104 protein-coding genes, 2 tRNA genes and 1 other RNA gene (2 of these 107 cut by a window edge) are annotated in these 113,339 nt (G+C 65.9%); 64 read left to right on the top strand and 43 right to left on the bottom strand.

The annotated features are described in order from the left end of the window. The 3 genes from lpxC to recN all read left to right on the top strand — a co-directional run. Window positions 1-738 carry the 3' portion of a UDP-3-O-acyl-N-acetylglucosamine deacetylase gene (lpxC, locus tag M9H71_RS01095; RefSeq protein ID WP_455403280.1) on the top strand. The gene continues 225 nt to the left of window position 1, outside the view, so only the last 738 of its 963 coding nucleotides appear in the window; its start codon lies beyond the left edge, outside the window; it ends in the stop codon at window positions 736-738. Window positions 739-967: 229 nt separating this feature from the next. Next, complete coding sequence (locus tag M9H71_RS01090; protein ID WP_455403279.1) at window positions 968-1,876, top strand: outer membrane protein assembly factor BamD; 909 nt, start codon at window positions 968-970, stop codon at window positions 1,874-1,876. A 12-nt stretch (window positions 1,877-1,888) separates the two neighbouring features. Further along, window positions 1,889-3,574 carry a DNA repair protein RecN gene (gene recN, locus M9H71_RS01085; RefSeq protein WP_455403278.1) on the top strand — a complete coding sequence of 562 codons (1,686 nt, stop codon included), beginning with the start codon at window positions 1,889-1,891 and terminating at the stop codon, window positions 3,572-3,574. Window positions 3,575-3,700: 126 nt separating this feature from the next. Here the strand turns inward: recN and M9H71_RS01080 are convergent, their stop codons facing one another. Continuing rightward, complete coding sequence (locus tag M9H71_RS01080; protein ID WP_455403277.1) at window positions 3,701-3,988, bottom strand: GIY-YIG nuclease family protein; 288 nt, start codon at window positions 3,986-3,988, stop codon at window positions 3,701-3,703. Between the two features lie 146 nt (window positions 3,989-4,134). On the opposite strand from M9H71_RS01080, the gene ligA reads away from it, so the two are divergent. Continuing rightward, window positions 4,135-6,282, top strand: coding sequence for an NAD-dependent DNA ligase LigA (gene ligA / locus M9H71_RS01075; protein ID WP_455403276.1), 2,148 nt, complete (start codon window positions 4,135-4,137; stop codon window positions 6,280-6,282). Window positions 6,283-6,474: 192 nt separating this feature from the next. Here the strand turns inward: ligA and M9H71_RS01070 are convergent, their stop codons facing one another. Both M9H71_RS01070 and M9H71_RS01065 read right to left on the bottom strand, forming a co-directional pair. After that, the gene (locus M9H71_RS01070; RefSeq protein WP_455403275.1) at window positions 6,475-7,761 is read right to left on the bottom strand and encodes a multidrug effflux MFS transporter; all 1,287 of its coding nucleotides are present in this window, start codon (window positions 7,759-7,761) and stop codon (window positions 6,475-6,477) included. A gap of 405 nt (window positions 7,762-8,166) precedes the next feature. After that, the gene (locus M9H71_RS01065; RefSeq protein ID WP_455403274.1) at window positions 8,167-9,996 is read right to left on the bottom strand and encodes an aminopeptidase P family protein; all 1,830 of its coding nucleotides are present in this window, start codon (window positions 9,994-9,996) and stop codon (window positions 8,167-8,169) included. Between the two features lie 191 nt (window positions 9,997-10,187). Here M9H71_RS01065 and M9H71_RS01060 point away from each other — a divergent pair, with 191 nt between their 5' ends. After that, window positions 10,188-10,382: a hypothetical protein gene (locus tag M9H71_RS01060; protein ID WP_455403273.1), complete on the top strand. Its 195-nt coding sequence runs from the start codon at window positions 10,188-10,190 to the stop codon at window positions 10,380-10,382. A gap of 36 nt (window positions 10,383-10,418) precedes the next feature. Here the strand turns inward: M9H71_RS01060 and M9H71_RS01055 are convergent, their stop codons facing one another. Then, the gene (locus tag M9H71_RS01055; RefSeq protein ID WP_455403272.1) at window positions 10,419-11,309 is read right to left on the bottom strand and encodes a 50S ribosomal protein L11 methyltransferase; all 891 of its coding nucleotides are present in this window, start codon (window positions 11,307-11,309) and stop codon (window positions 10,419-10,421) included. Between the two features lie 451 nt (window positions 11,310-11,760). Between M9H71_RS01055 and M9H71_RS01050 the strand changes: the two genes are divergently transcribed. Continuing rightward, a complete protein-coding gene (locus tag M9H71_RS01050) occupies window positions 11,761-12,063 on the top strand; it encodes a hypothetical protein (RefSeq protein WP_455403271.1) in 303 nt (100 codons plus the stop codon). Window positions 12,064-12,131: 68 nt separating this feature from the next. On the opposite strand, the gene M9H71_RS01045 is transcribed toward M9H71_RS01050, so the two are convergent. After that, window positions 12,132-13,742, bottom strand: a complete 1,611-nt coding sequence (locus M9H71_RS01045; RefSeq protein WP_455403270.1) for a phytoene desaturase family protein — start codon at window positions 13,740-13,742, stop codon at window positions 12,132-12,134. Window positions 13,743-13,902: 160 nt separating this feature from the next. On the opposite strand from M9H71_RS01045, the gene M9H71_RS01040 reads away from it, so the two are divergent. Continuing rightward, entirely contained in the window at window positions 13,903-16,185 is a 2,283-nt protein-coding gene (locus M9H71_RS01040) for a spermidine synthase (protein WP_455403269.1), read from the top strand. Between the two features lie 61 nt (window positions 16,186-16,246). Here M9H71_RS01040 and M9H71_RS01035 read toward each other — a convergent pair whose 3' ends face one another. Continuing rightward, window positions 16,247-17,020, bottom strand: a complete 774-nt coding sequence (locus M9H71_RS01035; RefSeq protein WP_455403268.1) for a L,D-transpeptidase — start codon at window positions 17,018-17,020, stop codon at window positions 16,247-16,249. Window positions 17,021-17,286: 266 nt separating this feature from the next. Between M9H71_RS01035 and M9H71_RS01030 the strand changes: the two genes are divergently transcribed. Further along, complete coding sequence (locus tag M9H71_RS01030) at window positions 17,287-17,637, top strand: hypothetical protein (RefSeq protein ID WP_455403267.1); 351 nt, start codon at window positions 17,287-17,289, stop codon at window positions 17,635-17,637. An 86-nt stretch (window positions 17,638-17,723) separates the two neighbouring features. Here M9H71_RS01030 and M9H71_RS01025 read toward each other — a convergent pair whose 3' ends face one another. From M9H71_RS01025 to M9H71_RS01000, 6 genes are all read right to left on the bottom strand, one after another. Beyond that, window positions 17,724-18,485, bottom strand: a complete 762-nt coding sequence (locus M9H71_RS01025) for an ABC transporter permease (protein ID WP_455403266.1) — start codon at window positions 18,483-18,485, stop codon at window positions 17,724-17,726. 2 nt (window positions 18,486-18,487) lie between these two features. After that, the gene (locus M9H71_RS01020; protein ID WP_455403265.1) at window positions 18,488-19,408 is read right to left on the bottom strand and encodes an ABC transporter ATP-binding protein; all 921 of its coding nucleotides are present in this window, start codon (window positions 19,406-19,408) and stop codon (window positions 18,488-18,490) included. 333 nt (window positions 19,409-19,741) lie between these two features. After that, on the bottom strand, window positions 19,742-20,032 hold the full coding sequence (locus tag M9H71_RS01015; RefSeq protein ID WP_415216996.1) for a type II toxin-antitoxin system HicB family antitoxin: 291 nt from the start codon (window positions 20,030-20,032) through the stop codon (window positions 19,742-19,744). A gap of 8 nt (window positions 20,033-20,040) precedes the next feature. Continuing rightward, window positions 20,041-20,235: a type II toxin-antitoxin system HicA family toxin gene (locus tag M9H71_RS01010; protein ID WP_455403264.1), complete on the bottom strand. Its 195-nt coding sequence runs from the start codon at window positions 20,233-20,235 to the stop codon at window positions 20,041-20,043. Window positions 20,236-20,349: 114 nt separating this feature from the next. Continuing rightward, window positions 20,350-20,634, bottom strand: coding sequence for a type II toxin-antitoxin system HicB family antitoxin (locus tag M9H71_RS01005; RefSeq protein ID WP_455403263.1), 285 nt, complete (start codon window positions 20,632-20,634; stop codon window positions 20,350-20,352). Further along, window positions 20,634-23,213, bottom strand: coding sequence for an ATP-dependent helicase (locus M9H71_RS01000; RefSeq protein ID WP_455403262.1), 2,580 nt, complete (start codon window positions 23,211-23,213; stop codon window positions 20,634-20,636). Before M9H71_RS01000 ends, M9H71_RS01005 begins: the two co-directional genes overlap by 1 nt. A gap of 314 nt (window positions 23,214-23,527) precedes the next feature. Here M9H71_RS01000 and M9H71_RS00995 point away from each other — a divergent pair, with 314 nt between their 5' ends. Continuing rightward, entirely contained in the window at window positions 23,528-23,701 is a 174-nt protein-coding gene (locus M9H71_RS00995; protein ID WP_455403261.1) for a DUF1328 domain-containing protein, read from the top strand. Here the strand turns inward: M9H71_RS00995 and M9H71_RS00990 are convergent. Next, entirely contained in the window at window positions 23,698-24,225 is a 528-nt protein-coding gene (locus tag M9H71_RS00990) for a thioesterase family protein (RefSeq protein WP_455403260.1), read from the bottom strand. The genes M9H71_RS00995 and M9H71_RS00990 overlap by 4 nt on opposite strands. Before the next feature lie 67 nt (window positions 24,226-24,292). Here M9H71_RS00990 and M9H71_RS00985 point away from each other — a divergent pair, with 67 nt between their 5' ends. After that, window positions 24,293-25,720, top strand: coding sequence for an FAD-binding oxidoreductase (locus M9H71_RS00985; RefSeq protein WP_455403259.1), 1,428 nt, complete (start codon window positions 24,293-24,295; stop codon window positions 25,718-25,720). Window positions 25,721-25,855: 135 nt separating this feature from the next. Next, on the top strand, window positions 25,856-29,680 hold the full coding sequence (locus tag M9H71_RS00980) for an AsmA family protein (RefSeq protein ID WP_455403258.1): 3,825 nt from the start codon (window positions 25,856-25,858) through the stop codon (window positions 29,678-29,680). A 20-nt stretch (window positions 29,681-29,700) separates the two neighbouring features. On the opposite strand, the gene M9H71_RS00975 is transcribed toward M9H71_RS00980, so the two are convergent. The 5 genes from M9H71_RS00975 to ssrA all read right to left on the bottom strand — a co-directional run bounded on the left by M9H71_RS00975 (window position 29,701) and on the right by ssrA (window position 33,098). Continuing rightward, on the bottom strand, window positions 29,701-29,979 hold the full coding sequence (locus M9H71_RS00975) for a ribbon-helix-helix domain-containing protein (protein WP_164605134.1): 279 nt from the start codon (window positions 29,977-29,979) through the stop codon (window positions 29,701-29,703). Then, a complete protein-coding gene (locus M9H71_RS00970) occupies window positions 29,976-30,164 on the bottom strand; it encodes a DUF4169 family protein (protein WP_455403257.1) in 189 nt (62 codons plus the stop codon). Before M9H71_RS00970 ends, M9H71_RS00975 begins: the two co-directional genes overlap by 4 nt. Before the next feature lie 265 nt (window positions 30,165-30,429). Further along, on the bottom strand, window positions 30,430-31,857 hold the full coding sequence (fumC, locus tag M9H71_RS00965) for a class II fumarate hydratase (protein ID WP_455403256.1): 1,428 nt from the start codon (window positions 31,855-31,857) through the stop codon (window positions 30,430-30,432). Between the two features lie 111 nt (window positions 31,858-31,968). After that, window positions 31,969-32,499, bottom strand: a complete 531-nt coding sequence (locus tag M9H71_RS00960; protein WP_455403255.1) for an SspB family protein — start codon at window positions 32,497-32,499, stop codon at window positions 31,969-31,971. Between the two features lie 231 nt (window positions 32,500-32,730). Further along, window positions 32,731-33,098: a transfer-messenger RNA gene (gene ssrA / locus M9H71_RS00955) on the bottom strand. Between the two features lie 140 nt (window positions 33,099-33,238). Between ssrA and M9H71_RS00950 the strand changes: the two genes are divergently transcribed. The 19 genes from M9H71_RS00950 to M9H71_RS00860 all read left to right on the top strand — a co-directional run bounded on the left by M9H71_RS00950 (window position 33,239) and on the right by M9H71_RS00860 (window position 51,144). After that, entirely contained in the window at window positions 33,239-33,835 is a 597-nt protein-coding gene (locus M9H71_RS00950) for a chromate transporter (RefSeq protein WP_455403254.1), read from the top strand. Continuing rightward, window positions 33,832-34,362 (top strand): chromate transporter, encoded by a 531-nt coding sequence (locus M9H71_RS00945; RefSeq protein ID WP_455403253.1) that lies wholly within the window; start codon window positions 33,832-33,834, stop codon window positions 34,360-34,362. Before M9H71_RS00950 ends, M9H71_RS00945 begins: the two co-directional genes overlap by 4 nt. Window positions 34,363-34,435: 73 nt before the next feature. Further along, complete coding sequence (locus M9H71_RS00940) at window positions 34,436-34,936, top strand: tripartite tricarboxylate transporter TctB family protein (protein ID WP_455403252.1); 501 nt, start codon at window positions 34,436-34,438, stop codon at window positions 34,934-34,936. 7 nt (window positions 34,937-34,943) lie between these two features. Next, window positions 34,944-36,461 (top strand): tripartite tricarboxylate transporter permease, encoded by a 1,518-nt coding sequence (locus tag M9H71_RS00935; protein WP_455403251.1) that lies wholly within the window; start codon window positions 34,944-34,946, stop codon window positions 36,459-36,461. Window positions 36,462-36,565: 104 nt separating this feature from the next. Then, window positions 36,566-37,573, top strand: coding sequence for a tripartite tricarboxylate transporter substrate-binding protein (locus M9H71_RS00930; protein ID WP_455403250.1), 1,008 nt, complete (start codon window positions 36,566-36,568; stop codon window positions 37,571-37,573). Between the two features lie 173 nt (window positions 37,574-37,746). Further along, window positions 37,747-38,541 (top strand): thymidylate synthase, encoded by a 795-nt coding sequence (locus M9H71_RS00925; RefSeq protein WP_455403249.1) that lies wholly within the window; start codon window positions 37,747-37,749, stop codon window positions 38,539-38,541. A 3-nt stretch (window positions 38,542-38,544) separates the two neighbouring features. Then, window positions 38,545-38,961 (top strand): hypothetical protein, encoded by a 417-nt coding sequence (locus M9H71_RS00920; RefSeq protein WP_455403248.1) that lies wholly within the window; start codon window positions 38,545-38,547, stop codon window positions 38,959-38,961. An 8-nt stretch (window positions 38,962-38,969) separates the two neighbouring features. Continuing rightward, window positions 38,970-39,347, top strand: coding sequence for a hypothetical protein (locus tag M9H71_RS00915; protein WP_455403247.1), 378 nt, complete (start codon window positions 38,970-38,972; stop codon window positions 39,345-39,347). Window positions 39,348-39,358: 11 nt separating this feature from the next. Further along, window positions 39,359-39,898 (top strand): dihydrofolate reductase, encoded by a 540-nt coding sequence (locus M9H71_RS00910; RefSeq protein ID WP_455403445.1) that lies wholly within the window; start codon window positions 39,359-39,361, stop codon window positions 39,896-39,898. 116 nt (window positions 39,899-40,014) lie between these two features. Next, window positions 40,015-41,172, top strand: coding sequence for an FtsH protease activity modulator HflK (hflK, locus tag M9H71_RS00905; RefSeq protein ID WP_455403246.1), 1,158 nt, complete (start codon window positions 40,015-40,017; stop codon window positions 41,170-41,172). Beyond that, window positions 41,169-42,116: a protease modulator HflC gene (hflC, locus tag M9H71_RS00900; RefSeq protein WP_455403245.1), complete on the top strand. Its 948-nt coding sequence runs from the start codon at window positions 41,169-41,171 to the stop codon at window positions 42,114-42,116. The genes hflK and hflC overlap by 4 nt, the downstream gene beginning before the upstream one ends. Window positions 42,117-42,343: 227 nt before the next feature. Then, complete coding sequence (locus M9H71_RS00895) at window positions 42,344-42,544, top strand: DUF2065 domain-containing protein (protein WP_455403244.1); 201 nt, start codon at window positions 42,344-42,346, stop codon at window positions 42,542-42,544. Window positions 42,545-42,758: 214 nt separating this feature from the next. After that, entirely contained in the window at window positions 42,759-44,261 is a 1,503-nt protein-coding gene (locus tag M9H71_RS00890) for a Do family serine endopeptidase (protein WP_455403243.1), read from the top strand. Window positions 44,262-44,266: 5 nt separating this feature from the next. Further along, window positions 44,267-44,902: a class I SAM-dependent methyltransferase gene (locus tag M9H71_RS00885; protein WP_455403242.1), complete on the top strand. Its 636-nt coding sequence runs from the start codon at window positions 44,267-44,269 to the stop codon at window positions 44,900-44,902. Window positions 44,903-45,251: 349 nt separating this feature from the next. Further along, a complete protein-coding gene (dctP, locus tag M9H71_RS00880; RefSeq protein WP_455403241.1) occupies window positions 45,252-46,292 on the top strand; it encodes a TRAP transporter substrate-binding protein DctP in 1,041 nt (346 codons plus the stop codon). A 113-nt stretch (window positions 46,293-46,405) separates the two neighbouring features. Then, window positions 46,406-46,948: a TRAP transporter small permease subunit gene (locus M9H71_RS00875; RefSeq protein WP_455403240.1), complete on the top strand. Its 543-nt coding sequence runs from the start codon at window positions 46,406-46,408 to the stop codon at window positions 46,946-46,948. Between the two features lie 14 nt (window positions 46,949-46,962). Then, window positions 46,963-48,285, top strand: a complete 1,323-nt coding sequence (locus tag M9H71_RS00870; protein ID WP_455403239.1) for a TRAP transporter large permease — start codon at window positions 46,963-46,965, stop codon at window positions 48,283-48,285. Window positions 48,286-48,633: 348 nt separating this feature from the next. Next, window positions 48,634-49,845 carry an ABC transporter substrate-binding protein gene (locus M9H71_RS00865; RefSeq protein WP_455403238.1) on the top strand — a complete coding sequence of 404 codons (1,212 nt, stop codon included), beginning with the start codon at window positions 48,634-48,636 and terminating at the stop codon, window positions 49,843-49,845. 105 nt (window positions 49,846-49,950) lie between these two features. After that, window positions 49,951-51,144: a CaiB/BaiF CoA transferase family protein gene (locus tag M9H71_RS00860; protein ID WP_455403237.1), complete on the top strand. Its 1,194-nt coding sequence runs from the start codon at window positions 49,951-49,953 to the stop codon at window positions 51,142-51,144. A gap of 10 nt (window positions 51,145-51,154) precedes the next feature. On the opposite strand, the gene M9H71_RS00855 is transcribed toward M9H71_RS00860, so the two are convergent. The 3 genes from M9H71_RS00855 to M9H71_RS00845 all read right to left on the bottom strand — a co-directional run bounded on the left by M9H71_RS00855 (window position 51,155) and on the right by M9H71_RS00845 (window position 52,071). Beyond that, the gene (locus M9H71_RS00855; RefSeq protein WP_455403236.1) at window positions 51,155-51,487 is read right to left on the bottom strand and encodes a nucleotidyltransferase family protein; all 333 of its coding nucleotides are present in this window, start codon (window positions 51,485-51,487) and stop codon (window positions 51,155-51,157) included. Further along, on the bottom strand, window positions 51,484-51,897 hold the full coding sequence (locus M9H71_RS00850) for a nucleotidyltransferase substrate binding protein (protein WP_455403235.1): 414 nt from the start codon (window positions 51,895-51,897) through the stop codon (window positions 51,484-51,486). Before M9H71_RS00850 ends, M9H71_RS00855 begins: the two co-directional genes overlap by 4 nt. Window positions 51,898-51,997: 100 nt before the next feature. After that, window positions 51,998-52,071: transfer RNA gene (locus M9H71_RS00845), tRNA-Gln, on the bottom strand. A 280-nt stretch (window positions 52,072-52,351) separates the two neighbouring features. Between M9H71_RS00845 and M9H71_RS00840 the strand changes: the two genes are divergently transcribed. Further along, the gene (locus tag M9H71_RS00840; protein ID WP_455403234.1) at window positions 52,352-52,582 is read left to right on the top strand and encodes an AbrB/MazE/SpoVT family DNA-binding domain-containing protein; all 231 of its coding nucleotides are present in this window, start codon (window positions 52,352-52,354) and stop codon (window positions 52,580-52,582) included. Beyond that, on the top strand, window positions 52,579-52,983 hold the full coding sequence (locus M9H71_RS00835; protein WP_455403233.1) for a PIN domain-containing protein: 405 nt from the start codon (window positions 52,579-52,581) through the stop codon (window positions 52,981-52,983). Before M9H71_RS00840 ends, M9H71_RS00835 begins: the two co-directional genes overlap by 4 nt. 45 nt (window positions 52,984-53,028) lie before the next feature. Here the strand turns inward: M9H71_RS00835 and M9H71_RS00830 are convergent, their stop codons facing one another. Both M9H71_RS00830 and M9H71_RS00825 read right to left on the bottom strand, forming a co-directional pair. Further along, entirely contained in the window at window positions 53,029-56,166 is a 3,138-nt protein-coding gene (locus tag M9H71_RS00830) for a multidrug efflux RND transporter permease subunit (protein WP_455403232.1), read from the bottom strand. 2 nt (window positions 56,167-56,168) lie between these two features. Beyond that, window positions 56,169-57,401 carry an efflux RND transporter periplasmic adaptor subunit gene (locus M9H71_RS00825; protein WP_455403231.1) on the bottom strand — a complete coding sequence of 411 codons (1,233 nt, stop codon included), beginning with the start codon at window positions 57,399-57,401 and terminating at the stop codon, window positions 56,169-56,171. Between the two features lie 330 nt (window positions 57,402-57,731). Here M9H71_RS00825 and M9H71_RS00820 point away from each other — a divergent pair, with 330 nt between their 5' ends. The 6 genes from M9H71_RS00820 (at window position 57,732) to M9H71_RS00795 (ending at window position 63,706) form a co-directional block, all read left to right on the top strand. Beyond that, window positions 57,732-57,977, top strand: a complete 246-nt coding sequence (locus M9H71_RS00820) for a hypothetical protein (RefSeq protein ID WP_455403230.1) — start codon at window positions 57,732-57,734, stop codon at window positions 57,975-57,977. Between the two features lie 268 nt (window positions 57,978-58,245). Next, window positions 58,246-60,630: a TonB-dependent receptor gene (locus M9H71_RS00815; protein WP_455403229.1), complete on the top strand. Its 2,385-nt coding sequence runs from the start codon at window positions 58,246-58,248 to the stop codon at window positions 60,628-60,630. 25 nt (window positions 60,631-60,655) lie between these two features. After that, a complete protein-coding gene (locus M9H71_RS00810) occupies window positions 60,656-61,345 on the top strand; it encodes a Fe2+-dependent dioxygenase (RefSeq protein ID WP_455403228.1) in 690 nt (229 codons plus the stop codon). Beyond that, window positions 61,342-62,328, top strand: a complete 987-nt coding sequence (gene exbB, locus M9H71_RS00805) for a tonB-system energizer ExbB (RefSeq protein ID WP_455403227.1) — start codon at window positions 61,342-61,344, stop codon at window positions 62,326-62,328. Before M9H71_RS00810 ends, exbB begins: the two co-directional genes overlap by 4 nt. Before the next feature lie 3 nt (window positions 62,329-62,331). After that, window positions 62,332-62,781 carry a TonB system transport protein ExbD gene (gene exbD, locus M9H71_RS00800; protein WP_011159017.1) on the top strand — a complete coding sequence of 150 codons (450 nt, stop codon included), beginning with the start codon at window positions 62,332-62,334 and terminating at the stop codon, window positions 62,779-62,781. Between the two features lie 130 nt (window positions 62,782-62,911). Further along, window positions 62,912-63,706: an energy transducer TonB gene (locus tag M9H71_RS00795; protein ID WP_455403226.1), complete on the top strand. Its 795-nt coding sequence runs from the start codon at window positions 62,912-62,914 to the stop codon at window positions 63,704-63,706. 315 nt (window positions 63,707-64,021) lie between these two features. Here M9H71_RS00795 and M9H71_RS00790 read toward each other — a convergent pair whose 3' ends face one another. The 3 genes from M9H71_RS00790 to M9H71_RS00780 all read right to left on the bottom strand — a co-directional run bounded on the left by M9H71_RS00790 (window position 64,022) and on the right by M9H71_RS00780 (window position 67,622). Continuing rightward, complete coding sequence (locus M9H71_RS00790) at window positions 64,022-64,771, bottom strand: SDR family NAD(P)-dependent oxidoreductase (protein ID WP_455403225.1); 750 nt, start codon at window positions 64,769-64,771, stop codon at window positions 64,022-64,024. Window positions 64,772-64,910: 139 nt separating this feature from the next. After that, window positions 64,911-65,645, bottom strand: coding sequence for an SDR family oxidoreductase (locus M9H71_RS00785; protein ID WP_455403224.1), 735 nt, complete (start codon window positions 65,643-65,645; stop codon window positions 64,911-64,913). A gap of 168 nt (window positions 65,646-65,813) precedes the next feature. Then, window positions 65,814-67,622, bottom strand: a complete 1,809-nt coding sequence (locus M9H71_RS00780) for an IlvD/Edd family dehydratase (RefSeq protein WP_455403223.1) — start codon at window positions 67,620-67,622, stop codon at window positions 65,814-65,816. Window positions 67,623-67,857: 235 nt separating this feature from the next. Between M9H71_RS00780 and M9H71_RS00775 the strand changes: the two genes are divergently transcribed. The 7 genes from M9H71_RS00775 to M9H71_RS00745 all read left to right on the top strand — a co-directional run bounded on the left by M9H71_RS00775 (window position 67,858) and on the right by M9H71_RS00745 (window position 76,560). Continuing rightward, window positions 67,858-68,922 (top strand): ABC transporter ATP-binding protein, encoded by a 1,065-nt coding sequence (locus M9H71_RS00775; protein ID WP_455403222.1) that lies wholly within the window; start codon window positions 67,858-67,860, stop codon window positions 68,920-68,922. A gap of 76 nt (window positions 68,923-68,998) precedes the next feature. Continuing rightward, window positions 68,999-70,324: an ABC transporter substrate-binding protein gene (locus tag M9H71_RS00770; protein ID WP_455403221.1), complete on the top strand. Its 1,326-nt coding sequence runs from the start codon at window positions 68,999-69,001 to the stop codon at window positions 70,322-70,324. 230 nt (window positions 70,325-70,554) lie between these two features. Further along, window positions 70,555-71,502 (top strand): carbohydrate ABC transporter permease, encoded by a 948-nt coding sequence (locus M9H71_RS00765; protein WP_455403220.1) that lies wholly within the window; start codon window positions 70,555-70,557, stop codon window positions 71,500-71,502. Then, window positions 71,495-72,421, top strand: coding sequence for a carbohydrate ABC transporter permease (locus M9H71_RS00760; RefSeq protein ID WP_455403219.1), 927 nt, complete (start codon window positions 71,495-71,497; stop codon window positions 72,419-72,421). The genes M9H71_RS00765 and M9H71_RS00760 overlap by 8 nt, the downstream gene beginning before the upstream one ends. A gap of 176 nt (window positions 72,422-72,597) precedes the next feature. Further along, the gene (gene denD / locus M9H71_RS00755; RefSeq protein ID WP_455403218.1) at window positions 72,598-73,584 is read left to right on the top strand and encodes a D-erythronate dehydrogenase; all 987 of its coding nucleotides are present in this window, start codon (window positions 72,598-72,600) and stop codon (window positions 73,582-73,584) included. A 258-nt stretch (window positions 73,585-73,842) separates the two neighbouring features. Then, window positions 73,843-75,012 (top strand): acetyl-CoA acetyltransferase, encoded by a 1,170-nt coding sequence (locus M9H71_RS00750; protein ID WP_455403217.1) that lies wholly within the window; start codon window positions 73,843-73,845, stop codon window positions 75,010-75,012. Between the two features lie 21 nt (window positions 75,013-75,033). Then, window positions 75,034-76,560, top strand: a complete 1,527-nt coding sequence (locus tag M9H71_RS00745) for an AMP-binding protein (RefSeq protein WP_455403216.1) — start codon at window positions 75,034-75,036, stop codon at window positions 76,558-76,560. A gap of 285 nt (window positions 76,561-76,845) precedes the next feature. On the opposite strand, the gene M9H71_RS00740 is transcribed toward M9H71_RS00745, so the two are convergent. Continuing rightward, window positions 76,846-77,730 carry an acyl dehydratase gene (locus M9H71_RS00740; RefSeq protein ID WP_455403215.1) on the bottom strand — a complete coding sequence of 295 codons (885 nt, stop codon included), beginning with the start codon at window positions 77,728-77,730 and terminating at the stop codon, window positions 76,846-76,848. Window positions 77,731-77,934: 204 nt separating this feature from the next. Between M9H71_RS00740 and M9H71_RS00735 the strand changes: the two genes are divergently transcribed. From M9H71_RS00735 to M9H71_RS00725, 3 genes are all read left to right on the top strand, one after another. Continuing rightward, window positions 77,935-79,137, top strand: a complete 1,203-nt coding sequence (locus tag M9H71_RS00735; RefSeq protein WP_455403214.1) for a CaiB/BaiF CoA transferase family protein — start codon at window positions 77,935-77,937, stop codon at window positions 79,135-79,137. Between the two features lie 363 nt (window positions 79,138-79,500). Further along, on the top strand, window positions 79,501-80,637 hold the full coding sequence (locus tag M9H71_RS00730; protein ID WP_455403213.1) for a thiolase family protein: 1,137 nt from the start codon (window positions 79,501-79,503) through the stop codon (window positions 80,635-80,637). Beyond that, window positions 80,634-80,999 carry a Zn-ribbon domain-containing OB-fold protein gene (locus tag M9H71_RS00725; RefSeq protein WP_455403212.1) on the top strand — a complete coding sequence of 122 codons (366 nt, stop codon included), beginning with the start codon at window positions 80,634-80,636 and terminating at the stop codon, window positions 80,997-80,999. The genes M9H71_RS00730 and M9H71_RS00725 overlap by 4 nt, the downstream gene beginning before the upstream one ends. A 61-nt stretch (window positions 81,000-81,060) precedes the next feature. Here M9H71_RS00725 and M9H71_RS00720 read toward each other — a convergent pair whose 3' ends face one another. From M9H71_RS00720 to M9H71_RS00705, 4 genes are all read right to left on the bottom strand, one after another. After that, window positions 81,061-81,615 (bottom strand): hypothetical protein, encoded by a 555-nt coding sequence (locus tag M9H71_RS00720; protein ID WP_455403211.1) that lies wholly within the window; start codon window positions 81,613-81,615, stop codon window positions 81,061-81,063. Window positions 81,616-81,733: 118 nt separating this feature from the next. Continuing rightward, complete coding sequence (locus M9H71_RS00715) at window positions 81,734-83,800, bottom strand: TRAP transporter permease (RefSeq protein ID WP_455403210.1); 2,067 nt, start codon at window positions 83,798-83,800, stop codon at window positions 81,734-81,736. Between the two features lie 26 nt (window positions 83,801-83,826). Beyond that, on the bottom strand, window positions 83,827-84,987 hold the full coding sequence (locus M9H71_RS00710; protein WP_455403209.1) for a TAXI family TRAP transporter solute-binding subunit: 1,161 nt from the start codon (window positions 84,985-84,987) through the stop codon (window positions 83,827-83,829). Window positions 84,988-85,174: 187 nt separating this feature from the next. Further along, window positions 85,175-85,396, bottom strand: a complete 222-nt coding sequence (locus M9H71_RS00705; protein ID WP_455403208.1) for an acetyl-CoA carboxylase biotin carboxyl carrier protein subunit — start codon at window positions 85,394-85,396, stop codon at window positions 85,175-85,177. Window positions 85,397-85,662: 266 nt separating this feature from the next. Between M9H71_RS00705 and M9H71_RS00700 the strand changes: the two genes are divergently transcribed. Continuing rightward, entirely contained in the window at window positions 85,663-86,628 is a 966-nt protein-coding gene (locus M9H71_RS00700; protein ID WP_455403207.1) for an IclR family transcriptional regulator, read from the top strand. Beyond that, window positions 86,537-88,096 (top strand): acyl-CoA carboxylase subunit beta, encoded by a 1,560-nt coding sequence (locus M9H71_RS00695; protein WP_455403206.1) that lies wholly within the window; start codon window positions 86,537-86,539, stop codon window positions 88,094-88,096. Before M9H71_RS00700 ends, M9H71_RS00695 begins: the two co-directional genes overlap by 92 nt. Before the next feature lie 53 nt (window positions 88,097-88,149). Here the strand turns inward: M9H71_RS00695 and M9H71_RS00690 are convergent, their stop codons facing one another. Beyond that, a complete protein-coding gene (locus M9H71_RS00690) occupies window positions 88,150-89,436 on the bottom strand; it encodes an MFS transporter (protein ID WP_455403205.1) in 1,287 nt (428 codons plus the stop codon). Window positions 89,437-89,561: 125 nt separating this feature from the next. Continuing rightward, window positions 89,562-90,332 (bottom strand): enoyl-CoA hydratase, encoded by a 771-nt coding sequence (locus tag M9H71_RS00685; RefSeq protein WP_455403204.1) that lies wholly within the window; start codon window positions 90,330-90,332, stop codon window positions 89,562-89,564. A gap of 146 nt (window positions 90,333-90,478) precedes the next feature. Here M9H71_RS00685 and M9H71_RS00680 point away from each other — a divergent pair, with 146 nt between their 5' ends. The 7 genes from M9H71_RS00680 to M9H71_RS00650 all read left to right on the top strand — a co-directional run bounded on the left by M9H71_RS00680 (window position 90,479) and on the right by M9H71_RS00650 (window position 98,483). Further along, entirely contained in the window at window positions 90,479-91,054 is a 576-nt protein-coding gene (locus tag M9H71_RS00680; RefSeq protein ID WP_455403203.1) for a PaaI family thioesterase, read from the top strand. A gap of 73 nt (window positions 91,055-91,127) precedes the next feature. Next, window positions 91,128-91,796, top strand: a complete 669-nt coding sequence (locus tag M9H71_RS00675; protein WP_455403202.1) for a TetR/AcrR family transcriptional regulator — start codon at window positions 91,128-91,130, stop codon at window positions 91,794-91,796. Between the two features lie 159 nt (window positions 91,797-91,955). Beyond that, window positions 91,956-93,452: a CoA-acylating methylmalonate-semialdehyde dehydrogenase gene (locus M9H71_RS00670; RefSeq protein ID WP_455403201.1), complete on the top strand. Its 1,497-nt coding sequence runs from the start codon at window positions 91,956-91,958 to the stop codon at window positions 93,450-93,452. A 12-nt stretch (window positions 93,453-93,464) separates the two neighbouring features. Next, window positions 93,465-94,610, top strand: coding sequence for an isobutyryl-CoA dehydrogenase (locus M9H71_RS00665; RefSeq protein ID WP_455403200.1), 1,146 nt, complete (start codon window positions 93,465-93,467; stop codon window positions 94,608-94,610). Beyond that, window positions 94,607-95,680 carry an enoyl-CoA hydratase/isomerase family protein gene (locus M9H71_RS00660; RefSeq protein ID WP_455403199.1) on the top strand — a complete coding sequence of 358 codons (1,074 nt, stop codon included), beginning with the start codon at window positions 94,607-94,609 and terminating at the stop codon, window positions 95,678-95,680. The genes M9H71_RS00665 and M9H71_RS00660 overlap by 4 nt, the downstream gene beginning before the upstream one ends. A 33-nt stretch (window positions 95,681-95,713) precedes the next feature. Next, window positions 95,714-96,601 (top strand): 3-hydroxyisobutyrate dehydrogenase, encoded by an 888-nt coding sequence (gene mmsB / locus M9H71_RS00655; protein WP_455403198.1) that lies wholly within the window; start codon window positions 95,714-95,716, stop codon window positions 96,599-96,601. Between the two features lie 160 nt (window positions 96,602-96,761). Further along, on the top strand, window positions 96,762-98,483 hold the full coding sequence (locus tag M9H71_RS00650) for an AMP-binding protein (RefSeq protein WP_455403197.1): 1,722 nt from the start codon (window positions 96,762-96,764) through the stop codon (window positions 98,481-98,483). 396 nt (window positions 98,484-98,879) lie between these two features. On the opposite strand, the gene M9H71_RS00645 is transcribed toward M9H71_RS00650, so the two are convergent. From M9H71_RS00645 to M9H71_RS00635, 3 genes are all read right to left on the bottom strand, one after another. Continuing rightward, window positions 98,880-99,770: a crotonase/enoyl-CoA hydratase family protein gene (locus M9H71_RS00645; protein WP_455403196.1), complete on the bottom strand. Its 891-nt coding sequence runs from the start codon at window positions 99,768-99,770 to the stop codon at window positions 98,880-98,882. A gap of 202 nt (window positions 99,771-99,972) precedes the next feature. Next, complete coding sequence (locus M9H71_RS00640; protein WP_455403195.1) at window positions 99,973-101,388, bottom strand: amidase; 1,416 nt, start codon at window positions 101,386-101,388, stop codon at window positions 99,973-99,975. Further along, window positions 101,381-102,565: a M20 aminoacylase family protein gene (locus M9H71_RS00635; protein ID WP_455403194.1), complete on the bottom strand. Its 1,185-nt coding sequence runs from the start codon at window positions 102,563-102,565 to the stop codon at window positions 101,381-101,383. The genes M9H71_RS00640 and M9H71_RS00635 overlap by 8 nt, the downstream gene beginning before the upstream one ends. A 354-nt stretch (window positions 102,566-102,919) precedes the next feature. On the opposite strand from M9H71_RS00635, the gene M9H71_RS00630 reads away from it, so the two are divergent. Further along, window positions 102,920-103,008 (top strand) — tRNA-Leu (locus M9H71_RS00630). Window positions 103,009-103,417: 409 nt separating this feature from the next. On the opposite strand, the gene M9H71_RS00625 is transcribed toward M9H71_RS00630, so the two are convergent. From M9H71_RS00625 to M9H71_RS00610, 4 genes are all read right to left on the bottom strand, one after another. Next, the gene (locus M9H71_RS00625; RefSeq protein WP_455403193.1) at window positions 103,418-104,161 is read right to left on the bottom strand and encodes a GNAT family N-acetyltransferase; all 744 of its coding nucleotides are present in this window, start codon (window positions 104,159-104,161) and stop codon (window positions 103,418-103,420) included. A gap of 25 nt (window positions 104,162-104,186) precedes the next feature. Then, entirely contained in the window at window positions 104,187-105,005 is an 819-nt protein-coding gene (locus tag M9H71_RS00620; RefSeq protein ID WP_455403192.1) for an RMD1 family protein, read from the bottom strand. A gap of 95 nt (window positions 105,006-105,100) precedes the next feature. Beyond that, window positions 105,101-105,940, bottom strand: coding sequence for a glycosyltransferase family 92 protein (locus M9H71_RS00615; RefSeq protein ID WP_455403191.1), 840 nt, complete (start codon window positions 105,938-105,940; stop codon window positions 105,101-105,103). A 112-nt stretch (window positions 105,941-106,052) separates the two neighbouring features. Further along, entirely contained in the window at window positions 106,053-106,481 is a 429-nt protein-coding gene (locus tag M9H71_RS00610) for a universal stress protein (protein WP_455403190.1), read from the bottom strand. Between the two features lie 99 nt (window positions 106,482-106,580). Between M9H71_RS00610 and M9H71_RS00605 the strand changes: the two genes are divergently transcribed. Then, window positions 106,581-106,994: a twin-arginine translocation pathway signal gene (locus M9H71_RS00605; protein WP_455403189.1), complete on the top strand. Its 414-nt coding sequence runs from the start codon at window positions 106,581-106,583 to the stop codon at window positions 106,992-106,994. Between the two features lie 41 nt (window positions 106,995-107,035). On the opposite strand, the gene M9H71_RS00600 is transcribed toward M9H71_RS00605, so the two are convergent. Together M9H71_RS00600 and M9H71_RS00595 are read right to left on the bottom strand one after the other, a co-directional pair. Then, complete coding sequence (locus M9H71_RS00600; protein WP_455403188.1) at window positions 107,036-108,226, bottom strand: FAD-dependent monooxygenase; 1,191 nt, start codon at window positions 108,224-108,226, stop codon at window positions 107,036-107,038. A gap of 18 nt (window positions 108,227-108,244) precedes the next feature. Further along, the gene (locus M9H71_RS00595; RefSeq protein WP_455403187.1) at window positions 108,245-108,490 is read right to left on the bottom strand and encodes a zinc-finger domain-containing protein; all 246 of its coding nucleotides are present in this window, start codon (window positions 108,488-108,490) and stop codon (window positions 108,245-108,247) included. A gap of 208 nt (window positions 108,491-108,698) precedes the next feature. Between M9H71_RS00595 and M9H71_RS00590 the strand changes: the two genes are divergently transcribed. The 4 genes from M9H71_RS00590 to M9H71_RS00575 all read left to right on the top strand — a co-directional run bounded on the left by M9H71_RS00590 (window position 108,699) and on the right by M9H71_RS00575 (window position 112,236). Next, entirely contained in the window at window positions 108,699-109,853 is a 1,155-nt protein-coding gene (locus M9H71_RS00590) for a hypothetical protein (protein WP_455403186.1), read from the top strand. Window positions 109,854-110,064: 211 nt separating this feature from the next. Further along, window positions 110,065-110,820, top strand: coding sequence for an alpha/beta fold hydrolase (locus tag M9H71_RS00585; RefSeq protein WP_455403185.1), 756 nt, complete (start codon window positions 110,065-110,067; stop codon window positions 110,818-110,820). A 200-nt stretch (window positions 110,821-111,020) separates the two neighbouring features. Continuing rightward, window positions 111,021-111,848: a serine O-acetyltransferase gene (gene cysE / locus M9H71_RS00580; protein ID WP_455403184.1), complete on the top strand. Its 828-nt coding sequence runs from the start codon at window positions 111,021-111,023 to the stop codon at window positions 111,846-111,848. Between the two features lie 169 nt (window positions 111,849-112,017). Next, entirely contained in the window at window positions 112,018-112,236 is a 219-nt protein-coding gene (locus M9H71_RS00575) for a DUF3126 family protein (RefSeq protein ID WP_455403183.1), read from the top strand. A 15-nt stretch (window positions 112,237-112,251) separates the two neighbouring features. Here the strand turns inward: M9H71_RS00575 and M9H71_RS00570 are convergent, their stop codons facing one another. Continuing rightward, window positions 112,252-112,959, bottom strand: a complete 708-nt coding sequence (locus tag M9H71_RS00570) for a hypothetical protein (protein ID WP_455403182.1) — start codon at window positions 112,957-112,959, stop codon at window positions 112,252-112,254. A 190-nt stretch (window positions 112,960-113,149) separates the two neighbouring features. Between M9H71_RS00570 and M9H71_RS00565 the strand changes: the two genes are divergently transcribed. Continuing rightward, on the top strand, window positions 113,150-113,339 hold the 5' portion of the coding sequence (locus M9H71_RS00565; RefSeq protein ID WP_455403181.1) for a DUF6949 family protein. Its footprint extends 143 nt past the window's final position; only the first 190 of its 333 coding nucleotides appear in the window; it begins with the start codon at window positions 113,150-113,152; its stop codon lies beyond the right edge, outside the window.

Raw genomic sequence — 113,339 nt, 5'->3', positions numbered from 1 at the left:
CTGGTTTCCACCGCCGAACATGTTCTCTCCGCGCTGCGCGGCATGGGCGTCGACAACGCCACGATCGAAGTCGACGGCCCCGAAGTTCCGATTATGGACGGCAGCGCCGCTCCGTTCGTCGCCGCCATCGATCAGGCCGGTCTCCGCGAACAGACCGCCCCCCGCCGTTACCTTCAAGTTCTCAAGCCGGTGTCTGCCGCGATCGGCGAATCGCTCGGCGAGTTTCGCCCCTATGCCGCCGGCTTCCGCGTCGAGGTCGAAATCGACTTCACTAACCCGCAGATCGGCAAGCAGAAATATGCGCTGGCCGTCGAGCCGGAAATGTTCCGCCGCGAGGTGTCGCGGGCCCGCACTTTCGGCCGGATGAGCGACGTCGCCCGGCTGTGGAAGATGGGCTACGCGCTCGGTGCCTCGTTCGAGAACTCGGTGGTGTTCGACGACGACCGGCTGCTGAACCCGGAAGGCCTGCGCTATTCCGACGAATGCGCCCGCCACAAGGCGCTGGATGCGATCGGCGACCTCGCGCTCGCCGGCCTGCCGATCCTCGGCGCCTATCGCTCGGTGCGCGGCGGCCACAAGCTCAACCACACCGCTCTGACCACTCTGCTGGCCGATCGCAGTGCCTGGCGGGTGATCGAAGCCGAGCCGGTGCGCCGCGCGGTGCGCGGTCACGCCGAAGCCGTCACCGGTCTAGTCGGCGGCATGGTCGCCCCGGCCTACGGCCCGGACGTGTCCTGAGCGCAACAGGCGCCAGCAGCTTTTCCACATCGTTGCCGCCGGTTAACCGATTGGGCCGGCCGCCTTATTCCGGGCGAATTGGCTGCTTACCCGGTTGGTGAAGTCGCCTTTTTCGGCTAAACAGCCGGCGGTTGTCTCGACGCTTCCGGCTCAGGTCGATGGCTGCGGGCCATCGCCGCCTCAACTGAAAGCCGGGGCACACCGTTCTCCATTGGTCGGGTTGGAATTGATGTCGGTACAGCGGATCGCGCTCGGACTGCGGAACGGGGAAACTTCGCGCAGGCTCGATCGCCTGCGGCGCGGCCTTCCGATGATCTTCAGCCTGATGGCGTTGTCGCTGCCGCTCGGTGGTTGCGGCACCGGCGCGATTTGGGACAAGTTCCTGGCCAAAGACGACAAGATGGTCGATGAGCCGGCGGACAAGCTCTACAACGAGGGCTTGTACCTGATGAACAAGGACAAGGACACCAAGGGCGCCGCCAAGAAGTTCGAGGAAGTCGATCGCCAGCACCCGTATTCGGATTGGGCGCGCAAGTCGCTGTTGATGTCCGCCTACGCTTATTATCAGGCCGGCGACTACGATAGCTGCATCGGCGCCGCCACCCGCTACGTCACGCTGCATCCCGGCAGCCCGGACGCTGCCTATGCGCAGTATCTGATCGCGGCGTCGAATTACGACCAGATCCCGGACATCTCGCGCGACCAGGGCCGCACCGAAAAGGCGATCGCGGCGCTCGAAGAGGTGATCCGCAAATATCCGACCTCCGAATACGCCACCAGCGCCAAGCAGAAGCTGGAAGGCGCCCGCGACCAGCTCGCCGGCAAGGAGATGGATATCGGCCGCTATTACATGAGCAAGCGCGACTACGCCGCCGCGATCAACCGCTTCAAGACCGTGGTGACGCGCTATCAGACCACCCGCCATGTCGAAGAAGCGCTGGCGCGGCTGACCGAGGCCTATATGGCGATCGGCATCGTCGGCGAGGCGCAGACCGCCGCCGCCGTACTTGGCCACAATTTTCCTGACAGCAAATGGTACAAAGACGCCTACACTCTTGTAAAGTCGGGCGGACTCGAACCGACCGAGAACAAGGGCTCCTGGATCTCTAGGTCGTTCAAGAAACTCGGCCTCGGATAGGACCTGTCTGCCATGCTGGCGCGCCTTTCGATCCGCGATATCGTGTTGATCGAGCGGCTCGATATCGAATTCTCCCGTGGGCTTGCGGTGCTGACCGGCGAAACCGGCGCCGGGAAATCGATTCTGCTTGATGCCTTCGCCCTGGCGCTGGGCGGTCGGGGCGATGCGGCGTTGGTCCGGCACGGCGCCGAACATGGCCAGGTTACCGCCAGTTTCGATGTCGCCAGGACCCATCCGGCGTTCGCGATCCTGAAAGCCAACGGCCTCGACGACCGTGAGGTCGACGAATCCGGCGAGCTGATCCTGCGCCGCGTCCAGCTCGCCGACGGCCGTACCCGCGCCTTCATCAACGACCAGTCGGTCAGCGTGCAGACCCTGAAAGCGGTCGGCGCGACGCTGGTCGAGATCCACGGCCAGCACGACGAGCGGGCGCTGGTCGATGCGGCGACGCATCGCCGGCTGCTCGATGCCTTCGCCGGCCTCGACAAGGACGTTGGCGCGCTCGAGACGCTGTGGGACGGCCGCCGCACCGCGCGTGCCGCGCTCGATGCCCACCGCGCCGGGATGGAGCGCGCCGCGCGCGAGGCCGACTATCTGCGCCACGCCGCCGATGAGTTGAAACAGCTCGCGCCGCAGGACGGCGAGGAGACCTCGCTGGCCGAGCGCCGCGCCACCATGATGCAGGGCGAGAAGATCGCTGCGGATCTGCGTGAGGCGCAGGAGGCGGTCGGCGGGCATCATTCGCCGGTGGCTTCGCTCGCCGCGGCGGTGCGCCGGCTGGAGCGCCGCGCCGGCTCCGCACCGCAATTGGTCGAGCCGGCGGTGAAGGCGATCGACGCCGCCATCAATGCGCTGGAAGAGGCCGACCAGCTTCTCAATGCGGCGCTGGCGGCGGCGGATTTCGATCCCTTGGAGCTGGAGCGGATCGAGGAGCGGCTGTTCGCGCTGCGCGCCGCCGCCCGCAAGTATTCGACGCCGGTGGATTCGCTCGCCGCGCTGGCGGCGCAATACGTCGCCGACGTCGCGCTGATCGATGCCGGCGCCGATCAGCTCGTGGTGCTGGAGAAGGCGGCGGCCGAGGCCGACGCCCGCTACGATGCGGCGGCGGCGAAGCTGTCGGCGGCGCGCGCCAAGGCTGCCGACAAGCTCAACAAGGCGGTCGGTGCCGAGCTGGCGCCGCTCAAGCTCGAACGCGCCAAGTTCATGACCCAGGTCGAGGCCGATGCCGCAGCTCCAGGGCCGCAGGGCATCGACCGGGTCGAGTTCTGGGTGCAGACCAATCCGGGTACGCGGCCGGGGCCGTTGATGAAGGTCGCCTCCGGCGGCGAGCTGTCGCGCTTCCTGCTGGCGCTGAAGGTGGTGCTGTCCGACAAGGGCTCGGCACCGACCTTGGTGTTCGACGAGATCGACACCGGCGTCGGCGGCGCGGTCGCGGATGCGATCGGCGCCCGGCTGGCGCGGCTGGCATCGAAGGTCCAGGTGATGGCCGTGACCCACGCTCCCCAGGTCGCGGCCCGCGCCGACCAGCATCTGCTGATCTCGAAAGCCGCTCTCGACAAGGGCAAACGCGTGGCCACCCGCGTCGCCGCGCTGGAACAAGACCACCGCCGCGAAGAAATCGCCCGCATGCTGGCCGGCGCCGAGATCACCGCCGAGGCGAGGGCCGCGGCCGACCGGCTGATCAAGGCTGCGGGGTAGGGCGCACGGCGTTCGTCGCTGCGGCCGAGATTCCGGGGAGAGGTCAGCCGCCCCACAACGTCATTCCGGGGCGCTCGCGCAGCGAGCGAACCCGGAATCCCGAGGCTCAGGGCACCCTGTCTCAGCCTACCGCGCGATCGTCTCGAATAGATCGTCCCACCCGGGATTGTCCCGCTCGATCAACGCCACTTTCCAGGCCCGCCGCCACTTCTTGATCTCCTTTTCCCGGGTGATGGCGGCAATCGGGTCGTCGTGGATTTCGAACCACACCAGTCTGACGATGTTGTATTTCGACGTGAAACCCGGCACGGCTTTGGTGCGATGCTCATAAGCCCGGCGGACGAGATCGTTGGTGACGCCGACATACAGCGCACCGTCTTTCCGGCTGGCGAGCAGGTAGACATAATAGGCCACCGGCGCCTCGCGCGCGGCGAGATTCCGGGTTCGCTTGCGTGCCGCAAGCGCCCCGGAATGACTCGCGGTGAACTCAGTAAGTTAGCCCCAAGGTCATTCCGGGGCGCGAGCGTGAGCTCGCGAACCCGGAATCTCAAGTGCAAAAAATGACTGTGAAGAAAAATCTCGCCCCCGACGTCGCCACCCTCACCAAAGCGAAAGCCAAGGTGGAGCTGATGCGGCTTCGCCTCGTGATCGAGGGCCACGACAAGGCGTACTATCAGGACGACGCGCCCAAGATTTCGGACGCCGACTACGACGCGTTGCGGCGGCGGTTGGAGGCGATCGAGCAGAAGTTTCCCGAACTGGTGAGCGCGTCGTCGCCGACCCAGACGGTTGGCGCCGCGCCGGCGCGCGGCTTCGCCAAGGTTCAGCACGCGGTGCCGATGCTGTCGCTCGGCAACGCGTTTGCCGACGACGAGGTGACCGAATTCGCCCTGCGCGTGCAGCGCTTTCTCAAGCTCGACGCCGTGCCGGCGATCGTTGCAGAGCCGAAGATCGACGGCCTGTCGCTGTCGCTGCGCTATGAGCATGGCGAGCTGGTGCGCGCGGCGACGCGCGGTGACGGATTCACCGGCGAGGACGTCACCGCCAATGTCCGCACCATCGCCGACGTGCCGAATACGCTGAAGGGCAAGCACATCCCCGCCGCCTGCGAGCTGCGCGGCGAGGTCTACATGCTGAAGCAGGACTTCCTCGCGCTCAACAAGCGCCAGGAGGAGGCCGGCGAGACCGTATTCGCCAATCCGCGCAACTCCGCCGCGGGCTCGCTGCGGCAGAAGGACGTGGAGGTCACCCGGTCGCGGCCGCTGAAGTTCTTCGCTTACGCGTGGGGCGAGATGAGCGACTATCCGATGGAGGAGCCGACCCAGCACAAGATGCTGCAATGGCTCGCTCACGCCGGCTTCGTGGTTAATCCCGAGATCACGCTCTGCCACAGCGTCGAGGATGCGCTCGCGTTCTATCGCCGGATCGGCGAGAAGCGGGCGTCGCTGCCTTATGACATCGACGGCGTTGTCTATAAGGTCGACCGCCTTGACTATCAGGAGCGGCTCGGCTTCGTGTCGCGCTCGCCGCGCTGGGCGATCGCGCATAAATTCGCCGCCGAGCAGGCGACGACCGTGCTGGAGAAGATCGACATTCAGGTCGGCCGGACCGGCGCGCTCACTCCGGTGGCACGGCTGCAGCCGGTGACGGTCGGCGGCGTGGTGGTGCAGAACGCGACGCTGCACAATGAGGACTACATCAAGGGCATCGGCAATGATGGCGAGCCGATCCGCGACGGCGTCGACATCCGCGAAGGCGACACCGTGGTGGTGCAGCGCGCTGGCGACGTGATCCCGCAGATCGTCAGCGTGGTGATGGAGAAGCGGCCCGCTGTTGCCGAGCCCTATCACTTCCCGCACAAGTGCCCGGTGTGCGGCAGCCACGCGGTGCGCGAAGAGGGCGAGGCGGTGTGGCGCTGTACCGGCGCGCTGATCTGCCCGGCGCAGGCGGTGGAAAGGCTGAAGCACTTCGTGTCGCGGTTGGCCTTCGATATCGACGGGCTCGGCGAAAAACAGATCGAGCTGTTCCACGAGCGCGGCTGGGTGCAGGAGCCCGCCGATATCTTCACGCTGAAGGCGCGCAATGCCGAACTGAAGCTCGAACAGCTCGAAGGCTACGGCGAGACCTCGGTGCGCAACCTGTTCGCGGCGATCGACGCGCGGCGCACGATCGAGCTGCACCGGCTGATCTTCGCGCTCGGCATCCGCCATGTCGGCGAGGGCAACGCCAAGCTGCTGGCGCGGCACTACGGCACGCTCGATGCGTTCCTGACCGCGATGCGCGCCGCCGCCGACGCGCAGACCGAGGAAGGCAACACGTCGGAAGCCTATCAGGATCTCGACAACATCGCCGGCATCGGCGACGTGGTGGCTGAAGCGGTGGTCGAGTTCTTCGCCGAGGAGCGCAACGTCAAGGCGCTCGATGCGCTGCTCGCCGAACTCACCGAGGTGCTGCCGGCCGAGCAGGCGCGGCGCGACACCGCGGTCGCCGGCAAGACCGTGGTGTTCACCGGCTCGCTCTCGAAATTCACCCGCGACGAAGCCAAGGCCGCGGCGGAGCGGTTGGGCGCCAAGGTCGCCGGCTCGGTGTCGAAGAAGACCGACTACGTCGTCGCCGGCGAAGACGCCGGCTCGAAACTGACGAAGGCGAAAGACCTCGGCGTCACCGTGCTGACTGAAGACGAGTGGCTGGCGCTGATCGGGGGCTGACCCCGTCATTCCGGGACGCGCGGAACGCGCGAACCCGGAATCCGGAGGTGTTCTGTCGATCGAGATTCCGGGTTCGCTCACTTCGTGAGCGCCCCGGAATGACTCGTTGGGACGCTTTGATTTGACCGCGTGAGTCTCTTGAAGACTGGGCCCTCCGCCTGCGCGCGGAAGACAACGTCGGAAGACGATCGCCTACACCAGCGTCTCTTCTTCCGCCTTCTCGATCAGTTCCTCGGTTGCGATCAGGTTGCGGCGCGGCACCAGGAAGATCATCGCCGAGGCGCAGGCGAGTGCCGTTCCGAAGATCGCGATGTTGAGCGGCAACGGCGTCGCGAAATGGCCGCCGAGCCAGGCGCCGAACTGTGAACACAGCGAACCGAACCCGAATTGGGTGAAGCCCATCAGACCGGATGCGGTGCCGGCGGCCTGCGGGCGGATGCTGATCGCGCCCGCGGCGGCGTTGGCCATCACCGCGGCGTTGCCGAACATGATGATCATGTGGGTGCCGAACAGCCAGCTCGGCACCTGATTCCAGCCGAGCACGCCCCAGGCCAGATTCAGCAGCGCGCCGGCGATCTGCAGGCCGAGGCCGAACCAGATCAGCCGGTCGAGCGAGTGCCGCGGCGAGAATTTCACGCAGAACACGTTGCCCATCAGATAGGCGAAGCCGGAGCTGGCGAACCATGCACCGTACTCGGCGCTGCTGCGGCCCATCTGCGTCACCACGACGTAGGGGCCGCCGCCGGCGAAGATGAAGATGATCGCCGACGCCAGCACCTGGCACAGCACGTAGCCGATGAAGGCGCGGCTGCCGAACAGGCTGCGGAGGTCGCTGCGGAAGCCGCCGCGCTGCGCGGCGGGCGCGCTGCGGCGGCTCGTCTCCGGCAGCGCCAGCGTGATCGCGGCGGCGACGACGATCGCCCCGGCAGTGACGGCGTAGAAGATCGCGCGCCATCCGAACGCGGTTTCGATGACGCCGCCGGCAAGCGGGCTCAGCATCTGCGCGATCATCATCACGGCGATCACGAGGCTGAGCATGCCGCCGACGCGGTCGCGGCTGTAGAGGTCGCGGATGATGGCGCGGCTGATCACCATGCCCGAGGCGCCGCCGAGCGCCTGCAGGAAGCGCAAAGCGATCAGTTGCGGCAGCGTCTGTGCGAAGATGCAGCCAATGCTGGCCGCGACCATCATCGCCAGCCCGCCGAGCAGCACCGGGCGGCGGCCGAACCGGTCGGACAACGGCCCCATGATCAACTGCGAGCAGGCCAGCCCGACCATGTAGAGCGACACCGTCATCTGCGCGACCGAGATGTCGCTGGAAAAATCGCTCGCCAGCACCGGCAGTGCCGGCACGAAGATGTACAGCGCGATCGGCGCCGCACCATTCATCAGCACCAGCAGCAGGAGCAGCAGCTTCGACGGCGGCAGGTCGCGCCGGCTGGCGTCGATCGTTGCGTATCTGCCGACGATTCCGTGCATGCGAGATCTGTTCCCGACGGGCCTGCCGTGGCGAAGGATGTGCGCTGGTGGTTCGACTGTAGCCTGCCCGGGCAATGCCAACAGGCGGTTTTTCGGCATAAGGCTATGCGGAGGGCGGGCGAGGGTGGGTCGGCCATGGGGCCGCACAGGCCTCGGACCGGTGATATAGGCGCGCAGACTCTCAACCTGTCATTCCGGGGCGCGCGCAGAGACTCTCGTTTGTCATTCCGGGGCGCCGCGAAGCGGCGAGCCCGGAATCTATATCCCCTGGCGTCTATGATGGAGGAGGGCAGTGCAGCCGCTGTGCTTTATCGCGAGTCCAGGGGCTATGGATTCCGGGCTCACGCGCTATGCGCGTGCCCCGGAATGACTCGGGGAAAGGTCGGTGCTCACCGCTTCAGGCGCTCAGGCCTCCAACGGTGCCGTCGCAGCGTCCAGCCAGAGTTGAGTCGGGCCGTCGAGGTGGGGGCGGACTAGGTCGCGGACGCGGGCGTGGTAGGCGTCGAGCCAGCTCCGCTCTTCGGCGCTGAGCATCGCGACGTCGATCAGCCGGCGGTCGATCGGTGCCAGCGTCAGGGCCTCGAAGCCGTTCATCGGCTTCTCGGCGCCGTCGATCTGTTTCTCGACCACCAGTTCGAGATTCTCGATGCGGATGCCGTAGCTGTCGGTCTTGTAGTAGCCGGGCTCGTTGGAGAGGATCATGCCGCGCCTCAGCGGCGTGGTGCCGAGCTTGGAGATCCGCGCCGGGCCCTCGTGCACCGACAGATAGCTGCCGACGCCGTGGCCGGTGCCGTGCTCGAAATCGATCCCGGCCTGCCAAAGAAACTGCCGCGCCAGCGTGTCGAGCTGCGCGCCGGTGGTGCCGTCGGGAAACACCGCGCGGGCGATCGCCAGATGGCCGCGCAGGACGCGGGTGAAGCGGTCGCGCATCTCGGCCGACGGCTCGCCGACCGCAATGGTGCGGGTGACGTCGGTGGTGCCGTCCTGATACTGCGCGCCGGAATCGATCAGCAGCAGATCGCCGGGCTGGATCCGCCGGTTGCTCTTGCGGGTGACGCGATAATGCACGATCGCGCCGTTCGGGCCGGTGCCGGAGATGGTCGGGAACGACACGTCCTTCAGCGCGCCGGTGTCGCGGCGGAACGTCTCCAGCGCTTCGACCGCGTCGATCTCGGTCAGGGTGCCCTTCGGCGCCTCCGCATCGATGAAGGCGAGGAAGCGCGCCAGCGCCACCGCGTCGCGGCGATGCGCGGCGCGGGTGCCGTCGATCTCGGCGTTGTTCTTGACGGCCTTGAGCAGCGCCACCGGATCGGCGCCGCGCAGCGGCTTGCCGCCGGCCTCCTTGATCAGCCGGGTCAGCGCATCGGCCGCGGTGGCGCTGTCGAGCGCGATGGCCGCGCCGGTCTTGGCCAGCTCGCGCAGCATCGGCGCCAGCGCGGCGGGCTCGGCGACCTCGGCGGTCTGCTCGAGATGATCGCGCACACTGTTCGACAGCTTGCGGCCGTCGATGAAGATGGTGGGGCGGCCGTGCTTCGGCAGGAGCGCGTAGGACAGCGGCAGCGGCGTATGCGAGACGTCGGCGCCGCGGATGTTGAAGGTCCAGGCCACCGCGTGGGAATCCGACAGCACCAGCGCGTCGGCCTTCAGCCGCGACAGCTCGTCGTTGATGCGGGCGAGCTTGCTGGTCTCGCTCTCGCCGGAGAATTCCATGCCGTGGACGCTGACCGGTCCGAGCGGCGCCGCGGGGCGTTCGCTCCACACCGCATCGATCGGATTGCCATCGACCGCCACCAGCTCGGCGCCGGCCTTGGCGCAGGCGGCCTGCATCCGCTCGACTGCTGAAGACGTGTGCAGCCACGGATCAAATCCGAGGCGGTCGCCGGCTTTCAGATGAGTCTCCAGCCAGTGTTCCGGCGGCGGCTCGATCAGCGACTCGATGCTCCAGGCGTTGCCGTCGACCTGCTTGGCGGCCTGCAAGGTGTAGCGGCCATCGACGAACAGCGCGGCCTGATCGATCAGCACGTAGGCCAGACCGGCCGATCCGGTGAAGCCGGTGAGCCACGCCAAGCGTTCTTCGGACGGCGGCACATATTCGTTTTGTTGCTGATCGGCGCGGGGAATTGCAAATCCGGTAAGCTTGCGCCGCAGCAGCTCTTCGCGGAACGCCGACAGCCGCGCGGTGAGCGCGACTCCGATCTCGGGATCCTCGAAGCTCTGGAAATGCGACTCGAACATAGCGGCTGCTCCCTCGACCTGTTGCGCTCGGCGCACGCGATATGCAAAGCTGTGCTTATGGCACGAGTTATGCTTGATTTATCGGGCCTGCAAGAGACGGGCGGTGGCGCGGGGGTGCTGCTGCCAACGCTCCGACAACGCATCCGGGACGATCCCGGGAGTGTCTCAACTCAATGACGAGGTGATACACCATGCCTGTTTTCACATTCGAGAAGATTGCTCCGCCGGTTCGTCCGGGCGTTTCCCCGGTCAACGTCGAGCCGAAACAAGAGCCCACGCGCGGCGTGATCGTCCGCATGCTCGACCGCTTCGTTGAACACGCGGTGAAGCGCAGCACCCCGAAGGGCGACGCCCACAGCCGCTTCCCCGACAAGCCAGCGCGCTGAACGCTTGGTTTGGTTCGCGCCGGCTGGCGCATTACGTCAGAACGTCTTCACCAGCAGCAGGCTGCTCCAGCCTTCGATCACCAGCTGCCGCAGCAGCACGCAGCCGCGGGCCCGATACGCGGCGATCACGCTCTGCGCCTGCGGCTGCAGCAGCCCCGACAGGATCACCAGCGCGCCCGGCGCCAGATGTTCGCTCATCGGCTGGGCCAGGGTGCGCAGCGGGTTGGCGAGGATGTTCGCCAGCACCAGATCGAACGGCGCGTGCGCGGCGAACACCGGCGAGGCGAACCCGGTCGCCCACTCTGCCTGCACCAGATTGCCGACGCCGTTGAGCCGCGCGTTCTCGCGCGCGACCGCGACCGACTGCTTGTCGATGTCGGTGGCCAGCACGGTGTGACGCAGCGCCTTGGCGGCCGCGATCGCCAGCACGCCGGTGCCGGTGCCGAGATCGAGCACGCGCTGCGGCGGGCCGGCGCGCAGCACCAAGTCGAGCAGCGTCAGGCAGCCGCGGGTGGTGCCGTGATGGCCGGTGCCGAACGCGAGCGCGGCTTCGATCTCGATGCCGAGCTTGTTGGCCGGCACCCGATCACGATCATGACTGCCATGGACGACGAAGCGGCCGGCCGGCACCGGCACCAGCCCTTCCAGGCTCGCCGCGACCCAGTCCTTGGCCGCCACGGACTCGACGCTGATCGCCTGCGCGGCCTCGGGGCCTGCGGCCTGCGCCACCAGCTCGCGGATGTGGTCGAGGTTCGGCTGCTCGCCGAAATGCAGCGCGACCTCCCAGCTCCGGTCCGGCCGCTCGAACGCCGCGATCGCCATTTCGGCTTCGTCGAAGCACTCGCCGAGCAGGTCCGTGACGCGGCGGGCAGTGTCCTCGTCGCCGAGCACGAAGCTGGCGCGGACGGTGGGGGCGGGATCAGTCATGGCGGGTCCGAAGGTTGGCAGCGAGAGGCGGCTGAAGCGAAGCATCAACACGGCGTCCACAGCTTCTGCGCCGGAAATGCACAGCTTGTCCATGACTTATGCACGGGGTTGAATCCGCAAGATTCACCGGGTTTCCACAGCCTTCACGCAACTTGTCGACAGACTCGTGCACAGCTTGACGAATAGGCGCCAAGTCCATGGGCGCGGGGCAGAAAACGGCTCGCGGACGCGGTGGTCGACGCGTTCGCCACAGGGCGTGATCCGCCTCTCTGCGAAAATGCGCGCCATCCCGCCGCGGCAAGGGAACCGGTTCGATATCAGGTGCGTTTCAAGTTTTGGTTGTGAGGGTCATCGTGTCGCCTTGATCTCTGGCGAATGCGTTCGTGTGCTGAGCCGCAGCTTGAATCACAGCGCCGCCAGCACCCGATCCCAACAGCGAACGTGAGGTGCGATGATCAAGGCCAACGAAGTTCCATTTGCGACCGTCACCCGCCGCCGGGGAATGTCCGCGATTGTAGCCGTTTCAGCCTTGCTCGCACCGGCCGGTACGCCGTCGGCATTCGCGAACGACAAGGGCGGCATCACGCCCGTGGCGTTCCCGGTCGGCCAGCCGCCCATTCCCGCGGGCGTCGACTGCGCCACGGTGCGATACTACGTAAGCGAGCACGGCCGCGCCAAGTCGATCGCCTGGGCGATCAAGAACGGCTACAGCTGGGCCCAGATCGCCGAAGCCAAGCGCTGCCTGCGCGGCTGAGACGCGGCCTTCAGGGCCAATCTCACCAACAGGTTTTCCACAGCTTATCCACAGACTTGTCCCCAGCTTCATCCGCGGCTTACGAACAAGCTGCGGTGGTCGCTGAGGATCGCTGCGGCTGCATTGTGGCCGGGGGCGCCGGTGACGCCGCCGCCGGGGTGGGCGCCGCTGCCGCAGTGGTAGAGGCCCTTGAGCGGGCCGCGATAGTCGGCATGGCCGAGTAGTGGGCGGGCCGAGAACAGCTGGTTCAGGCTGAGGGCGCCGTGGAAGATGTCGCCGCCGACGAGCCCGAATTCGCGCTCGAGATCGAGCGGCGACAGGATCTGGAGGCCGAGCACGCTGGCGGCGAAGCCGGGGGCGTAGCGGTCGACGGTCGCGATCATCAGGTCGGCAACCTCGTCGCGATGATCGTCCCAGGAGGCGCCGTCCGGCAGTTCCGGGGCGACGTGCTGGCAGAACAGGCTGGCGACGTGCTGGCTGGTCGGGGCGAGGCTGTCGTCGAGCGTCGATGGGATCAGCATCTCGACCACCGGCTCGCGGCTCCAGCCGTGGGCGCGGGCGTCGGAATAGGCACGGTCCATGTAGGGCAGGCTCGGCGCGATGATGATGCCGGCAGTGAGGTGGTCACCGTCGCCGGGCAGCGCGGTGAACGACGGCAGCTTCGCCAGCGCGACGTTCATCCGGAAGGTACCGGAGCCGGTCTTCCAATGCTGCATCCGCCGCCGGATATCGTCGGGCAGGGCATCCGCCGGGAGCAGGCGGGTGTAGAGCAGCTTCGGGTTGACGTTGGACGCAATGAAGCGGGCGCGCAGCGTGCGGCCGTCGTCGAGGCTGACGCCGACCACGCGATCCTTCTCCACCAGAACCTCGCGCACACCGGCGGAGGTTTCGATCTCGGCACCGGCGGCACGGGCCGACGCGGCCATCGCTTGGGTGATCGCGCCCATACCGCCGACCGCGTGGCCCCAGACGCCCTTCTTACCATTCACCTCGCCGAAGGCGTGATGCAGCATCACATAGGCCGAGCCGGCGGCGTAGGGACTGGCGTAGTTGCCGACGATGGCGTCGAAGCCGAACAGCGCCTTGACCAGATCGTGCTCGAACCGCGCGTCGAGCATTTCGCCGGCCGAGCAGGTGAACAGATCGAGCAGCAGCCGCTGCTGCTCCATCGTCAGCGCGCGCAGACGGTTGGCAGTGCCGAGCGCGTTCAGGCTCTCGCGGATTGCGGGCAGACCGAACTGCCCCACCAGATTGGGCGGGGCGCGGAGCACGAAATGCCGCAGCACGTCGGCGATGGTTTCGAGCTCGGCCGCGAAGGCGCCGAATGCAGCGGCATCATGCGGGCTGAGCCGCGCCAGCGAAGCTGCGGTATGGTTCGCGCCGGTGAGAAGATACTGGCCGCCCAGTGCGGGCAGGAAATTCTGCGCCTTGCGCTCGACGATTCTGAGGCCGTGCGCATGCAGCTTCAGGTCGGCGATCACTTTCGGATTGAGCAGGCTGACCGTGTAGGCCGCGACCGAATTGCGGAAGCCGGGATGAAACTCCTGCGTGACCGCCGCGCCGCCGACGACGCTGCGGCGCTCCACCACCTTCACTTTCAGCCCGGCGCGCGCCAGATAGGCCGCGCAAGTGAGGCCGTTGTGGCCGGCACCGATGATCAAGACGTCGGAATCGGACATCGGACGTTTCCCGGACCGGGTGTGACAGAGGCGTTCGCGGCTGGTTTTGCCATTGTTCACAGAGCGACGCTAGGATGCGGCGCGTCACGGGCCCGCCGGAATTGACTGCCAGGCGGACGATGTCGAGCGTCCGCCGCGGCGGACAGCAGCAGGAGCCGCCATGACCGAGACGATGTCCGCCGCCGCGAGCCGGATCAACCCGGCGCGCGACCGTCAGATCCTGATCGTCTATACCACCGCGATCTTCGTCAGCGCATTGCTGCTGTTCTCGGTGCAGCCGCTGTTCACCAAGATGGTGCTGCCGCGGCTCGGCGGCTCACCGGCAGTGTGGTCGGTGGCGATGGTGTTCTTCCAGTCGCTGCTGCTCGCCGGCTACGCCTATGCGCATGGTCTGAGCCGGTTTACCGATCGCCGGGTGCCGGTCGTGGTGCATCTGGTGGTGCTGGTCGCGGCGCTGCTGACGCTGCCGCTCGCGATCGCCTCCGGCTGGGGTACGCCGCCGTCGAGCGGCTATGCGATCTGGCTGCTCGGACTGTTCGCGGTGTCGATCGGCCTGCCGTTCTTCGCGCTCGCCGCCAACAATCCGCTGCTGCAGACGTGGTTCGTTCGTACCGGCCATCCCGACGGCCGCGATCCGTACTTTCTGTACGCCGCCTCCAATATCGGCAGCTTCTTGGCGCTGTTGTCCTATCCGGTGCTGCTCGAGCCGCTGCTGACGCTGCGGCTACAGAATATCGTCTGGACCGCCGGCTACGGCGTGCTGATCCTGCTGATCGCCGGCTGCGGCGTGCTGTTGCTGCGCGCGCCGGCAACCGCCGCCGCGGAGGTGATTGCCGACGACACCGACGCGCCGGCGCCGTCATGGCTGACCGTGGGGCGCTGGGTGTTTCTCGCCGCGGTGCCGTCCGGCCTGCTGATCGCCGTCACCGCGCACATCTCCACCGACGTCGCCGCGGCGCCGCTGCTGTGGGTGCTGCCGCTGTCGCTGTATCTGCTCACCTGGGTGCTGGTGTTTCAGTCCCGTCCGCTGTTGCCGCACAAATGGATGCTGGCGCTGCAGCCGATCGCGATCGCGGTGATCATCGTGCTGCTGGCCTATTCGGCCTCCGAGCACAATCTGCTGCTGACGCTCGGCGGTCATCTGGTCTGCTTCTTCATCATCGCGATGGCCTGCCACGGCGAGCTGGCGCGGACCCGGCCGCCGGCGCGCTATCTCACCGGCTTCTATGTGGCGCTGTCGTTCGGCGGCATGGTCGGCGGTCTGTTCGCCGGGCTGGTGGCGCCTTACACCTTCTCGTGGATCGCCGAATATCCGATCCTGCTGGCGCTAGCCGTGCTGTGCCGGCCGCAGGCGCCGGAGCGCGTGCCGCAATGGTCGCTGCGGCTCTGGCTGCTGATCGCGGCGCTGGCGACGGTGCTGATCGCCTCGGCATTCACCGACGGCAAGCTGCACGACTGGTTCATGACCAACCGCGTGCTGGTGATCGGCGACGTCGCCGCGTTCGCGGCGGTGATCGCACTGGCGCTGCGCGCCGGCCCCGCCAAGCTGCTGGCCACCGTCGCGCTGGCGCTGCTGCTGATCCGGCTGTATCCGGCCGACGACGGCCGGGTCGAAACGGTGCGCAGCTTCTTCGGCGTGCACAAGATTCAGGTGACCTCGGACGGCCGCTTCCATGTGCTGCTGCACGGCACCACGATCCACGGCGCCGAGCGGGTGCGCAACGACGACGGCACGCCGGTGACCGGGCGGCCGGAGCCGATCTCGTACTATCACAAGGACGGCGGTATCGGGCAGGCGATCACCGCGATCCGCGAGCGCAAGGGCGGCCCGATCCGCGTCGCAGTGATCGGGCTTGGCTCGGGCACGCTGACCTGCGCGGCGGCACCGGACGAGCATTGGCGGTTCTTCGAGATCGACCAGTCGATGATCGACACCGCGCGCGACCCGAAATATTTCAGCTTCGTCAGCAAATGCGCGCCGGACCTCGCTCCGGTGGTCGGCGACGCGCGGCTGACCTTCGCCCACGAGCCGGACGGCACCTACGACCTGATCATCGTCGATGCCTATTCGTCGGACGCCATCCCGATCCACCTCGCCACCCGCGAGGCGATGGCGATCTACAAGGCCAAGCTGGCGCCGCAGGGCGCGGTGCTGATGCACGTCTCCAACCGCCACCTCGAACTGTCGAGCGTGGCGGTCGGCATCGCCGACGCCAACGGGTTGAAGAGCTGGACCGCCTCGCGGGACGCTGGCCGCGATGCCGAATACATCTTCGCCACTTCGGTGGTGATTTCGGCGCGGGACGCTGGGGACGTCGGCAAGCTCGCCGGCAACGACGACTGGACCCTGACCACGCCGCGCGCCGACGACCGGGTGTGGACCGACGATTATTCCAATGTGCTCGGCGCGGTGTGGCGCCGGCTGCGCGACGGCGAAGACTAGGCAAAGCAAAACGCGCGGCCGGAGGAGGCCGCGCGTTCGAATGGATCAGTCGTTGCCCGGTTCAGTAGGCCGAGTAACCGCTATAGCCGCCGTCATCATAACCGCGCGGCTGGTAGTAGCGCCGCGGCGCGTAATCCCGCGCGGCGTAGGAGTCGTTCTCGACATAGCCGTATTGGGGCGGGGCGACACGGCGATAGCCGGGAGGCGCCGGGTAGCGGCGGTCGCCATAGCTGCCGTCGGCCGGATAGATATAGCCGTCGTCGGCGACCTGCGGCTGCACCACCCGCGGCTGGGCGGGCGCCAGCTCGACCGGCGCACCGGCGGAGTCATAGGCCGGTGCCGGGGCCGGTTCGGCGCGGGCCACGGCGCTGCCGGGCTTGGTCTTCAGCCGCGCCAGCGCCACCCGCGACGAACCGGTCAGCGTGACGGTGGTGTTCAGCACGCCTTCCTTCTCGACCAGCGCGTAAAGCGTCGCGGCGTTGGCGCGCGACAGCCGCACGCAGCCGTGAGACACCGGCACGCCGAGCTTGCCGGCCGCATCGGTGCCGTGGATCGCGTGACCCTGCTTGGTGAAGAAGATCGAATGCGGCATCGGCGCGTCGTCGAACTCCTTCGAATAATGGTCGGCTTCCATCCGGAAGGTCTGGAATTTGCCATTGGGGGTTTCGTGCGACGGATTGCCGGTCGACACCGGCCAGCGGTAGCGCTCGACGCCGTCGACCGCGACGGAGAGTTGCTGATTGTCCTTGTCGACCGTGATGGCGACTTTCGCCTGCGCGGCACTCGACAGCGTCAGCAGGATCAGGCCGGTGAGAGAAACGAGATACGAACGCATGGTGTTGGCCTCCTGGCCAGATCCTTCACTGCCTTGCCGCCCACGGTAATATGCATAGCGGTCGCGATGGTTTCCAGTCGCGGCTGCGACACAACGGCAAAACCTTCGGCATCGTTAAGAGGACTTCCGCGACTCCGGCGGCAGCATCAAGACACCGACGCGGCGGAATCTCGGCGAAACGGGAACTCAATGCGCGTTCAGGGGTTAGTGTGGCGCATCATCTACGCCCGGCCTTCTGCCGGACGCTTCAATCCGGAGGGACATCAATGAAGATCACAGCCAATGCGCGGGCCATTCGCACGGGGCAAACGCCGATGAAGGCGCTGTTCGCGGCTGCCGCTCTGGCGCTCGCCATGCTGGCGATCCCGACCGCGGGTCATTCGCAGGGTATCGTTCGCGGCGCCGAGCAGGGCGCGCGGGAAGGCAATCGCGCGGCTGGTCCGGTTGGCGGCGTGGTCGGCGGCGCGATCGGTGCCGGCGTCGGCGGCGCGGTCGGTGCGGTGAACGGCGTGCTCGGCCTGCCCAATAACGGCCCGCGCTACCGCTATCACCGCGGCCATCGCTGTAAGGGCTACTATACCCGGAGCGGTCATTTCCGTTGCTACCGTCGCCGCTGAGGCGCACAGGTCTGATGTCACGAGGCGCGGCCGGTTGGCCGCGCCTTTCGTTTGTGTCGGTGGCTTGAGAGCGAGGCGGGCCGCGCTCAGGCCTTCAGGCGATAGCCGGTCTTGAAGATCCACCACACGATCGCCAGGCAGACGAGCAGGAAGCCGAAAGTGGCGGCGAGGCTGACCCCGACATTGACGTCCGCGATCTCGAAGAAGCTCCAGCGGAAGCCGGACACCAGATACACCACCGGATTGAACAGCGCGATCGTCTGCCAGAGCGGCGGGAGCATCGAGATCGAATAGAAGCTGCCGCCGAGGAAGGTGAGCGGCGTGATGATCAACAGCGGCACCACCTGCAGCTTCTCGAAGCCGTCGGCCCAGATGCCGATGATGAAGCCCAGCAGGCTGAACGCCACCGAGGTCAGTACCAGGAAGCCGAACATCCACACCGGATGGGCGATGTGCAGCGGCACGAACAGGCCGGCGGTGGCCAGGATGATCAGGCCGAGAATGATCGACTTGCTGGCGGCGGCGCCGACATAGCCGACCGCGATCTCCAGAAACGACACCGGCGCCGACAGGATCTCGTAGATGGTGCCGGTGAATTTCGGAAAATAGATGCCGAACGAGGCGTTGGCGACGCTCTGCGTCAGTACGCTGAGCATGATCAGGCCGGGCACGATGAAGCTGCCGTAATTGACGCCTTCGACCTGGTCGATCCGCGAGCCGATCGCGGCGCCGAATACGATGAAATACAGCGAGGTCGACAGCACCGGCGACACGATGCTCTGCATCAGCGTGCGCCAGGTCCGCGCCATTTCGAACAGATAGATTGCGCGGATTGCTCGCCAGTTCATGCTCACGCCCTCACCAGGCTGACGAAGATCTCCTCCAGCGAGCTCTGGCTGGTGTCGAGATCGTGGAAACGGATGCCGGCGGCGCGGACGTCGCCGAGCAGCGCGGTGATGCCGGTGTGTTCGGCGCGGGTGTCGTAGGTGTAGATCAGCTTGTTATGGTCGTCCGACAGCGCCAGATCGTAGGCGGCGAGCTGCGGCGGCACGGTGTCGATCGGGGCGTCGAGATGCAGCTCGAGCTGCTTCTTGCCGAGCTTCTGCATCAGCGCCGACTTCTCGTCGACCAGGATCAGCTCGCCGTGGTTGATGACGCCGACGCGGTCGGCCATCTCCTCGGCTTCCTCAATGTAATGCGTGGTCAGGATGATGGTGACGCCGGTCGCCTTCAGCGCCCGGACCACCTCCCACATTCCCTTGCGCAGCTCGACGTCGACGCCGGCGGTCGGCTCGTCGAGAAACAGGATTTGCGGTTCGTGGCTGAGCGCTTTCGCAATCATCACCCGGCGCTTCATGCCGCCCGACAGCGTGATGATCTTAGAGTCCTTGCGGTCCCACAGCGACAGGTCGCGCAGCACTTTCTCGATGTGCGCCGGGTTCTTCGGCTTACCGAATAGACCGCGGGAGAAGCTCACCGTATCCCACACCGACTCGAATGCGTCGGTGTGCAGCTCCTGCGGCACCAGTCCGATCAGCTCGCGCGCCGCCCGATAGTCGGTGATGATGTCGTGGCCGTCGACCGTCACCGTACCGTCAGTCGGATTGACCAGCCCGCAGATCGTGCCGATCAGCGTGGTCTTGCCGGCGCCGTTCGGCCCGAGCAGCGCGAAAATCTCGCCGCCCATGATGTCGAGGTTGACCCCGTTCAGCGCCTTGCGCCCGGTGCCGTAGGTCTTGCTCAGATTCTGGACGGAAATGATCGGGGCCATGCGGGCTCGTAAGTGTCGGGCGCAGGAAAAGGGCGGAACGCAGCCGGAACGTGCGGGCGGCTTACATAAGGATGGCCGAGCGCGGACGCAACCGACGGGACAAACAGGCCGGGGAGGGGAAAAATTTCGTGTCGCGGCTTGGTGCGCCGAACCTCATCGCGTCGGTGCTTCGTGGCATCGCCCCGCACCGCGTCATTGCGAGAAGGCGAAGCCGACGAAGCAATCTAGAGATCCAGAGCACTGAGTTTCTGGATTGCTTCGCGGAGCCTGTCATCGGGCGGCGCTGCGCGCCGACCCGTTGGCTCGCAATGACGGGGGGAGACGTTGGTGCGATCACTCTGCCGCGTGGGCGCGGCTCGGTGTTTCGATCAGCGCGACGATGTAGTTCTGGATGTCGTCGGCGACGTCAGGATCGGCCTTCAGTTCGGTCAGCGAGCGCGGCTTGGGCAGCGGCTTGCCGTCTTGCTCGACCTGCGCGAGGTACAGCTCCAGCGCCTCGGGCGCATTGCGCAGCGCGTCGTCGAGATCGTCGCCCGCGGAGACGCAGCCGGGCAGGTCCGGAAACCACACCCCGACCGCCACGTCCGGCCCGGCGTCTTCGATGATGGCGATGTAGTGGGTCATGGCCGACCTCAATCCGGCTCCCAGCCTGCGCCCTTATAGATGACACGGACCAAGCCTTTTCCCAAGTCCTTCTTGGGGTGCGGCACGGTGACGATGTCCCGGCGCACGGGATGCTTGAAAACGTGATGCGATCCAGTGACGCGGACGCAAGTCCAGCCTTCACGTTCGAGACGTCGGATGACATCGCGGCTACTGGTGAGCATCGGGCGGTCGTCAGGTAATTAATTCAAACTGCAATGCCGCAGCCTACATCTCCTTCGCCAAAGGAGCGAGCGCGTTCTTCCTCTCGGTCACCTCAAATCGCTCACTCCCGGCGGCTATTCGGCTGCGTCTGCCTCGGCATCAAATTCGATCAGCGCCACGATCGCGTCTTTGCTCGCTGCGACGAAGGCCGGGTCTTTGTTCAATTCGTCGATTGTGCGCGGCGGATTCAGCACGATCGCACCATCTGAATCCTCAATCGCATAGGCGAGAAGCTCGGCGGCTTCCTCTTCGGCTTCTTCGATCGTCTCGCCGGCGGTGACGACACCCGGAATGTCGGGAAACGACACGCTGTAGCTGCCGTCGGCGACCTGATGGATCAAGGCGACGTAGTGCACCATCACACCCGCTCCACGAAGCTATCGACCACCTTCTTCTCGCCGGCCTTGTCGAACGCGATGGTGAGTTTGTTGCCGTCGATCTTGGTGACGTGGCCGTAGCCGAATTTCTGGTGGAAGACCCGATCTTTCAGGGAGAAGTCCGACTCGGTGCCGGTGGATTTGGCGACCAGTTCGCCTTCGATCGTGAGCGGGGCGCGGCGGGTGGTGCCGGACGAGTAGGACGAACCGCTTTCGCCGAAACCGCCGCTGCGGCCACCATTGCTGCCGCCACCGCTGCGGCCGCGATTGGCCTGGGCGCGCTGCCAACCCGGCGTCGAATAGCTCGAGCCGAACGACTCGACATTGTCGAACCGCGACGGGCCGTAGCCGCTCATGCCGCCCCAGCCTGAGCCGCCCTTCGACTCGGTGATCTCGACATTGGCGGCCGGCAGTTCATCGAGGAAGCGCGACGGGATCGTCGTATTCCAGGTGCCGTGGATGCGGCGGTTGGTGGCGAAGTACAACTTCGCGCGCTTGCGGGCCCGGGTGATGCCGACATGGGCGAGGCGGCGCTCTTCCTCGAGGCCGGCGCGGCCCTGTTCGTCGAGTGCGCGCTGATGCGGAAACAACCCTTCCTCCCAGCCGGGCAGGAACACGGTTTCGAATTCCAGCCCCTTGGCGGAGTGCAGCGTCATCACGCTGACGGCGTCTTCATCGGCGCCGCCCTCGCGGTCCATCACCAGCGAGATGTGCTCCAGGAAGCCCTGAAGATTCTCGAACTCCTCCATCGAACGGACGAGTTCTTTCAGGTTCTCCAGTCGACCGGCGGCGTCGGCGGAACGATCTTTCTGCCACATCTCGGTGTAGCCGCTCTCGTCGAGCACGATCTCGGCCAGCTCGGTGTGCGCCACCGCGTCGCGCTGCACCTGCCAGCGTTCGAAGCTCTCGATCAGGCCGCGCAGGCTGCCGCGCGCTTTCGGCTTCAGCTCATCGGTGTCGATCACCATCCGGGCCGCGTCGAACAGCGGGATGCGGCGCTTGCGGGCGTGGTCGTGCAGCATCTGCACGGTCGCGTCGCCGAGGCCGCGCTTCGGCACGTTGACGATGCGCTCGAAGGCGAGATCGTCGGCCGGCGAGTTGATCACCCGCAAGTAAGCCAGTGCATCGCGGATTTCGGCGCGCTCATAGAACCGCGGGCCGCCGATCACGCGGTAGGGGAGGCCGAGGGTGACGAAGCGGTCTTCGAACTCGCGCATCTGGAACGAGGCGCGCACCAGGATCGCGATCTCGTTGAGCGCATGACCCTGGCGCTGCAACTGCTCGATCTCTTCGCCGATAGCGCGGGCCTCTTCTTCCGAATCCCACGCGCCGGTGACGGTGACCATCTCGCCGTCGACATCTTCGGTGCGCAGCGTCTTGCCGAGCCGGCCTTCATTGTGCGCGATCAGATGCGAGGCGGCGGCGAGGATGTGACCGGTCGAGCGATAATTGCGCTCCAGGCGGATGACCTTGGCGCCGGGGAAGTCGTGGTCGAAACGCAGGATGTTGTCGACCTCCGCGCCGCGCCAGCCATAGATCGACTGATCGTCGTCGCCGACGCAGCAGATGTTCTTGGGGGCGGAGGAGGTGGCGATCTGCACTGCCTGCTCCCTCTCCCCGCGTGCGGGGAGAGGGGTGGGGTGAGGGGGCGTCTCCGCAGTCTGAGAGTCTGCGTTCTGCGGAGGCGCCCCCTCACCCGGATCGCTGCGCGATCCGACCTCTCCCCGCGCGCGGGGAGAGGTTTGGCCGGACGTCTGCGACAGCAGCCGCAGCCACAGATACTGCGCGACGTTCGTGTCCTGATACTCGTCGACCAGGATGAACTTGAAGCGGTTCTGATACTGACGCAGCACGTCGGGGTGTTCGCGGAACAGGCGGATGTTCTCCAAGAGCAGATCGCCGAAGTCGGCGGCGTTGAGGATCTTCAGCCGCTCCTGATACTGCGCATAGAGTTTGCCGCCGCGGCCGTTGCCGAACATCGCGGCTTCGCCGGCCGGCACCTGCGACGGCGTCAGGCCGCGGTTCTTCCAGCCGTCGATCAGTCCGGCCAGCATCCGCGCCGGCCAGCGCTTGTCGTCGATATTGTCGGCGGCGAGTAGCTGTTTCAGCAGACGGATCTGGTCGTCGGTGTCGAGCACCGTGAAGTTCGAGGTGAGCTGCACCAGTTCGGCGTGATAGCGCAGGATGCGGCCGCCGATCGAATGGAAGGTGCCGAGCCACGGCATGCCTTCGACCGCCTGGCCGAGCATCTGGCCGAGCCGCAGCTTCATCTCGCGCGCTGCCTTGTTGGTGAAGGTCACCGACAGGATTTCGCCAGGTCGGGCGCGGCCGGTGGAGAGGATGTGGGCGATCCGCGTGGTCAGCACCCGCGTCTTGCCGGTGCCCGCGCCGGCCAGCACCAGCACCGGACCGTCGAGTGTTTCTACCGCCTCGCGCTGCTCCGGATTGAGGCCGGACAGATAGGCCGGGCCGGCCGACGCGCGGGCGCGCGCGGCGATGCCGCCGGCAACGGGTTGGTAGCTGGAGACATCGAGAGACTGGCGTTGGGTCGGATCGGTCATGCGAATCGTTTTATCACCCGCAGCCGTGCTGCGGGGCTCGATGAAGAGCTTTCAGAGCAGGATTATCCGCCGATATAGGCGCAGCGCGCCGCGATTGACAGGCCGGCCCGGCGCCGGGCCCCGCTGACGGCGCCATTTCATGCGATTCCGTTCCGTGATTTTGCGCAAATAATCAGGCCTCGACGCACCAGCCCGGCCCGGAACTTTCGTTCCAGGCCTGGATTGTTTCGCCAAGCGGCGCGGCCGAAACCGGCGGCGCCTCACCCAAGAAGGCAGCCGCCTGCGGGTGCCTGAAGCGAAACGGAGGTCATCACATGTTGGGTTGGGTTGTGACGTTTCTCGTGGTTGCGCTGATCGCGGGTCTGCTCGGCTTCGGCGGCATCGCCGGCGCGTCGATCGAAATCGCCAAGATCATCTTCTTCATCGCGATCGTACTGTTCCTGGTTTCGGCGGTCGTGAGCATTTTCCGCGGTCGTTCGCGAGTCTAGGCCGCAGGTCGCTTCGAGGGCATCGCGATACGTCGTCCGATGCCCTCGGGTTGCGGCAGCGTCCGATGCGCCGCTGCCATCCGCGCCACCGACGCGCGAATGTCGTCCGGAAACGGCGCCACTTTGCGGCTCGCCATGTCGACATGCATCGACATGTTTTCCGACGTCGCCGACAGCCAGCCTTCCTCGGCGTGGCGCAGCTCTTCGAAGGTGTGAATACGTTTCTCGTCCGCTGCGACGATGTAGACCGAGACCCGCACCGGATCGCCGAGATGGATTTCCCGCAAGTAACGCACATGAGCTTCGGCCGTGAAGGTCGAGCCGCCGCGCGTGTTCAGATAGTCGACCCCGATCCCGAGTTCGCTCCAGATCTGATCGATCGCGCGGTCGAACAGCACGTTGTAATAGGCCATGTTGAGGTGGCCGTTATAGTCGATCCAGCCGGGCTCGATCTGCATCACCGACGACAGGAACGGCGCGGCCACGGTGCCGGTTTCGACGCTGCGATCTACTTCCAAAGTCAATCCTACCTCCCTTGACCCCTCCGGTATCCTTTGCCACGGTCGCCCCGTTTCCGAAGGAGTTTTTGTTGTGGGCCTGACCATCACCAACACGCCGAAGCGCGCCGAGCCGCAGGCCGTGGCAAGCGCCATTGAAGCGCTCGCGGCGCGGTTCGGCAACCGCCTCGTCACCTCGCTTGCGGTGCGCGAGCAGCACGGCCACACCACGACCTGGCTGCCGAACCAGCCGCCGGATGCGGTGGTGATGGCGCAGGAGACCGCGGACATCCAGGACACGGTGCGAATCTGCGCCCAGCACCAGGTGCCGGTGATCGCGTTCGGCACTGGCACCTCGCTCGAAGGCCACGTCAACGCCCCGGCCGGCGGCGTCTGCATCGACCTGCGCGACATGAACAAGATCCTGGCCGTCCACGCCGAGGATCTCGACTGCGTGATCCAGCCCGGCGTCACCCGCAAGGCGCTGAACGAGAACCTGCGCGACCAGGGGCTGTTCTTCCCGATCGATCCCGGTGCCGACGCTTCGATCGGCGGCATGGCGGCGACCCGCGCCTCCGGCACCAATGCGGTGCGCTATGGCACGATGCGCGACAATGTGCTGGCGCTGAAGGTGGTGCGCGGCGACGGCGAGATCGTAACCACCGGCACCCGCGCCAAGAAATCCTCGGCCGGCTATGACCTGACCCATCTGTTCGTTGGCTCGGAAGGCACGCTCGGCATCATCTCCGAGCTGACCATCAAGCTGCGCGGCATTCCGGAGACCATCGCGGCTGCATCCTGCTCGTTCCCGTCGGTCAGCGACGCCTGTCAGGCGGTGATCCTGGCGATCCAGACCGGCATTCCGCTGGCCCGGATCGAGCTGATGAGCGAATCCCAGGTCAAGGCGGTGAATGCCTATTCCAAGCTGACGCTGCCGGAGACGCCGCTGCTGCTGCTCGAATTCCACGGCAGCGAAGTCGAGGTCGGCGAGCAGTCGAAGAATTTCGGCGCGATCGCCAAGGATTGCGGCGGCGGCGACTTCACCTGGACGACGCGCCCCGAGGATCGCAACAAGCTGTGGCAGGCCCGGCACGACGCCTATTGGTCAGTGCGAGCGCTGCGTCAGGGCGACGGCGTCGGCGTCGTCGCCACCGACGTCTGCGTGCCGATCTCGAGGCTGGCCGATTGCGTCGGCGAGACCGAGGCCGATCTCAACCGGCTCGGACTGCTGGCCCCGATCGTCGGCCATGTCGGCGACGGCAACTTCCACTGCTCGCTGCTGTGCGACGTCAACGACGCCGCAGAGCTGGCGCGGGCCGACGAGTTCATGCACCGGCTGGTCGAGCGGGCGCAGGCGATGGACGGCACCTGCACCGGCGAGCATGGTATCGGCCAGGGCAAGCAGAAATATCTCAAGGCCGAGCTCGGCCTCGAGGCGCTGCAGGCGATGGCTGCGATCAAGCAGGCGCTTGACCCGCAGAACATCTTCAATCCCGGCAAGATCCTGCCGCAAGGGATTTGAACCACAGGATTTTCCGGCGGAGTGAATCCGCCGCTTGAAGTCGCTGTGAGTTCGCCACAGTCTGGCGTTAGGCGTTGAAATCACGAAGGGAAGGACGCCGGCGAGGGGCGTCGCAACGCCCCGAGGGGAAACTGCGTGCAGACGACGCTGCTCGGTCTGGCGATCGCGCTGATTCTGGCGCTGCTCGCCGCGCTGGTCGGACCTTATCTGATCGACTGGAATCAGTTTCGCACTCCGTTTGAAGCGGAGGCGACGCGGCTGCTCGGCACCCAGGTGCGAGTCACCGGTCCGCTCGATGCACGGCTATTGCCGACACCCTCGCTCCGGCTGCATGGGGTCAGCGTCGGCGGCGCCAATGATGCCGGCCGGGTCGGCGTTGCCAAGCTCGATGTCGAATTCAGTCTCGGCTCGCTGATGCGCGGCGAGCTGCGCGCCGACGAACTGTCGATCAACGGGCTGTCGCTCGATCTCGGCCTCGATCCGCAGGGCCGGCTCGACTGGCCGGCCGCCGGGCTTTCGAATCTGGCCGCTCTCACTGTCGACCGTCTCAATCTTACCGGCCGTATCGCGCTCCACGATGCCGCCAGCCGCAGCAATCTCGAACTCAGCGACATCGCGTTCTCCGGCGAGCTGCGCGCCCAGGCGGCGGCGCTGCGCGGCGACGGCAATTTCCTGCTGCGCGGCCAGCGCTATCCGTTCCGGCTGTCGACCGGCCGCGCGGCGGATGGCGATGCGATCCGGCTGCGGGCCGGGATCAATCCGGGGGCGGGTGGGGTCGTGGCCGATCTCGATGGCCTGCTCATGCTCGACCACAGCCGTCCGCGGTTCGACGGCAGTGCCTCGCTGGCGGTCGTCGCGGCCGCGGCGGGTGAAGCGCCGCGCGCGCCGTGGCGGCTCGCCGCCAAGGTCGAGGCCGATCCGGCGCTCGCCAAATTCGATCAGGTCGAGATGTCCTGGGGCGCGGACGATCGCGCGCTGAAGCTCACCGGCAGCGGCGAGGCGAAGTTCGGCGCGGCGCCGCGGTTCGCCGCCAAGCTGTCGGCCCGGCAGTTCGATGCCGACCGGCTGCTGGCCAAGCCCGGCGATGCGGCGCCGCCGCAGCCTTGGGCTGGGCGGCTGCGCGATCTGGCGGCGTCGCTGCCGCTGCCGCCGATGCCGGCGCAGATCTCGGTCGACGCCGATCAGATCATGATCGGCAGCCGTCCGGTCACCGATCTGTCGGCCGAACTGCGCGGCGATGAGCAGGCCTGGCAGATCGAACGGCTCGAGCTGCGCTCCCCCGGCGGCACCCGGCTGGCGCTGCGTGGCGGCGCCGGGGCGGCGGATGCAGGCATCACCGGCACGCTCGATCTATCGTCCACCGACCCCGATCTGCTCGCCGCCTTGCTGCAGGGCCGCACGCCGACGGCCGGTGGCGGATTGAGCAAGGCGCTGCGGATCGCGGGCGGCGTCCGCGCCGGCTCCGATGCGCTGGTGCTCGATCCGCTGACGTTGGAAAGCGGCGGCGATACGCTGCGCGGCCGCTTCGCCTACCGCGCCCGGCGCGACGATCAGGGATCGCAGATCGTCGCCGAGCTGAAGGGCGACAGCGCCGATCTCCACGCCGCGCTGCAATGGGCCCGGACGCTTGCCGGCCCTGACGGCGGCTGGCCGGAGCAGGCGAGCGTCACGCTCGATCTCGGCAAACTCGGGGTCGGCGATCAGGTCTGGCAGCCGGCGGCGGTGCGGCTCACTTACGATCCGCACCGGATCGCGCTCGACAAGCTGAAGCTCGGCACTGCGGGCGGGCTGCTGCTCGAAGGCGACGGCGCGCTCGATCGCGACAGCGCCACCGGACAGCTCGCCGTCTCAGCAAGCGCGCCGTCGCTCGGTCCGATCGCGGCCGTGATCGATCCGTTCGCACCGGCCATCGCTGCGCGGCTGAAGGCGCTGCCGGCCGAGTCCGGCAACGTGCGCGCCAAGCTCGCGCTGGGTGTCGAGAAGGCGAGCCGGACGCCCGATCGTGTCGATGCCATCGGTACGCTCGACCTGGCTGCGCCGCAAATCAGCGGCAGGGTGACGGCGAAAGCGAGCCCGGCCGCCGCCGATCTGCGCAAGCTCGATCTCGATGCGCTGGCGCGCAGCGAGTTCAATCTCGACGGCGAGCTGTCTGCGCCGCGCGGCGAGACGTTGCTCGCGGTGCTCGGGCTCGACCATGTTATCGCCGCCGGCGACGGCGCGGCAACGCTGCAGGCCTCGGGCACCGGCAAATGGCGCGGCGCACTGCATGGCAAGGTGAAGCTCGCCGCGGCGGGACTCGATGCCGAGGCGAGCGGCGAGATCGAACCGTTCGCGGCCGAGCCGAAAGCGGCGCTGTCGCTGAATGCGCGCAAGCTCGACCTGTCGCCGTTGTTCGACTTGCCGGCGGCCGGCGCGCCGTTGTCGCTGGCGACGCAGCTTGCGGTCGCTGGCAGCACATGGAACTTCAAGGACATCGACGCCGGCATTGCCGGCTCGCGGTTGCGCGGCCGGCTGAAGCTGACGCGCGGACAAACCGCCGAACTCGACGGCGAGGCGGGGCTCGATACGCTGCCGCTGGGACCGGCGTTGCAACTCGCGCTCGGCGCGGCCGGACGCCCGGACGACGAGCCGCTCGGGCAGGGCTGGCTGCGTGGCTGGCGTGGCAAGATCGCGTTCCAGGCGGTGCGGGCCGAGCTGCCGGGCGGCAGCGAGCTGCAGCCGCTGCGCGGCGTGGTGCGCAGCGACGGACGATCGCTGACGCTCGACGGCAACGGCAAGCTCGGCGGCGGCGAAGTCAAAACAGTGCTGACCGTCAAGCCCACCGATGCCGGCGTCGCGCTCGACGCGCAGCTCAGCGTCAGGGATGCCGATGCCGCGACGCTCCGCGACGGCCCGCTGGCGATGCCTCCAGGGAAGTTGTCGCTGCAAGGCACGTTGGCGAGCAGCGGCCGCAGCGCCTCGGCGCTGATCGGTGCGCTGTCGGGCGGCGGCACGGTGATGCTGTCGCGCGCAGCCGTTGCCGGGCTCGATCCGAACGCATTCGCGGTGGCGATCCGCGCCGCCGATCAGGGGCAGCCGATCGACACTGATCATCTCGCCAAGCTGGTCGAGCCGGCGCTGATGGCGACGCCGCTCAAGGTCGAGACTGCGCAGTTTCCGGTGAGCGTCAGTGACGGCCGTCTGAAGCTGTCGCCGGCCACGCTGCAGGCCAAGGACGCTCGCGCGGTGATCTCGGGTGGCTACGACATCGCCGCCGGCCAGGCCGACCTGCGTGTCACGCTGACGCCGACCGAGCCGGCGCAGGAACTGCCGCCGGAGATTCGGATATTCGCAGCCGGGCCGCTGGATCGCATGGAGTGGAGCCGTGATCTGTCGGGGCTGTCGTCCTGGCTGTCGATCCGCCGAATCGACCGCGAGACCCGCAAGCTGCAAATGCTGGAACAGGGCAGCAAACCGCTGGTCGCCACCGACTCGCCGGGCTCTTCTCCGACTCCGGCCCAACCTGGCCGCCCCCCCGAGCAGACCTCAAGTCTGCCGCGGCCGACCGCGTCGTCCAATCCGGAATCAGCATCGCCCGCAACGGCACGCACGCCGCCCGACACCCCTCAGGCTGCACCGCGGGGCGCTCCGGCGTCAGCAGTGCCAGCGACCGGACAGGGAACCGGGCTCAGCACCGCGCTGCCGCAGACGCCGCCGTTGCCGGACGCCGATCCGCGCCGCGCTACACCGAAGCCACGCGCCCAGCCGCAGCGACCTGCGTCGCCTCAGCCGAAGATGTCGCCTCAGTCGCAAACGCCACCTCAGCCACAAGCATCGACCGCCGCGCCCTCGACACCGCGCGAAAAGCTCGCGCCACTGCCGCCGCCGTTGGAGATCAAACCCGCACCAGGAGACGCGCGCCCGTCAAGGCCACGTCCGCCTTTGGCGTTGTCGCCCTCAAAGGGGAGGGCGACCGACTGAACAGCGCACCGATCTGACGATCAGTGCGCCGTCAGTGAGCTTTCGGTCTTGGTATCAGCCACTGCCTGCTGCTGCGCCTGCAAGGCGCGGCTGCGGAAGTAGTCCAGCACGAACAGCCGGATCGCCGAAGACAGGTTGCCCTGCTGACGATTGCTGTCGATCTCCCCGACGAGCTCGGACAAAGTCATGTCCCGCACGCCAGAGATCTCCTTCATGCCGTTCCAGAAGGCTTCTTCGAGGCTGACACTGGTCTTGTGGCCCGCGACCACGATCGACCGTTTCACTACCGGCGATTTCATGACGCGTCCTCGCCACCGATTTTGTGTTGATCGAGCAGTTGATTGGCGCGGCTAGCGTGATGCTGGTCGAACTCGCGCTGCGATTTGGTCCTGCCAAATCTTGCGCGATTAGTGTCTGCGAGTTTCGCGGCTGCTTCCCGCTCGGCTCGCTTCTTGAAGCGTTTCAAATTGACCACGTCGGCCATCTCGTCACCCATTATCGATTAAATCGGCAACGGGCGTCGCCTACCAGGCGGGCACGAATGCACGAAGCCATAAGAGGCTCGATCACCATCAAGAACAAAACCATATCACTGCTTGGATGCGGACCGACACTTATTCCGTAAATCGAATAAGGCTGTCGAACCACAACGCCGCAGATGCAAGTTGACCAATCTGCGCGAGCAAGGGATATGATTTACATCAATTTCCGAAAGGGCTTTTTTACAACTCCGGGAACGCGTTGTATGGTCAGCCCGGATGCGTCATTTTGTCCGGGCGTACCAATCGGTCGAAGTCGGCGGCGCTGATCAGCCCGGAGCGCACCGCTTCCTCCTTCAAGGTCGTACCACGCTGATGAGCCGCCTTGGCAATCTTGGCGGCGTTGTCGTAGCCGATGGTCGGCGCCAGTGCGGTGACCAGCATCAGCGAACGCTGCATCAGCTCGCCGATCCGCTGCTCGTCGGCGCGGATGCCGTCGACGCAGTTGGTGGTGAACGAGCGCGCCGCGTCGGCCAGTAGTCCGATCGATTGCAGCATCGCCTGCGCCATCACCGGCTTGTAGACGTTGAGTTCGAAATGGCCCTGGCTGCCGGCGACGGTGAGCGTGGTGTGATTGCCGAAGACCTGGCAGCACACCATGGTCATCGCCTCGCACTGGGTCGGGTTGACTTTGCCGGGCATGATCGACGAGCCGGGCTCGTTCTCGGGCAGGATCAGTTCGCCGAGGCCGGAGCGCGGACCGGAGCCAAGCAGGCGGATGTCGTTGGCGATCTTGAACAGCGCGGTGGCAGCGGCGTTCAGCGCGCCGTGCACGAACACGTAGGCGTCGTTGCCGGCGAGCGCTTCGAACTTGTTCGGCGCGGTGACGAACGGCAGCTTGGTGAGCGCGGCAGCGCGCTTGGCGAACGCCTTGGCAAATTTCGGATGCGTGTTCAGCCCGGTGCCAACCGCGGTGCCGCCCTGCGCCAGCGGATACAGCTCCTTCAGCACCGCCTTGACCCGGGCGATGCTACTTGCGAGCTGCGCCGCGTAGCCGGAGAACTCCTGGCCGAGCGTCAACGGGGTGGCGTCCTGGGTATGGGTGCGGCCGATCTTGACGATCTTGGCGAACGCCTTTTCCTTCTTGCGCAGCGCGTCGTGCAGCAGCGTCAGCGCCGGGATCAGGTCGGTGGTGATCGCCTGCGCCGCGGCGATGTGCATCGCGGTCGGGAACGAGTCGTTCGACGACTGGCTCATGTTGACGTGATCGTTGGGATGCACGGGCTTCTTCGACCCGCGCTCGCCGCCGAGCAGTTCGTTGGCGCGATTGGCGATCACCTCGTTGAGGTTCATGTTGGTCTGGGTGCCGGAGCCGGTCTGCCACACCACCAGCGGGAAGTGATCGTCATGGGTGCCTTCGATCACTTCGCGGGCGGCGCGGACGATGGCGCCGGCGCGGCGGTTGTCGAGCAGGCCGAGCTCTTTATTTGTTTCGGCCGCCGCCAGCTTGACGATCGCCAGCGCCCGGATGATGCCGATCGGCATCCGCTCGGTGCCGATACGGAAATTCTGCCGCGAGCGCTCGGTCTGCGCGCCCCAATAGCGGTCGGCGGCGACATCGATCGGACCGAAACTATCGGTCTCGCTCCGGGTCGCTGTGGATCGCGCGGGGCGGGGAGAGCGGGGCGTGCGGGCCATGATCGTCGTCCTGAAGGCTGGGGATCGAAGGTAAGCGGGGCAGCGTCATCCGGCAACGCTTCGCACGCCGGAGCGATCCAGCGTGCAGACGACAGATGATCGGCGGTGCCGTTACTTCTTGCGGAAGCGGTCGAGCCGCACCACCTCGGCGCCTTCGCCCGAGCGGGGAGGCTCGTCGTCGGATGGCGGGTCGTCGGTCGCGGTCGCCGACGGCAGCGCCACAGGCGCCGGAGCCGCGGTCACCAGTTCGCCGGCCTCCTCGGACTCGTCGTTGTCCTCGGCCTCATCGGCCGCTTCGAACTGCAGCCCGAACTTCACCGACGGATCGAAGAAGCTCTTGATCGAGGCGAACGGCACCACCAGACGCTCCGGGATGCCGCCGAACGACAGCCCTACCTCGAAACGGTCTTCGGTGACCACGAGGTCCCAGAACTGATGTTGCAGCACCACGGTCATTTCTTCGGGGTATTGCGCCAGCAGCCTCGGCGACAGCTTCACGCCGTCGGCCTTGGACTGGAACGTGATGAAGAAATGATGCTCCCCGGGCAGTCCGTGCTGAGCGACGTCGGTGAGGACGTGCCGCAGCACGCCACGCAAGGCGTCGCGGGCCAGCACGTCGTATCGAATGTGGTCGGTGGCCATGTGGTCGTCCCGTGTCGTCGTCCCGTCGCTCGGATACCCGAAGGCTGCTGCCTCGAGGCTGGTTCGGCACTGGGGGTGTGGCCCGACTCGCGCCGATCATCATGCTACCCCGGCCGCTGTCCACGGTCAGCATCAATCGCGGCTGAATTGTGCGCCGCGGCGCCGGAGAAGTGGGCAGTAAGCCACCATCCAGCCTGCAAAATTCTGAACGAGCCAGGCGTGATTAGAATGAGTGGAGGCTTCTGTTGCCAGGTGCCTCCGAACCCCGCCTAACGGAGCTTAACCCGTTAGGGCTTTAGAGTGGTCTTTCAAACTGCGTTACGCAGCCTGAGCAACCGGAGCATAGTTGTCGTTGGCAACTATTGCAGTAGCCCGATAACGGCGGAACAATACCGGGAAAAAGCAAGCCCTTTACGCCCTCGTCGATCCTATTTCGCCCCCGCCGAAACCCGCCGTCCGCAAGGAGGATGACGGGCTTGGGTGGAGGCGCCGGGTACCGCCCCCGGGTCCGAATGGTTTATTACGACGGCCATTTATTTCCATAGTCGGGTTACCCCGACGCACCCAATATAGGGTGCAATCCCCGCCGGCGAAAGGGCCTCGCTGCCAAGCACTTGTGGGCACGCGCGGAAGATCTTCCGTGGACTTGGTCCAGGTCCGGGCAGCTTGGCGGTACGCGAACAGGGGGCCGGCGGAAAAGCCGGTGGTTGCGTCCAGTGCGGCGGTCTAAAGCTACCGAATGGCCCTCACCGACGCTTCCGATCGCGACCCGACAGACGCCCCGATCACTCCGGCGCCCGGCCTCGGCGAGCTGTTCGTCGCGTTCGCCAAGATGTCGCTGGCCGGATTTGGCGGCGTCCTGGTGTGGGCGCGGCGAGCGATCGTCGAGCAGCACCGCTGGATGACGGCGGAGGAGTTCAACGAGACCTTCGCACTGTGCCATTTCCTGCCGGGGCCGAACATCGTCAATCTGTCGGTGGTGTTCGGAGCGCGGTTCCGCGGCATCCCCGGGGCGATTGCGGCGTTTGCCGGGCTGGTCGGCCCACCGCTGCTGATCGTGACGCTGCTGGCGGTGCTTTACGCCCACTACGGCGAGCTCGAGGCGTTGCGGCGCATTCTCGCCGGGGTGTCCTACGCGGCGATCGGGCTGTTGTTCTCCGTCGCGTTCAAGATGCTGCTGCCGCTGCTGCGCAAGCGCGATCCGGTCGCGATCGGGCTACTTGTGGCCGTCTTCCTCGCCGTCGGCGTGCTGCGGCTGCCGATGCCGTGGGTGCTGGCGGTCGCGGTCCCATGCAGCATTGGCGCCACTTATCTGCTGCGGAGGCGCACCGCATGACCGGGACGCCTTCGCTCGGCGGTCTCGCCGTGACCTTCAGCACGATGTCGCTGTTCGCGATCGGCGGCGCCAACGCCGCGCTGCCGGAAATCCACCGTGCCGCCGTCACCCTCAATCACTGGCTGACCGAACAGCAATTCGCCGACGCCTTCGCGATCGCTCAGCTCTCGCCTGGCCCCAACGTGATGATCGTCGCGCTGATCGGCTATCAGGCAGCCGGGCTCGCCGGAGCGCTGGTGGCGACGCTCGGGATGTGCGGGCCGAGCGCGACGCTGGCCTATCTGGTCAGCCGGGTGCTTGGCCGTGCGACGACGTCTCGCTGGCCGGCGATCATCCAGGCGGCGCTGGTGCCGCTCTCGATCGGCCTGATGGCGGCGAGCGGTCTGATCCTGGCTCTGGCGTCGGACCGGTCCGCAGCATCGCTGACACTGACGGCGATCGTTGCTGTGCTGGCAGCTGTGACCGGGATCAATCCGCTGTGGCTGCTGCTCGCTGGCGGCGTGTTGGGCTTCGCCGGCGTTGTTTGAACCAGGCCGATAGGCCAAAGACAGAAGATGCCGCTCCCGAGCCGGGCGGTGCGCAGGCTGGGAGAGACGATCGATGGACGAGGCGCCGAGCGGGGTGCGGGAGCGATCCGTGTTTCCGAGCTGGATTCGCGGGCCGCAGGATTTCGTGGGCGGGGTGGTGTTGATCGCGGTCGCCGTCTTCGCGCTATGGGCAGCCAGCGATCTCGGCGGCATGCATGGCTTTCGGTTCGGGCCGGGGACAGTGCCGCGGCTGCTCGCGCTGCTGTTGCTTGGATTGGGCGCGGTGATCGCCGCCACCGGGATCTTCATCGAGGGGCAGCGGCTGGCGACATTTCACTGGCGCGGGCCACTGTTCGTCGGCCTCGCGATTCTCTCGTTCGCGGTGACGATCCGGCCGCTCGGCCTCGTCATTGCAGCATTGTCTAGCTTCCTGATTGCAGCGCTCGGCACGCCGGAGACGCGCTGGGGCGAGACCGTCCTGGTCGGTATCGTGCTCACCGCTGCGTGCTGCGGGCTGTTCGTGTACGGGCTAGCGCTGCCGTTTGCGCTGTGGCCTGTGGCCCTGACGCAGTGAGGCGGCGATGATGGATCTGTTTTCCAATCTCGCCCTCGGCTTTCAGGTCGCCGCGTCGCCGACCAATCTGCTGTTGTGCCTGACCGGCGCGCTGGTCGGCACCCTGATCGGCGTGCTGCCGGGGATCGGCACCATCGCCACGGTGGCGATGCTGCTGCCGATTACTTTCGGTCTGCCGCCGGTCGGCGCGCTGATCATGCTCGCCGGCATTTATTACGGCGCCCAGTACGGCGGCTCGACCACCTCGATCCTAGTCAATATTCCGGGCGAGGCGACCTCTGTGGTGACGACGCTCGACGGCTTTCAGATGGCCAAGCAGGGCCGCGCCGGTCCAGCGCTGGCGATCGCCGCGATCGGTTCGTTCGCCGCCGGCTGCTTCGCCACCGTGCTGATCGCGCTGGTCGGTCAGCCGCTGACCAGGATCGCGCTAGCGTTCGGCCCGGCCGAGTACTTCTCGCTGATGGTACTCGGCCTGGTGTTCGCGGTGGTGCTGGCCCGCGGCTCGGTACTGAAGGCGCTGGCGATGATCGTGCTCGGACTATTGCTGTCGACCGTCGGCTCCGACATCGAAACCGGCGCGGCGCGGATGACCTTCGATCTGCCGGAGCTGGCGGACGGGCTCGGCTTCGCCACCGTCGCGATGGGCGTGTTCGGTTTTGCCGAGATCATCCGTAACCTCGATTTCGGCGCGTCGGCCGATCGCGAACTGGTGCAGCAGAAGATCACCGGTCTGATGCCGACCCGGAAAGATCTCAGCGACGCCGCCCCCGCGATCGCGCGCGGCACGGTGCTGGGATCGATCCTCGGTATCCTGCCCGGCGGCGGTGCAGTGATCGCTTCGTTTGCTGCCTATACGTTGGAAAAGAAGATCGCCCGCGATCCGAAGCGGTTCGGCCGCGGCGCGATCGAGGGTGTCGCGGCGCCGGAAAGCGCCAACAATGCCGCCGCGCAGACCTCGTTCATCCCGCTGCTGACGCTGGGTATTCCGCCCAACGCCGTGATGGCGCTGATGGTCGGCGCGATGACCATCCACAACATCGTGCCCGGACCGCAGGTGATGCAGAACCAGCCCGAGCTGGTGTGGGGAATGATCGCCTCGATGTGGATCGGCAACCTGATGCTGCTGGTGATCAACCTGCCATTGGTTGGCGTCTGGGTGCGGTTATTGCGTGTTCCGTACCGCCTGATGTTTCCGGCGATCGTGATCTTCTGCTGTATCGGGATCTACTCGGTGAACAACGCGCCGGTCGACGTCATTCTGGCCGGCGCCTTCGGGCTGATCGGTTATTGGCTGGTCAAGCACGAGTTCGAGCCGGCCCCGCTGCTGCTCGGCATGGTGCTGGGCCCGCTGATGGAGGACAATCTGCGCCGTGCTCTGCTGATTGCCCGCGGTGACGCCATGGTGTTCCTGACCCGGCCGCTGTCGGCCGCGCTGCTCGCCGTCGCGGTGGGGCTGCTGATCCTGGCGGTATTACCCATGCTGCGGCGGAAGCGGGACGAGGTCTTCGTCGAATCCGAGGGCTGACCGGCCGCGCGCCTACATTCTCGCATCGCCGTAGCTCCGTTTTCGCTGGTTGATCTGATAGCGAGTAATTCGCTATCACCACGTCTTTCCGGCGGAGACGCACGATGAAGCTGTTCGGCGGCGTGGGCGCAGCAGGAGGCGTCGCGATAGCCATGGTGGCGCTGTGGCTGGCGCCGGGCTGGGCCGCCGACCAGGACCGGCTCGACCAGATCGATTTCCCGGTGCGGACCGTGACAGTGGTGGTGCCGTTCGCCAGAGGTGGCCCGACCGATACGGTCGCGCGGCTGATCACTGCGGAAATGGCCAAGACGCTGGGGCAGCCGATCGAAATTGAAAATATCCTCGGCGCCGGCGGCACGCTGGCCGCGACCCGAGTGGCGCATGCGACGCCCGATGGCCACACCTTGATCGTCGGACACATGGGCACCCACGGCTCGGCCGCCGCGCTGTATCCCAAGCTGGGCTATCGGCCGGACAAGGACTTCGAACCGGTCGCGCTGCTCGCGGAGATGCCTGTGCTGCTGCTGGCGCGCAGGCAATTCCCGCCCAAGGACATGACCGAGTTTGCCGCCTTCGTGAAGTCGCACACCGATAGCGTCAACGTCGCCCATGCCGGCTTCGGGTCGGTGTCCTATGCCTCGTGCCTGCTGCTCAACCGCTTGCTCGGGGTCGATCCGACCGCGGTGCCGTTCAGCGGCACCGGGCCGGCGCTGCAGGCGCTGGTCGAGGGGCAGGTGGATTACATGTGCGACCAGATCGTCAACGCCGTGCCGGCGCTGCGCGAGGGCACGATCAAGGCGTATGTGATCGCTTCGTCCGAGCGCGATCCGGCGGTGCCGCAGGTTCCGACCGCGAGCGAAGCAGGAATGCCCGGGTTTCGGGTTGCGGCCTGGACCGGGCTGTTCGCGCCCCGCGGCACGCCCGAGCCGATCGTCGCCAAACTGAACGCAGCGGTGTCCCGAGCCCTCGACCAATCCGAGCTGCGCGGCCGGCTTACCAACCTCGGCGGCATCATTCCGCGCCCCGACCAACGCTCGCCGGTGGTGTTGGCTCAGCTCGTTCAGGACGAAATCGCCCGCTGGGGCGATGTGGCGAGAGGTTCCGCCCCGTAGCGGCGGACGGTCATCCGCCCGGAGCCCGGCAGCCTTGTGTGGATCGGCGGCGCTGCGGCCTTGCCGCCGCCGCCGTCACGGGCCATTTTCGCAGCCGTCCGGACCCTTCCCCGAAGCCTCCTGCGTTGCCGCCCGCCGGTCGCGCTGGTGCTGCATTGCCGAGCCACCTCGCCATGATCCAATACCAGGACCTGCTCGAACGCATTTTGAGCGACGGGGCCGAGAAGCGCGACCGAACCGGAACCGGCACCCTGTCGGTGTTCGGGCATCAGATGCGGTTCGATCTGGCCGCCGGCTTTCCGATGCTGACCACCAAGCGGCTGCCGCTGAAGGCGATCGTGCACGAACTGCTGTGGTTCCTGAAGGGCGACACCAACATCAAATACCTGCACGACCACGGCGTCACCATCTGGGACGAGTGGGCGGACGAGAACGGCGATCTCGGTCCGGTATACGGCGCACAGTGGCGCTCATGGCCGACCGCGGATGGCGGCTCGATCGATCAGATCGCGGCTGTGGTCGACATGATCAAACGTAATCCGGACTCGCGGCGGCTGATGGTCACCGCCTGGAATCCGGCCGACGTCGAGAAGATGGCGCTGCCGCCGTGCCACTGCCTGTTTCAGTTCTATGTCGCCAATGGCAAGCTGTCGTGCCAGCTCTATCAACGCTCGGCTGACGTGTTTCTCGGCGTGCCGTTCAATATCGCGTCCTACGCGCTGTTGACGATGATGGTCGCCCAGGTCACCGGGCTGAAGCTCGGCGACTTCGTCCATACGCTCGGCGATGCACATCTGTATTCCAATCATCTGGAGCAGGCCCGGCTGCAACTGACCCGTGCGCCGCGTCCGCTGCCGACGATGTCGATCAATCCGGCGGTGACCGACATCTTCGGCTTCCGCTACGAAGACTTCACGCTGCAAGGCTACGACCCGCACCCGCACATCAAGGCCGAGGTGGCGGTGTGAGCGATGGGGCAGGACCGCGCAACGCTCCAACACCTTGCTCGGGAGCGACTGGCCGAGGCGAGACTTCTGCTCGCTAGCGGCCATCCGTCGGGCGCTTACTACCTTGCCGGCTACGTGCTGGAATGCGCGTTGAAGGCGATTATCGCGCGGCAATTCCGTGCGGATGAAATTCCGGATCTCAAACGGGTCGGCAAGATCTATTCGCACGATCTCAGCCAATTGATGGATATCGCAGGGTTGAAGTCGGCGCTCGAAGCAGAGATTTCAATCCATCCTGGCCTTAAGAAGCGATGGGCCATCGCTGCCGAATGGTCCGAGCGGGCGCGCTATGAGCTTTGGACCGACGAACGGGCTTCGGCTATATTGGATGCGATCGGGGGCGATGAAGGGCTGTTCGAATGGCTATTGAAGCGCTCGTAGATTCGAGGGTGGACGCATCCAGACAGTTGGTCGAGGCTCTGCTGAAGCGCCGCGCACCGCTGCTCGCGGCCTACTGGGAGTATCGCGAGGAAGTCGATCGTTGGACGCTCAATTTGGTCCCGGATTGTCCAGAGCACGAGCACACCCTGCTCAATGAAGCCGTCGAGCTGATGGTGCAGGCTCCCTATCGAACCGCGTTCTCGCTGTCGGATCCCTCGGTCGACGGCCGCCAGATTCCCCGCGCCAAGGCGCTCGGCGCGTACATCCGCCTTGAACCCTATGTCGGACGTCGCATCGATACGACATTTACCGGAGGAGAGTATTTCGACAGCGTCGTGCCGGTGTATTTCCGGGCGGATCTGATGACGCATCTGTCGGTCGCCTGATGGGCCGCATGATGTCGATCATTCTCGTCGTCGCGGTGGCCGATAACCGCGTGATTGGGAAGGGCAACACGATTCCATGGCGGCTGAGGTCGGACCTGCAGCGGTTCAAACAGCTCACGCTGGACAAGCCGGTGATCATGGGCCGCAAGACCTATCAGTCGATCGGCCGGCCGTTGCCGGGCCGAACCAACATCGTGGTCACGCGCGATCCGGCTTTTGCCGCGGCCGGCGTCGTCATTGCGCCGTCGTTCGATGCTGCCGAACAGGTCGCGCGGGGCGATGCGCTGCGGCGTTTTGCCACCGAAATTGCGGTGATCGGCGGCGCCGAAATCTATGCTCATTGGTTGCCGCGCGCGGCGCGGCTCGAACTGACCGAAGTGCATGCGCAGCCCGAGGGTGATACCTGCTTTCCGGCGATCGATCCGGAGTTATGGCAGGAAGTCGGGCGCGAGCGCCGTGTTGCCGGGCCGCAGGACAGCTCTGATTTCTCCTATGTGACCTATCGACGCTGTGCTGCGACGGAAGCCGGGCGCGGCCCCGTTGGCAATTGACAAACCTTCGTCAAGGCTTAGCTCGCAACGCGGAACGACGCGCGTTGTGCCCGAGGGGACCGTCCCCTATAAAGCCGGGCAGACTGCGGCCGTTCGGCCGCGAAGGAGATTTTTGAATGCCGTGGAAGAATCAAGGCGGAGGCCCGTGGGGTTCTGGCCCCAAGGGTCCGTGGGGAACGGGGCCACAATCGTCGGGGCCGCGGCCGCCTGATCTGGAAGATCTGCTGCGCCGCGGCCAGGACCGGCTCCAGCAGATCCTTCCCGGCGGTCATTTCAGCGGGCTCGGCATCATCGTCGTGGTGCTCGGCGCGCTGGCGATCTGGGGCCTGTCGGGCTTCTTCCGGGTGCAGTCCGAAGAACTCGGCGTTGTGCTGCGGTTCGGCAAACACGTTCGCACGGTTCAGCCCGGCCTCAACTATCATCTGCCGTATCCGATCGAGACCGTGCTGCTGCCCAAGGCGCTGCGCGTCAACACGATCAGCATCGGCATGACGCTGATGAACGATCCGGCGCGCCGCGGCGCGACCATGCACGACGTGCCCGAAGAAAGCCTGATGCTGACCGGCGACGAGAACATCGTCGACGTCGACTTCACCGTGCTGTGGCGGATCAAGCCCGACGGCGTCGGCAATTACTTGTTCAACATCCAGAACCCGCAGGGCACCGTGAAGGCGGTGGCCGAAAGCGCGATGCGTGAAGTGATCGGTCGCTCCGACATCCAGCCGATCCTCACCGGCGCCCGCACCACGATCGAGAATGCCGTGCAGGAACTGATGCAGAAGACGCTCGACAGCTACGGCGCCGGCGTCCTGGTGCAGCAGGTGCAGATGCAGAAGGTCGATCCGCCACAGCAGGTGATCGACGCTTTCCGCGACGTGCAGGCCGCACGCGCCGACCTCGAGCGGTTGCAGAACGAAGCCCAGACCTATGCCAACCGCGTCATTCCCGACGCCAAGGGCCGCGCTTCGCAGATCATCCAGAACGCCGAAGGCTACAAGGGACAGGCCGTTGCCGAAGCCAAGGGCCAGAGCGCGCGCTTCCTCGACGTGTATGAGGAATACAAGAAGGCACCTGCGGTGACCCGCGAGCGCATCTATCTTGAAACCATGGAACGCGTTCTCGGCTCCGCCGACAAGCTGGTCTACGACCCCGGCACCGGTAACGGGCAGGGCATCGTGCCGTATCTGCCGCTGAACGAGCTGTCCAAGAAGCGCGCGGCGCCGACGGCTGCTGCGCCGCAGACCCAGCAGCAAATTGGCGGAGGCAACCGATGAAGGCCGGAGTCGCAGGAGTTGTTGCACTGATCGTGGCGCTGGTCGCGGTCATCGTCGGCTGGTCGTCGCTGTTCACCGTCAGCCAGACCGAGCAGGTGCTGCTGGTCCGCCTCGGCGAGCCGGTGCGGGTCGTCACCGAGCCGGGTCTGCATTTCAAGGCGCCGTTCATCGACACGGTGATCAGCATCGACAAGCGGATTCTCGACCTCGAGAACCCGTCGCAGGAAGTCATCGCCGCTGACCAGAAGCGGCTGGTGGTGGACGCGTTCGCGCGCTACCGGATCAAGAATGCGCTGCGCTTCTATCAGAGCGTCGGCTCGATTCCGGCCGCGAACGTCCAGCTCACCACGCTGCTCAACGCATCGCTGCGCCGCGTGCTCGGCGAAGTCACCTTCATCCAGGTGGTGCGCGACGAGCGCGAGGCGTTGATGGCCCGGATCCGCACCCAGCTCGACAAGGAGGCCGAGGGCTACGGCATCTCCGTGGTCGACGTCCGGATCCGCCGCGCCGATCTGCCGGACCAGAACAGCCAGGCGGTGTATCAGCGGATGCAGACCGAGCGTCAGCGTGAAGCCGCCGAGTTCCGCGCCCAGGGCGGACAGAAGGCGCAGGAGATCCGCTCCAAGGCGGACCGCGAAGCCACCGTGATCATCGCCGAGGCCAATTCAGAGGCCGAGCAGATCCGCGGTTCGGGTGACGCCGAGCGTAACCGGCTGTTCGCCACCGCCTATTCCAAGGACCCGGAGTTCTTCGCGTTCTATCGGTCGATGACCGCCTACGAACAGTCGCTGAAGAGCAACGACACCCGGTTCCTGCTGCGGCCGGATTCGGACTTCTTCCGCTTCTTCGGCAGTGCAGACGGTCGGGCGACTGCGAACGGGACGGCGCCGTCCGCGGCCGCGGTTCCGGCGGCACCTTCTGCGCCTCCTGCCGCACCGCGCTGAGCGGACCACGACACCACGGCGGGCCGCTCACCAGCGGCCCGTTTTGCTTTCGTACGCCATGGCCGTTTCTGGCCTCGGCCAGAAGGCGCGACAAAACAATCGTCTAGAGCCGCAGTTGGATTTCAATCGGACGCGGAATTGCTCTAGAACAGGCCGATCAACAGCGGCGCGCGCTGAGCTGCGCCGGGACAACAAGGGCCGTGCGCCGGCCGGGAGGATGCTGTCGCATGAGGTCTTTCGCGTTCGCCGACCTCCTCATCGGCGTCGGATTGCTGTTCGTTCTGGAAGGTTTGATCTTCGCGGCCAGTCCGAACTGGATGCGCCGGGCGATGAAGAGTGCCCTCGAAACTCCCGACAATGTGCTGCGCGCCGTCGGCATCGGCTCCGCGGTCGCGGGCCTGGTCCTGATCTGGGCGGTACGGCACTAGCTCGCCGCCGACGGCCGCTGGGGCCGGTGACGGTGCCGGAGTGTTGTCACGACGTTTTCAACCACGACATCGGGTTCGGGGCCGGTTTTCGCCGCAATCAGTACGGCGGATAGGGTAGCCTCGCTCACCACCGATGCTTGCGCCGGTTCCATGATCGGACGCAGTGTTCACGCGACTGCGCCGTCCTTTGCGCACGCCAGGAGATGATTCGACCATGCCCGTTGCGATCGCCCATAGTTCCCGGATCAGGCCCTTGCGGATCAGGCCGCTGCTCGCCGCGCTGTGCCTCGGCGTCGCAGTGCTCGCCAGCCCCGCGCCCGCATCCGCCCGCGGTCCCGAAGGGATCGCCGACGTCGCCGAGAAGGTGATCGATGCGGTGGTCAACATCTCCACCACCCAGACCGTCGAAGCCAAGGGCTCGGGCGAGAGCAAGGGCGCGATGCCTCAGCTGCCGCCGGGCTCGCCGTTCGAAGAGTTCTTCGAGGACTTCTTCAAGAACCGCCGCGGCGAAAAGGGCGGGGCTCCGCGCAAGACCAATTCGCTCGGCTCCGGCTTCATCATCGATCCGGCCGGCGTGGTCGTCACCAACAATCACGTCATCGCCGATTCCGACGAGATCAACGTGATCCTCAACGACGGCACCAAGATCAAGGCGGAGCTGGTCGGCGTCGACAAGAAGACCGACCTCGCGGTGCTGAAGTTCAAGCCGCCGGCGGGCAAGACGCTGACTGCGGTGAAGTTCGGCGACAGCGACAAGCTGCGGCTCGGCGAATGGGTGATCGCGATCGGCAACCCGTTCTCGCTCGGCGGCACGGTGACCGCAGGCATCGTCTCGGCACGCAACCGCGACATCAACTCCGGCCCCTACGACAGCTACATTCAGACCGACGCCGCGATCAATCGCGGCAATTCCGGCGGGCCGCTGTTCAACCTCAACGGCGAAGTGATCGGCGTCAACACGCTGATCATCTCGCCGTCGGGCGGCTCGATCGGCATTGGCTTCGCGGTGCCGTCGAAGACCGTGGTGCCGGTGGTCGATCAGCTCCGGCAGTTCGGCGAACTGCGCCGCGGCTGGCTCGGCGTCCGCATCCAGCAGGTCACCGACGAGATCGCCGACAGCCTCAGCATCAAGCCTGCGCGCGGCGCGCTGGTCGCCGGTGTCGACGACAAGGGACCGGCCAAGCCGGCCGGCATCGAGCCTGGCGATGTGGTGATCAAGTTCGACGGCAAGGACATCAAGGAGCCGAAGGATCTGTCGCGGATGGTCGCCGATACCGCGGTCGGCAAGACCGTCGACGTCGTGGTGATCCGCAAGGGCAAGGAAGAGACCAAGCAGGTCACGCTCGGTCGGCTCGCCGACGATGCCAAGCCGCAGCCGGCGTCGGCGAAGTCGCAGCCCGAAGCGGAGAAGCTGGTCACACAGAAGGTCCTCGGCCTCGATCTCGCCGCGCTGTCGAAGGATCTGCGCGGCCGCTACAAGATCAAGGACAGCGTCAAGGGTGTGCTGGTGACCGGCGTCGACGACGGCTCCGACGCCGCCGAGAAGCGGCTGTCGGCCGGTGACGTCATCGTCGAGGTGGCGCAGGAGTCGGTCGGCAACGCCGCCGATATCAAGAAGCGGGTCGACCAGCTCAAGAAGGACGGCAAGAAGTCCGTGCTGTTGCTGGTCGCCAATGCCTCCGGCGAGCTGCGCTTCGTCGCGCTCAGCCTGCAATAGGCGCAATGGCCGATCAGGCCCGGACCGCGCCTGCCATCGATTTCGTCGGCGGCGCGGTCGGTTATCGGTTTCGCTCCCAGGCTGGACGTAGCCATGCACTGCTCAAGGCCACCGGCGTCTCGCCGGTGCGCCCGCTGCATGTGATCGACGCCACCGCCGGCCTCGGCCGCGACGCTTTCCTGCTCGCTTCGATGGGCGCGACAGTGACACTGATCGAGCGCGTGCCGGATGTGCACGCGCTACTCGAAGACGCGTTCGCGGCAGCGCGCGCCGAGAGCACGGAACTCGCTGAGATCGTCGGCCGCATGACGTTGCTGCACGGCGATGCCCGCGTGCTGTTGCCGACGATGCGAGCCGACGTTGTCACTATTGACCCGATGCATCCACCCCGGACCAAGACCGCACTGGTGAAGCAGGAGATGCGGCTGCTGCGCGATCTCGTCGGCGCCGATCCGGATGTTGGCGAGCTTCTGGCCGCTGCGCTGTCGGCCGATTGCGGCCGCGTCGTGCTGAAATGGCCACTGCGCGCCGCCGCCCCGCCGGCCTCGCGCAAGCCGTCGCATCAGATCGCCGGCAAGACCGTGCGCTACGACGTGTTCGTACGACCGCAGCGTTCCACAGAGCTCCCGCCGCGGGCCTGAGCACCATTGTGCAAGATTGCACGGCCGGCATCGCGCGCGGGCGATTTTCGCGATCAACATCCGACTGATGACGCATCGCGCTGCTACGTATTGTCGCGACCGCCGACGAGCGCGACGTCGGCGCCCGCCGATCACTCGGCGGCTGAAATGCCGTGATTACTGAGGATCGCGGACTGATCGCGTGATCAGTATCCCACTACGCGAGATATTTCGGAGAGAGTGCGCGATCGCTGCACTGCACGCGCGCGAAGTGCTCGGGGCTGCGGTGATTGACGGCCGAACGCGGCCCGTGATCTGATCAAAAGAAACACAATAGAAGAAGACCACGAACCCAAGGGAGGGACGACGCATGTCGGGATCAACTAACAAGTTGAATCGGCGATCCATGCTCAAGGCGTCGGTGGCCGTTGCCGCAGCGCCGGCACTGATCGGCAGCGCGCAGGCGCAACAGACCGTGACCTGGAAAGTGCAGGCGCATTGGCCGAAAGCGTCGGGCTCGTTCAACGACAGCCTCGGTGTGCTGGCGAAGGAACTCGAGGAACGTACCGGCGGCCGGTTCAAGCTGGAAACCTACGGGGCTGGCGAGATCGCCAAAGACCGCGAGATCTACAATATCGTGCGGCGCGGCATCGTGCCGATGGGGACGATCTCTCCAGGCTATATTCTCGGTGAAGCGCAGGCGATGGGGCTGCTCTATGGCGTGCCGGGAACGCTGCGCGAGTCCTGGGAGATGGTGCATCTGACCAAGAATCTCGGCATCGAGAAGATGGTCAACGAGGAGCTGCGCCCCAAGGGCGTGATGATGATGGCCGAGAAGGCCTATCCGACCGAAGTTGTGCTCAAGAAGAAGGTGACCTCTGCGGCCGATCTCGGTTCGCTCAAGGTCCGTTCGGCCGGTTCGATGCTCGAATATCTGGCCGCCGCGGGTGCCTCGCCGCAGCAGATCGCCGGTCCGGAGATCTATCAGGCGATCTCGACCGGCGTCGTCGACGGTGCGCATTGGGGCGCCGCGATCGGCGCGCTGTCGATGAAATTCTGGGAAGTCGCCAAGTTCCATATGAAGCCGGCCTTGGGCTTCAACAATGACGCGTACATCGTCAACATCGCGGCGCTCGACAAGCTGCCGCCGGATCTGAAGCTGCAGTTCGTCTCGCTGGTCGAAGAGCGCTATTTCCGCCGCTCTGTGGAGTATCTCCATCAGGAAGCTCTGGCGCTCACCACCGGCAAGACCAAGATGGACGTCGAGGTGGTGCGCTTCCCGGACGACGTGCTGAAGAAGTTCGCCGATGCGTCCAATCAAATGCTGAAGAAGGAAGCCGCCAAGGGCGATGTCGCCCAGAAGGGCACGCAGGCGCTGACCAAGCTGATGACCGATCTCGGCTACGTCTGAGACAATAGATCCGCTCGGCGGGGCCGGGCGGGTCCCATCGCCGCTATTCCTGCCTTCGCATCGAACGTCGGTGACGGACGTCGCCGCATCGCCTCCAACCAACGGCTTACCGAATGCTGCCCCTCGCACGCGCAATTACGCGACTGAACCACTGGGTTGCGATGGTCGCCGCATGGCTGATCGCGCCGATCTTTCTGCTCCTGATGGCCGACGTGGTCATGCGTTACGTAGTCGGCAGTGCCGCGATCTGGACCGCTGAACTCGCCCAGCTCGTGTTCGGTGTCTACGCGGTGATTGCCGGCGGCTACCTGCTGGCCGAGCGTGCGCACGTCAATGTCGACATCATCTACGGCAGGTTCGGCCCCGCGCAGAAGGCCAAGATCGATCTCGCCACCTCGTTTCTGTTCTTCCTGTTCCTGGCGGTGCTGATCTGGCAGGGCGCCGATATGGCGTGGGAGTCGGCGGCGAAGTTCGAGACCTCGTCCAGTATCTGGAATCCGCCGGTCTGGCCGGTGAAGCTGGCGATCCCGATCGCCGGCGTGCTGCTGCTGCTGCAGGGGCTGGTGCGGATCGTCTCGGACGTCCGCACCGTAGTGGGTCTATCGAACGATCCCGATACGTTCGGCAAGCAGGCCGCCGACGGCCCCTCTCATTGATCGGACCCGACATCGTGTCAGTGGAAGTTCTCACGCTCCTGTTCTTCGGTTCGCTGCTGGTGTTCCTGTTCATCGGCACGCCGCTGGTGTTCACGCTCGGCGGCATCTCGGTGGTCTTCCTCTACTTCACGATGGGGCCGGTCGGATTTTATCTGGTGGCGTCGAAGTTCTGGGATTCGATGATGAGCTTCACGCTCATCGCCATCCCGATGTACGTCTACATGGCGATGCTGCTGGAAAAGTCCGGCGTCGCGCAGGACCTGTACCGGATGATGCACGTCTGGTTCGGCGCGCTGCGCGGCGGGCTGGCGATCGGCACGGTGGCGATCTGTGCGATCTTTGCCGCGATGAGCGGGATCAGCGGCGCGGCGGTGGTGACGATGGGCACCATCGCGCTGCCGCGCATGCTGGAGCGCGGCTACGACAAGCGCCTCGCGGTCGGTGCGATCAATTGCGGCGGCGGCTGGGGCATCCTGATTCCGCCCTCGATCCTGATGGTGCTGTACGCGCTGCTGACCGAAGTTTCGGTCGGCCGGCTGTTCGCTTCGGGCATCGGCCCCGGCATCCTGCTGTTCGTGCTGGTGTCGATCTACATCTTCGTGCGCGCCTGGCTGAATCCGGCGATGGCGCCGGCACTGCCGGTGGAAGAGCGCGGCGATTGGGGGCTGAAGCTGCGCTCGCTGCGGGCGGTGTTTCTGCCGCTGTTCATCGTGTTTCTGGTGCTCGGCGCGATCTTCGGCGGCTTTGCGACGCCGACCGAGGCCGCCGCGCTCGGCGTGTTCGGCGCGCTGATCGCTTCGGCGGTGCATCGCAAATTGTCGTTCGCCGTGCTGCACGACGCCGCGGTCCAGACGCTGCGTCTCACCGCACTGGTGATGTGGATTCTGTTCGCAGCGCACGCGTTCTCGACCGCCTATACGACGCTCGGCGCCAACGAGCTGATGAACCATATGATGTCCCTGATCCCTGGCGGCAAATGGGGCGCGCTGGCATTCATGCTGGCCGTGCTGCTGCTGCTCGGCATGGTGCTCGATCCGGTCGGGATCATGCTGATCACGCTGCCGGTGTTTCTGCCGGTGGTGCAGTCCTATGGCTGGGATCCGATCTGGTTCGGGGTGATCTTCATCATCATGATGGAGATCGGCTACATGACGCCGCCGTTCGGCTTCAACCTGTTCTACCTGAAGGCGGTGGCGCCGCCCGACGTCACCATGAGCGACATCTACTGGTCGGTGATCCCTTACGTGCTGGTGACGATGGTCGGTGTCTTGATCATCATCGCATTCCCGGACGTGGCGCTGTATTTCCCGAATCTGTTCTTCGGCAAGCCGGGCTGACGACGACACCCGAGCCGTCGCGCGCGCTCGCGCGGGCGGACTCGTCGAACCGTCCTATCGGATCGCGGCGACACCTTGCGCTGAGACGTGTTCATGCCGTCGCGTGCAACCCGACGGAGACTTGCACGCTTTCCGAGCCTGCGAAATTCGCATGCAGATGCGTCCGGGATCGCACGCCTCCGTGCTGGCGAAGGATGTATGGTCTCCGCCAACCGGCGAGCCGAGGCGCTCACCGATAACAAGCGCATTCGACAAGCAGCGCGAACGCGGCCGCGCTGGCCGCGAGGGAGCGAAGACCGGACAGTATCGCTAAAGACGATGCGGCCGGATCAAGGAGGAAGACCCCGCATGACGTTCTTTCGGCACACCCCGTGCATTGCCGCGCTCGCGGTCGTCGCAGCGCTCAGCGCGCGTGCAGCGCACGCCGGCGGCAATTATGACCCCGGCGCCAGCGATAGCCTGATCAAGCTCGGCCAGACCATGCCGTATTCGGGACCGGCGTCGGCTTATTCGACGATCGGCAGGGCCGAGGCCGCCTACTTCAAGATGCTGAACGACAAGGGCGGCATCAATGGCCGCAAGGTGGAGTTGCTGAGCCTCGACGATGCCTATTCGCCGTCGAAAACGGTCGAACAGGTCCGCCGGCTGGTCGAAAGCGACGAGGTGCTGGCGATGTTCTCGATCCTGGGCACCGGGCCGAACATCGCGGTGCAGAAGTATCTCAACATCAAGAAGGTCCCGCAGCTGCTGCCGTTCAGCGGCGCCACCCGCTGGAACGACGCCAAGCACTTCCCATGGACCACCGGATCGCAGCCGACCTACAAGACCGAGGGGCGGATCTACGCGAAATGGATTCTCGCGAACAAGCCGAACGCCAAGATTGCGGTGATCACACCGGCCGAAGAGGCGGGCCGCGATTATCTCGCCGGCTTCAAGGAAGGGCTCGGCGATCATGTGAACCAGATCGTGTCCGAGGCGGTGTATGAAACCACCGACCCGACCGTCGACTCCCAGATCGTCAAGTTCAAGGCCGCCGGCGCCGATGTGCTGTTCAACGAATGCACGCCGAAATTCGCCGCGCAGGTGATCAAGAAGGCCGCCGAACTCGGCTGGAAGCCGCAGATCATCCTGCCGGCGGTGTCGAACTCGGTCGGCTCGGTGCTGAAGCCGGCGGGGCTCGAGAATGCGGTGGGCATCGTCACCGGCGCTTACGTCAAGGATCCGGGCGATCCGCGCTGGGCCAACGATCCCGGCGTGCAGCAATGGCGCGCCTGGATGAAGACCTACAATGCGGGCGCCGATCCGGCCGACATCTTCAATGTCTACGGCTACAACATGACGCAGATCATGGAATTGGTGCTGCGTCGCGCCGGCGACGATCTCACCCGGGCCAATCTGATGAAGCAGATCGAGTCGCTCGATGGCGTCGAGATGCCGATGCTGCTGCCCGGCATCAAGCTGCAGATGTCCCCCGACCAGCGCACGCCGATCCGGCAGTTGCAGATGGCGCGCTTCAACGGCACCTCGTGGGAGCTGTTCGGCGACGTGCTGAGCGAGTAGTCGCCCGGCGCGATAGGATGGGAGAGGGCAGATCTCTCCCATCCGGCCGAAGCGCATCGCGCTGATCGACGTTCAATCTGTTCCTTCAACCACATCGTTGAGTCCATGACCGCACCGACCGGGCCGCTCGCCGGCATCCGCATTCTCGACCTCACCAGCGTGCTGTTCGGCCCTTATGCGGCGCAGATCCTCGGCGACTGGGGCGCCGACGTCGTCAAGATCGAAACCCTCGACGGCGACATGTGGCGCTACACCGGGCTGTTCCGGAACCGCGGCATGAGCGGCCAGTTCATGGCGGTGAACCGCAACAAGCGCAGCCTCGCGCTGGACCTGAAGCATCCCGACGGCAAGGCTGTGCTGCAGCGGCTGATCCCGACCGCCGACGTGCTGCTCACCAACGTTCGCCCCGCTGCGATGGCACGGCTCGGCTTCGGCTATGACGCCTGTGCGGCATTGAACCCGCGGCTGATCTATGCGGCGGCGACCGGCTTCGGCCAGGACGGGCCGTGGGCGGCGCGGCCGGCGTTCGACGAGATCATCCAGGCCGCATCGGGGCTGGCGTCCTCGATCGGCTCGGATGACGAGCCGCAATTCGTGCCGAGTCTGGTCGGCGACAAGATCTGCGGCCAGGCGCTCGCCGGGGCGGTGTCGGCGGCGCTGTTCAATCGCGAACGCTCCGGCAAGGGCCAGCTCGTCGAAGTGCCAATGCTGGAAACCATCGCCGGCTTCAACAGCATCGAGATGCTCGGCGGCTACGCGTTCGATCCGCCGATCGGCCCGTCCGGCTACAAGCGGATGAAGGAGCGCAAGCCGGTGCGCACCAAGGACGGCTGGATGACGATGCTGCCGTATTCCGGCGACAACTGGTGTGCGTTCTTCGAGGCGGTCGGCCGCTCCGAACTGATCGACGAACTGCAGGTGCGCGATCCGGTGGCGCGGGCCGAGAACATCGACCGGATCTACGCCGCGATGGCCGAGATCGCGCCCGCCCGCACCACCGCGGAATGGGAAGAGCTACTGCTGCGCCTCGACGTGCCGCACACGGCGTTTGCCAAGATCAGCGAGATCGGCGAGCAGGAGCACCTCAAAGCGGTCGGTCTGTTCGCCGCGATCGACCACCCGAGCGAAGGCAGGATCCGCCAGGCCCGCCCGGCGACGCGCTTCTCCGAAGCGCCGCCGAACCTGCACCGCCCGACCCCGCGGCTCGGCGAACATTCCCGCGAAGTGCTGACCGAGGCCGGCTACCGCGCCGCGGAGATCGACGCGCTGGTGCAGGCGAAGGCGGTGGGGGAGGGGTGAGGCGCGCAGCTTACGGGGCAGACGCGCAGCCGACCTGCACCCGCACCGCGTCGCGCTGGATCACGTCGCGAAATCGCGCATCGGTCCGCGCCCATTCGACGACATCGACCTTGAACGGAAGGTCGGACTCCTCGAATGCTTCCTTCAGCTCCGCCATCTTGTGGAGCCCGAGCGGGTCGTCGCCGAGCACCGCGAGATCGAGATCGGAATGCGGTTTGGCGCTTCCGCGGGCTCGCGAGCCGAACACGACGACGTCCCGGTCAGGGATCTGCAATGCCAGGATGTCGTGAACCATCGCCCAGTGCTCGGGTCGCAGATCGAGCTTCGGCATTGGCGCAGTCATGCCAGCCGCTCGGCGAGACGGTCGTAAAGCACGCAGGCTTCCTCGATGAAGCGCGGGATGCCGCCGACCACTTCCAGCGCGACGTCTTCGTTGTAGCTGTGGCTGGTCTTGCTGCGCATCTCGCGGAAACTACGCCAATCCGCCCACTCGCCGAGTAGCAGGCCCTGTTCGCTCGCGGTGCGGATCAGATCCTGAAAGCTCATGCCGTCGATCAGCGCGGGGCTCGGCGCAGTGAATTCCAGGTAACGCTTGAGCATCTTGTGCGCGATCTCGTAGGTAAACTCGAAACGCTGCACCAAGCCGTCGCGGATCTGCGTATCGGAGATATCCACCTGATAACGTGCCAGCCCTTCGATCAAGCGATCGAGCGCCCGCTTCAACAGCGAGACGTCGGGTTTGGTACCGGTCATCAACGCTCACCCGGCCAATGTCATTGGCGCTCCCAAGGCGCGGGAGCGATGGGCGAACGATAGGTCAAAACGAAGGTTTTTCAATCGGCTATGGCCAGACTGGCTGGGGAACCTGGATTCGAACCAAGACAAACAGAGTCAGAGTCTGTTGTGCTACCATTACACCATTCCCCACCGAGAATGCGCTGACGGATCAGGCATTTAAGAGCGATGCACGGGGCACACTCGACACGGTGCCGGGCGCGGCGGGAGTGGCTCGCGACGCGCCTCGGGTGTGCGGGTCTTCTAGCTGCGTCGGCTCCGGCCCGCAAGAGGGTTGCTTGCGACAGATGGGAGATTGGAGTGGAGACTGAGGTCGCCGACAGGGCGGGTCGGCGAGCACGCGCTCGCTGCGGTTGAAACGACGTATATCTTGCCTATGATATACATTCTTGCCGGGGTCATGGAGGGTGCGATGCTGGTTTCGAAATGGGGCAACAGTCTCGCGGTCAGGCTGCCCAAGGCGTTGGTCGACAAGCTCGATCTGAAAGAGGGCGACGAGCTCAACGTGGTCGACGTCGTCGAGCGGACGGTGGTGGTCGAGAAGGAGGACAGGAGGAAAGCCGCGCTGGAGCGCATGGCCGAGCGCAAATGGAAGTTGCCTGAGGGCTATCGCTTCGATCGTGACGAGGCCAACGAGCGGTGACGGCTTTCTTCGATACTAACATTCTAGTCTATGCTCAGGAAACGGGCGCGAAAGCGGACCGTGCACGGGCCGTCTTGGGCGGCGGTGGCAGGCTCAGCGTTCAAGTGTTGAACGAGTTCACCGTCGTGGTGCAGCGCAAGTTCGGCCGGGGGTGGAGGGAGATCGCCGAGGCTATCGACGACGCTCTGGCTGTGTCCGGGCCGCCACTGCCTCTGACGCACGGTCTGCACGTTGCCGCTCGCGTGCTCGCTGAGACGTGCAAGCTGTCGTTCTACGACGCGCTGATCGTCGCTGCTGCGCAGGAGGCCGGCTGCGATGTGCTGTACAGCGAGGACCTGCAGCACGGCCGCAGCTTCGGCACGCTACGCGTTGAAAATCCATTCCTTGTGGGCACGACGTGAACGCTTGCGGGAGCGGGGATTATCCTCGCTCTCCCGCGCTCCGCCTCACTCCGCCGCGCGCTGGACGCGGTCGTCGTCGTCCTCGTCGACCGGGATGTGGGTGCGGCCCCAGTTGGTCAGGGCGTTGGAGAGCCGGTCGAGATAGAGATACACCACCGGGGTGGTGAACAGCGTCAGGGCCTGGCTGACCAAAAGGCCGCCGACCATCGCGTAGCCGAGCGGCTGACGGATCTCCGAGCCGGTGCCGGTGCCGAGCATCAAAGGCACACCTCCGAGTATCGCCGCCATCGTGGTCATCATGATCGGGCGGAAGCGCAGCAGCGCCGCCTTGCGGATCGCCTGCTCGGGATCGAGATGTTCGTCGCGCTCGGCGGTGATGGCGAAGTCGACCATCATGATGCCGTTCTTCTTCACGATGCCGATCAGCAGGATGATGCCGATCAGTGCGATCAGGCTGAAGTCGAAGCCGAACAGCATCAGCATCGCCAGCGCGCCGACGCCGGCGGAGGGCAGGGTCGACAGAATCGTCAGCGGGTGGATGTAGCTCTCGTACAGGATGCCGAGGATCAGATAGACCACCACCAGCGCCGCGATGATCAACAGCGGCACGGTCGACAGCGATTGCTGGAACGCCTGCGCGGTGCCTTGGAAGTTGCCGATCAGCGTCGGCGGCGCGCCGATCTCGGCCATTGCCGCCTGCACCGCGGCGGTGGCTTCGCCGAGCGCCACGCCCTGCGCCAGATTGAAGCTGATCGTGGTGGCGGGGAATTGGCCCTGATGACTGATCGACAGCGGCCGCACCGGCACCGTCGTCCACTTCGCAAAGGTCGACAGCGGCACCTGATCGCCGGTGGTCGGCGACTTGACGTAGATCTGGTTCAGCGTGTCGAGCCGGCCCTGCAGCTCCGGCAGCACCTCCAGAATAATCCGGTAGGTGTTCACCTGGGTGAAATACTGCGTCACCTGGCGCTGGCCGAACGCGTCGTACAGCGTATCGTCGATCAGTTGCGGCTTGATGCCGAAGCGCGAGGCGGTGTCGCGGTCGATCGTCAGCGTCAGCGTGGTGCCATCGGTCTGCTGGTCGGTGGCGACGTCGCGGAGCTGCGGCAGGCTCTGCATCTTGGCCAGCACCTTCGGCGCCCACTCGTTGAGCTCGGCGAGATTGGCGTCCTGCAGGGTGTATTCGAACTGGGTGCGGGTCGGCCGGCCGCCGAGCCGCACGTCCTGCGCGGCCTGCATGAACAGCCGTGCGCCCTCGACCTTGTCCAGCTTCGGCCGCAGCCGCGCGATGATCTCCTGCGCGCTGGCGGAGCGCTCGTCGCGCGGTTTCAGGGTGATGTACATTCGCCCGGTGTTGAGCGCGCTGCCGCTGCCGCCGATGAACATCGCGATGCTGAACACATCGGGATCGGCCATCACGATCTCGCCGAGTTCTTCCTGGCGCTGCTTCATCGCGCTGAACGAGATGTCCTGTGCGGCCTCCGAAGCGGCGGTGATCAGGCCGACGTCCTGCTGCGGGAAGAACCCTTTCGGGATCGCGATGAACAGATACACCGAGAGCCCGACGGTGGCGAAGAACACCATCAGCGTGGTGAGCCGCCAGCGCAGCACCAGATCGAGGCCGCGCTCGTAGGCGCGCAGCATCGCCTCGAAGGCGCCCTCGATCAGTCGATAGAGCCGGCCGTGCCGCACGCCGGTCTCCGGACGCAGGAAGCGCGATGCCAGCATCGGCGTCAGCGTCAGCGACACCAGCATCGACACCCCGATCGTCATCGCTAGCGTTACGGCGAATTCGCGGAACAGCCGGCCGATGATGCCGCCCATGAACAACAGTGGGATCAGCACCGCCACCAGCGAGATCGAGATCGACACGATGGTGAAGCCGATCTCGCGGGCGCCCTTCAGCGCCGCGGTGAACGGCTTTTCGCCTTCCTCGACGTGCCGGGCGATGTTTTCCAGCATCACGATGGCGTCGTCGACCACGGAGCCGACCGAGATCGTCAGCGCCATCAGCGACAGGTTGTCGAGCGTGTAGCCAGCCGCCCACATCAGCGCGCAGGCGCCGAGCAGCGCCAGCGGCACCGTGACGCTGGGGATGATGGTCGCCCAGAAGCTGCGCAGGAACAGGAAGATCACCATCACCACCAGCGTGATGGTGAGCAGCAGGGTGAACTGCACGTCCTCCACCGCGGCGCGGATGGTGGTGGTGCGGTCGCTCATCACGTCGATCTTGATCGCCGGCGGAATGCCCGCGACCAGCCGCGGCAGCTCCGCCTTGATGCGATCGACGGTGTCGATGACGTTGGCGCCGGGCTGCTTGAACACCACCAGGAACACGCCGCGCTTGCCGTTGGCCCAGGCGGCGGTCTTGGCGTCCTCCGGCCCGGTCACCGCATGGCCGACATCCCGGATCCGCAACGGGCCGCCATTGCGATAGGCGAGGATGACGTCGTTCCAGTCCTTGGACTCGGTGAGCTGGTCGTTGGCGTAGATGGTGTAGCTCTTGGTCGGCGCGTCGAGCGTGCCTTTCGGGCTGTCGACGGTAGTGATGGCGATCTGGCTGCGCACCTCCTCCAGCGACAGCCCCTTGGCCATCAGCTTGGCGGGGTCGACCTGGATCCGGATCGCCGGTTTCTGCTGGCCGCCGATGAACACCTGCGCGACGCCGGAGATCTGGCTGATCTGCTGGGCGATCTTGGCGTCGGCATTGTCGCTGACCGTGGTCAGCGGCAGGGTGTCGGAGGTCGCCGACAGGATCAGGATCGGCGCATCGGCCGGGTTGACCTTGCGGTAGGTCGGCGGGTTCGGCAGGTTCTTCGGCAGTTGCCCGCCGGCGGCGTTGATCGCCGCCTGGACGTCGTTGGCGGCGGCGTCGATGTTCCGGTTGAGATCGAACTGGATGGTGACCGCGGTCGAGCCGAGCGAACTCGTCGACGTCATCTGCGACACGCCGGGGATCTGCGCGAGCTGGCGCTCCAGCGGCGTCGCCACCGAGGAGGCCATCGTCTCCGGGCTGGCGCCGGGCAGGCTGGCGGAAATCTGGATGGTCGGAAAGTCGACCTGCGGCAGCGGCGCCACCGGCAGGGCGGGGTAGGCGATCAGGCCGAGAAACAGGATCCCCGCCATCAGCAGCGAGGTCGCGATCGGGTAGCGGATGAACGGCGCCGAGATGCTCCGGTCCATGGCTATTTCCCGGCTGATACGGCCGGCGCGGAGCCGGGCGGGGCCGGCTCGTTGTCGGCGACCTTGAACGCCAGCAGCGAGCCCGGCCTCACCTTGTACTGGCCGCCGACCACGATCCGGTCACCGGCTTCGAGACCGCGCTCGATCACCGTGCTGTGGTCGTTGGCGGCGCTGACCACGATCTTCCGCAGTTCGGCTTTGTTGTCGGCATTGACCGCATAGGCATACAGCCCGTCGGTGCCGTGCTGGACCGCGTCGTTGGGCACCACGACGACGTCTTTGAGCGTCTTGACCAGCAGCCGGGTCTGCACCGACTGGCCCGGCCACAGCGCGTGGTTCTTGTTGGCGAACACCGCCTTGAGCCGCACCGTGCCGCTGTTGCTGTCGACCTGGTTGTTGACCACCGCCAGGGTGCCGTCCTCGGCGAAGGTCGTCTTGCCGTCGGTCGACAGCGCGATCACCTGCAAAGCATGCGCCGCGAGGGCGCGGTTGATGTCGAACACCCGCTCTTCGGGCGCCGTGAAAATCACTGCGATCGGCTCGATCTGCGCGATGGTAACGATGCCGGTCTGGCTGGCGGCGTTGACGATGTTGCCCTTGTCGACCTGGCGCAGACCGGTGACGCCGGAGATCGGCGCCCGGATCGTTGCGTAGTCGAGCTGGGTCTGGGCGTTGGCGATCGCTGCCTCGTCTGCCTCGATCTGCGCCGTGAGCTGCTGGACGGTCGAACGTTGAGTATCGGTCTGCTGCTTGGTGGCGAATTCGCCGAGCCGAACCGAGCGGCTGAGGTCGAGCTTGGCGTTGGCCAGATTGGCCTCGTCCTGCGCCTTCTTGGCCTTGGCCTGATCCAGCGTCGCCTGGAACGGTCGCGAGTCGATCTGGGCCAGCAGGTCGCCGGCCTGAATCATCTGGCCTTCGGTGAACGCAATCTTGTCGATCTGGCCGTCGACCCGGCTGCGCACCACCACGGTGTTGAACCCCTGCACGGTGCCGAGACCGCTCAGATACAGCGGGAAGTCGGCTTTCTCCGCCGTTGCCACCGTCACAGGAACCGGCGCGCTGCGACCGCCGGCCGCCGATCCAGCCGCCGGGCCGCTGGAGCCTTGCGGTGCCGCGTGCTGCGCGGCGGGGGAGCGCTCACCCGAGATGCGCTGCCAGCCCCAATACGATGCCCCTGCTGCAAGCAGCAGAATTCCGACGACGACAGCCTTGCGAGAGGCGCCGGGTTTGGTCATGCCCGATCCGATCATTCGGTCTGCGCGACGCCGGCCTCTGGCGACCGGTTCAGCCTGCGCGACAGTGATTTCTGATTGCCGGCAACTATACCGGCAAATGCCGCCGGCACAGCAGAAACCACATGACATTGCTAAACTTTCATGGACTTGGCGACGCGGCCAGGCGCCGCGTCGCCGGGTTGCGCATGGCTCCTGATCGCGGATGTGGGGCTCGGGCTCCGACCGTTTCGAGCTGGATAGAATGGTTCCAATTGTCAGCCGTGCCACGCTCGGCCATATCACCGCGCGCGAAACGGCGGAGCGGCGGAGCTGCCGGGCAGGAGAGGCAGCATGGAAGAGCTCAACGGCCGGATGATCGCTTGCCAGATCCTGATCACCGGGCTGATCGCGCGCGTCGCCAACGAGCAGCGTGACCCGTTGCAATTCCTCAGCGAGTTTCGCGACGAGATCCGCGCCGTGGTTCGCGGTATCCGCATCGACGGGAAGTTGGACACTGATCGTGTCCGACTCGCCGCGCAGCAGACCGTCGACGAGATGTTCTCGCTGATGAAGCCGCCGAGCCGAGATGATGCATGAGCGGCGATCTCGATCCGGGCTCGCTCTGCAGTAGTTTAGAATCGTTTCAGATTGCCGAGCGACTGATCAATTGCCCGGTTCGCAAGCGCTGCGCTGAATGGTTGTGCGGCGGCAGTCGGTCGATATTCGGAACGACTCTTAGAATGGTTATTATCTTGAACGATTCCAGCGCGCGGTAATTCGACGCGCGTTGACCCTGTACCCCGCGGCCGATAGCTCTCAACGACTGCTTGTAATTAGCAACAGCATTCCTTGGGGGCGGATCAACATGAACGGGGCGAAAGCGCCGCGATCGCTGCGTATTGAAGCAGCGATGCGCGGGGGTGGTCAGGACTATGATGGCGTATATGGCCGCAGAGTTTCGGCCGTCGCCGGCATGATCGCAGTGGCATCGATCGGCGGCGCTGAGGCGCAGCAGTCGAGCTTGCCCGCGGTGACGGTGGATGCTCCGGTGGCGCGGCCGAAGCCCACCACGGCGCGGCCGACTCCCGATCAGATGCGCGCCCGTACCGCGCTGCGCCGCGCGGCGCGCCGGACTCAGCCGGCCCAGGTGCAGCCGGTGCCGTTCCCCAATGCCGGTTCGCTCTCGGCGGATCGTAACCCCTATGCGGATGCCGCTGCGCCCTACAAGGTCGACCGGCTGTCGGGTACCAAGTTCACCGAGCCTCTGCTGAACACGCCGCGCACCGTCACGGTGCTGACCAAGGAACTGCTCGAGGACAAGAATGCCACCTCGCTGAGGGAAGTCGCTCGCTCCACCGCCGGCGTCACGCTCGGTACCGGGGAGGGCGGCAACGCGTTCGGCGACCGCTTCTTCATCCGCGGCTTCGATGCCCGCAACGACGTGTTCATCGATGGCATCCGCGACCCTGCGATCTCGATCCGCGAGAACTTCTTCACCGAGCAGGTCGAGATTTTGCGCGGTCCGGCCTCGACCATGACCGGCCGCGGCACCGCCGGCGGTGCCATCAACATCGTCACCAAGCAGGCGACCACCGCAGGTAACTTCACCAAGGCCGAGACCACCTTCGGCAGCGACGCCACCAAGCGCGTCACCGTCGACGTCAACCAGGTCCTGAGTCCGACGCTGGCGGTGCGGGTCGACGGCCTGTACCAGGACGCCAAGGTCGCCGGCCGCAACTTCGTCACCGACGACCGCTGGGGCACGCTCGCCGCGGTGAAGTGGACGCCGACCGACGCGATCAAGGTCACCGCGAACTACGTCCACACCGATCTCGACGGCCTGCCGGATTTCGGCGTGCCCTACAACACCGCGCTGCGCCGGCCATCGACCGACGTCAACGTGCCGCGCGAGACCTATTACGGCTTCGTCAATCGCGACTTCCAGAAGGCCAAGCAGGATTTCGGCACGGTCACCGGCGAGTTCGCGATCACGCCGGACCTGACGCTGACCAACCGCTCGCGCGCCGCGCATTCGGTGCTCGACTACATCGGCACGCTGCCGAGCAACCCGACCGCCACCACGGTCTCGCTCGCGTCGCAGAGCCGCTATCAGACCACCGATGTGCTCGCCAACCAGACCGACCTGACCTACAAGTTCGACGTCGGCGGCGTGAAGCACACCTTGGTGGGTGGTGCCGAGATCTCGCGTGAAAGCGTGATGCGCGACACCTATGCGGGGCTCACCGCCGAACTCGCCGGCTTCCAGACCGGCAACCGCGTGATCGTGCCGCTGCTCAACCCGCCGAATACGCTCGACTTCGCGACGCAGCCGCAGCGCTCCTACAATCCGACCTACATCACTGTCGACACCAAATCGACCTATCTGATCGAGACAGCGAATTGGAACGACGTCGTCATCCTCAACGGCGGCGTGCGCTACGACGATTACGACATCAAGGGCGAGAACCGCTCGGCCTCGACCGGCGTTCAGTCGGGAATGTGGAACTACAATCTCGGCGCGGTGGTGAAGCCGCTGCCTTACGCCAGCCTGTACGCCGCCTATGCGACGTCGACCAACCCGGTCGGCGCCGAACTCGACGCCTCGGGCACCGCCTATGGCGGCCTCGTCGTCAACAACACCACCTTCCAGGCGTTGCCGCCGGAAATGAACAAGGCGGCGGAAGTCGGCACCAAATGGGAGCTGTTCGACCGCCGGCTGCTGCTGACTGCGTCGCTGTTCGAAACCCAGAAGTCGAACGCCCGCGAGACCGTCGGCAGCAACATCCTGTCGACCGGTGTCTATCGCGTCCGCGGTATCGATCTCGAGGCCGCCGGCAAGATCACCGATCGCTGGAGCGTGTTCGGCGGTCTGGTGCTGATGGAAAGCAAGGTCCTGCAGTCGATCGATCCGAATTCAGTCGGCGCGCAGCTCGCCAACATCGCGCATCAGTCGTTCAACCTGCTGACCAAGTACAAGTTCGACGACCACTGGGAAGTCGGCGGGCAGGCGGTGTACGCCTCCAAGATCTACGGCGGCACCTTCGCGGCGATCAACGGCAATGTGCTGCCGGAGCATTGGCGGTTCGACAGTTTTGTCGAATTCAAAGTCGACAGACACATGACCGCCAAGTTGTCGGTCAACAACATCTTCAACACCACTTATTACGACGCGTTCTATCGTTCGAACTCGCCGTTCGTGTTCATTGCGCCGGGCCGTTCGGTCTGGCTGACGCTACGCGGCGCGCTGTAAGCGCGTCGCGGGAATTGGAGCGGCCATGCTGGTCTGCATACCCGAGGTTTTGTCCAAGTCTGAGGTGGCGGAATTCCGTCGCCTGATGGACGCAGCCGAGTGGGAAGACGGTCGCTCCACCGCCGGCGCGCAGTCGGCGATGGTCAAGTGCAACGAGCAATTGCCGCCGGACAGCGAGCTGGCGCGTGCGCTCGGGCGGCGGATCGTGTCGGCGCTGACGGTGAACCCGAAATTCGTAGCGGCCGCGGTGCCGCTGCAGATCTTTCCGCCGCTGTTCAACCGCTATGCGGCCTCCAGTGGGCATCATTTCGGTATCCACGTCGACAACGCAGTGCGCGGCGACCACCTCACCGGGTTGCGCATTCGCACCGATCTTTCGATCACTTTGTTTCTGGCAGAGCCTGACGAATACGATGGCGGCGAACTGGTGATCGAAGACACTTACGGCTCGCACGAAGTCAAACTGTCTGCGGGCGATGCCGTATTGTACCCGTCCACCAGCCTGCACATGGTGACTCCGGTCACGCGCGGTGCACGGGTGGCGTCTTTCTTCTGGCTGCAGAGCATGATACGTGACGCGCAGGCGCGCAGCATGATCTACGATCTCGACACCGCCATTCAGGCATTGGTCGAGCGGCTGGGACGCGATGACCCTGAAACGGTCAAATTGACCGGTATTTATCACAACCTCATCCGCTACTGGGCCGAAGTATGACGATGTTGAACTTCCGATCGATCGGCGTTGCCGTAATCGCATTGGCGCTGCTGGCGCCGCCGACCCCCTTGCTGGCGCAGCAGGCGCCCGGTGCGGCGACGCCGAGCGCCACGGCACCGTCGCCGGGCACGGTCGCACCGTCGCAGCCGACGCCTGCGGTCACGGCACCTGCACCCGCTCCGATGGAGGCGCCGGCGGTGACCGCTGCGCCTGCAGCTGCTTCGCCCGCACCGGTGGCGACCCAAGCGCTGTCCGAAGCGGGACATCCGTCCGGCAGCGTGTCGCCCGGCCTGTCGGAACTGTCGCCCTGGACGATGTTCCTGAACGCGGACATCATCGTCAAAATCGTCATGATCGGCTTGGCTGTATCGTCGGTGATCACCTGGACGATCTTCATCGCCAAGAAGATCGAGCTCGGGCGCACCCGGTTCCGGCTGCGCCGCTCGCTCAAGCAGATCGCAGAGTCACGTTCGCTGGCAGAAGCGCAGATGGCGCTGGGCGACAAGCACAGCGTGCTGTCGATGCTGCTGAGCGCCGCGCTGCGCGAGGCGAAGCTGTCGGCCGGTCTGGCGAGCGACGAGGGCATCAAGGAGCGTGCCGCGTCGTCGTTCAGCGAATATGTTCGCGCCGAGGGGCGGCATATGCGCCGCGGCATGGGCTTCCTCGCCACCATCGGCGCCACCGCACCGTTCATCGGCCTGTTCGGCACGGTGTGGGGCATCATGAATAGCTTCATCGGCATTTCGAAGTCGCAGACCACCAACCTTGCGGTGGTCGCGCCCGGCATCGCCGAAGCGCTGCTCGCGACCGCGATCGGTCTGGTCGCCGCGATCCCGGCGGTGATCATCTACAATCACTTCTCGCGCGAGATCAAAGTCTATCTCGAACTGGTCGCGCGGGCCTCCGGCGCCGCGGGCCGTCTGCTGTCGCGCGATCTCGATCGCAGCCATGGCAGCGCGCATCGCGCTCGCGCGGCGGAGTGAGAGATGGCTGTTTCGCTCGGCAATTCCGACGATCTCGACGACGATTTCGACGAGACCCACGAGATCAACGTCACGCCGTTCATCGACGTGATGCTGGTGCTGCTGATCATCTTCATGGTGGCGGCACCGCTGTCGACGGTCGACCTTCCGGTCAGCCTGCCGACCTCGAGCGCCACGCCGCAGAAGCGGCCGGACAAGCCGACCTACGTCAGCATCAAGTCCGACCTCGCGGTGGCGATCGGTGAAAACCAGGTCAAACGCGTCGATCTGGTCAAGACGCTGGACACGATGCCGGACATGACCAAGGACCGCTTTATCTTCCTGCGCGCCGATCGCGCCGTGCCTTACGGCGAGCTGATGGAGGTGCTGGAGATGCTGCGGTCCGGCGGCTACGCCAAGATCAAGCTGGTTGCGCTGGAAGCGGTGCCGGGCGCCAAACCGGACGGCAATTGAACGCCGGTGCGGCGAGCGGCCGAGACGACTCCACATTCCGGGTGGGGCGCGGCAGGATTGCTTCGCTTCGCTCGTCACGACCGGGAAGCCTGGTTCCGATCAGATCTGGTTCCGATAAGATATTGACGAGATGTCAGACAGTTATTTCGATCGCAATGGTTCGTATCGGCTGTGGCTGATGGCCGCCGTCGGCGCCGTGGCGCTGCACGTCGGCGGCGCGGCGCTGGCCCTGGTCAGCATGCCGGAGGAGGCCGACGACGACGCGCTCGGCGCGCCGGCGATCGAGGTCGGCGTCGAGATGATGTCGCCGAAGATCGAGGCGTCCGATCTGCCGCCGGGGCCGGACACCGAGGCGTCGATGGCGTCGCCGGCGCTCAACGAGCAGAAGGCCGAGGTCAAGGACTCCGACCTCCCGAAGGACACGCCGCAGGAGACCGAGGAGCCGGACCGCGTCGTCACCACCGAGACGCCGAAGAAGGTCGACGAGGAGCAGAAGGAAAAGGCTCAGCAACAGCAGCAGGCCTCGACCGAGTCGGTCGCCGCCGAAGCCACGGCGATGCCCAGCAACGAGTCCGCCAAGGAAGGTCCGCGCTCGGTCGCGCCGGCGCAGGGCGTCGGCAAGGCCGCCGCCCGCATCCGCGCCACTTGGCAGAAGGAGCTGGTGGCGTATCTCGACAAGCACAAGCGCTACCCGAAGGATGCCGCGCAGAAGAACGTGCGGATCGTGGTCGGCTTCGAACTCGACCGGCTCGGTCATGTGCTGTCGATGAAGATCGTCGAGGGCTCCGGCGACGCGGCGTTCGATCAGGCCGCCCTCGACATGATCAAGCGCTCCGACCCCGTCCCGGCACCCCCGCCGCTGGTCGCCGACGAAGGCCTGACCTTCAGCCTGCCGGTGATCTTCCGGACCAAGGGGAAGGGTTAGGGGACCGCGTCCTCAGCGCCGTCATTCCGGGGCGCGAGCGTAAGCTCGCGGACCCGGAATCTGATGCGGGCAATGACCAACGACCGTCATCAACAACGACCGTCATCGCCCGCGCAGGCGGGCGAACCAGTATTGTAGAGCCCTTCGTTATTTTCATCGATGCCCCGGGATACTGGATCCCCGCCTGCGCGGGGATGACATGGGGAGAGTCGTTCGCACTCGAAGCGAGGCTTTCGTGCGGCACGCAGAACATCTCTGGATTCCGTGTTCGCGCTACGCGCGCCCCGGAATGACGTGTTGGGGTAAGTGCGCCGCTCAATACGTCGCGCGCCCGCCGGAGATGTCGAACACCGCGCCGGTCGAGAACGCGCAGTCTTCGGATGCCAGCCACGCCACCAGCGCGGCGACTTCTTCGACCAGCACGAAGCGGCCCTTCGGAATCTTCGACAGCATGAAGTCGATATGCTGTTGCGTCATCTGGTCGAAGATCGCGGTCCGCGCCGCGGCCGGCGTCACAGCGTTGACGGCGATGTCGTAGGACGCCAGCTCCTTGCCGAGCGATTTGGTCAGCGCGATCACGCCGGCCTTCGAGGCCGAGTAGTGCGCGGCGTTGGGGTTGCCTTCCTTACCGGCGATCGAGGCGATGTTGACGATGCGGCCGTATTTATGCGCGATCATCGCCGGCACCACCGATCTGCAACACAGGAACGGTCCGTCGAGATTGAGCTTCAGCACCCGCTGCCACTCGGCGTAGTCGGTGTCCCACACCGTCTTGTTGACGCCGGCGATCCCGGCATTGTTGACCAGGATGTCGATCTTGCCGAACGCCTGCAGCGTTGCATCGCGTGCTCGATCGACCGCAGCCGGATCGGTGACGTCGACCGCGACAGCGATAGTCACGTCGTCGCCGATCTCCTTGGCGGTGCGCTCGGCCAGCGCGACATCGTGGTCCCACAACGCGACCTTGGCACCCGATGCGACGAACCGCTCCGCAATCGCCCGCCCGATGCCCTGCGCTCCGCCGGTCACCACGGCGCAGCGGTGGTTGAGGTCGATGGTGTTCATGGCTGCTGTGTCCTCTGATCCTATTCGGCAACTCCGTCATTGCGAGCGAAGCGAAGCAATCCAGGACTACGAGCACTGAACTGGATTGCTTCGTCGCTTCGCTCCTCGCAATGACGATCTTCCATCCCAGTGAAAGGACTCACAACGTCCAGCCGCCATCGATGACGTGTGCGACGCCGGTGGTGAAGGCGCTTTCATCCGAGGCGAGGTACACCGCCAGTGCGGCAATCTCCTCGGCGTTGCCGAGACGGCCCATCGGCTGGCGCGACACGAACGTCTCGCGGCCCTGCGGCCCCAGCGCCGCGGCGCGGCCGAGCATCGAGGGCGTTTCGATCGTACCCGGGCAGATCGCGTTGCAACGGATGCCGCGGGTGATGAAATCCACCGCGACCGCGCGGGTCAGCGCCGCGACGGCTGCTTTGGTGGCCCCATAGACGTAGCGGTTCGGCGCTGCCTTGAACACGCCGGCGGCCGACGAGATGTTGACGATCGAGCCGCCGCCGGCTTCCAGCATCGCGGGCAGGAAGGCGCGGATGGTGCGGTGCATCGATTTGACGTTGAGGTCGAACGAGAAGTCCCAATCGGTATCCGAGCAGTCGAGCACCGTGCCGTGATGGACAAAGCCGGCGGCGTTGAGCAGGATGTCGACGGTGCCGGCCTCTGCGGCGATCGCTTCCACCGCGGCAGTGTCACGGACATCGAGCTTTGCGGTGCGGGTGACACCATGGTCCGCAAGCGAGGCGAGCCCCGCCTCATCGATGTCGGTGGCGAACACCTCGGCGCCCTCGCGCGCAAACGCGATCGCCGACGCCCGCCCGATCCCCGCCGCCGCTGCCGTGACGAACGCACGCTTGCCTTGCAGTCGGTCGGTCATGTTTTCCCCTCGTTAGTTCGCGTAGCTCTCTTGGTTGTCATTCCGGGATGCGCCCGCAGGGCGCAGACCCGGAATCCAGAAGTTCAGAGCACATCGAGATTCCGGGTTCGCGCGCTTTGCGCGCGCCCCGGAATGACGTTGCAAATGATTTGTCGTGCGTCGCCCTCATCAATGATTATGCCGCGCCACGCCGACCGCGCCGGCGATGTTTTGGTAGCGGGTGGCGAACTCCATGCATGCGCCGGTGGCTTGCTGGCCGACGGTCGAGCGATACAGCTCCTGCCACGGCGTCTGGTGTTTCGGATAGGCGAAGCCGCCGTGGGCCATCAGGTCGGCGCGGCGCTGCTTCAGCTCCTCGTCCGAGATCAGGATGTCGGCACTGCCCTTGTTGAGGTCGATGCGGACGCGGTCGCCGGTTTTCAGCAGTGCCAGCCCGCCGTTGGCGGCGGCTTCCGGTGTCGCGTTGAGGATCGACGGCGAGCCCGACGTGCCGGACTGGCGGCCGTCGCCGATGCACGGCAGGGAGTGGATGCCGCGTTTGATCAGCGCCGCCGGCGGCTGCATGTTGACCACCTCGGCGCCGCCCGGATAGCCGATCGGCCCAGTGCCGCGCACGAACAGGATGCATTGCTCGTCGATGTCGAGCGCCGGATCCTCGATCCGGTGGTGATAATCCTCCGGTCCCTCGAACACGATGGCGCGGCCCTCGAACGCGTTCGGGTCCTTCTGGTTCGACAGGTAGCGGTCGCGGAATTCCTTGCTGATCACGCTGGTCTTCATGATCGCGGAGTCGAACAGATTGCCGCGCAGTACGAGAAATCCTGCGTCGGAGACCAGCGGCTTGTCGTAGGAGCGGATCACGTCGCCGTCGGGCAGGGCGGCGGTGGCGCAATTCTCGCCCATTGTCCTGCCGTTCGCGGTGACGGCGTCCTGGTGGATCTTGCCGTGCTTCATCAATTCGCGGACGACGGCCGGCACGCCGCCGGCGCGGTGATACTCTTCGCCGAGGTAGAAACCCGCCGGCTGCAGATTGACCAGCAGCGGAATGGCGTGGCCGACGCTCTGCCAATCGTCGATCGACAGCTCGACGCCGACGTGGCGGGCCAGCGCGTTGAGATGGATCGGTGCGTTGGTCGAGCCGCCGATCGCCGAATTGACCACGATGGCGTTCTCGAACGCCTTGCGCGTCAGGATGTCGGACGGCTTCAGATCCTCCCACACCATCTCGACCGCGCGGACGCCGGTCTCGTAGGCGATCTGGCCGCGTTCGCGATACGGCGCCGGGATCGCGGCGCAGCCGGGCAGTGACATGCCGAGCGCTTCGGCCAGCGAGTTCATCGTCGAGGCGGTCCCCATAGTGTTGCAGTGCCCGACCGAGGGCGCCGAGGAGGCCACGATCTCCATGAACTGCTCGTAGTCGATTTCGCCGGCGGCCAGCCGCTCGCGCGACTTCCACACCACCGTGCCGGAGCCGGTGCGCTCGCCATTGTGCCAGCCGTTGAGCATCGGTCCGCCCGACAGCACGATCGCCGGAATGTTCACCGTCGCGGCCGCCATCAGGCAGGCCGGCGTAGTCTTGTCGCAGCCGGTGGTCAGCACCACGCCGTCGAGCGGATAGCCGAACAGCACTTCGACCAGGCCGAGATAAGCGAGGTTGCGATCGAGCGCCGCGGTCGGTCGCTTGCCGGTCTCCTGGATCGGATGCACCGGGAATTCCATCGCGATGCCGCCGGCGGCGCGAATGCCTTCGCGCACGCGATGCGCCAGATCGAGATGATGCCGGTTACACGGCGACAGGTCGTTGCCGGTCTGGGCGATTCCGATGATCGGCTTGCCGGATTGCAGCTCCGCGCGGGTCAGCCCGTAGTTCAGGTAGCGCTCGAGATACAGAGCGGTCATTCCGGGATTGTGCGGATCGTTGAACCACTCGCTGGAGCGGAGTTTGCGCCGGGGGGCGCCGGCATCGTGCTTCGTCATCGTCTCTCCCGCACTGCACACATCCTTGCAGCGGATGTTTTGAGCGCCTTTGCTGAGCATGGAACGGCGCGCATGCTCGCATGTCGCACTGCGCTACGCAATCGGCGTAGTGCGATCACACCGGAGTAATTTGCGAGCGCGACAGGCGCGAAATATTCTGCTAAGAGTTGCGCCAACAAAAAGTCACGCTTGCGGCAACGACCGCATCAAAAGGTGGGACATCGGGAGGTGCTGGATGGCGTCGGTGCAGATTCACGACGTGCGTAAATCTTTCGGCGGCTTCGAAGTGTTGCACGGCGTGACTGTTCCCATCGAGGATGGTGAGTTCGTCGTTCTGGTCGGCCCATCGGGCTGCGGCAAATCCACTTTGCTGCGGATGCTTGCCGGACTGGAGAAAATCACCGCGGGAACGATCTCGATCGGCGAGCGTGTCGTCAACGACGTGCAGCCGAAAGAGCGGGACATCGCGATGGTGTTCCAGAACTACGCGCTGTATCCGCACATGACCGTCGCCCAGAACATGGGATTCTCGCTGAAGCTGCGCGGCGCCGATCAGGCCGCCATCGAGAGCAAAGTAAGCCGGGCCGCTGATATCCTCGATCTCGGCAAGCTGCTCGACCGTTTTCCGCGCCAGCTCTCGGGCGGTCAGCGCCAGCGGGTCGCGATGGGGCGGGCGATCGTGCGCGATCCGCAGGTGTTTCTGTTCGACGAGCCGCTGTCCAATCTCGACGCCAAGCTGCGGGTGGCGATGCGCACCGAGATCAAGGAGCTGCACCAGCGGCTGAAGACCACCACGGTCTACGTCACCCACGACCAGATCGAGGCGATGACGATGGCCGACAAGATCGTGGTGATGCAGGACGGCATTGTCGAGCAGATCGGTGCGCCGCTCGACCTGTACGACCGGCCGGACAACAAATTCGTCGCCGGCTTCATCGGCTCGCCGGCGATGAATTTTCTCGACGGCACACTGAAGGTGAATGGCGGGCAGCCTTACGTCGAGACCGCCAGCGGCGCCAAGCTGCCGATCGGCGATGCGCCGGCAGGCGGCAACGGCCGGCCGGTGAGCTATGGCATCCGGCCCGAACATCTCGCCTTTGCCGATACCGGCATCGAGGCCGAGGTGGTCGTGGTCGAGCCGACCGGATCGGAAACCCAGATCGTGGCGCGCGTCGGCGACCAGGAACTGATCGCGGTGTTTCGCGAGCGGCATCCGGTGGCGCCCGGCGATCTGATCCATCTGCAGCCGCGCGCCGACGTCGCGCATCTGTTCGACAAGGAGAGCGGCCGGCGGATCTAGAGCGTCAGAGACGAAAACGAGAATTGGTCGATCAACGAACCAATGCACAAAGCGGAACATAGGGAGTGAACGACAGATGACGGACTTTACCCTCGATCGCCGCACGTTGTTGAAGGGTGGCGCGATCACGTTGGCCACGGCAGCGACGATGTCCGCCGACCAGTTGCTTGGTTACGCCAAGGCCTGGGCGCAGGCCTCGCCGTGGAAGCCCGAACCGGGCGCCAAGATCAATCTGTTGCGCTGGAAGCGGTTCGTCGAAGCCGAAGACGTCGCCTTCATGAAGATCGTCGATGCCTTCCAGAAGGCCAACAACGTCACCATCAACGTCTCCAACGAATCCTACGACGACATCCAGCCGAAAGCGTCGGTCGCGGCCAATACCGGGCAGGGGCTCGACATGGTGTGGGGCCTGTATTCGCTGCCGTTCCTGTTCCCCAACAAGTGCACCGACGTCAGCGACGTCGCCGATTATCTCGGCAAGAAGTGCGGCGGCTGGAGCGAGTCCGGCAAAGCCTACGGGATGTATCAGGGCAAGTGGATCGGTCTTCCGGTCGCAGCCACCGGCGGCCTCGTCAACTATCGCATCAGCGCGGCCGAGAAGGCCGGCCACAAGACCTTCCCGAACGATCTCGGCGGCTTTTCCGATCTGGTGAAGGGCTTGAACAAGAACGGCACGCCCGCCGGGATGGCGCTCGGCCACGCCTCGGGCGACGCCAATGGCTGGCTCCATTGGGCGCTGTGGGCGCACGGTGGCAATCTGATCGACAAGGACAACAAGGTCGTCATCAACTCGCCGGAGACTGCCAAGGCGCTGGACTACGTCAAGGGACTTTACGAGAACTTCATCCCCGGCACCGCGTCGTGGAACGACGCCTCCAACAACAAGGCATTTCTGGCCGGTCAGCTCTACCTCACCGTCAACGGCATCTCGATCTACGTGGCGGCGAAGAAGGACAACAAGGAGATGGCCGAGGACATCAACCATGCCCATCTGCCCGCCGGGCTCAACGGCAAGACCCGCGAGCTGCATCTCGGCTTCCCGATCCTGATCTACAACTTCACCAAGTTCCCGAACACCTGCAAGGCGTTCTCTGCGTTCATGATGGAGCCGGCGCAGTTCAACCCGTGGGTCGAAGCGGCGCAGGGCTATCTGTCGCCGTTCCTGCTCGACTACGAGAACAACCCGATCTGGACGGCGGACCCCAAGAACACGCCGTATCGCGACGTCGCCCGCACCGCCAACACGCCGGCCGGCAACGGCCAGATGGGCGAGAACGCCGCCGCAGCGATCGCCGACTTCGTCGTGGTCGACATGTTCGCCAACTACTGCACCGGCCGCGAAGACGTGAAGACCGCGATGAGCAGCGCCGAACGCGCGGCGAAGCGGATCTTCCGGGCGTAACAGGGAAGAGAAGGGTTGGTGACATGCGCCGACCCTTCTCAGCCGACAAAGGCGCCACCAATGGGAGCCTCACGTTCGTCATTCCGGGGCGCGCCACTTGGCGCGAACCCGGAATCCATACTCTCGGCGGTGGTTATGGATTCCGGGCTCGCGCTTCGCGCGCCCCGGAATGACGAACGTGAGGGGAGTGAGACCTTCACTCGGCCCGCAGGCGGCCGGACGGAGTTAGCATGACCACACTTCAGATCCGCGAGCAGGTTCACTCCGGCCCCTCCGCCTGGCAACGCCTTCGCACCAGCCGCAACTTCATCGCGCTGTGGTTCATGCTGCCGGCGGCGGCGTTCTTGATCCTGTTCTTGGCCTATCCGCTGTTTCTCGGGGTGTGGATGAGCTTCACCGACGCGCGGATCGGCCGCGACGGGGTGTTCGTCGGCGTCGAGAACTACCAGTGGCTGTGGGACGACAGCATCTTCTGGCTTTCGGTGTTTAACACCATCCTCTACACGGTGGTCGCCAGCGCGATCAAATTCGCCGTCGGCCTGTATCTGGCGCTGCTGCTCAACCGCCACATGCCGTTCAAGGCGATCATCCGCGCCGCAGTGCTGGTGCCGTTCATCGTGCCGACGGTGCTGTCGGCGATCGCGTTCTGGTGGATCTACGACTCGCAGTTTTCGATCATCTCCTGGTCGCTGATCAAGCTCGGGGTGATCGACCAGAACATCAATTTCCTCGGTGACGCCAATTGGGCGCGGGCCAGCGTGATCTTCGCTAACATCTGGCGCGGCGTGCCGTTCGTGGCGATCACGCTGCTCGCCGGGCTGCAGACAGTGTCGCCGTCGCTCTACGAGGCGGCGACGCTCGACGGCGCGACGAGCTGGCAGCGCTTTCGCTACATCACCTATCCGCTGCTCACCCCGATCATCGCAGTGGTAATGACGTTCTCGGTGCTGTTCACTTTTACGGATTTCCAACTGATCTGGGCGCTGACCCGCGGCGGCCCGGTCAACGCCACGCATCTGATGGCCACGCTGAGCTATCAGCGCGGCATTCTATCGGGGCGGCTCGGGGAGGGGGCGGCGATCGCCACTGCGATGATCCCGTTCCTGCTTGCGGCGATCGCGATCTCGTGGTTCGGCATGCAGCGCCGCAAGTGGCAGCAAGGATCAGACAATGACTGAGACCACTGCGTCAGATCCCCGTCTCGCCGTCAAAGCCGCCGCCACGGTGGCGCAGAGCGACGACAGCGAGGGCATGAGCTATCTGGAGTCGCTGCCGCGCCGGCTGGTGACGCTGTATCTGCCGCTGTTCATCATCCTGGTGGTGCTGCTGTTCCCGTTCTACTGGATGGCGCTGACGGCGATCAAACCGGACGCGCAGCTCATCGACATGGACACCTACAACCCGTTCTGGGTGGTGCATCCGACCTTCAAGCACATCGAGAAGCTGCTGTTCGAGACGCAGTATCCGCGCTGGCTGTGGAACACGATGTTCGTTGCGACCTGCGCGACGATCCTGTCGATCGTCGCGTCGGTCCTTGCCGCCTACGCCATCACCCGGCTGCGGTTTCGCGGCGCCGACACCGTCGGCGGCCTGATCTTTCTCGCCTATCTGGTGCCGCCGTCGATCCTGTTCATCCCGCTCGCTTCGGTGATCCAGGCCTATGGGTTGTTCGACTCTCCGCTGTCGCTGATCCTGGTGTATCCGACGCTACTGATCCCGTTTTCGACCTGGCTGCTGATGGGCTATTTCAAGACCATCCCGTTCGAGCTGGAGGAATGCGCACTGATCGATGGTGCCTCGCGCTGGCAGATCCTGGTCAAGATCATCATTCCGCTGGCGATCCCCGGGCTGATCTCGGCCTTCATCTTCTGCTTCACGCTGTGCTGGAACGAATTCATCTACGCGCTGACCTTCCTGCAATCGACGCCGAACAAGACCGTGCCGGTGGCGATCGTCAATGAGTTCGTCGACGGCGACATCTACAAATGGGGCTCGCTGATGGCCGGCGCCCTGGTCGGCTCGCTGCCGCTGGTCATCCTCTACGCCTTCTTCGTCGAACATTACGTGTCGGCGATGACCGGGGCGGTGAAGGAGTAGAAGGCCCATCAGCGCGGGTTGACTTCCGACCACATTCAAGTTCGTCATTCCGGGGCGCGCGAAGCGCGAGCCCGGAATCCATAACCCCTGCAGGGAGTATGGATTCCGGGCCTGGCCGCCAGCCGGCTTCGCCGACTGACGACCATCCCGGAATGACAATTGAGAGGGGACGTTCCTTGCACATTCTGATCCTTGGCGCCGCCGGCATGGTCGGGCGCAAGCTCACCGACCGGCTGCTGGCGGACGGGCGGCTCGGCAGCCGCGAGATCACCCGCATGACGCTGCAGGACGTGGTGGCGCCGATGCGGCCGCCGCACGCGTCGATCGCGATGACCACTGTGACCAGCGACCTCGCCGAGCCCGGTCAGGCGGCGGCGCTGGTGGCGCATCGGCCGGAGGTGATCTTCCATCTGGCGGCCATCGTCTCGGGCGAAGCCGAGGCGGATTTCGACAAGGGCTACCGCATCAATCTCGACGGCACCAAGCATCTGATCGATGCGATCCGCGCCGAGGGCGACGACTATCATCCGCGGCTGGTGTTCACCTCGTCGATCGCGGTGTTCGGCGCGCCGTTCCCGGATAAGATCGGTGACGAATTCCTGTCGGCGCCGCTGACCAGCTACGGCACCCAGAAGGCGATCTGCGAACTTCTGATCGCCGACTACACCCGCAAGGGCTTCTTCGACGGCGTCGGCATCCGCCTGCCGACGATCTGCGTCCGCCCCGGCAAGCCGAACAAGGCCGCGTCCGGCTTCTTCTCCAACATCATCCGCGAGCCGCTGAATGGCGAGGAGGCCGTGCTGCCGGTGTCGGACGAGGTGATGCATTGGCACGCTTCGCCGCGTTCGGCGGTCGGCTTCCTGATCCACGCCGCCACCATAGACACCGCCGCGATGGGGCCGCGCCGCAGCCTGTCGATGCCCGGGCTGCCCGCCACGGTCGGCGAGCAGATTGCCGCATTGGAGCGGGTTGCCGGCAAGGCCGTGGTTGAAAGGATCAAGCGCGAGCCCGATCCGACCATCATCGGCATCGTCGCCGGCTGGCCGCGCAACTTCTCGACCGACCGCGCCTTGAAGCTCGGCTTCACCACCGCGGAAAAGACCTTCGACGACATCATCCGCATCCACATTGAGGACGAATTGGACGGCAAGTTCGTGGCCTGACCAATGCACACGTCATCGCCGGGCTTGACCCGGCGACCCAGCTTTGTTCGCGTGATGGAGGCCCGGGCCTTCGCCGCGCCGAAGGGGGCTTCGGCCCCGCAGGCGGGTCGAGCCGGGCAAGGCGGGCGGGGTCGCGAATGGCGGCAGCGGTTCCGCATTCGCCCGGCCACCATGCCGTGAGCGGGGATGTCTTTATCTGATGGTCATCCTATAATAAATGCGAGTTCGAGTTTCATCGACCTTCGAGGAGAAAACGCCATGACTGCCAGCATCGTTGGATGGGCCCATATGCCGTTCGGCAAGTTCGACGCCGAAACCGTGGAAAGCATGATCGTCCGTGTCGCCACCGAGGCGATCGCCGACGCCGGGATCGCCGCGTCGGATGTCGACGAGATCGTGCTCGGGCATTTCAACGCCGGCTTCTCGCCGCAGGACTTCACTGCCGCGCTGGTGTTGCAGGCCGATCCGGCGCTGCGCTTCAAGCCGGCGACCCGGGTCGAGAACGCCTGCGCCACCGGTTCGGCCGCCGTGCATCAGGGCATCCGCGCGATCGAAGCGGGGGCCGCAAAGATCGTGCTGGTGGTCGGCGTCGAGCAGATGACCCGCACCCCGGGGCCGGAGATCGGCAAGAACCTGCTGCGCGCCTCGTATTTGCCGGAGGACGGTGACACGCCCGCCGGGTTCGCCGGTGTGTTCGGCATCATCGCTCAGAAGTACTTCCAGAGATACGGCGACCAGTCCGATGCGCTGGCGATGATCGCCGCCAAGAACCACCACAACGGCGTCGCCAACCCCTATGCGCAGATGCGCAAGGATTTCGGCTTCGAGTTCTGCCGCGCCGAAGGCGAGAAGAATCCGTTCGTCGCCGGTCCTTTGAAGCGCACCGACTGTTCGCTGGTCTCGGACGGCGCCGCGGCGCTGGTGCTGACCTCGGCTGAGAATGCCAAGGCGATGGGCAAGGCGGTCAACATCCGCGCCCGCGCCCATGCGCAGGACTTTCTGCCGATGTCCAAGCGCGACATCCTGCAGTTCGAAGGCTGCACCGTCGCCTGGCAGCGCGCGCTGGAGCAGGCCGGCGTCACGCTGAACGATCTGTCGTTCGTCGAGACCCACGATTGCTTCACCATCGCCGAGCTGATCGAATACGAAGCGATGGGCCTGACGCCGAAGGGGCAGGGCGCCCGCGCCATCAAGGAAGGCTGGACGCAGAAGGACGGCAAGCTGCCGATCAATCCGTCGGGCGGCCTCAAGGCAAAGGGCCATCCGATCGGCGCGACCGGCGTGTCGATGCATGTGCTGAGCGCGATGCAGCTGCTTGGCCAGGCGCCGGAAGGCATGCAGATCAAGGATGCTAAGCTCGCGGGCATCTTCAATATGGGCGGCGCGGCGGTCGCCAATTACGTGTCGGTGCTCGAACCGGCCAAGTAACCGACAGCCGGGGGGCGGTGGATGAATCTGGCGGAATGGCTTGCTGCGAGCGCCCGGCTACGGCCGGGCGCTCCGGCGCTGCTGACGGGCACCACGGTCGATGCCGATTACGCGACGTTCGCGTCGCGTGCGGCATCGTTCGGCGCGGCGCTGGCGCGCGATTACGGCATCGCGCCCGGCGATCGCGTCGCGTTGTTCGCGCATAATTGCACGCGCTATCTCGAAGCGCTGTACGGCATCTGGTGGGCCGGCGCGGTGGCGATCCCGATCAACGCCAAGCTGCACGGCAAGGAAGCGGCGTGGATCTGCAGCAACGCCGGCGCCAGTTTAGCGCTGATCTGTCAGGACACCGCCGGCACCTTCGATGAGGCGTCGGCCGATCTGCCGCCCGATCTGGCGGTGATGGCGATCGATAGCGAGCATTACAACCGCGCACGCAGCGGAGACGGTTTCACAGCGCCGGTCGCCCGCGATACGGACGATCTCGCCTGGCTGTTCTACACCTCCGGCACCACCGGCCGGCCCAAGGGAGTGATGCTCAGCCACGGCAATCTCGTGGCGATGTCGCTGAGTTATCTGGCCGACGTCGACGCGGTGACGCCGGAGGATGCGGCGCTGTATGCCGCGCCGATCTCGCACGGCGCTGGGCTCTACAACATGATCCACGTCCGGTTCGGTGCGCGGCATGTCGTGCCGGAGTCCGGCGGGTTCGATCCGGACGAGGTGCTGAGCCTCGGCAAGCAGCTCGGCAACGTCGCGATGTTCGCCGCTCCCACCATGATCAAGCGGCTGGTCGAAGCCGCCAAGCGTCGCGGCGAAACCGGCGAGGGGCTGCGCACCATCGTCTATGGCGGCGGTCCGATGTATCTCGCCGACATCCGCGAAGCGCTGAGCGTGATGGGCCAGCGTTTCGTGCAGATCTACGGCCAGGGTGAATCGCCGATGACGATCACCTCGCTGAAGCGCGCGCTGCACGCCGATGTCGATCATCCGCGCTTTCTCCAGCGGCTCGCATCGGTCGGCACCGCGCAGAGCGTCGTCTCGGTGCGGATCACCGGGGCGAATGGCGAGGTGCTGCCGCCGGGCGAGACCGGCGAGATCGAGGTCAAGGGCTCAACGGTGATGCTCGGCTATTGGAATAATCCGCAGGCCAACGCCGAGACGCTGAAGGACGGCTGGCTGCGCACCGGCGATGTCGGGCGCCTGGACGAAGATGGCTTCCTGACGCTGTCGGACCGCTCCAAGGACGTCATCATCTCCGGCGGCACCAACATCTATCCGCGTGAGGTCGAGGAAGCGCTGCTGACACATCCGGCTGTGCGCGAAGTGTCGGCGATCGGCGTCGCCGATCCGGAATGGGGTGAGAACGTCGTCGCCTGTGTCGTGCTCGCCGATGGCGCCGCGGCCGACGATACGACGCTCGACGCCCACTGCCTGGCCACGATCGCCCGCTTCAAGCGGCCCAAGCGCTACGTCTATCTCGACGCGCTGCCGAAGAATAATTACGGCAAGGTGCTGAAGACGGAGCTGCGGAAGATCGTGAAGTAATTCGGCAACAACTTCCGAGTCTCCTCGTCATGGCCGGGCTCGTCCCGGCCATCCACGCCTTCGGGCCATCGCGAATTCAAAGGCGTGGATGCCCGGCACAAGGCCGGGCATGACGAACTGATAGGTCCGAGAATGCCAAGGTCGCAAGATGCTGGAGGTCCCCCTCCGTTATCGCGAGCCACCGGGTCGGCGCGAAGCGCGGCCCGATGACAGGCTCCGCGAAGCCATCGAGCTCTCTGCACTGAGCTGGATTGCTTCGTCGCTGCGCTCCTCGCAATGACGGAGTTAGCTCATCACCCCCACCATAGCCGGACGATCGTCGCCGTTGATCCAGAGGCCGAAGGTGGTGCCGTCTTCGGTTGCGGCTTCGCGCAGCGATGCAATGCGGCCGAAATACACCGGGCCTTTCAGCCATAGATCGAGCTGCGTCGGTGGCTCTGGTGTCGGGGCGAGGTGACCGAGACATTGCGCGGCGATGCGCTGCGGGTGGGCCGAGGCGGCGGCGAAGCCGGTGGCGCGGGCGTAGATACCCGCGAGGTGCAGCGGATTGTAGTCGCCGGTGAGCGCCGCCCAGCGCAGCCGCTCGTCGCCAGCGACGGTCCATTGCGTCAGCGGCGGCAGCAACGGATCGATCGAAGGCGAAGCCATCGGCGCGCCGTCGTCGGCGCCGTGGCTCGCCGGCCCGTCGAAGCGGCCGCGATAATAGAATGTGGTGATGCTCTGCCACGGGCAATCGTCGCCTTGCATCAGTTGCGCCAGGACGTCGAGCTCGATGCCCTTGTCGTGCACCCGCCAGCCTGTCGCCCGCACGATCAGGTCGGACGCAGCATCGAGCTTGATCTCGCCGCTGCGGATCAGCCGGTTGCGGAGCTGCAGCGCACGCCAGATCGGCAGCGGCCAGTCCCGGCACATCAGCAGCGCCATCGTCAGCCGGAAGCCGGTGACATGCGGCGCCAGCAGCATTAGGCGGTCCGCGGTCGCCGCATCGTCGCGGCCCGCAGCGCGCTGCAAGGTCGCCAGCGCAGCAGGGCTGATCTGATAGCCGCGCCAGATGAAACTGAAATCCGGAAAGCCGTCTTTCGGATTCCAGCCGCGCGAGGGCGCAAGCGCGTTCAGCATCAGCGCCGGGCCGAATGGCGGCGCGGTGTAGGTTTCATGATGGGTGGTCATCGCCGCTCGTCTCGACCCAGTGAGGCGCGAAGTCAACGGTGCCGCGGCTGTTCGGTCAATGAGGGCAGTCAAAACCTTCCGCGTCGTGGATTTTGTCCCGCATGGCGCCATGCCGGGCGGCGGCTTGATCTCGGCGCGCCGGTCCCGTTACATCGCCGTGACGGTGCCGATCAGAGCGCCGCGAGTTGGAAGAGAAGCGCCGCGATGGGACCACTGGCGGGTACGACAATCGTCGACATGACGTCGGTGCTGATGGGGCCTTACGCCACCCAGATGCTCGGCGATTACGGCGCCGATGTCATCAAGATCGAATCTCCCGACGGTGACGTTACGCGGCAGATCGGGCCGGCGCGGCATCCCGGCATGGGGCCGGTGTTTCTCAACGCCAACCGCAACAAGCGCAGCATCTGCCTCGACCTCAAGCATGACGCCGGCCGCGCCGCCGCGCTGCGGCTGATCGCGCGCGCTGACGTGCTCGTCTACAACGTCCGCCCGCAGGCGATGGCGCGGCTGAAACTGGGCTACGGTGATGTCGCGCCGCTCAATCCGCGGCTGATCTATGCCGGCGTATTCGGCTTCGGCCAGGATGGGCCGTATGCGGCCAAGCCGGCCTATGACGATCTGATCCAGGGCGCCACCGCGCTGCCGGCGCTGAATGCGCGCGTCGGAGACGGCACGCCGCGCTACGTGCCGAATGCCCTGGTGGACCGCATCGTCGGGCTCACCGCCGTCGGCGCGATCTGTGCGTCGCTGGTCCATCGCGACCGCACCGGCAAGGGCCAGCGGCTCGACATCCCGATGTTCGAAACGATGGCGAGCTTCGTGATGGGCGATCACCTCGGCGGGCTCACCTATGAGCCGCCGCTCGATCGCGGCGGCTATGCGCGGCATCTGTCGCCGGACCGCCGGCCTTACCAGACCGCCGATGGCTACATCTGCGCGATGGTCTACAACGACAAGCAGTGGATCAGCTTCCTCACCGCGGTCGGCCGCGACGATCTTTTGGCGGACGACCGCTACACCAGCTTCGCCCGGCGCGCGGTGAAAATCGACGTGGTCTATGCCGAGCTGGCGCGGATCTTCCTGACCAGGACCACGGAGGAGTGGGTGACACTGCTCGACGAAGCCGACGTACCGGCGATGCGGATGCACGATCTCGAAAGCATCCTGCATGACCCGCATCTGGTCGCGACGGATTTCTTCCCCATCGTCCAGCATCCCAGCGAAGGCGCGATCCGCGACATGAAGGTCTCGGCGACCTGGTCGGACACCAAGGTCGAACGCCAGCGCTTCGCGCCGCGGCTCGGCGAGCACGGCGCCGAGGTACTGCGCGAGGCGGGCTATGGCGACGCCGAGATCGCGGCGCTGGCGGAATGCGGGGCGCTGAAGTTGCTGCAGGATAGCTGAGCCGATGAAGCAAGCAGGAGCATTGCTTAATCGCGTTGCTGGGGGGCCCGCACAGCGCCTGTTCTCCCTCTCCCGCTTGCGGGAGAGGGCTGGGGTGAGGGCTCTTGCCACACGCTCAGTGCCCGCGGCCCCCCACCCCCGACCCCTCCCCGCAAGGGGGAGGGGAGCGCGCTGTGCTCGGCGCGATGCTGATCGCCTTGATCACAATCGGTCTCTCGTTCGTCATTCCGGGATGCGCTGCGTCAGCAGCGCAGACCCGGAATCCCGAGATCGTCGCGCACAGAGATTCCGGGTTCGTGAGCTGCGCTCACGCCCCGGAATGACGTTGAGAGGCCATGCGCACCGAGAACAGGTGTCCACGTCATGAGCTACATCACCGGCGTCGGCCTCACGCGGTTCGGCAAGATCGACGGTTCGACCACGCTCGGCCTGATGCGCGAGGCGGCGGAGGCGGCGATTGCGGATGCGGGGCTGAAGCGCGGCGACATCGACGGGCTGCTCTGCGGCTATTCGACCACGATGCCGCACATCATGCTGGCGACGGTGTTCGCCGAGCATTTCGGCATCCGCCCAAGCTACTGCCACGCGGTACAGGTCGGCGGCGCCACCGGCATGGCGATGGCGATGCTGGCGCATCAGCTCGTCGAGAGCGGCGCGGCGAACAACATCCTGGTGGTCGGCGGCGAGAACCGGCTGACCGGCCAGAGCCGCGACGCCTCGGTGCAAGCGCTGGCCCAGGTCGGTCACCCGATCTACGAAGTGCCGCTCGGTCCGACGATCCCGGCCTATTACGGCCTGGTCGCGTCGCGCTATATGCACGACCATGCGGTCACCGAGGAAGACCTCGCCGAACTCGCGGTGCTGATGCGGACCCATGCGCTCAGTCATCCCGGCGCGCAGTTTCACGAGCCGATCAGTGTCGCCGATGTGATGGCGTCGAAGCCGATCGCCTCGCCGCTGAAGCTGCTCGACTGCTGCCCGGTGTCGGACGGTGGCGCCGCGCTGGTGATCAGCGCGCAGCCGACCACCGCGTATAGCATCAAGGTGCGCGGCTGCGGCCAGGCGCACACCCATCAGCATGTCACGGCGATGCCGGCCGAAGGGCCGTCCGGCGCCGAGCAGTCGATCGCACGCGCCAAGGCGGCGAGCGGGGTCACGGTGTCCGACATGCGTTACGCCGCGGTGTACGACAGCTTCACCATCACGCTGTTGATGCTGCTGGAAGACCTCGGGCTCGCAGGCCGCGGGGAAGCGGCGGCGCGGGCGCGTGACGGATACTTCTCGCGCGACGGCGCGATGCCGCTCAACACCCATGGCGGCCTGTTGTCCTACGGCCATTGCGGCGTCGGCGGCGTGATGGCGCATTTGGTCGAGACGCATCTGCAGATGACCGGGCGCGCCGGCGACCGTCAGGTGCGCGATGCATCGATGGCGCTGCTGCACGGCGATGGCGGCGTGCTGTCGTCGCATGTCAGCATGATCCTGGAGCGGGTGCGATGAGCGAGATGGCGATGCCCGATTGGACCTGCGGCGAGCCGACGATCACCTATCAGCACTGCGGCCGCTGCGGCGCGGTGCAGTATTTCCGTCGCGACTTCTGCTCGGCCTGCGGCAGCGACGATCTGCATACGCTGGCCGCGAGCGGCGAAGGCGTGGTCTACGCCGCGACTTTGGTGCATCGAGCTGCCACGGCTGAGGCGCGCGTGCATGTCCCGTTCAAGATCGTGCTGGTCGATTGCGCCGAGGGATTCCTAATGATGGGGCACGGCGCGCACGATGTTGAGATCGGCGACCGCGTCCGCGCCGGCTTCACGCAGTTCACCGGGCAACTGGTGCCGTTCTTCGAAAAGACAGCGCGCTGAACGCTGGAATGGCGAGCGGGCGCCTGCAGCGCCCGCCGCCTTGCTCGATAGTCGCGGAACGTCAGCCGCACCACACCCGGACGACACGCTCCGTGGTCGGATCGAGTTCGATATTGCCGCGATCAGTCCGATAGCCGGTGTCGAGCGCATCGCCGGTGTGATAGATACGGAGCACCTTGCCTGTCAGGTCGCACTCCGACGTCGTTGCGGTGAAGATCAGCCACGGAATCGGATCGTCGTCGCCGCGAGACAGCGAGATCGCCTGGGCCAGCTCTTCTGTCGCGCCGAACGTCGTCTCCTTGGTGTTGCTGCGGGCGTGGATGCGGACGCCGCATAGCTCCTTGCCGGGTCCCCAGTAATCGGCGGGGTCGCGCGGGATGGTCGCCTCGCCGACGATCGGCGTGATCATCGGTCGCACGATGCCGGTCGGTGCGTCGGCGACGAAGTCGAAATCCTGAATGCCGTCGGCCGGTGGCTGGATGTAGAACCAGGGGGACAGCCGTGGGTGCTTCCATCCGGAGGTCGGCACCGTTCCATGGGTGACGATGTGGATTTGCGGGGGCCTGGTCTTGACCAGGCTGAGATCAACCGAAGTGACTTCCAATACACGCTGCATTGCAAAGCTCCTTGGTGTTGAAACGCCAGGATGCTCAACCAGCGCGGGTGTCCAGTCCAGTGAAATTTGAACGACGGCGGTCGGGCGGCATCAAGCCGCCGAGCCGCCGCCATTCACGTCACAGCGCCGGACGTGCCATTGGCCTGGGTGCGTCGCCGCGGCGCACCAGCAGCAGCGCGATCAGCAAGGTCGGCGCCAGCAGGCACAGACCGAGCGAGGTGATCTGCACCTGTGACAGCGGATTGATGCCGCCCCCCGGCGTGGCCAGCACGAAGCCGCCGATCACCAACGCCACGCGCAGCGGCCATTCCAGCGCACCGGCGCGGCGCAGATCGCCGATGCCGACCTGATAGCCCTGGATGCCGCCGCAGATGCACACCGTGCCGAGCGCCGCCAGCCCGAGCAGGCCGAGCGCCGCCAGATACGGGCTCGGTCCCTGCAGCACTAGCGCCGGGTTCATCACGAAGAAGAACGGAATGAAGTAGATGATGCTGCCGACCCACATCGATTCCCAGCCCGTCTTCATCGCCGGGGATCCGGCGATGCCGGCGGCCGCAAAGGACGCGATGGCGACCGGTGGCGTGATCGACGACAGCATACCCCAATAGAAGATGAACATGTGCACCGCCATCCGGTTCAGCCCGAGCTTCTCGAGCGCCGGTGCCACCAGGATCGCCAGGAAGATGTAACAGGCGGTGGTGGTGAGGCCGAGGCCGAGGATCAGGCTGGTGATCGCGCACATCCCCAGCAGCAGGAAGGCGTTGTCGCCGGCGAGCCGCAGCAGGTCGGCGGCCAGGCTGGAGATCACCCCGGTCATCGAGAACGCGCCGATGAGCAGGCCGCAGCCGGCGAGGATGCCGATCAGCTCGACGAAGGTGCGGCCGTTGACTTCGAGGAAGCGGACGATGCTGCCTGAGGTCCACCTTGTGTCCTTGGAGAAGATCTGGTTGAGCACCAGCAGCAGCGCGGTGGCGTAGAACGGCGCGTGGCTCTCGCGCTTGAAATACAGCAGCATCACCACGAGCAGCGCGATCACGAAGGCGTAGTACCAGCCTTCCTTCAGCGTCTGCCACAGGCTCGGCAGCTCCGAACGCGGGATGCCTTCCAGTCCGTGCCGCGCCGCATAGGCGTCGACCTGCATGAACAGGCCGATGTAGTACAGCGTCGCCGGCACGATCGCCGCCAGCGCGACCTCGGCGTAGGACACGTTGAGGAACTGCGCGATCACGAAGGCGGTGGCGCCCATCACCGGCGGCGCCAGCACTGCGCCGGTGGAGGCGCAGGCCTCGATCGCCCCCGCATAGGAGGCGCGGAAGCCGCTCTTCTTCATCACCGGGATGGTCATGGTGCCGGCGGTGAGCACGTTGGAGATGATCGAGCCCGACATCATGCCGAGCAGCGCCGAGGCGAAGATGCAGACCTTGGCGGCGCCGCCGCGGAACGTGCCGCAGATCGAGAACGCCAGATTGATGAAGAACTTGCCGGCGCCGGTCAGCATCAGCGCGGTGCCGAACACCAGAAAGCCGATCACGGTGTCGGCGAACGCCTGGATCGGGATGCCGAGCAGGCTCTCGCCGGACAACACATGATAGGCGGTCGCCTGTTCCAGCGTCGACTGCGAGCCGCCGAGCGGGCCGAGCCAGCGCGCGCCGGCGAACAGCGGGTACACGGTGAAGGGAAAGATGCAGAGCAGCAGGCTCCAGCCGCCGGTGCGCCGCAACGCTTCCATCAACAGCGCCCACATCACCAGACCTGCGATGAAGACGTGGGTCGGCGCGCCGCCGAATTCCCATCCGGCCTCTGCCGCTTTGCGGATGGTGCTCATCAGCGCGAGCGCCGCGCCGATCGTGAGCAGAAACAGCGCGACGTCGTACAGCGGGACGCGATCGAGCCGCGCCGTCGGCGATGCCGGGAAGATCAGGAAGGTGAACGGCAGCATCAGCGCGATCAGGAGATAGAAATACTCCGTGTTGAGCTGGGTGTAGCCGACGAAGAATCGCAGCGAGAACTGCTGGTTGATGCACAGCAGGATGGTGGCCGCCGCGGCGACCACCAGAGCCCAGCGCCAGAAGCCGTGCAGGCTGCGCACCCGCGTGACTTCGGCTTCCTGCATGTTGTCGACCGAATGCGGATCGTCGAGCACGATCCGCTTGGTCGGGCGGGCGGCGGATTCAGCAGCGCGCATGGCGATGTCCCCGGTGCGGCGATGCGTTACTGCTCGAAGCCGTTAGGCAGGCCGGCGCGCTTCAACGCCGCCGCGCGCGCCGTCATCCAGCCGTCGCGGAATTCCTGCTCGCCGGATGGCGCCGCCGCCGCATATTGCTTCCACGCCGCGGCCAGCACTTCCTGGCGCTTGATCAGGCCGTCATTGTGCGTCTGATCGTCGGCGCTCCATTGTCCGGCTTCCTTCAGCGCCTTCACGGCGCCGGGATGGAACGGCACCACCCATTTCATTGTCTGGGTCTTGACCGCGAGGCCGGTGGCCCCCGGCGCATTGTCCTTGTAGGCGTCGTAATTGACGATCATCGACTTGGTGATCGAATACACCTGATCGGCCGATTGCGTCGCGTAGACAGTGGCGATCGGGTAGGGGTAGTTCGACAGCTCGATCGGCTTGCCGGGCTGATGCGCTGCGCCGCAGCTCGACATCGCCGGATTGAAGAACGGCGCGACTTTCTTGACCCGCTCCCACGCCGCCTTGTCGGCGTGCGGCATCGGCGGCCAGATCAGGCCGCGTGGCGAGTTCTCGGCCTCTCGTGCAGGACCGGTGATTGTGGTGCCGAATGCGGCGTCGACGTCGTTGTTGACCAGCCCCTTCCACATCGCGCCGTAGCTGGCGAACTCGACGATCTTGACGTCGTCCTTGGTCAGGCCGCCATAGGCCATGATTCCGAGTGCGTTCTGGTTGAGCGCCGGCGAGCCGACCACGAAGCCGACGCGCTTGCCGCGCAGATCCTTGATCTCCTTGACGCCGGTGTCGGCAGCGACGCCGAGCGAAGAGCCGTTGCAGTCGACGACGCTCAGCGTCATCTGCAGCGCCTGCGGCCCCCATTCCTTGGCGCCGAATTCGAACACGCCTTCCTGCGCGAAATAAGTGCCCGATCCCATCCAGGCGAGCTGGGCGCGGCCGTTGCGCAGCGGGGCGAGGCGGGCGACGTCGTTGCCGGCGGGCAGCACGCGGACGTCGGTGCCGTTCTTGTCCTTCATCATCTTGCCGACCGCGACGGCGATGTTGAAGCCGGCGGTGCCGGTGTCGTAGGCGGTGAACGCCATCGTGGCTGGTAGCTTGATGTCGTCGGCACGCGCATTGGTTGTGATGATCAGCGCGCAGCCCACGGCGAATGCCGCGAGCGGACCGAAACGTCCCGTCATGTCTCTCTCCCCGAACGCATCCGCTTTGCGGATTGCTTTGTTATCAAGGGAGCATGTCATCGCCTCGAAGTGATGGCAACGCGGTGCGGACGCTGTCTGCACTCCGCATCTCTATCGCATGATGCGACATTACGTCCCGCAATCGCGCATAGCGTGCAGGCCGCCGTGGAATACGCGCAAAGCGACGTCAGCTTTCGATCACCGCCACGAGCTGTCCTTCGGCGACGACGTCGTTGAGCGCGACGTGCAGCGACTTCAGAGTTCCGCCGGCGGGAGAGGGGACCGGAATTTCCATTTTCATCGCTTCGACGAAGGCGATGTCGTCCCCTTCGCCCACCCCGTCGCCGATCGAGAGCGGCAAGGCGCAGACGCGGCCGGCGACTTCGGTGACGATCTTGATCTCGGCCATCGGGTGTTCCTCCGTCGTGTTGTTGTTGTGGCGCCGGGTTCCGCTGCTGCGGCTGGAGCCAAAAATCTTGCGCCGAGTGGTCATGCGTGGGGCGTTGCGCGGCGCTCGTCGATGTTGTCGGGGGAATTTGCCTGATGTAGCTTTGTCTTCAAGCGGAATTATATTCCGCGGAGCGAAACAAGAACCAAGAAACGTAAGGTGCTCCGGGTAGGAACGATGAGTGCTCTCGGAGCATCGAGCATCATAACCACGCAGGACAAAAAGACATGGGACGACGCTCGGAACGACTGTGCAGGCAAGGGGATGTGGCCGGTGACGGCGACGTGATTCAGGTGGTGTCGCGCGCCTTCGACGTGCTGCGCTGCTTCGAAGGCCACGACGTTCGGCTCGGCAACCTCGAAATCTCCAATCGCTGCGGCTTGCCGCGCTCGACGGTGTCGCGTCTCACCCACACGCTGACCCGCATGGGCCAGCTCGTCTATCTGCCGCGCGACCAGAAGTACCGGATCGGCCCCAGCGCGGTCGCGATGAGTACCTCGATGACCCGCGGCCTGCAATTGCGCAATCTGATCCGGTCGCGCCTGCAGGAGGTCGCCGATCAGATTCCCGGCACCATCGGCTTCCTGCTCCCGGACCGGTTTCATCTGGTCTATCTCGAATTCGCCCGCGCCGCCCATGCGCTCGGCCTGCATTCGACCACCGGCAGCCGGATCGCGATCAGCCGCTCCGCCGCCGGCCACGCCTATGCCGCCTCGCTCGACGACAACGTCGCGGCGGCTCTGATCTCGGACATTCAGCGCGACACGCCCGCCGATGCGGCGCTGCTGAGCGAGCGAATCGATGCCGCTCGCGCGATGCTGAGCGAGCGCGGCTACGTGGTGTCGTGCGGTCTGTTCAGCCCGCACATCAACGGCATCGCGGTGCCGATCTGGTCGCCGCAGTACCAGACCTATGTGATGGTCACGATCGGCGTGCTGGCCGCGATGTACGACGAGCAGCGGCTGCACGACGAGATCGCACCGCTTCTGCTCAAGCTCGCCGGATCGATCGAGCCTCTGGTGCAGAATGCGGATGGCGGTCTGGTCGCGGTGCGCCCGGCGGGAAGCAACAACAAGAAGACGATCAGGCCGGAGGGAATGCATGAATTGGAAGCCGGAGCTCGACGAACTGGCCCGGCGCGAGAACTTCGCGCGGCAGATGGGCGGCGCCGACAAGGTCAAGCGCCAGCATGACCAGGGTCGGCTCACCGTTCGTGAGCGAATCGACCGGCTGTCCGACGCCGGCAGTTTTCACGAGATCGGCGCCGTTGCCGGTCTCGGCGAATACGACGCCAGCGGCGAACTGATCAATCTGACCCCGGCCAACTGTGTGTTCGGCCGGGCGAAGATCGACGGCCGCACCGTGGTGGTGGTCGGCGACGACTTCACCGTGCGCGGCGGTTCGGCCGATGCGTCGATCCAAGCCAAGCCGCAGATGGCGGAGGAGATGGCGCACGACTATCGCCTGCCGATCGTCCGTGTGATCGAAGGATCGGGCGGCGGCGGGTCGGTGAAGACGATCGAGAGCAAGGGCGCCGCCAATCTGCCCGGCGGCGTCAACGGCACTCGCTGGTACTCGTACACGACGGCGAACCTCGCCCAGGTGCCGGTGGTCGCACTCGGGCTCGGCTCGGTGGCCGGCCTCGGTGCGGCGCGACTCGCCGCCAGTCACTATTCGATCATGACCCGCAATTCGGCGATGTTCGTCGCCGGACCGCCGGTGGTGGCGCGACTCGGCCAGGATCTGAGCAAGCAGGATCTTGGCGGCGCCGACATCCAGACCCGCGCCGGCGCGATCGATCATGCGGTCGACACCGAGGAAGAGGCGTTCGCCTGCGTGCGGCGTTTCCTGTCCTATCTGCCGTCGTCGGTACACGAGCTGCCGCCGACGCTGCCCTGCGACGACGATCCGGAGCGGTCCGACGAGAAGCTGATGAAGGCGGTGCCGCGCAATCGCCGGCAGGTCTACAAGATGCGGCCGATCATCGAATCGGTGGTGGATCAGGGCTCGTTCTTCGAGATCGGCTCGGCGTTCGGCCGTTCGATCATCACCGGTCTGGCGCGGCTCGAGGGGCGGGCGGTGGCGCTGCTCGCCGGCGATCCGTATCACTATGGCGGATCGTGGACCTCCGACACCTGCCAGAAGGTCATTCGTTTCGTCGACCTCGCCGAGACCTTCCATCTGCCAGTGGTGTATCTGATGGATTGCCCCGGCTTCATGATCGGGCTCGAAGCCGAGAAGTCGGCGACGATCCGGCACGGCGTTCGGGCGATGACGGCGGTCAATCAGTCGACCGTGCCGTGGTGCACGATCATCGTCCGCAACGCCTTTGGCGTCGCCGGCGTGGTGCACCAGCCGGCCAACCGGTTCTCGATGCGCTACGCCTGGCCGTCGGCGTATTGGGGCTCGCTGCCGCTCGAAGGCGGCATCGAAGCGGCGTATCGCGCCGACCTCGACGCCGCGGACGACCGCGATGCCAAGATGCGCGAGATCGAGGACCGGCTGAACAAATTGCGCTCGCCGTTCCGTTCGGCCGAGAAATTCTGGGTCGAGGAGATCGTCGATCCGCGCAAGACCCGCTCGCTCCTGTGTGAATTCGCCCGCCTAGCCGAACCGCTGCGCACGCCCGGCATCGCGACGGGCATGCGGATGCGGCCGTAGGTCTTCGAACCTCTCCCCGCAGCGCGGGGAGAGGGGTCAGGCAGCGCTCCTGTTCACGCCACCGCCGGCTTGGCCGCCTTGCCGATGGTCAGCGCGGCCGCGGCGGCGATCACGCAGAGGGCGCCGGCGATGAAGAATGCCGGCAGGTAGCTCGCCAGCAGGTCGCGCGACAGGCCGGCACCGAATGCGGCGGTGGCGGCGCCGAGCTGATGGCCGGCGAAGATCCAGCCGAACACCAGATTGGCGCGCTCAGGGCCGAATTTCTGTGCCGTCAGCCGCACCGTCGGCGGCACGGTGGCGACCCAGTCGAGTCCATAGAACACCGCGAACAGCGACAGGCCGTAGAACGAGAAGTCGGTGAACGGCAGCGCCAGCAGGCTGAGGCCGCGCAGGCCGTAGTACCAGAACAGCAGCCAGCGATTGTCGTAGCGGTCGGCCAGCCAACCCGACAGGATGGTGCCGATGAAATCGAACACGCCCATCGCTGCGAGCAGGCCCGCGGCCTGCACCTGCGGGATGTTGAAGTCGGCGCAGAGCGGGATCAGGTGAACCTGCACCAGGCCGTTGGTCGACGCGCCGCAGATGAAGAAGGTGCCGAACAGCACCCAGAACACCCGCGTCTTGGCCGCGTCGCGGAGCGCGCCGAGTGCGGCCGCTGCGATCGAGCCCGGCACAGCCTGGGCCGACAGCGGCACCGGCTCAGTGCTGGGGTCGCCATAGGGCCGCAGCCCGACGTCGCTCGGCCGGTTGCGCATCGCGATCAACACCGCGACCGCGGCGACGCCGATCAGCGCGCAGACGTAAGCCATCGCGATCCGCCAGCCGTAGCGCTCGGTGAGCGCGGCGAGCAGCGGCAGGAAAACGAGCTGGCCGGTGGCGACGCTCGCGGTCATCATGCCGATCACCAGGCCGCGGCGGGCGACGAACCAGCGCGTCGCCACCGTGGCGCCGAGCACCAGCGCGGTGAGGCCGGTGCCGACGCCGACCACCACGCCCCACAACAACATCAATTGCCACAGCGAGGTCATCGCCAGCGACGCGATCAGCCCGATGGCGACGACCAGCAGCGCCGTCAGCGTCACCTGGCGCAGGCCGAACCGGTTCATCAGCGCCGCGGCGAACGGCGCCATCAGTCCGAACAGCACGAAGCGGATCGACAGCGCCGACGAAATGTCGGCGGTGCTCCAGCCGAATTCCTGCTGCAGCGGCACGATGAATACGCCGGGCGCACCGACGGCACCGGCATTGACCAGAGCGGTGAGGAAGGTGACGCCGACCATCACCCAGCCGTAATGGATGTTGCGGCGGGCCAGCGCGGCAGCGAGGGCGTCGGAGATCATGCGGCGATCCTGTCGGCGAGCACGGCGCGCTCTGAGGCGGACCGGCCAATTGAGAATGATGGTCATCATATAAGCTGCGCGCCGCAAAGCAACATGAGGATTTGCGAAGTTCCCGTGAACAGAACTCAGTGTTTGCGGTTCACGAACTCCGCCATCAGCCGCTGCGGCTCGCCGGTGAGATAGGCCTGACCGAACACCTTGACCGAATGCGCCACAGCCTGCGGCAGAGGCATATCCTCCCAGGCCGCCAGCAGTGCCTTCTGCGCCCGGATCGCCTCCGGCGCACCAGCGAGCAGGGCGCCGACCAGATGCTCGACGGCGGCGTCGAGGCTCCCGGGCGCGGCGATCTTGTCGATCAGGCCCCAGGCCAGGGCGGTGTCCGCATCGATGTTCTCGGCGGCCATCACCAGCCAGCGGGTGCGCGCCCAGCCGATCAGCCGTGGCAGCAGGGCGGCATGGATCACCGAGGGAATCCCGACCCGCACCTCGGGCATGCCGAATTTGGCGTCGTGCGCGGCGACGCGGAAATCGCAGGCTGCGGCGAATTCGAGTCCGCCGCCGAGGCACCAGCCCGGAATCCGCGCGATCACCGGGCAGGGCACCGCGCGCACGGCCTCGCATAGTTCAGCGAGACCGGTGATGAAGCGCTCAGCCGAACTCTGATCCAGCGTCGCCATCTCGTTGATATCGGCTCCGCCGATCATGCTGCGCTCGCTCTGGCCGGCGACGATCAGCACGCGCAGGCTCGCGTCTTCGGCGAGCTGCTGCAGTCCATCGCGGACACCAGTGATCACCGCGGTGTTGAGGATGTTGAGCTTGCCCGCATTGCAGATGGTGAGACGGGCGACGCCGCGGGAATCGCGGTCGACGCCGCAATGGGTGTTGAGCATCTGCATGTTGAATCTCGTCAGCGGAGGGTGGGACAGGTGCGGCATCATGCCCGGCGACGCCAGGGGGCTGTCAAGCTGCATCCCATGCTCACCGCTTGCCGCGACCGCAGCGGGAATATATGATGATCATAATTCCAATCAGGAGCTGACCAATGACGTTGCTCGATTCCGCCGCGCCGCCCGATCTCGCCGGCCTGTTCGCACCGGCGCAGCGCCGCAGCCGCACCGTCGACTGGCAGGAGCCCGTGCCGGTCGCCCGTGCGGCGATGATGATGTCCGGTCTGGAGGTGATGCAGGCGATCCGGGATGGTCGGTTGCCGCCGCCGCCGCTGGCGCGACTGATCGGCTTCAAGATGGCCGAGGTCCATCCCGGTCGGATCGTAATGCAGCTCGATCCGGACCAGAGCCTGGAGAACACCGCGGGCCTGCTCCACGGCGCGATTGCAGCCGCGTTGCTCGACACCGCGATGGGCTGCGCGATCTCGACGCGCCAGCCGGCCGGGCAGGGCTCGGTGACCATGGACCTGAAGCTCAGCTATCTGCGGCCGCTTTCGGTGCGGTCCGGCACGATCGTGGCCGAGGGGCGGGTGGTGAAGTTCGGCCGGCAGTCGAGCTATGCCGAGGGCTTCGTCTATGACGGCGCCGGCAAGCTGGCAGTGCACGCCACCGCAACTTTCGCGATGCTCGGCGCCGGGGATGCCGCGGCGCCGCATCCGCACGATTCCTGAGGTGATGCGAAACTTGAAGCAAACCGGCGCGTTCGGTGTCATAATATGATCCTGAACATGGCATGGATCGCCGATGCGCTATTCCAAGGAACATAAGCAGGAGACCCACGACCGTATCGTCCGGCGGGCGTCGGTTAAATTGCGCGAGAAGGGCGCGCACGGCATCGGCGTGGCCGATCTGATGAAGGATGCGGGCCTCACCCACGGCGGGTTCTACGCGCATTTCGCCTCGCGCGAGGCGCTGGTGATCGAGGCGTTCAGCTATGCGATGGACCGTTCGACCGAGCGCTGGCGCAAGCTGGCCGAGGATCTGCCGCCGGAGCAGCGACTTGCCGTCCTGGTCGACGGCTATCTCAGTGCCGGTCATCGCGACGATCCCGGCCGCGGCTGCGCGGTGCCGGCGCTCGGCGCCGAGATCGCACGCGAGAGCCCGAAGACCCGCAAGGCATTCGCCGCCAAGCTCGATCAGATGATCGACATGATCGCCACCGAATATGTCGGCTCGTCGCCCAAGGCGGCGCGCAAGCGGGCGATCGCGACGCTGGCGACGCTGATGGGAACCGTGGTGTTGGCGCGGATCGCCGGCAGCGGCGAATTGTCCGACGACATCCTGGCGGCCGGTCGCGCCGCGGCGCTGGCGGACGTCGGCGCGGCGCCGCCGAAACGGCCCGCCCGGGCGGGCGCGACAAAGCCGAAGAAGACCGCCGTCAAGGCTGCGGCGAGGACTGCCGCGCACGACTGAAGCCAGCTTGCAGCGCGTTGCGGTACCGCGAGCGGTGGCCGCATGCCGCAGAGCGGCGGCCTCGCCATTTCGGCACAGGTGTCGCGCGTGCAGGGCCTTCCCAAACCTGAAAAAATTCTGTTCAAGGGGAATAGAACACAGCCTTTCAGGAGGAAGTCCATGCGCACGGTCGGGCATTTCATCGGCGGCAAAGAGGTCGAGGGCAAGTCGGGGCGTTTCGCCGACGTGTTCGAGCCGATGACCGGCGAGGTGAAGGCCAAAGTCGCCCTCGCCACTAAAGCCGAGCTTCGCGCAGCGGTGGAGAACGCCAAGGCCGCGCAGCCGGAATGGGGCGCCACCAATCCGCAGCGCCGCGCCCGCGTGCTGATGAAGTTTCTCGAACTGGTGCAGCGCGATTACGACAAGCTCGCCGAGCTGCTCGCGCGCGAGCACGGCAAGACCATCCCGGACGCCAAGGGCGACATCCAGCGCGGCCTCGAAGTCGCCGAGTTCGCCTGCGGCATTCCGCATCTGATGAAGGGCGAATACACCGAAGGCGCCGGCCCCGGCATCGACATCTATTCGATGCGGCAGCCGCTCGGCGTCGTCGCCGGCATCACCCCGTTCAATTTCCCGGCGATGATCCCGATGTGGAAGTTCGCGCCGGCGATCGCCTGCGGCAACGCCTTCATCCTGAAGCCGTCGGAGCGTGACCCCGGCGTGCCGATGGCGCTGGCGGCGCTGATGCTCGAAGCCGGTCTGCCGCCGGGCATCCTCAACGTCGTCAACGGCGACAAGGAAGCGGTCGACGCCATCCTCGACGATCCGGACATCAAGGCGGTGGGCTTCGTCGGCTCCTCGCCGATCGCGCAGTACATCTACGAGCGCGCGGCGCAGACCGGCAAGCGGGCGCAGTGCTTCGGCGGCGCCAAGAATCACGCCATCATCATGCCGGATGCCGACATCGACCAGACCGTCGACGCACTGATCGGCGCCGGTTACGGTTCGGCCGGCGAACGCTGCATGGCGATCTCGGTCGCGGTGCCGGTTGGCAAGGCCACCGCGGATGCGCTGATGGACAAGCTGATCCCGCGCGTCGAAGCACTGAAGATCGGTCCGTCGACTGATCCGACCGCCGATTACGGCCCGCTGGTGACCAAGGAAGCGCTGGAGCGCGTCAAGAACTACGTCGACATCGGCGTCAAGGAAGGCGCGACGCTGGCGGTCGACGGACGCGGCTTCAAGATGCAGGGCTACGAGAACGGCTTCTACATGGGCGGCTGTCTGTTCGACAACGTCACCAAGGATATGCGAATCTACAAGGAAGAGATCTTCGGCCCCGTCCTGAGCGTCGTCCGCGCCCACGATTATGCCGAAGCGCTGGCGCTGCCGTCGGACCACGATTACGGCAATGGCGTCGCAATCTTCACCCGCGACGGCGACGCTGCCCGCGACTTCGCCGCCAAGGTCAATGTCGGCATGGTCGGCATCAACGTGCCGATCCCGGTGCCGATCGCCTACTACACCTTCGGCGGCTGGAAGAAGTCCGGTTTCGGCGACCTCAACCAGCACGGCCCGGACTCGATCCGGTTCTACACCAAGACCAAGACCGTCACCTCGCGGTGGCCGTCGGGCGTCAAGGAAGGCGCGGAGTTTTCGATCCCGCTGATGAAGTAAGCGTCGGCTGCCATGCAGTTCGACCTCAACGAAGATCAGCGCGCCATCCACGAGATGGCGCGCGACTTCGCGGCCGAGAAGATCGCGCCGCATGCGCTGAAATGGGATGAAGATAAGCACCTGCCGCTGGATGTGATCCGGGAAGCGGCGGCGCTCGGCATCGGCGGCATCTACATTCGCGATGACGTCGGCGGCAGCGCGATGACTCGCTTCGACGCGGCGCTGATCTTCGAAGCGCTGGCGACCGGCTGTCCGTCGGTGTCGGCCTTCATCTCGATCCACAACATGGCGGCGTGGATGATCGACAGCTACGGCTCCGACGCGCAGCGTCAGCGCTGGCTGCCGAAGCTGTGCAGCATGGAGCAGGTCGCCAGCTACTGCCTGACTGAACCGGGTTCCGGCTCGGATGCCGCAGCGCTGCGCACCCGCGCGGTGCGCGACGGTGATCACTATATCCTCAACGGCCAAAAGCAGTTCATCTCCGGCGCCGGCGCCAACGACCTCTATGTCGTGATGGTGCGCACCGGCAGTGACGGTCCCGGCGGCATCTCGACGCTGGTGGTCGACAAGGACACGCCGGGCCTGTCGTTCGGCGCCAACGAGCGCAAGATGGGCTGGAACGCACAGCCGACCCGCACCGTGATTTTCGAGAACGCGCGGGTGCCGGTCGCCAACCGGCTCGGCGAGGAGGGCATCGGCTTCAAGATCGCGATGGCCGGTCTCGACGGCGGCCGGCTCAACATCGGCGCCTGCTCGCTCGGTGGTGCCCAGGCGGCGCTCGACAAGACGCTGGCCTACATGAAGGAGCGCAAGGCGTTCGGGAAGCGGCTCGACGAGTTCCAGGCGCTGCAGTTCCGGCTTGCCGACATGGCGACCGAATTGGAGGCTGCGCGCACCTTGCTCTGGCGCGCCGCCGCTGCACTCGACCGCAAGGATGCGGACGCCACCAAGCTGTGTGCGATGGCCAAGCGGTTCGCTACTGACGCTGGTTTCAACGTCGCCAACGAGGCGCTGCAATTGCACGGTGGCTACGGTTATCTCGCCGAATACGGCGTCGAGAAGCTGGTGCGTGACCTCCGCGTCCACCAGATCCTCGAAGGCACCAACGAAATCATGCGGCTGATCGTGTCGCGCAAGCTGCTCGAGGCCAATCGATGAATGGTGCCGTGACCGAACCCGATCTGATCGTCCGGCGCGAAGGCGCTGCCGGCGTGCTCCGGCTCAACCGGCCGAAGGCGATCAATGCGCTGACGCTGGAGATGGCGCGCGAGTTCGATGCCGCGCTCGACGCGTTCGCCGCGGATCCGCAAGTCGCGCTGGTGCTGGTCGAGGGCGCCGGCGAGCGCGGGCTGTGCGCCGGCGGCGACATCGTCGGGCTGTACAACAGCGCGCGCGAGGGCGGCGATCTCGGCAAGGTGTTCTGGCGCGAGGAATACATCACCAACGCCAAGATCGCGAAGTATCCGAAGCCTTACGTGGCTTTCATGGACGGTCTGGTGATGGGCGGCGGCGTCGGCGTCGCCGCGCACGGCAGCCACCGCATCGTCACCGACAAGACCAAGATCGCGATGCCGGAAGTCGGCATCGGCTTTTTCCCCGATGTCGGCGGCACCTGGCTGCTGACGCGCTCGCCCGGCGAGATCGGCACGTACTTTGGCCTCACCGGCGACATCATGAACGGCGCCGACGCGATCCACGCGCAGTTCGCCGATGCCTATGTGCCGACCACGAACTGGGCAGCGCTCCGCCAGGCGCTCACCGAGGCGCCGAGCGGCGCGTCGGCCGCGCAGGTCAGCGGCATCATCGCGCGTTTTGCGGAACAACCGGCCCAAGGCCCCGCCGAACTGCATCAGGCCGACATCGACCGCTGGTTCGGGCACGATCGGATCGAACAGATCGTTGCCGCGCTGGAGAGCGATCCGTCGGAGTTTGCGCAAGCCGCACTCAAGACTTTGCGCATCAAGTCACCGACCAGCCTCAAGGTGACGCTGAAGCTGCTGCGCGCCGCGCGGCACAGGGCGTCGTTGGAAGAGTGCCTGGTGCATGAATATCGCGCCGCGCTGCAGGTGTTCGTCAGCGACGATTTCGTCGAGGGCGTTCGTGCCGCGGTGATCGACAAGGACCGTCAGCCGAAATGGCGGCCTGCGACGATCGCTGAGGTGACGCCGGAGATCGTGGCGCGCTACTTTGATGATCGCGGCGACGACGAGCTGAAATTTCCGGGCTGAAGCACCGGAGACAGGCCAGGGGAAGGAACGGACATGACGGATATCGCATTCATCGGGCTCGGCAATATGGGCGGGCCGATGGCCGGCAATCTGGTCAAGGCCGGCCGCAAGGTCGCCGGGTTCGATCTGGTCGCGGCCTCGTGCGAGGCGGCGAAGGCCGAAGGCGTCACAATCGCGCCGACCGCGATCGACGCGGTGAAGGGCGCGGGCGTCATCGTCACCATGCTGCCGGCCGGCAAGCATGTGCTCGCGGTGTGGAACGAGATCCTGCCGCACGCCACCAAAGGCTCGCTGATCATCGATTGCTCGACCATCGACGTCGAAAGCGCAGTGCAGGCTCACGCGCTCGCCGCCAAGCACGATATCGCCTCGGTCGATGCGCCGGTGTCCGGCGGCACTGGCGGCGCCAAGGGTGCGACGCTGACTTTCATGGCCGGCGGCAGCGAGGCCGCGTTCGCGGCGGCCAAGCCGGTGCTCGACCAGATGGGCAAGAAGATCGTGCATTGCGGCGGTGCCGGCGCAGGGCAGGCGGCCAAGATCTGCAACAACATGATCCTCGGTATCTCGATGATCGGCGTGTCGGAAGCGTTCACGCTGGCCGAGAAGCTCGGCCTGTCGCATCAGGCGCTGTTCGATGTCGCCTCGACCTCGTCGGGCCAGTGCTGGTCGCTCACGAGCTATTGTCCGGTGCCCGGCCCGGTGCCGGCGTCGCCGGCCAACAACAGCTATAAGCCCGGTTTCGCCGCGGCGCTGATGCTGAAGGATCTGAAGCTGTCGCAGGAAGCCGCCAAGGCGGCAGGCGCTTCGACCCCGCTCGGCCAGCACGCCGCCGAGATCTACGCCGCGTTCGAACAGGCCGGCCACGGCGGCACGGATTTTTCCGGAATCATCAACTACCTGCGCGAGCAGGGGCGGAAGTAATCAGTCTGATGTCTGGCACGGCCGCTCCCCGATCCAGCCGTCATGCGCGGGCTCGACCCGCGCATCCATCGTTTTCGCAAGGATGATGGATGACCGGATCAAGTCCGGCCATGACGGATGAGGAAGTGGTTGCGGTCGCGCCTCGTAAGCGAGGTGCTTCATGACCACGTTCCAGCAAGCCCGTTCGTTCCTGCTCCAAAACCGCGCCGACTATGCAGCCGCGGTCGCCGGTTTCCGCTGGCCCGATCCGGTGCCGTTCAACTGGGCGCTCGACTGGTTCGACGCCGAGCTGGCAAGCAATCCGGACAGCCGCAACCGTCCCGCGCTGTGGATCGTCGACGGCACCACCGGCCGGGAGGAGAAGCCGAGCTTCGCGCATCTGTCGAAGCGCTCGAATCAGGTCGCGAACTATCTACGTGGCAAGGGGCTGAAGCGCGGCGATCATTTGCTGCTGCTGCTCGGCAACGTCGTGCCGTTGTGGGAGGTGATGTTGGCCGCGATCAAGCTCGGCCTCGTCACCATTCCGGCAACCACGCTGCTCACCCCGGAAGAGCTGCGCGACCGGCTCGACCGCGGCCGCGCCAAGGCGGTGGTCGCTGCGCCCGACCAGATCGCCAAATTCAAGGGCCTCGGCGGCGACGATCTGCTCCGCATCGTCGTCGGCGACGCCCAGGACGGCTGGCTCAATTACGACGGGACCGCGCTGCAGCCTGACGTCTTCACCCCGGACGGGCCGACCCAGGCCGACGATCCGATGCTGCTGTACTTCACCTCCGGTACCACAGCGAAGCCGAAGCTGGTGCGGCACAGCCAGCGCTCCTATCCGGTCGGGGCACTGTCGACGATGTTCTGGCTCGGGCTGCAGCCGGGCGACGTGCACCTGAACATCTCCTCCCCCGGCTGGGCCAAGCACGCCTGGAGCTGCTTCTTCGCGCCCTGGAACGCCGGCGCCACCGTGTTCGTCGTCAACCAACCGCGGTTCGACGCCAAGAGCCTGCTCGCGACCATCGGCCGTTGCGGCGTCACCACGCTGTGCGCGCCGCCGACGGTGTGGCGGATGTTCATCCAGGAGAAGCTGGCGGAGTACAAAGTCAGCCTGCGGGAGGTCTGCGGCGCCGGCGAGCCGCTCAATCCGGAAGTGATCGATCAGGTCAAGGCTGCGTGGGGGCTCACCATTCGCGATGGCTACGGCCAGACCGAGACCACCGCGATGGTCGGCAATTCACCGGGCCAGAAGGTGAAGATCGGCTCGATGGGTCGGCCGCTGCCGGGCTACGTCGTCAAGATCACCGATGCCGACGGTCAGCCCGCCAAGGAAGGCGAGATCACGCTGGCGCTCGGTGAAGCGCGCCCCGCCGGGCTGATGCAGGGTTATCAGGGCGAGGGCGGCAAGCTCACGGGCGCCGACGGCGAGGTGTATCGCTCCGGCGACGTCGCCTTCGCCGACGAGGACGGCTATCTGACCTTCGTCGGCCGCACCGACGACGTGTTCAAATCCTCGGACTACCGGATCTCGCCGTTCGAATTGGAGAGCGTGCTGCTGGAGCACGACCTTGTGGCTGAAGCCGCGGTGGTGCCGAGCCCGGATCCGATCAAGCTGGCGATCCCGAAAGCCTACGTGCTGCTCACCGCAAATGCCGAGCGCTCGCGCGATACCGCGCTGTCGATCTTCAAGCACATGCAGGGCCGGCTGGCGCCGTTCAAGCGGATCCGCAAGCTGGAGATCGTCAGCGAGCTGCCGAAAACGATCTCCGGCAAGATCCGCCGCGTCCAGCTCCGCCGCATCGAGCACGAGCAGGACCAGACCGAGAGCTTGCGCGGGCTCGAATTCTCAGAAGAGGACTTCCCGGAGCTGAAAGCCGCGCCGGCGAAGGAGGGGTGAGGGCGCAGCGCCCCCACCGGTCATTCCAGGGCGCGGGTATTCCGTAGGATGGGTTGAGCGCAGCGAAACCCATCAGCGTCGGCTCCGTGCGGCGATGGGTTTCGCCTCCGGCTCAACCCATCCTACGAGCCGTGCCGGGACGCACCGTCCTCTCGTTCGTGATTCCGGGATGCGCCCGAAAGGCGCAGGCCCGGAATCCATAACCTCTGCGCTATCGTCCTGATAGCAGCCTTCCGCCGATGTACCTCACTGCCGCTGCTGCGGCGTATGGATTCCGGGCTCGCCGCTGCGCGGCGCCCCGGAAGGACGTGGTGAGGGTGTGCTGATAACTGCTGGATTCCGGGTTTGTGGACGTTCGTTCGCGCCCCGAAATGACAGTTGTGTGGAGCCCCGCGCTTACTTGTATTCGCGCTCGTCCCACCATGGGAAGTAGGGCGGCATGTCGGCCGACACCTTGTTCTTGAACTGCGCCGGGCGCTTTTCCAGGAACGAGGAGACGCCTTCCTTGACGTCGTCGGAGCGACCGCGTTCGTAGATGCCGCGGCTGTCGATCTTGTGGGCTTCCATCGGATCGTCCGCGCCCAGCATCCGCCACATCATCTGCCGGATCAGCGCCACCGACACCGGCGCGGTCTTGGCGGCGATTTCCTTGGCGAGCGTACGCGCGGTCTCGAGCAACTGATCCGCCGGGACAACGCGGCTCACCAGCTTGCCGTCGAGTGCTTCCTGCGCCGGGAACACGCGCCCGGTGTAGCACCACTCCAGCGCCTGGGCGATGCCGACGATGCGCGGCAGGAACCAGCTCGACGCCGCTTCGGGCACGATGCCACGCTGCGAGAACACGAAGCCGAACCGCGCCGCTTCCGACGCGATGCGAATGTCCATCGCCAGCTGCATGGTGACGCCGATGCCGACCGCCGGGCCATTCACTGCGGCGATCACCGGCTTCAGGCACTTGAAGATGCGCAGCGTCACCTGACCGCCGCCGTCACGCACCTGCGGGTCGGAGTAGTCGGTCGAGCCGTCGGCGTTGCGGCGCACCGGGCCACGGCGGGCGTCGCGGTCGAAGGTGTCGGCGCCGGAGGATAGATCCGCGCCGGCGCAGAACGCGCGGCCTTCACCGGTGACGATGATGGCGCGCACGTTGTCGTCGGCATCGGCCTTGTCGAACGCCTCGATCAGCTCGCGCTGCATCGTCGGCGTGAACGAGTTCAGCTTGTCCGGCCGGTTCAGCGTGATGGTGAGGATTTGATCGGCGACCTCGTATTTGATGGTCTCGAACGGCATCTGGTTTCCTCCAGCGTGTTTTTTGTTTGTACGACGTCATGCGCGGGCTCGACCCGCGCATCCATCCTTATGAAGGAGATGGATGCGCGGGTCGAGCCCGCGCATGACGCCTTGTAGGATGGGTTGAGCGCAGCGAAACCCATCGCGAGGTCGGACGTGTGGCTGATGGGTTTCGCTGCGCTCAACCCATCCTACGCGTTCGTCACCGTGGCGCCACCGGCCACGGCTGCTGTTCGCCGCGAAGTCCCTCGAACGCCTTCGCCATCCGCAGCACGCCGAGATCGTCGAAGCGCTTGCCGACGATCTGCACGCCGATCGGAAAGCCCTTGGCGCTGTAGCCGGCGTTGATCGAGGCCGCGGGATTCTCCGCCATATTCCAGGGCACGGTATAGAGGATGTGGTCGAACGGAATATCCGGATCGTCGAGCGGCGAAGGCAAGTCGGCGGCGAAGCTCACCACCGGCGCCACCGGCGAGATCAGGTAGTCGATGTTGGCGAACAGCTTCGCGCCCATCGCGCGCACCGCCATGGTCTGGTTGAAGCCGCGCACCACCTCGACGCCGGACAGATTTGCGCCGCCCTCGGCCCAGCGCACGATGTAGGGCAGCACCTGCGCGCGCTGCGCCTCGCTGAGCTTGCTGACGTCGTCCCACATCCGGGCTCGCCAGAACGCGTCGAGCCCGTCCATCATCTCGCGGGTGAAGCCGAGCTCGACCTCCTCGACGATCGCTCCCTGCGCCGCCAGCAGCCGCGCAGCGTCGGTGACGACGCGGCGGACGTCGTCCTCCAGCGCCATGCCGAAGCCGAGATCGGTGAGCAGGCCGATTTTCTTGCCGCGCAATTCGGTGTCGAGATCGCTCCAGTCGAAATCGTGCGGCGGCAGGCTCATGCCGTCGCGGCCGTCGGGCTGCGACAGCACGCTCATCATCAGCGCCGCGTCGTCGACGGTGCGGGTCATCGGTCCGGCACAGCGGCCGACATAGGGCGGGTCGATCGGTATGCGGCCGAGCGAGGGTTTCAGCGCGAAGATGCCGCACCAGTTCGCCGGCAGTCGCACCGAGCCGCCGATGTCGGTGCCGAGATGCAACGGGCCGTAGCCGGCCGCGCCCGCGGCGCCCGCACCGGCGGACGAGCCGCCGGTGTTCTGCGACACGTCCCACGGATTGCGGGTGACGCCGTGAAAGCTGGAGAGACCCGACGACAGCATGCCGAAATCCGGCATCGTCGTTTTGGTCCAGAGAATGCCGCCGGCCTCGCGCAGCCGCGCCGCGGGCGGTGCATCGGCTGCTGCCGGCGTCAGCGGCGTGATCGGTACGCCGAGCGGCACCGGCGTGCCTTGCGTCGCCACGTTTTCCTTGACGGTCACCGGCACGCCGTCGAGCAGGCCTTGCGGCTCGCCCTTCGCCCAGCGCTCGGTCGAGGCCCGCGCGGCGCGGCGCGCGCCGTCGGGATCGAACGCGTACAGCGCGTTGAGATGCGGCTCCCAGCGCTCTGCCTGGGCGATCACCTCGTCCATCACTTCGGCGGGCGAGAACTGCTTGCCGTAGTAACCGGCGAGCAGCTCGGTGGCGGAGAGATCGTGCAGCGCGGTCGCTTTGGTGGTGATGCCATCAGACATGGGCGGTCACCTCGGCGGCTACCGGCAGGCGCGTTTCGACGATCCGCGCGAACATGCTGGCGCCGATCGGCAGGATCTTGTCGTCGAGCACATAGCCGGGATTGTGCACCGGCACGTCGCCGTCATGGCCGACCCAGAAATACGCGCCGGGGATCGCCTGCAGCATGTCGGCGAAATCCTCGCTGCCCATCTTCGGCTGCTCGCGCAGCTTGACGCCTGCGTCGCCGACCACGCCGCGTGCCACCTCCACGACGACGTCGCTCTGCTCCTGCTGATTCACCAGCACGCTGAAGATGTCGCGGATGTCGACGTGGATTTCGACGTCGAACGCCGCCGCGATGCCGGCCGCGAGCGCCCGCATCCGCGTCCGCACCAGCTTGCGGATGTCGTCGGAGAAGCAGCGCACCGTGCCGGCGAGCCGGGCTTCGCCGGGGATCACGTTGTAGGCCGAGCCGGAGTGGATCTGGGTGATCGACAGCACCGCGGAGTGCAGCGGGTCGACGTTGCGGCTGACGATGGTCTGCAGCGCCTGGCCGAGCGTCATCGCGATCACCACGGGGTCCTTGGAGCGCTCGGGCATCGCGCCGTGGGCGCCGTAGCCGGAGATGGTGATGTCGAAGAAGTCGGCGCCGGCCATCGCCGGTCCCGGCAGCACCGCGATCTCGCCATGGGCGAGGTCGGGGGCGTTGTGCAGGCCGTATAGCTCGTCGCACGGGAATTTCTGAAACAGCCCGTCCTTCAACATCGCGCGCGCGCCGCCGAGGCCTTCTTCGGCCGGCTGGAAGATGAAGTGCACGGTACCGTCGAAATTGCGGGTCTCGGCGAGATAGCGGGCGGTGCCGAGCAACATGGTGGTGTGGCCGTCATGGCCGCAGCCGTGGAAGCGGCCGGGGATCGTGGAGCGCCACGCCAGATTGGTGTGCTCCTCCATCGGCAGCGCATCCATGTCGGCGCGCAGCCCGATGCGCCGCCCGCCGTTGCCCTTGCCCTTCAGCACGCCGACGACACCGGTGCCGCCGAGCCCGCGATGCACTTCGATCCCCCATTGATCGAGCTTCTCGGCGACGATGTTGGAGGTGCGAACCTCCTCGAAGCCGATCTCGGGATGGGCGTGCAGATCGCGGCGGATCGCCGTCATCTCGTCGGCGAAGGCTTCGATACGGTCGATAGTCGGCATGCGCGGATCACCTCGGCTGTGGGCGGGTTCAGTGAGACGTTTCGGGCGGCCTGCATGCAAGGAACGGGCAACAGCGGGGCAGGGCAGAGGAGAGAAGCGGAATCGGCACCGGCTCGAGAGAGATCGCCGCGCCCGACGCCGCAGGCGCCGAGCGCATTCCAGCCGAGAATGCGGGGCGATGTCAAAGCGCGCGGCCGGCGAAGCCGCAGCATCGCTGCAACCCCGCTTTGCGTTGCGCCGCAGGGTCGATTATGAATGCGGCGCACTGGCGCGGAAACCGGCACCGTCACGGCCGCCGAGCCGGATGGCCACCGCCGTTGCCGCCACCTTGAAGGCGGCATCGCGGTCCGGGATGCGGGCGTGGCGAAATTGGTAGACGCAAGGGACTTAAAATCCCTCGGCTCGAAAGAGCTGTGCCGGTTCGACCCCGGCCGCCCGCACCAGCTGCCACCTGCAGTCCCGACAGATTTGTGATGCGATCGTCTTGGCTTCGAAGACGACATTGCTGACAACTGGCAAGACGCGCGGCTTTGTGATCGCGGGCAGCCGATTCAGAAAGAGTAGCGCCGTCGAAGCTATCGAATACTCTCCCGAGATGAGGGGGGCGAGGCTGTGGCTAAGAGTGAGACGAGCGGCCCATAGGAGTACCGCAATGCCATCATCAAGCCGTACAGCAGAACGTAGCTATCGATAGAGGGTGCCGTCGCCGTTGATGATCGCTATTCCAGCAGGACGCCCCTGAAGAATGAACTGGATCAGCGCAATTTGCCGAAGTCGGTCGATGACAATATCGAACTGTCGCCGTCTTTTCGGTCATGAGCCCAGCTCATACCGACTGCCGCGCGGCAACAACTATCCGATCCGCTTCACCATATGCACCACCCGTGCCCCGTTGTCCCGCGTCTCCAGCCGCTCCTGCGCGTAGCCGAGCGAGAAGTAGAGACGGATGTTCTCTTCGAACCGTTCGTTGGTGTAGAGCCGCAGTGTCGTTCGGCCCGCTGCTGTGGCGATTTGTTCAGCGAGGGCCATCAGGCGGCGGCCGTGGCCGCGTTTCTGGGCGTCGGGCGAGACTGCGACGTTGACAATCAGGAGGTTGTCGTCGCGGAGCTCGGTTTCAATCAGCGCGGCGAGGGCGCCGTCCGCTTCCAGCAGGTCGAAGCGATGTTCGCGGATCGCGACCGCGTAGTCGGCGAGCATCGGAAGCGGTTCGTAGCCGATCAGCGCCAGCCATTTGCTATAGGCGCGCATCGTCAGATCGGCGATTGCCTCGACGTCGGCGGGCGTGCCGCGCCGGATCAGGTCGGCCATGCGATGCCTCTTGTTGGGAGCGGGTTCACCCTGCTTCGCCGCGTACTCCGCCGGTCCGAATACACGATCCAGCACCGGCAGGATCGAGGTGTCGTCTTCGGCGCTTATGTCTTTCCCTGCGGCGAAGTGCCTGTCGCTGTCGCGCGGCACAGGCGTTGAAGCATCGCCGTGCTGGATCCTGGTCCGCCGGTCGGACAGCAAGCGCGACCAGTAGTGATCGAGGTGGATCAGGTCAAGCAACCGCCGGTCGCCCTGCAACCGGCGAGCCATGGTGTCGATGATGTCCATCCGCTGATGCTGGCGGGCGGCGGTTTCAGTGTCCTCGTCCGATCGCGATCTGATAGACTCCGATCACCACCTCGAATGCAATCAGCAACACCACGATCAATTCGAGGCGCAGCGCGCGGCGCGTGTCGATGATGTCGGCCAGCGTCGCAGCGGTCTCGGAGATCACCGCGAGCTTGCGGTTCAACGTCTCGACCCGCTCACGCAGTTCGTACTCGTCCTCGAGCCGGGCGTAGAGCCGCTCCAGATCGGGGCGGTCCCACAGGGCGTCGGGTTTCTCGGTGATCGCGACGCGGCCGGATACGCGGTGCTGGACCAGGAGCGCCTTCCCGATCAGCCGCATCATCTCGGTGCGACTGCGCTTGGTGCGGCCGTAGTCGGACAGCTCCTTGGCGAACGGTTCGATGACTTCGAACACTTTGGCGGCTTCGCGCTCGTCATGTGCGAGCACGACACTCTTGGCGAGCGCGTCGGCGATCACCAGCAGCCGCTCGGGCGACAATTGCCGGAGTTGAATAGGGCCGCCGGCGGGGACCTGGTCCTCGCCGTCGACGGCGATCTCGACCGTTGCGGTTTCCTCATCGACGCTATCGAACAAGCCGCCGATCCGTGGCCGCAGCCGATCGAGAAACTCCTTCTCTTCGCTTGCCGTCAGTCCGATCAGCACCACCACGCCGTAACGAAACAGCACCGCAATCCCCGATGCGCCGCCGCGGATCGCCAGCGGGACTGAGGAAAGTGCGTGTTGTTCGAACGCCGCAGTATTGATTCTCTCGCCGGGATACATGGCGTGAGCGTCGACTTTGGCGCCCATTGTTTCGGCGGGAAATGTCGGTTTGGTCGGCATGCTCTGTATCCAGAAGTGCTCGCTCGAGGTGCGAGGCAAGTCTATCGCATCCGATCATGTATTGGGGATGTCCGAGGCAGGTGGCCCGGTTCGCATCAGACCCGTTCGCTGTCCTCCGCCGGCCCGAATATCCGATCCAGCACCGGCAGGATCGATGCGTCGTCTTCGGCGTTCATGTCCTTCTCGGCGGCGAAGTGCCAGTCGCTGTCACGCGGCACCGGCGTCGAGGCGTCGCCGCGCTGGATCTTGGTCTGCAGGTCGGACAGCGAGCGCGACCAGTAATGATTGAGGCGGAGTAGGTCGAGCACCGGGCGGTCGCCCTGGAATGGGCGGCCCACCGTGTCGATGGTTTCGCCCCGCCAGTATTTGTAGAGATGCACGTTGCGGATGGCGCGAATCCAGCGCGGGTTGGCGATAGTCTTGGCCGAGATCTTCGACAGCGGTGAGCGCTTGGTGAAGGCGCGGCTGATCGGCACCGGCGGCCGCTGCTCGTGACCGGCCGAGCCGAAATAGGGTGAGAACACCCCGACGGCGGGCGCGCCGTCGAAACGGCCGAGCACGTCGGTGACCTTGCCCGCCACGGGGGAGAACAGAAACTCGTCGATGTCGATGAACGCCATCCATTTGGCGTCCAGCATGTGATGCTTGATGCAGTGGCGATACGCCGGCAACTGCCCGACCTCGACAGGCCAGTCGGTCAACGTCACCAGCCCGCGCGCGATCCACGGCGCCAGCACGTCGCGGAAGTGATCGGTGCTGAAATTGTTGTAGAGATAGAAGTGGCCGACGCCGACCGCCTCGTGGAAGCGCAGCCACTCGTCGAGGAACGGTGCCTCTTCGCGGAAGATCGCCACCACGGCCAGCGTCGGCACGTCGCGCTGCGCGACGATGCGGTCGCGTGCTCGCGCCCGCCACACCCAGGGGGCACGCAGCATTTGCTTCAATCCCGACACGGGTCGCTCCTTGGAAAGTCAGATCGATTGCGGCGCAACCCTGTTCCAAACCTGCGGATTTGGCAAGGCGAGCGATGCGCCGCGGAACGCGCGGTTACTTCACCAGCGTCACGGGTAGTTTGGTCAGGTGGACCACCTTGTTGGCGACCGAGCCGAGTACCAGGTTGCCGATCGCGCTACGTCCGCGAGTGCCCATCACGATGCCGCTGCAGTTCAGCTCTTCGGCGCGCTTGACGATGCGTTGCGCAGTGTCGCCAGTCAGGACTTCCGAAGTGAATGGGATCTTGGCGGCGGTCAGCTTGGTGATCGCCGGTTGCAGGATGTCGTCGCCGTGCTCGCGCTGCAATTCCTCCATCTTGTCCTTGGAGACGTAGACCGCGATCTCGCCGTACAGCGCCGGCTCGGGGTGAGCGTACACCAGCACCAGCTCGATCGGGACGTTGTCGTTCACCAGACCGATCACCCAATCCAGCGCGCGGCCGGCATTGGCGGAGCCGTCATAGGGAAGAAGGATCTTCTGCATTGGTGGCGTCCTGCTGGTGGAGGCTCGCTGCCGGCCACACTGCGGTCATCACAGCCTGATTTGACCCAAACCTCAACCTGGTTCACACAGCCGGTCACCATGACGCCGCAACGCCCGTCCGATTCCGCCGTAGCCCGCAATGCTGCCGCCGCCGCTCTGATCGCCGCCGCGCTCGGCCTGTCCGGCTGCGCCGGAATGGGCGACAGCGCGTTCTCGCAGGCGTTCGTCGATCCGGCCAAATACGAGCTGTTCGACTGCAAACAGCTCGAAGTGGAGCGCAAATCGCTCGATGACCGGCTCGCCAAGCTGGACGGCCTGATGCGCAAGGCCCAGACCGGCGTCGCCGGGCCGGTGGTGGCCGAGGTCGCTTACCGCAACGACTACATCAACCTGAAAGCGCAATCGCGGCTGGCCGAACAGACCTGGCGCGACAATCGCTGCACCGCGACGCCGGAGCCGCCGCCGGCTGCCGAGCCGGCCGCCGGCAAGCGGGCAAGGCGCGGGTCGCGCTGATCCCGCCGCAGTCCGTCAAGGCCAAGCAGCCGTTGGGCGCCTCACGGGCGCCAGTCGTAAATCCAGTTCTGCCGCGCCAGCAGCCGGTCCGGCCCGAGCGTCCGCATCGCGACGTCGCGAGCCAGCGCCGCGGCGCCGGGCAGATGGTAGATCAAGCCGTTCTGCCGGGCGAGCCGCTGCACCTGCTTGACCCGGGGGCGGCGCAGCGCCGCATAGCGCTGCAGTGTCGCCACGACCTCGGCGGCGGTGCCGCGGCCTTCGCCATGGCTTGCGCCGAGGCCGGCCGCCAGCACCGCGGCATCCTCGATCGCCATGCCGGCGCCCTGTGCGGCGAACGGCAGCATACCGTGGGAGGCGTCCCCTAGCAGCCCGACCGGTCCCCGGTTCCAGGCACCGCCGTCCGGCATCGCGAACAGCGCCCAGCGCGTCCAGTTCTCGACCGCCCCGATCAGCGCCTGGGCGCCCCCGGCCCAATCAGCGAACTGGGCGATGATCTCGGTCGGCTCCCCCCGCGCGCTCCAGCCGCGCTGGTTCCAGGAGCCGTTGACCACTGCCACGAGATTAATCCGGCGGCCGCCGGAGATCGGATACACCACCAGATGGGCGTCCGGCCCAAGCCAGAGTTGCACCCCGCGCAATTTCTCGCCATCGGGCATCGCCTCGGCCGGGATCGTGCCACGCCAGGCGATCAATCCGGAGAACATCGGCTCGATCTTGGGGAACACTCGGCCGCGCACTGCCGACCAGATGCCGTCGGCGCCGACCAGCGCCAGTGCCTGCTCCTGCGCGCCGCCGGCCGACACCGTGACGCCGTTGGCATGGGGGGCAACGTCGTCGAGCGCACAGCCGAGCCGCAGATCGATCGCGGGATGCGCGGCCACTTGTCCGGCCAGCGCGGCCTGGAGATCGGCTCGGTGCACCACCCAATACGGGGCGCCGGTGCGCGTGGGGACGTTGTTGATCGGCATCCGCACGATGCTGCGGCCGGAGCGGCCGTTGATCGCCGTGACGGCGTCCGGCGTCACGGCACAGGCCTCGAGCCGGGATCTCAGGCCGAGATCGACCAGAACGCGGGAGGCATTGGGAGACAGTTGCAGGCCGGCTCCGACTTCGTCGAGGCGCCCGGTCCGCTCCAGGACGACGACCTGGAATCCCTTGGCGGCCAACGCCAACGCCGCTGTCAGACCGCCGATTCCGGCACCGGCAACGACGATCGTGTGCGAAATCGCCACGTCGCGGTCAGCGTTTGATCAGGCGACCTTGTCTTTCAGCACGCATTCCGGCGGGCGGGCTTCACCCGGCTTCAAATCCTGCGCGTAGCGGTACAGTGTCGAGCAGTACGGGCAGATGATCTCGTTGTCGTTGCCGAGGTCGAGAAACACATGCGGGTGGTCGAACGGAGGAGCGGCGCCCACGCACATAAATTCCCGCGAACCGATTTCGATCGTCGCAACGCCGGCATCGTTCTGGAAGTGGGGAACCACGTGGTCGGACATTCAGCTCACCTTTGCTGACAGCGGAGGGCAACTAACAGTGCGGCGCACCATACCGGGGCCGCTGCCTGATTCCTAGAGCGGCCGCGTAGAGATTACCCGGCGAAATTCGACACAATCCCGTGCTGTGGGAGAAGCCCTTCTTTCGTCTGATCGGTTGTGTCGAAGTGATGACGCACCACATCTACTTGGGAGAAAAACGAGGAACCTGATGCGGCTGCAACTCGGCGTAGCGAAGCTCGGTCTTGCAATCAGCGCGGTGGCGCTGGTGGCCGTGTGGCCGCGCGCCCAGCACGGCGCCGCGATGATGGCCGCCCAGGACGACCCCGCGAAACTATCCGATCTGCAGACCGCCGAAGCATTGCGGCAGGATCGCGGCCTAATCGCACGGCAGACCGAGGCCGCGTTGTCCGCCGGCGATCCGGATCTGGCGCGTAGCTTCGTCGAACTGGCGAACGCCCATCAGGTCGCGCTGCCCGAGGATCTGACCCGGCGGGTCGATGATGCCGTGAAGTCCGAGCAGGCGCCGGCGCAAGTTGCGAGCCGGTTCGCGACCGGATTTGTCACCGGCCAGGGCGACGATCTGGCGGCGCTGTCGGGCACTGTCGCCGGCGACTTGTTCGTGTTCGGCGACGTCCGTGACGTGATCCGCGAGGGCAAGCATCTGGCGACCGGGGAGGCCGCCGATCATCTGGTGCTGGGTCTCGCGGCGGCCGGCATTGCGGTGACTGCGGCGACCTATGTCAGTGTCGGCGCTGCTGCGCCGGCGCGTGCCGGGCTGACGCTGGTGAAGGATGCCCGCAAGGTCGGCCGCATCAGCACTGGCCTTGCCACTTGGGCCGGCCGGTCGGCGCGGGAGATCGTCGATGCGCCGGCGTTGAAACGTGCCGTCGCTGACGCCTCGCTGTTACGTCCGGCTCGGACGATGGAGGCCGTAAAGGCTGCGGTCCGTACCGACAAGGCCGGGGGGCTGATGCGGTTCGCGAAGGATGTCGGCAAGATCGGCGAGAAGGCGGGTACACGCGGCGCGTTCGATGCGTTGAAAGTCGCCGAGAACCCGAAGGATGTCGCGCGGGCCGCGCGGCTCGCGGAAGCCAAGGGCGGTCAGACCCGCGCGATCATCAAGCTGTTCGGCCGCGGCGCGCTGCTGCTCGCGACCGGGGCGTGGAATATCGCATCGTGGATCTTCAGTGCGCTGCTGATGCTGTTCAGTATCGTCACCTCGCTGAAGGCCGGCACCGAGCGCCTGACGCAGCGCTGGCTCGATCGCCGTCGACGCAAACGCGTCAAACGTCTGCACGCGGAAGCCTGCCGCGCGCAACAAGCCGCGAGCGCCGTGTCAGTGGCGGGCACTGTGTCCACCTAGTGCGCCGCTTGCGAAATCACCGGACCTTTGTACGGTCGTTGCCGAAATGGACGCCGCTCGCCTCAAAATCGTCATTGCGAGGCGCGAAGCGACGACGCAATCCAGAAGCGTAGTGCCCTGCATCCCGATCGCTTCGCCAGCCATGACGCAGACGATGCTGATCAGCCGATAACCCCATTCCCGTAACGCTTACCAAGACACTGGACATCTGATGCCGAGCTTCAATCACGCCGGAGTGGACATTGCGTATCTCGACGAAGGCGAGGGAGAGCCGATCGTCCTGATCCACGGCTTCGCCTCGAACAAGAACGTCAATTGGGTATACCCGTCGTGGCTGTCGGAATTGAAGCGTGCCGGCCGGCGGGTGGTCGCGCTCGACAATCGCGGTCACGGCGAGTCGACCAAGCTGTACGATCCTGCGGACTACACGCTCGAAGCGATGGCCGACGACGCGGTGGCGCTGCTGGATCATCTCGGTATCGCGCGTGCCGACGTCATGGGCTATTCGATGGGCGCGCGGATCGGCGCCAATCTCGCGCGATGGCAGTCGTCGCGGGTGCGTTCTGTCGTGCTCGGCGGTCTCGGCATGGGCCTGCTCAGCAACGAGGGACGTCCCGGTGAAAACGTCGCGCGCGCGCTCGAGGCCGACGCGCTCGACGATGTCACAGATCCGGTCGGCCGCACCTTTCGCGCCTTTGCCGACCAGACCCGTTCCGATCGCAAGGCGCTCGCCGCCTGCATGCGCGGGTCGCGTGGACTGATGAGTCGCGAGGACGCCGCGCAGATCGCTGTGCCGGTGCTGATTGCGGTCGGCACCGACGACGACGTCGCGGGTTCTGCACACGAACTCGGCGAGATCATTCCGGGCTCGCAGGTGCTCGATATCCCGCGGCGCGATCACATGCGCGCGGTCGGGGACAGGGTCTACAAGGAAGGTGTTGTCGCATTCCTGGCGCGTCGGCCGTGAGCGCCAGCGCCGCGCTCTTGATTCCGACCGCATTGCGCCCAAGTTGATCTGCAGGCGCACCAGCCAACGGGGCTCGTCGATTTGGGAATATCGACCAGGTTCAATAGGTTAAGGATCTGCCGCGAACCCTTTCGAGGTGCCGCGACAGCGCCGTGTTCGCCGTGCTATAGTTTTGCAGTGACCCGATCGAGAGAGCCGGCATGGTGATGCATCAGATCAATCCGCAGAGTGCGACCGTCACGGCGCTCGATCCGATCTGGGAGCGGGTCCGCAACGAAGCCGAAGACATCGTGCGGCGCGAGCCCGAATTGGCGTCGTTCCTTTTCGCCAGCGTGCTGCACCACGACCGCCTCGAAGACGCGGTGGTGCATCGTGTCGCCGAGCGGCTCGATCACTCGGCGCTGTCCGGCGATCTGATCCGCCAGACCTACGAGGACGCGCTGCGCGACCAGCCGGACATCGGCAATGCGTTTCGCGCTGACATGGTGGCGGTGTTCGATCGCGATCCGGCGACGACGCGCTTCATCGATCCGCTGCTGTACTACAAGGGCTTCCACGCCATTCAGACGCATCGCTTGGCGCATTGGCTGTACGGCAAGGGCCGCAAGGATTTCGCGCTGTATCTGCAGAGCCGTGCTTCCGCGGTGTTCCAGACCGATATCAATCCGGCTGCCAAGATCGGCCGCGGTATTTTCCTAGACCACGCCACCGGTCTGGTGGTCGGCGAAACCGCGGTGATCGAGGACGACGTGTCGATTCTGCACGGCGTCACGCTCGGTGGCACCGGCAAGGAGCACGAGGACCGCCACCCCAAGATCCGCCATGGCGTGATGATCGGCGCTGGCGCCAAGATTCTCGGCAATATCGAAGTCGGCCATTGTGCCCGCATCGCTGCCGGCTCCGTGGTGCTGAAGGCCGTGCCGCACAACATGACCGTGGCCGGCGTTCCGGCGAAGGTGGTGGGCGAGGCCGGCTGCGCCGAACCGTCGCGTACCATGGATCAGATGCTCAACGCGATCGGGCTTTGATCGGTCGGGCCTTGATCGATCGCTATGCCGCCGCGGCGTTTGCGGTTCGCAACTTGCCGCGAGGGGTTGCGGCTGGCGCCGCGAGAAAGTACTGACGGCGACCCCGGCGGTGCCGACCGCGCGATGGACGTGTCGTCTGCGCCGCCGCTCAGTTGAATTGGAGATCACCGTGGACGTTCAGGAAGTCAGAAAACTCGATGCCTATCTCAAGCGGGTATTCGGCAATCCGAAGATCCGCGTGGTGCCGCGGCCGAAGAAGGAAGATTCCGCCGAAGTTTATATCGGCGAGGAGTTCATCGGCGTGCTGTTCGTCGATGACGAGGACGACGATCGCTCGTTCCAATTCCAGATGGCGATCCTCGAAGACGATCTCGCGGACGTCGGCTAAGCAGAAGCGACGCCCTCAGCCGCGTACATGGATCTGCGCGGCGAGCCGCGCGATCGCACTTGCGACCTCGCGCCACTGGTTCAGCCACTGGCGCGGAAACCGGAAGGTGATGTCGGCGCCTTCGATCCGCATTTCGCTGAGACACATTCCCGGTGTCTGGCGGTCGCGGGTGCAGCGTGCCGACAACTCCGGTTGCTCGGCGGTGAATAGATCTTCGCTCGCATAGGGCGAGCCATCGACGAACGGCCGCATCGTCAGCCCGTCCAGCGTCTGCGGCGTGACCTGAGCCAGATAGCGTGGATAGATCGTGCGCAGCCGCGTCTCCGGGGCCAGCGTGTCCTCGTGTGCGGCGATCGTGACGAAGATCCGATCCATCGGTTGGAACTCTGCGATCTCCTCCGCGGTCTTGTGCACCGCGCGCTCCGGCGGCGTCAGTGAAGGATACAGGAAGACGAGATCGACCCGCTCCTGCGGTCCGGACCGGCGCTGGTACTTCACCCGAAACGCCTTGGTCGGCACGTTGAACAGGGTGTCGCCGATCGTCACCGGCGTGCGGTCCGGATCGCCGACGCTTTGCACCTGCCAGGTCGGCCACAATAGATATGCGACGGCCGCGACCGCCGCCGCGCCGATGGCGCCACCGATCATCAGAGGAAGGCGGGAACTGGTCCGCGGGGCGCGACGTCGGCGCTGGCGGCCCGGAAGCGACGATACCAAAGTCATGACGACGCAGATGTCCGGCACACGAATCAGATTCGACTATGCCACGCGCCGAATCAGCACCGAACGGGATTGTGCGGCGCACGGCAGCAATTCTTCCGTCGTGCGTTAACCTTTTCTTAAGGCTATCGTGGCGGCCGGCACTGGATTTTGCGACACCTATGGCCGTACCGATCCGAGCCGGAAGCTGCCGATGTCGCCCGATGCCCTCAACAATCTGTTCTCGCTTCTGATCGGCTTTGCCGTCGCCGGCGCATTGACCAGCGCATATCAGGCGCTGGCGCAACGCCCGGCCGGGTTCGGCCTTTTGCAGCAGGGCGTGGTGCCGCAGAGCTTTGCGGCGCTGCCGTTTCTGATGTTCGCGGCGCCCTTCATCATCATGC

Source organism: Rhodopseudomonas parapalustris (assembly GCF_053772255.1).
This window is presented reverse-complemented; position numbering and strand designations above follow the sequence as displayed.

Excerpts from the sequence above, each read along its gene's own strand:
- M9H71_RS01090 (WP_455403279.1), top strand. The coding sequence starts at position 968 with ATGTCGGTACAGCGGATCGCGCTCGGACTGCGGAACGGGGAAACTTCG.
- recN (WP_455403278.1), top strand. The coding sequence starts at position 1,889 with ATGCTGGCGCGCCTTTCGATCCGCGATATCGTGTTGATCGAGCGGCTC.
- ligA (WP_455403276.1), top strand. The coding sequence starts at position 4,135 with ATGACTGTGAAGAAAAATCTCGCCCCCGACGTCGCCACCCTCACCAAA.
- M9H71_RS01070 (WP_455403275.1), bottom strand. The coding sequence starts at position 7,761 with ATGCACGGAATCGTCGGCAGATACGCAACGATCGACGCCAGCCGGCGC.
- M9H71_RS01065 (WP_455403274.1), bottom strand. The coding sequence starts at position 9,996 with ATGTTCGAGTCGCATTTCCAGAGCTTCGAGGATCCCGAGATCGGAGTC.
- M9H71_RS01060 (WP_455403273.1), top strand. The coding sequence starts at position 10,188 with ATGCCTGTTTTCACATTCGAGAAGATTGCTCCGCCGGTTCGTCCGGGC.
- M9H71_RS01055 (WP_455403272.1), bottom strand. The coding sequence starts at position 11,309 with ATGACTGATCCCGCCCCCACCGTCCGCGCCAGCTTCGTGCTCGGCGAC.
- M9H71_RS01050 (WP_455403271.1), top strand. The coding sequence starts at position 11,761 with ATGATCAAGGCCAACGAAGTTCCATTTGCGACCGTCACCCGCCGCCGG.
- M9H71_RS01045 (WP_455403270.1), bottom strand. The coding sequence starts at position 13,742 with ATGTCCGATTCCGACGTCTTGATCATCGGTGCCGGCCACAACGGCCTC.
- M9H71_RS01040 (WP_455403269.1), top strand. The coding sequence starts at position 13,903 with ATGACCGAGACGATGTCCGCCGCCGCGAGCCGGATCAACCCGGCGCGC.
- M9H71_RS01035 (WP_455403268.1), bottom strand. The coding sequence starts at position 17,020 with ATGCGTTCGTATCTCGTTTCTCTCACCGGCCTGATCCTGCTGACGCTG.
- M9H71_RS01030 (WP_455403267.1), top strand. The coding sequence starts at position 17,287 with ATGAAGATCACAGCCAATGCGCGGGCCATTCGCACGGGGCAAACGCCG.
- M9H71_RS01025 (WP_455403266.1), bottom strand. The coding sequence starts at position 18,485 with ATGAACTGGCGAGCAATCCGCGCAATCTATCTGTTCGAAATGGCGCGG.
- M9H71_RS01020 (WP_455403265.1), bottom strand. The coding sequence starts at position 19,408 with ATGGCCCCGATCATTTCCGTCCAGAATCTGAGCAAGACCTACGGCACC.
- M9H71_RS01015 (WP_415216996.1), bottom strand. The coding sequence starts at position 20,032 with ATGACCCACTACATCGCCATCATCGAAGACGCCGGGCCGGACGTGGCG.
- M9H71_RS01010 (WP_455403264.1), bottom strand. The coding sequence starts at position 20,235 with ATGCTCACCAGTAGCCGCGATGTCATCCGACGTCTCGAACGTGAAGGC.
- M9H71_RS01005 (WP_455403263.1), bottom strand. The coding sequence starts at position 20,634 with ATGGTGCACTACGTCGCCTTGATCCATCAGGTCGCCGACGGCAGCTAC.
- M9H71_RS01000 (WP_455403262.1), bottom strand. The coding sequence starts at position 23,213 with ATGACCGATCCGACCCAACGCCAGTCTCTCGATGTCTCCAGCTACCAA.
- M9H71_RS00995 (WP_455403261.1), top strand. The coding sequence starts at position 23,528 with ATGTTGGGTTGGGTTGTGACGTTTCTCGTGGTTGCGCTGATCGCGGGT.
- M9H71_RS00975 (WP_164605134.1), bottom strand. The coding sequence starts at position 29,979 with ATGAAATCGCCGGTAGTGAAACGGTCGATCGTGGTCGCGGGCCACAAG.
- M9H71_RS00970 (WP_455403257.1), bottom strand. The coding sequence starts at position 30,164 with ATGGCCGACGTGGTCAATTTGAAACGCTTCAAGAAGCGAGCCGAGCGG.
- fumC (WP_455403256.1), bottom strand. The coding sequence starts at position 31,857 with ATGGCCCGCACGCCCCGCTCTCCCCGCCCCGCGCGATCCACAGCGACC.
- M9H71_RS00960 (WP_455403255.1), bottom strand. The coding sequence starts at position 32,499 with ATGGCCACCGACCACATTCGATACGACGTGCTGGCCCGCGACGCCTTG.
- M9H71_RS00950 (WP_455403254.1), top strand. The coding sequence starts at position 33,239 with ATGGCCCTCACCGACGCTTCCGATCGCGACCCGACAGACGCCCCGATC.
- M9H71_RS00945 (WP_455403253.1), top strand. The coding sequence starts at position 33,832 with ATGACCGGGACGCCTTCGCTCGGCGGTCTCGCCGTGACCTTCAGCACG.
- M9H71_RS00940 (WP_455403252.1), top strand. The coding sequence starts at position 34,436 with ATGGACGAGGCGCCGAGCGGGGTGCGGGAGCGATCCGTGTTTCCGAGC.
- M9H71_RS00935 (WP_455403251.1), top strand. The coding sequence starts at position 34,944 with ATGATGGATCTGTTTTCCAATCTCGCCCTCGGCTTTCAGGTCGCCGCG.
- M9H71_RS00930 (WP_455403250.1), top strand. The coding sequence starts at position 36,566 with ATGAAGCTGTTCGGCGGCGTGGGCGCAGCAGGAGGCGTCGCGATAGCC.
- M9H71_RS00925 (WP_455403249.1), top strand. The coding sequence starts at position 37,747 with ATGATCCAATACCAGGACCTGCTCGAACGCATTTTGAGCGACGGGGCC.
- M9H71_RS00920 (WP_455403248.1), top strand. The coding sequence starts at position 38,545 with ATGGGGCAGGACCGCGCAACGCTCCAACACCTTGCTCGGGAGCGACTG.
- M9H71_RS00910 (WP_455403445.1), top strand. The coding sequence starts at position 39,359 with ATGTCGATCATTCTCGTCGTCGCGGTGGCCGATAACCGCGTGATTGGG.
- hflK (WP_455403246.1), top strand. The coding sequence starts at position 40,015 with ATGCCGTGGAAGAATCAAGGCGGAGGCCCGTGGGGTTCTGGCCCCAAG.
- hflC (WP_455403245.1), top strand. The coding sequence starts at position 41,169 with ATGAAGGCCGGAGTCGCAGGAGTTGTTGCACTGATCGTGGCGCTGGTC.
- M9H71_RS00895 (WP_455403244.1), top strand. The coding sequence starts at position 42,344 with ATGAGGTCTTTCGCGTTCGCCGACCTCCTCATCGGCGTCGGATTGCTG.
- M9H71_RS00890 (WP_455403243.1), top strand. The coding sequence starts at position 42,759 with ATGCCCGTTGCGATCGCCCATAGTTCCCGGATCAGGCCCTTGCGGATC.
- M9H71_RS00885 (WP_455403242.1), top strand. The coding sequence starts at position 44,267 with ATGGCCGATCAGGCCCGGACCGCGCCTGCCATCGATTTCGTCGGCGGC.
- dctP (WP_455403241.1), top strand. The coding sequence starts at position 45,252 with ATGTCGGGATCAACTAACAAGTTGAATCGGCGATCCATGCTCAAGGCG.
- M9H71_RS00875 (WP_455403240.1), top strand. The coding sequence starts at position 46,406 with ATGCTGCCCCTCGCACGCGCAATTACGCGACTGAACCACTGGGTTGCG.
- M9H71_RS00865 (WP_455403238.1), top strand. The coding sequence starts at position 48,634 with ATGACGTTCTTTCGGCACACCCCGTGCATTGCCGCGCTCGCGGTCGTC.
- M9H71_RS00860 (WP_455403237.1), top strand. The coding sequence starts at position 49,951 with ATGACCGCACCGACCGGGCCGCTCGCCGGCATCCGCATTCTCGACCTC.
- M9H71_RS00855 (WP_455403236.1), bottom strand. The coding sequence starts at position 51,487 with ATGACTGCGCCAATGCCGAAGCTCGATCTGCGACCCGAGCACTGGGCG.
- M9H71_RS00850 (WP_455403235.1), bottom strand. The coding sequence starts at position 51,897 with ATGACCGGTACCAAACCCGACGTCTCGCTGTTGAAGCGGGCGCTCGAT.
- M9H71_RS00840 (WP_455403234.1), top strand. The coding sequence starts at position 52,352 with ATGCTGGTTTCGAAATGGGGCAACAGTCTCGCGGTCAGGCTGCCCAAG.
- M9H71_RS00830 (WP_455403232.1), bottom strand. The coding sequence starts at position 56,166 with ATGGACCGGAGCATCTCGGCGCCGTTCATCCGCTACCCGATCGCGACC.
- M9H71_RS00825 (WP_455403231.1), bottom strand. The coding sequence starts at position 57,401 with ATGACCAAACCCGGCGCCTCTCGCAAGGCTGTCGTCGTCGGAATTCTG.
- M9H71_RS00820 (WP_455403230.1), top strand. The coding sequence starts at position 57,732 with ATGGAAGAGCTCAACGGCCGGATGATCGCTTGCCAGATCCTGATCACC.
- M9H71_RS00815 (WP_455403229.1), top strand. The coding sequence starts at position 58,246 with ATGAACGGGGCGAAAGCGCCGCGATCGCTGCGTATTGAAGCAGCGATG.
- M9H71_RS00810 (WP_455403228.1), top strand. The coding sequence starts at position 60,656 with ATGCTGGTCTGCATACCCGAGGTTTTGTCCAAGTCTGAGGTGGCGGAA.
- exbB (WP_455403227.1), top strand. The coding sequence starts at position 61,342 with ATGACGATGTTGAACTTCCGATCGATCGGCGTTGCCGTAATCGCATTG.
- exbD (WP_011159017.1), top strand. The coding sequence starts at position 62,332 with ATGGCTGTTTCGCTCGGCAATTCCGACGATCTCGACGACGATTTCGAC.
- M9H71_RS00795 (WP_455403226.1), top strand. The coding sequence starts at position 62,912 with ATGTCAGACAGTTATTTCGATCGCAATGGTTCGTATCGGCTGTGGCTG.
- M9H71_RS00790 (WP_455403225.1), bottom strand. The coding sequence starts at position 64,771 with ATGAACACCATCGACCTCAACCACCGCTGCGCCGTGGTGACCGGCGGA.
- M9H71_RS00785 (WP_455403224.1), bottom strand. The coding sequence starts at position 65,645 with ATGACCGACCGACTGCAAGGCAAGCGTGCGTTCGTCACGGCAGCGGCG.
- M9H71_RS00780 (WP_455403223.1), bottom strand. The coding sequence starts at position 67,622 with ATGACGAAGCACGATGCCGGCGCCCCCCGGCGCAAACTCCGCTCCAGC.
- M9H71_RS00775 (WP_455403222.1), top strand. The coding sequence starts at position 67,858 with ATGGCGTCGGTGCAGATTCACGACGTGCGTAAATCTTTCGGCGGCTTC.
- M9H71_RS00770 (WP_455403221.1), top strand. The coding sequence starts at position 68,999 with ATGACGGACTTTACCCTCGATCGCCGCACGTTGTTGAAGGGTGGCGCG.
- M9H71_RS00765 (WP_455403220.1), top strand. The coding sequence starts at position 70,555 with ATGACCACACTTCAGATCCGCGAGCAGGTTCACTCCGGCCCCTCCGCC.
- M9H71_RS00760 (WP_455403219.1), top strand. The coding sequence starts at position 71,495 with ATGACTGAGACCACTGCGTCAGATCCCCGTCTCGCCGTCAAAGCCGCC.
- M9H71_RS00750 (WP_455403217.1), top strand. The coding sequence starts at position 73,843 with ATGACTGCCAGCATCGTTGGATGGGCCCATATGCCGTTCGGCAAGTTC.
- M9H71_RS00745 (WP_455403216.1), top strand. The coding sequence starts at position 75,034 with ATGAATCTGGCGGAATGGCTTGCTGCGAGCGCCCGGCTACGGCCGGGC.
- M9H71_RS00740 (WP_455403215.1), bottom strand. The coding sequence starts at position 77,730 with ATGACCACCCATCATGAAACCTACACCGCGCCGCCATTCGGCCCGGCG.
- M9H71_RS00735 (WP_455403214.1), top strand. The coding sequence starts at position 77,935 with ATGGGACCACTGGCGGGTACGACAATCGTCGACATGACGTCGGTGCTG.
- M9H71_RS00730 (WP_455403213.1), top strand. The coding sequence starts at position 79,501 with ATGAGCTACATCACCGGCGTCGGCCTCACGCGGTTCGGCAAGATCGAC.
- M9H71_RS00725 (WP_455403212.1), top strand. The coding sequence starts at position 80,634 with ATGAGCGAGATGGCGATGCCCGATTGGACCTGCGGCGAGCCGACGATC.
- M9H71_RS00720 (WP_455403211.1), bottom strand. The coding sequence starts at position 81,615 with ATGCAGCGTGTATTGGAAGTCACTTCGGTTGATCTCAGCCTGGTCAAG.
- M9H71_RS00715 (WP_455403210.1), bottom strand. The coding sequence starts at position 83,800 with ATGCGCGCTGCTGAATCCGCCGCCCGCCCGACCAAGCGGATCGTGCTC.
- M9H71_RS00710 (WP_455403209.1), bottom strand. The coding sequence starts at position 84,987 with ATGACGGGACGTTTCGGTCCGCTCGCGGCATTCGCCGTGGGCTGCGCG.
- M9H71_RS00705 (WP_455403208.1), bottom strand. The coding sequence starts at position 85,396 with ATGGCCGAGATCAAGATCGTCACCGAAGTCGCCGGCCGCGTCTGCGCC.
- M9H71_RS00700 (WP_455403207.1), top strand. The coding sequence starts at position 85,663 with ATGGGACGACGCTCGGAACGACTGTGCAGGCAAGGGGATGTGGCCGGT.
- M9H71_RS00695 (WP_455403206.1), top strand. The coding sequence starts at position 86,537 with ATGAATTGGAAGCCGGAGCTCGACGAACTGGCCCGGCGCGAGAACTTC.
- M9H71_RS00690 (WP_455403205.1), bottom strand. The coding sequence starts at position 89,436 with ATGATCTCCGACGCCCTCGCTGCCGCGCTGGCCCGCCGCAACATCCAT.
- M9H71_RS00685 (WP_455403204.1), bottom strand. The coding sequence starts at position 90,332 with ATGCAGATGCTCAACACCCATTGCGGCGTCGACCGCGATTCCCGCGGC.
- M9H71_RS00680 (WP_455403203.1), top strand. The coding sequence starts at position 90,479 with ATGACGTTGCTCGATTCCGCCGCGCCGCCCGATCTCGCCGGCCTGTTC.
- M9H71_RS00675 (WP_455403202.1), top strand. The coding sequence starts at position 91,128 with ATGCGCTATTCCAAGGAACATAAGCAGGAGACCCACGACCGTATCGTC.
- M9H71_RS00670 (WP_455403201.1), top strand. The coding sequence starts at position 91,956 with ATGCGCACGGTCGGGCATTTCATCGGCGGCAAAGAGGTCGAGGGCAAG.
- M9H71_RS00665 (WP_455403200.1), top strand. The coding sequence starts at position 93,465 with ATGCAGTTCGACCTCAACGAAGATCAGCGCGCCATCCACGAGATGGCG.
- M9H71_RS00660 (WP_455403199.1), top strand. The coding sequence starts at position 94,607 with ATGAATGGTGCCGTGACCGAACCCGATCTGATCGTCCGGCGCGAAGGC.
- mmsB (WP_455403198.1), top strand. The coding sequence starts at position 95,714 with ATGACGGATATCGCATTCATCGGGCTCGGCAATATGGGCGGGCCGATG.
- M9H71_RS00650 (WP_455403197.1), top strand. The coding sequence starts at position 96,762 with ATGACCACGTTCCAGCAAGCCCGTTCGTTCCTGCTCCAAAACCGCGCC.
- M9H71_RS00645 (WP_455403196.1), bottom strand. The coding sequence starts at position 99,770 with ATGCCGTTCGAGACCATCAAATACGAGGTCGCCGATCAAATCCTCACC.
- M9H71_RS00640 (WP_455403195.1), bottom strand. The coding sequence starts at position 101,388 with ATGTCTGATGGCATCACCACCAAAGCGACCGCGCTGCACGATCTCTCC.
- M9H71_RS00635 (WP_455403194.1), bottom strand. The coding sequence starts at position 102,565 with ATGCCGACTATCGACCGTATCGAAGCCTTCGCCGACGAGATGACGGCG.
- M9H71_RS00625 (WP_455403193.1), bottom strand. The coding sequence starts at position 104,161 with ATGGACATCATCGACACCATGGCTCGCCGGTTGCAGGGCGACCGGCGG.
- M9H71_RS00620 (WP_455403192.1), bottom strand. The coding sequence starts at position 105,005 with ATGCCGACCAAACCGACATTTCCCGCCGAAACAATGGGCGCCAAAGTC.
- M9H71_RS00615 (WP_455403191.1), bottom strand. The coding sequence starts at position 105,940 with ATGCTGCGTGCCCCCTGGGTGTGGCGGGCGCGAGCACGCGACCGCATC.
- M9H71_RS00610 (WP_455403190.1), bottom strand. The coding sequence starts at position 106,481 with ATGCAGAAGATCCTTCTTCCCTATGACGGCTCCGCCAATGCCGGCCGC.
- M9H71_RS00605 (WP_455403189.1), top strand. The coding sequence starts at position 106,581 with ATGACGCCGCAACGCCCGTCCGATTCCGCCGTAGCCCGCAATGCTGCC.
- M9H71_RS00595 (WP_455403187.1), bottom strand. The coding sequence starts at position 108,490 with ATGTCCGACCACGTGGTTCCCCACTTCCAGAACGATGCCGGCGTTGCG.
- M9H71_RS00590 (WP_455403186.1), top strand. The coding sequence starts at position 108,699 with ATGCGGCTGCAACTCGGCGTAGCGAAGCTCGGTCTTGCAATCAGCGCG.
- M9H71_RS00585 (WP_455403185.1), top strand. The coding sequence starts at position 110,065 with ATGCCGAGCTTCAATCACGCCGGAGTGGACATTGCGTATCTCGACGAA.
- cysE (WP_455403184.1), top strand. The coding sequence starts at position 111,021 with ATGGTGATGCATCAGATCAATCCGCAGAGTGCGACCGTCACGGCGCTC.
- M9H71_RS00570 (WP_455403182.1), bottom strand. The coding sequence starts at position 112,959 with ATGACTTTGGTATCGTCGCTTCCGGGCCGCCAGCGCCGACGTCGCGCC.